The following is a 115,343-nucleotide window of genomic DNA, read 5'->3' on the forward strand; positions in this document are numbered from 1 at the left end:
TGGCAGAATATTACATAAAGCAAAGAGCTTATCTGTTTATAGAAGCCGTCTGAACCTAATCTCAGACGGCATTAGCTTATTTAATTTGTAGTCTGTTTCAAATAAAAATACAGCATTGCTAGCCACTTTATGTAGTGGGCGTACAAGGCCGTTGTAGCAGTTTTATCTTATTTTTATTTTAACCAGCTATAGACGGCCTAATGATATTTGCCGCCATCTTTCGGAATCAATAGCGCAATCGACAAGCAGGAGAGCAAAGCGAGTACCAACATCAGCCATAAAGCGGCTTGTGCGGCTTGGTGCACACCTGAAGCTTGCAAGGCGCTGAATACCGTGGCACCGGTGGCAATACCGAAAGATGCACCGAGTGCGCTCGCCATTTTATATACACCGGCCGCCACACCGGCTTTTTCCAGCGGTGCATTGACCATCGCGCAATCGGCCGATGGTGTAGCATAGCAGCCTAAACCAAAGCCAAACAGTGCAAAGGAAACCACCACTTGAATCATGTAGGTTTCGTGGCTGACGTTGGTCATTGATAAGCCCAAAATGCCTGTGGCAGTAATCAATACGCCGATGAGCATGGGTTTTTTATAGCCGAATTTTTGCAGCAGCTTCTCGCTGACCCGAATCATGATTAACACTATCGCCAAATAGCCCAGCGATTTCAAACCGGCTTCAAAAGGCGTTAAACCGTGGCCTTTTTGCAGATAAGTGTTGATGATGAAAATGGTGCCTGCGGTGCAGTTGAGCAGGAAATTGGATAAACATGCGCCGTTGTAGCCGCGGTTTTGAAACAGTGAAAAATCCAAAAAAGCCGCCGATTTTAAGCGGATTTCGGTGCGGAAAAACACGATGGCCATCACGATAAAGCTGATGAGCATGGCTAAAGTGAAGGGGTGGCTGAAGCCTAAGCGAAAACCTTTGGTAATCAGTAAATTAAGCGCGAGTAAACCCAATACGCAGGAAAACAGGCCGATGTAATCGTAGCGCGTGATGGCAGTTTGCGGTGATTTGCTTTCCGGTGTACCGCGCATCAACAGCATGCCGATGATGGAAATCGCAATCGAGAGCAGGAAAATACTCTGCCAACCCAAATAAGTGGCGATGGTGCCGCCGACAAACGAAGACAAGCCCGAGCCGCCGAACGAACCAATTGCCCAAAAGCTAAACGCACGCTGTCGCGCAGCGCCGTGGTAATAATTTTTGATGATGGAAAGCGTGGCCGGCATGATGCAGGCTGAAGCCAAGCCCTGAAACACACGCCCTAGACCGAAGCTGACAGGACCTTGGGCAAAATACAAAAATAAGCAGGCAACGATGTTGAGCAGGAAGCCGATATAAGTCAGGCGCACGCGGCCGAATTTATCTGCCAGCCCGCCCATCAACACAATGAAGCAACCGGAAAACAGCGAGCCCAAACTAATCACCGCATTGAGTGATGTATCCGGCATGGCAAGGCTGCGTTGAATATCAGGCGCAACGTTAAACACAGCCTGATAAAACAGCCAAAACGTCAACACGCCCAACACCATGCCGAAAAGCAGGCGGTCGTTGCCTTCAAATGGTTCAGAATATTTTTGCATGATGATTATCCTAAAAAATATTCAGACGGCCTTAAAATGCAGATACAGGCCGTCTGAAAGATTAGCGTAAATATTTTTCAGTTAAAGCGCACCAATAAGCTGCCGCCGGCACGATAATCTTGTCATTGAAATCATAAAGCGGATTATGCACCATACACGCGCCCGGTTCGTCGCCGTTGCCGACAAAACAATAATTGCCGTTGGGATTGGCTTCCAGCATGAAGGCAAAATCTTCGCTGCCCATCAATGGCGGTGCAGTATGCACTTTTTCTGCGCCAAATAATTCGGTGGCCACTTCTCGGGCAAAGCGTGTGGCTTCAGCACCGTTGATTAAAGGCGGGCAGCCGTTGATGTGTTCGATGGTGGCAGTTGCGCCGAAGCTGCTGGCCTGCGCTTGAGCAATTTCACTGATGCGCCGGCACACCAATTCGCGCACTTCCGGCTTCAAGGTGCGCACAGTCAGTTTCATCAAAGCTTTGCCGTTAACCACATTGGGCGCATCGCCCGATTGAATACAGCCCACAGTCACCACGGCTTGATCGAGCGGGCTGACATTGCGTGACACAATACTTTGCAGGGCAATGGTGATGTGGCAGGCAACCAAGGTGGCATCTATGCCGGATTCGGGCATAGCGCCGTGACCGCCGACACCTTGAATGTGAATATGAATCGTATCCGATGACGCCATCGCCGAGCCTTCGCGGAAGTAAAATTCACCGGTTTTCATTTTCGGCATATTGTGTAAGCCGAAAATCATGTCGCAAGGAAACAAATCAAACAAACCGTCATCCAGCATCACACGGCCGCCGTAAAGCAATTCTTCTGCAGGCTGGAAGATGACGCGTAAGGTCCCGTTGAAATTACGGGTTTCTGCCAAACGTTGAGCCGCTGCCAATAAAATGGTGGTGTGTCCATCATGGCCGCAGCCGTGAAATTTGCCGTCTATTTTGCTGCGCCAATCGTGCGTGCTTTCTTCATGAATCGGCAGCGCATCCATATCCGCACGCAAGCCGATGGTTTTATTGCCGTCGCCGTTTTTTAATGTGTCGACCACGCCGGTTTTGGCCAAGCCGCGATGCACTTCATAGCCCCATTGCTGAAGTAAGTCGGTAATGATGTCGCTGGTGCATAGTTCTTCAAAACCAAGTTCGGGGTGTTGGTGGATTTGGCGGCGTAGGCGGGTAAATTCTTCTTCTCTTTGTTGCAGCGTTTGCAGATGGCTCATGGCATTTCCTTTGAATTTTTCTGAATTATTTTAGGTAGAAAAGTTCAACCATCGTAGCAACTTTGTTAACAATGCGCAAATACAAAAAGGCCGTCTGAAATATTTTCAGACGGCCTTTGATGATTGAATGTTATTGCGCTTTCAAGCGGGCAATGCGGTTATCCAAAGATGGGTGGGTGCTCAACAGGGAATCTTTGCTTTCGCTGGCGATACCCATGGCATTCATTTCTTGTGGCAAATCGCTTCCGGCACCTTTCAAACGTTGCAACGCAGCAATCATTTTCGGGGCGCCAACCAATTTGGCAGCACCGGCATCGGCGCGGTATTCACGTTGGCGGCTGAACCACATCACGATGAGGCTGGCCAAGAAACCAAACACGATTTGTAACACCATGCTGACCATGAAATACATGCCGTTAGATGTGCTGCCGTCTTCATTGCGGGCAACTATACCGGAAACGATGCGGGCGAAGAACACAACGAAGGTGTTGACCACGCCTTGAATCAGGGTCAGCGTCACCATGTCGCCGTTGCCGACGTGTGCCATTTCGTGTGCCAACACAGCTTCCACTTCATCGCGGGTCATGTGGTCCAGCAGACCGGTGGATACGGCGACTAAAGAATTATTTTTGCTGGCACCGGTAGCGAAGGCATTTGGTTCAGGGGAATGGTAAATGGCCACTTCCGGTGTTTTCAAATTCCATTGACGCGCTTGGGCTTCAACGGTGGACAATAACCAAGCTTCTTCTTCGCTGCGTGGTTGGGTGATCACTTCCGCGCCAACCGAACGTTTGGCCATGGTTTTGGATAGCAGCAGGGAAATAATCGAGCCGCTGAAGCCGACAACGGCAGAATAAATCAACAGGCTGCCGACTTCAGCGGTGCTGTTGATGCCTAAAATAGCCAGAACGATACGGATAACGATCAGGACGGCAATATTGGTTGCAAGAAACAAGAAAATGCGTTTCACCGGATGGATTCCTTTATGTTGGTGTGTGGTTTGTTTTTATGCTGGCCGAGATAGCGCAGATTTGACGGTATTGTCTCAAAAAGGTTGATTTTAGGGAATAAGCTTTTGAGCAAAGGTATGCAAATCTGACTGTTAGTATCTGTTGGAAAATAGGCACTTGTGCAAATTTTTGGGCTAAATATCTAAATCTTACTTGAAATAATCAAAAGGCCGTCTGAACGTTTCAGACGGCCTTGATTCAGCCATGAAAGATTATGATTGGCGTTGTTTTTCCGCCATCATTTCATGCAGGGTTTTCTTCGCCGGTTTCATCGGCACGCGGCTATCCGTCCAGCCCAATTGTTTGCTTGGGGTTAAGGCGCGGAATTTGGTCGCTGCCCAGCCGAAGGCACGGTAGGCTTTTTTGCCGCTGAAAATGCCGTTAAACGTGCGCCATGCCATTTGTTCGCCAAAGGTATGCGATGCACCTTGGCCGCGAATCGGATGCGGCACCACTTCGCTTGGCGAGCGTTGGGCTTCTACGCGCAGACGTTGCATTTGCTCGGTAATCGGGATGCGCACCGGACACACTTCCACGCAAGCGCCACACATACTGCACGCAGTCGGCAGGTCACTGGTGCTTTCCAAGCCGAGCAAGTGTGGCGACAGGATTTCGCCAATCGGGCCCGGATAGGTGGTGCCGTAAGCTGCGCCGCCGATACGGGTGTACACCGGGCAGTGGTTCATACACGCACCGCAACGGATACATTGCAAAGTACGGCGCATTTGGTCTTCGGCATAGGCTTGCGTGCGGCCGTTGTCGAGTAATACCAAGTGCATTTCTTGTGGACCGTCCAACTCTTCGCTGCGGCGCGGGCCGGTAATCATGTTGAAATAAGTGGTGATGTTTTGACCGATGGCCGAGCGTGGCAGCAAGCTATACAGCGGCGGCACGTCCGACAATTTGGCCACAACTTTTTCAATACCGGTAATGGCAATATGCACCGGTGGCACGGTAGTCGATAAGCGGCCGTTGCCTTCGTTTTCAACCAAACACAAGGTGCCGGTCTCAGCGACGGCAAAGTTCACACCGCTCAAGCCCACGTCGGCAGTGCGGTAAATATCACGCAAGGCCATGCGGGCAAAGCCGGTGAGCTGGTCAACGTCATCGGTCAGCGGTGTGTCCAAATTTTGATGGAACAATTCGCTGACTTGCTCTTTAGTTTTGTGGATGGCAGGCATCACGATGTGGGTTGGCTTTTCACCGGCCATCTGAACAATAAATTCGCCCAAATCGCTTTCTACTGCACGAATGCCGTTGTCTTCCAAATAATGGTTCAACTCGATTTCTTCGCTAACCATGGATTTGCCTTTGACCATCAGTTTGCCGTTGTGGGCATTCATAATATTGTGAATGATGGTGCAGGCTTCAGCAGGCGTTTCCGCCCAATGCACTTTGACACCCAAGCGGGTGAGGTTGGCTTCGAGCTGCTCCAGCAAGTCAGGCAGGCGGGAAAGCGAGCGTTGGCGGATGTGTTCGCACAAATCGCGCAGGGTTTGCAATTCTTCTTCGTCTGACAACACGGCTTTGCGCTTGGTCATCAGCATATCCATTGCCGTGCGTAGGCTTTTGCGCAATGGTTTGTCCTGCAGCGAAATGGCGCTGTTTTGCTTAAAGGTTTCCGGCTTCATATGAAATTGGATGGTTTGACTGCTCATACGGTTTCCTCCAAATCGGCAGGTGAAATGTGATCAGGCAGAATCGCCAGCACGACCAAATCGCGTGGGCCGTGTGCACCGTAGGCCAGCGTTAATTGGATGTCGGCGGTTTTCGATGGGCCGGAGATGAGAATCACGTTGGTCGGCATACCATTTTCAACCAATTTTTCGCCTTCAACGGCATGGTGGAATTCACCATACATTTTGCTGGTGTCAAACAAGCAGAAATGCACCGGAGGCACCAAGCTCAAGCTGCGTGGTTGCTCGGGGCTGGATTCCAGCATGATGGTGCCGGTGCGGGCTATGCCGCATTTTGAGCCGCTGAAACCGGCATCGACTTGTAGGAAAAATTCGTCTTTCCACTCTTCAATCTTACGGTCGAACGACAAGGCTTCGATGTTGCTGCCTTCCAAAGCGGCTTGGGCTTTGAGGCCGTCTGAAGTTTGTAATGGCAATAAAATGTTTTTCAGGCCTTTTTCTTCGGCAGCTTGGCGGAACACTTGCGGCCAATTGTCACGGGTCACCCAATAAATCTCGGTTTTCACCGCGCGCATGGTCACCGCCCAATGTTTCAGACGGGCGATTTCGCTTTCCCAAGTCATTTCATTTTGGCGGTAGTAATCAGTAGTGTTCGGCTCAATCATCGGGTAAGCATCGGCTTTTCTCAGCTTGGCCAGAATATTGTCGCGTGCGCTCATGCTTTACCTCCTGTGCGTTCTAATAAGAAGGTGGCAATGTGTTTTGGTGCCGGCATGTTAGGCTCGTCTTTGGCAATTTTGCCGCCGATATTCATCATGCAGCCACAGTCGGCGCTGATGATTTCAGTGGCTTGGGTTTCTTTCAATGCGGCGACTTTATCGCTGACCATGGCAGCGGAAATGTCGGGATGCTTAACCGAGAATGTGCCGCCGAAACCGCAGCACTCACTTTCGTGGTCGTGCACGATGCGCTCAACATTTTCCATGCCGTCAATTAGTTCCCAGCCAGAAAGATGCACATTCATTTCACGGCGTGCGGCGCAAGAAGTATGCACCGCCACTTTCACCGGCGCACCTTTGTCTTCAGGATGATAGCCGATGGCCAGCAGGAAATGGGTAAATTCGATAACTCGCTCGGCGATGTCTTTGGCTTTCGCTTCGTAAGGCGTGCCTTTAAACAAGGTCGGCCAATGGTGTTTCATCATGCCGCCGCATGAGCCTGATGGCACGACAATCGGCCAGTTTTCAGGAAATAAATCCAATTGCGCTTTGGCCACTTCAAACGCTTCTTGCGGGTGGCCTGAAGAATAAGCAGGCTGGCCGCAGCAGCTTTGATCCATCGGAAAATGGGTGCGAATGCCGTGCTGCTCGATTAAGGTCATGGCATCCATGCCGGCTTCGGGCATGAAGATGTCGAGAACGCAGGTGCCGAAGAAATAGGCGTCGGTCGGCACGCTGTCGAAACGGATAATGGGAGTAGGGTTTTTTGCGCTCATTTGGGTAGAAATTTCTTAATTGTAATGAGTAAAGGATAATTTTGTACTTTAAGTAATTCGATGTAATAGGTCAAGTTGAATTTTTCAAAATAAGTTTGCCGATAGATGGGCGGGGGCTAAAGAGCTTATGCCTTCTGATATTTTATATTTTGGTAATCATTATCATTAAATTTAAATTATAATTTATTCATATCGAAATGAAAAATAATTTTCAGACGGCATATTGTGATAAAAAACCTCAGGCCGTCTGAATCTATCTGAATGCAAAGTTTTTTCAGACGGCCTTGAAGCCTTAGTGGGCTTTAAATTCGGGTACAATGCCCGATATTGATGAAAAGAAACATTATTTAAGCCGAATCATGATGACCCAAGCTGCGAAACCTTCCCGCTGGCTGCCGCTGTTGATGGCCATTGCCATTTTCATGCAGATGCTGGATGCCACTATTTTGAATACCGCGTTGCCCAAAATTGCCGAAGATTTGCACGAATCACCGCTGAATATGCAAATGGCGGTGATTGTTTATACCTTAACCGTGGCACTATTGATTCCGTTAAGCGGCTATTTGGTTGACCGCTTGGGCACCAAAAAAGTATTTCTCGCTTCTATTTCGATTTTTATGCTGGGTTCGCTATTGTGTGCTGCTGCGCCCAATTTGCCGATGTTGGTGTTGGCTAGGGCGGTACAGGGGATTGGCGGCTCAATGCTGGTACCGGTGCCGCGTTTGACCATTTTGCGTGTGTATGAAAAGTCGCAGTTACTCAATGCGTTTAACTATGCGGTGATGCCGGCTTTAATCGGGCCGGTGTTGGGGCCGTTGGTGGGTGGTTATTTGGTAGAATATGCGTCTTGGCATTGGATTTTCTTGTTGAATCTGCCGATAGGCTTGATGGGTTTAATCGTCGGCTGGAAAATTATGCCTGATGTCAAAGGTGAGAAAACGGCCTTAGATTTGAGTGGGTTTTTGATGTTTGCCGCAGCGGCGTGCGCGTTGACCTTATCTGTGGAAATTGTGTCTCATGCCAATGCCGCTCCCTTTTCATTGCTGCTGGCGGCAACGGGTGCGGTGTTGATGTGGCTGTATTACCGTCATGCGAAAACCACGCCGAATCCAATTTATGCCGGCCATTTGTTTAAAGTGCGCACATTCCGCTTGGGCTTAACCGGTAATTTGCTCAGTCGCTTGGGGATTAGCTCGATACCGTTTTTGCTGCCTTTATTGTTTCAGGTGGCCTTTGGGTATAGCGCGAGCCTGTCGGGTTGGTTGGTGGCGCCGATTGCGCTGGCTTCGTTGCTGGTAAAACCCGCCATTAAGCCGATTATGGCGCGATTTGGCTATCGTAATGTATTGATTTGGAACACGCGCATTTTGGGTGTGTTGATTATGCTGTTGGCGATACCGGGTGCAGAAGCGCCGCTGGCGGTATGGGTGGTTTTATTGCTGCTGATGGGTACTTGCAATTCCATTCAGTTTTCATCGATGAATACGCTCACGCTGGCGGATTTACGCGGCTATCAAACTGGCAGCGGCAACAGCCTGATGGCGGTGAATCAGCAATTGGCTATTGCTTTGGGTATTGCGTTGGGCGCACTGATGCTTCAACTTTGGCGTGGCAGCAGCTTCGCGCAAACGGATTTGCATATTGCGTTTCAGCTCACTTTTATCGGCGTCGGTATGATTACTTTGCTATCCAGCCTGATTTTTAGCCGTCTACATGCTCTAGATGGCCAAAATCTTACAAGTTAGCAATAAAAATCAGGTAAAATGCGCAAAGCAACAATTTAAATTCATTTTTTCAGACGGTAAGCACGGAATAAACCTGCAGGGGTGTATAGTATTTTTCTGAGGCTATCTGAAAGCCATTATCTCAATGAAGACAACATTTTTAACATTCATGTTACCAGCGTTTCTTGTCGGCTGTGCCGCTTTGCCACCTTTAGACGAGCGGACGGAAAGTCAGTATATCGAAGTGGATTCTGCACCGCGCTTGGAAGCGATTTTAAAATCGTCACAACAAGGCGAGATTGACGATGATCCATCGACTTCAAGCATCTATTTGTTAAACGATGCACATGAAGCTTTTGTCGCACGCGCTGCTTTGATTGAAGCGGCCGATGTCAGCTTGGATTTGCAATATTATATTTGGCACAATGATATTACCGGACGTTTGCTGTTTAACCTGGTGCACCGTGCCGCCGAGCGCGGTGTACGTGTGCGCCTGCTTTTGGACGACAATAACACCAACGGCTTAGACAATGTTTTGCTTGCGCTCGACAGCCACCCGAATATCGAAATCCGCCTGTTTAATCCGTTTGTATCCCGTAAATGGCGTGCTTTGGGCTATCTCACCGACTTTCCGCGTCTTAATCGCCGCATGCACAATAAATCGCTGACGGCGGACAACCGTGCAACCATTCTCGGCGGGCGTAACATCGGCGACGAATATTTCCAAGTCGGTGAAGACACCGTATTTGCCGATTTGGATATTTTGGCGACCGGACCGGTAGTGACTGATGTATCCAAAGATTTTGACCGTTACTGGGCAAGCAATTCTTCCTATAATGCCACCAGTGTGATTAAAAAAGGCAGTATTAATAAAGGTTATCAAGAGCTTGAGAAGAATTTAGGCGACAGTCATGAGGTTTTGGCTGCATACCGCAAAGAGGTTGAAAACTCAGGTTTATTTCGATCTATGCAGGAAAATAATATCGAATGGTTTAATGTGCGTACCCGTCTGATTAGTGACGATCCGGCCAAAGGCTTAAACCGTGACCGCTCTAAGCAGCCGATTAGCCAGCGCTTATTTAATGCTTTGCAAAAACCGCAAGAGAGTATTTATTTGGTATCGCCATATTTTGTGCCGACCAAAAGCGGTACTGAAGTTTTGGCGCAAATGGCCAAAGAAGGGATTGACGTAAATGTATTGACCAATTCGTTGCAGGCGACTGATGTCGCTGCAGTGCATTCGGGCTATGTGAAATACCGCAAGCCCTTGCTTAAAGCTGGCGTGCATCTTTATGAACTGCAGCCCAACCATGCCGTGCCTAAAAGCAAAGACCGCGGCTTGACGGGCAGCTCGGCCACCAGTCTGCATGCTAAAACCTTTATTGTGGATGCTCAAAGGATATTTATCGGCTCATTCAACCTTGATCCGCGTTCGGCTCGATTGAATACCGAAATGGGTGTGGTGATCGAAAGTGCGGAAGTGGCCGGTATGATGCAGCGCAGCTTGGTGGAAACGACACCGAAATACGCCTATAAAGTGACCATGAATAAATTTCACAAGCTGCATTGGTATAATCCGGAGGACGGTAAAACCTACAGTAAAGAGCCGGAAGCAGGTTTTTGGAAACGTGTCACCGCGCGTATTTTGTCGTTTCTGCCGATTGAAGGTTTGTTGTAAGGCTGTCTGAAAAGCGAAAGGAAAAGCAATGAAACCGATTTGGAAAGCTTTGTTTTTAATTGCGAGTGCGACGCTGTTGGCTTCATGTGGCACCACCGCCAAAAAGTCGAAGAAAACGGTGAAAACTGCTAAGCAGGCACCGGTGCGTAAAGTCCAGCCTGTGCGCATCAGTCACATCGACCGCACCCACGGTTCGCAAGAAATCATGATTCAAAGTATGGGCTTGGTCGGCACGCCTTACAAATGGGGCGGCAGCACTACCGCCACCGGTTTCGATTGCAGTGGCATGATTCAATACATCTATAAAAACGCACTCGGCGTAAATCTGCCGCGCACCGCCCGAGACATGGCCGCTGCTTCGCGTAAAATCCCCGACAGTCAATTGAAACCGGGCGATTTGGTGTTTTTCAACACCAGCAAGCGCACCAAGTATTCGCATGTCGGCATCTACATCGGCAACGGCGAATTTATCCACGCACCAAGCAGCGGCAAAACCATTCAAACTGAAAAACTGGCCAAGCCGTTTTACGCCAAAAATTACTTAGGCGCGCATACCTTTTTTACCAATTGATGCCGTCTGAAAGCAGTATTTGTTAAGCCATTATTAAAGCCGTCTGAAAACGTTCAGACGGCCTTGGCACAATCAGAATAAGGAAACATCATGCACACAAAAGCCGTGTTAACTGTATTGAAAAATCTGCAAAACCACATCTGCGCCGCATTGGAAGCCGAAGACGGCGGCGCGGTGTTTGTGCGCGATGAATGGACGAGCAAACTTGGTAAAGGCGAATCACGCGTGTTGAAAAATGGCGCGGTGTTCGAGCAGGCAGGCGTGAATTTTTCCCATGTCAAAGGCGAAAAAATGCCCGCATCGGCTACGGCGCACCGCCCCGAATTGGCCGGAGCCGCATTTGAAGCCATGGGTGTGTCGCTGGTGATTCACCCGAAAAATCCGTATGTACCAACCAGCCATGCCAATGTGCGTTTTTTCATTGCTTATCCCGAAAACCAAGCACCGGTATGGTGGTTTGGCGGTGGCTTCGATTTGACGCCGTTTTATCCTTTTGAAGAAGACATTCTGCATTGGCATCGCGTGGCGGAAAATCTGTGCAGCCCGTTTGGCGCGGAAATTTATCCCGAATACAAAAAATGGTGCGACGATTATTTCTATCTCAAACACCGTGGCGAAACCCGCGGTGTGGGCGGCCTGTTTTTCGACGACTTAAACCGCTGGGATTTCGATACCTGCCTAAACTTTATCCAAGCTGTCGGCGAAGGTTATGTGAAAGCCTACCAGCCGATTGTCGCCAAACGCAAAAACACCGCATACAGCGAACGAGAACGTAATTTTCAACTTTACCGCCGTGGCCGCTATGTCGAATTCAATTTGGTGTGGGACAGAGGCACGCTCTTCGGCCTGCAAAGTGGTGGCCGCACCGAAAGCATTTTGATGTCGATGCCGCCACTGGTGCGCTTTGAATACCAATATCAACCGGAAGCAGGCAGTGATGAAGCGCGTTTAAACGAGTTTTTAACGCCGCGCGATTGGTTGAGTGAGTTGGCATAATCATAATGCTGATGCCGTCTGAAAGTCTTGTTAATTTTCAGACGCATCAATTTCAATAAGTGAAAAGCAAGTACAGTTATAGCAAACTCATCTTAATTTCGTGTTAGAAAATGACAAATTAAGATACTGATTTGCGCCTGATTGGTATAAAATAACGACTTTATTTTTGTTAACAATTTCCCTATTTTCAGACGGCCTTTAAATAGGCCGCCGCCATAAACAAAGGAACACAACATGCCGGACTACCGCTCCAAAACCTCTACCCACGGCCGCAATATGGCCGGTGCGCGCGCATTGTGGCGTGCCACCGGTGTGGCTGATTCAGATTTCGGCAAACCGATTATCGCCATTGCCAATTCGTTTACCCAATTCGTGCCGGGTCACGTTCACTTACACAATATGGGTCAGCTCGTTGCACGCGAAATCGAAAAAGCCGGTGCGATTGCCAAAGAATTTAACACCATCGCGGTGGACGACGGCATCGCCATGGGTCACAGCGGCATGTTATACAGCCTGCCGAGCCGTGATTTGATTGCCGATTCGATTGAATACATGGTCAATGCCCACTGCGCCGATGCGCTGGTGTGTATTTCCAACTGCGACAAAATCACCCCGGGCATGCTGATGGCGGCCATGCGTTTGAATATTCCGACTATTTTCGTATCCGGCGGCCCGATGGAAGCGGGTAAAGTCATCGGTGCGATTAATATTGCCGATGAGCGCCGTTTGGACTTGATTGATGCCATGATTGAAGCGGCGGACGACAATGTTTCCGATGCGCAGATTCAGGAAGTCGAGCAAAACGCGTGTCCGACTTGCGGTTCGTGTTCCGGCATGTTTACCGCCAACTCAATGAACTGCCTGACCGAAGCCTTGGGCTTGTCGCTTCCGGGCAACGGCTCTTACTTGGCTACCCATGCCGGCCGCAAAGATTTGTTCTTGGAAGCAGGCCGTCTGATTGTCGAGATTACCCGCCGCTACTACGAACAAGACGATGAATCGGTATTGCCGCGCAGCATCGCTACCAAAGCCGCTTTTGAAAACGCCATGACCATGGATATCGCCATGGGCGGCTCAACCAACACCATTTTGCACTTGCTGGCCGTAGCCAATGAAGCTGGTGTTGATTTCAAAATGGCTGACATCGATCGCTTGAGCCGCGTGGTGCCATGTATCTGCAAAACCGCGCCGAACAACCACGACTACTACATGGAAGACGTGCATCGCGCGGGCGGCATTTTCGGCATTTTGAAAGAGCTGGAAAAAGCGGGCAAACTGCACACCGACATTCCGACCATTCACGCGCCGACTTTGAAAGAAGCGATTGCCAAATGGGATGTCACCAATCCGGACAATACCGAAGCCATCGAGCGCTTCAAAGCCGCACCGGGTGGCGTGCGCACCACGCAGGCCTTCTCGCAAAACCGCATGTGGAAAACACTCGACCTCGACCGTGAAAAAGGATGTATCCGCAGCGTCGAACACGCTTATTCGCAAGACGGTGGCTTGGCCGTATTGTTCGGCAACATCGCCGAGCGCGGTTGCGTGGTGAAAACCGCCGGTGTGGACGACAGCATTCTGAAATTCACCGGCCGCGCGCGCGTATTTGAAAGCCAAGATGCTGCCGTAGAAGGCATTTTGGCTAACGAAATCGTGGCCGGCGACATCGTCATCATCCGCTACGAAGGTCCGAAAGGCGGCCCGGGCATGCAGGAAATGCTGTATCCGACTTCTTATTTGAAATCAAAAGGCTTGGGCAAAGCCTGCGCCTTGCTGACTGATGGTCGTTTCTCCGGCGGCACTTCAGGCTTGAGCATCGGCCACGCTTCACCGGAAGCAGCAGAGGGCGGCGCCATCGGTTTGGTAAACGAAGGCGATACTATTGACATCGACATTCCAAACCGCAGCATCAACCTGATGATTTCCGATGAAGAATTGGCACAACGCCGCGCCGAAATGGAAGCACGCGGCAGCCAAGCTTGGAAACCGGTCAACCGCGACCGCTACGTTTCCCAAGCCTTACGCGCCTACGGCCTGATGGCGACTTCCGCCGACAAAGGTGCCGTGCGCGACGTATCGCAGATCGAACGCTAATCGGCAGTAACAGGCTGTCTGAAATATTGAAATATCATGTTTCAGACGGTCTTACGAAAGAATGTGATGGATAAATTCGTTATCGCCATGATTGCCTTGGCTGTCATCTTATTGATTTTGATGGGCGGCGGTTTTGTGGCGACCGAATATTTGAAGAAACATCCGGATACATTCCAAGTGCAGCCGAAAAAGTGAATTGATTGAGTATTAAGGCCGTCTGAAAAAATAGTATTTTCAGACGGCCTTGGTTTTATCTTTGGTAGAATGCCGTTATCCAAACAATTATGCTGAATGGCTTAATCAAGGCCGTCTGAAATGCAACCATGAAATCCCTTATTCTTTGGCTCAGCCTATTTGCCGCTGTGTTCGCCTTTTTCCAATACCAGCAATCGCCCAAAATCGCACCGGAGCAATTGATGCAGGCGAGTGCGCCGCAGGATCGTGCGGCAGTAGCAGGTTTGGACGGCTTGGGCTATTTGAACTTTTTGCGTGAAACGGCCGGTTTGCAGCCCTTGATGCATTCGGTGATATTGGAACAATCCGCCCGTAATCATGCGCTGTATCTGACTGAAAATCCCGACGATGGTCATGATGAACACAACCGCGCCAGCCGTTATTTTACCGGCAATAGGCCGTCTGAACGGGCAAGGCGTGTGGGTTACATTTATGATGGTGTGCATGAGAATGTCAGTACCAGCAGTCGTTTTCAAGATGCGGATAGGGCGGTTGAATTTGCTGTGCATCAGCAGCTTGACGGCTTGATGAGGGCAATTTACCACCGCTTTTCTTTGTTGGAGCAAAGCATTAATGAAGCCGGTGTGGCCTATGAAAGTGGCCGCAATCATACTGCTTTGGTGGTGAATCAAGGGCATAAAGGGTTCAACCGATTGTGTGGCTTAGGCCGTCTGAAAGCCGAGCCAAACCGCCATTACTACAAACAATCGTGTCACAACGGCGCGGTGGTGTATGCCGATGAAGTGCAAAACCGCCGCGAGCTTTTGTACACGGTTTACCCGATGGGTCATTTTGCCATGCCCGATTTTCAAGGCGAGCGGCCAGATCCGATGTCGGGGCATGAGTTTACCGGTAATCCGGTGAGCATTGCTTTTTCCGAGCAAGCCGGGGGCGTGGAAATGCGCTCGTTTAAATTGTATCAAGGCGAGCAGGAAATCACCCATAAACGCGTGTTAACCCAACACAACGACCCGAACCGGCAATTTAGCGCGCGGCAATTTGCGCTGTTTCCCGTTCGGCCTTTGGAATACGACACGCTGTATCGGGCGGTGTTTGAGTTTGAGCGCAAGGGTAAACCGGAGCGCGCTGAATGGACATTCCGCACCAAAAAGCCGGATTATCCGTATTTTATTGTCGAAGGCGGTGAAAAACTCTCGCTGCAGTCGGACGAGAAATATTTTATCCATTGGCGCAATCGTTGGTGCTTAAAAACTTGCCCGTAATTGGTCTATCAGCAGCGCGGTGGAGCAAAATTGGAAGTATTGGAGCGGCAAATCGGCGGTGTGTTGGTGCGTGTCACGGGTGTAGCAGGCGGCGATGTGCGGTTGATGTTTGAAGGTGAGAAGGAAAAAGCGTTGATGCTTTATCTTGCTTCCTAAATATAGTAGGCCGTCTGAAAGTCATTCAGACGGCCTAAACAATTGTTGCGAAGCCGTTTAAGGATTATCGAAATTTAACCGGAAAGCTGTTAAAATACCGTTTTCATCCCATCGGCTGCCATGATGACCAATCCGAAAATTCAAGCCAACACGCGTTATGCGTTTGTGTGTATTGCGTTGATGATGTTGACTTTTTTGGTGTTTGTCGTGTTAATGGTTGCGCCTTTGGGTTTGAGCATGAATCATCAAATTATGGCCATGCGCGTTTCTTTGTATGCGCTGGTGCTGTTTGCTGTTTTGGGCGGCATTTTTTCCATCAGAGTGGCTATACTGCGCAAAAACAGTACGAAAGTAATCAAATGAGCGAACACCAAACCCCCGAAGAAATCCGCCTGCAAAACGGCCGCGTCGCCCTGACTTTGGTTTACAATGGCGAACACAAAAGCCTGCCGGCCGAATTTTTGCGCGTGTATTCACCCAGCGCTGAAGTGCGCGGCCATGCGCCGGGGCAGGAAGTTTTACAAACAGGCAAAGCCGATGTCACCATTATGGGCTTGGAGCCGGTCGGCCAGTATGCGCTGAAAATCACTTTTTCAGACGGCCACGACAGTGGTTTGTATGATTGGCCGTATTTACACAAATTGGCCTACCAATATGATGAAATGTGGGCCGATTACTTGCGCCGCATTGAATTGGCCGGTGCATCACGCATTCCGACAGCTGAAGATTTGGCGGCGCAAGCCAAAGCCGGTCATTCTTGTGGCGGCGGCAGCTGCGGTTGCAGCCATTAAGCAGAGACACAACCTATTCCATTGAAGAAAGCAGATTATGAGCGACCACAAAACCCACTTCGGTTTTTCAACCGTCGATGAAGATGAAAAAGCCGGCAAAGTTGCCGAAGTGTTCCACTCGGTAGCGAAAAACTACGACATCATGAATGACGTGATGTCGGGCGGTTTGCACCGTGTGTGGAAGCATTTCACCATCAATACCGCGCGTTTGAAAAAAGGCGATAAAGTGTTGGACATCGCCGGTGGTACAGGCGACTTGTCGCGCGGCTGGGCAAAACGCGTGGGCAAAGAAGGCGAAGTGTGGCTGACCGACATCAATTCATCAATGCTCACCGTTGGTCGCGACCGTTTGCTCAACGAAGGTTTGATTTTGCCGGTATCGCTGGCCGATGCGGAAAAATTGCCGTTTCCGGATAACTATTTCAACTTAGTTTCGGTGGCGTTTGGTTTGCGCAACATGACACACAAAGATGCCGCATTGAAAGAAATGTACCGTGTATTGAAACCGGGCGGCACACTGCTGGTATTGGAATTTTCTAAGGTTTACAAGCCATTATCCGGCGCATACGATTTATATTCGTTTAAATTGCTGCCGGTGATGGGCAAGCTAATTGCCAAAGATGCTGACAGCTACCAATACTTAGCCGAATCCATCCGCATGCACCCTGATCAAGAAACGCTGAAGCAAATGATGCTGGAAGCTGGTTTCGATAGCGTGGATTACCACAACATGAGCGCGGGTATTGTAGCCTTGCATAAAGGTGTGAAGTTTTGATTTTAGGTTGGTGTGAACCAATCAAGAAAGGCCGTCTGAAGTTCAGACGGCCTTTCTTTATCTTACTTATTCTTTCGGCTCAACCGTAAAGAATAATTGTTCTACCGCTAAAGCATTGCCATCGGCATCGGTTAATGCCGCATCGGCAGCGGAAAATTTAATCACGGCTAAGCTTAAGCTGCCGTTGTCGGTGAAGGCGGTATTGATGATTTGGCCGGCTTCTTCGCCACCGACTTGCACCGCAATGCCCGCCGCTTCTAATGAGTTGCCGCTCAATACGGCCAAACCGCGTTTCACTTGGCCGCGGTATTGGGCGCGGGCAATGATTTCCTGACCCGGGTAGCAGCCTTTACGGAAATGAACGCCGCCAATGATGTGTTGGTTGAGCATTTGCGCCACAGAGGTTTCTTTGGTGGCAGCAGAAATCCAAGCGTAGCCACTGCGGATTTCGTGCAGATTCCAAGCATTTTCTGCGGCTGCGTCGTGTGGTGGTAATTGTTCTGCCAAACCGACTTTCAGACGGCCTGTGTGCGGCAGGTGAATGTGCCAAACATCGTTTTGGTTTTCAGCGGCAAAAGTCAAGCTCGGTTCATCGGCAATCACGGCTTTGGCATCGTCGGCCAATTCTCCGGCCACGGTAAAATCGGCCAAGGGCTCAAATACCACTTTGGCGCGAAGCACATACATGCGCAATTTTTTGATAATCGGTTCAATCAAATCTTGCGCCATCACCAGCAGCAAATCATCGCCGCGGTTGAGCACGATCATATTGGCCAATACGCGGCCTTTGGCTGTGTTGTACGTGGCGTAACAGGCTTGGTCGGTGGCTAGGTTTTGAATGTCGTTTGACAATTGATTGTGTAAAAAATCGGCTCGGTCGTCACCGCTGACACGGATAACGCAGAAGAAAGGCAGGCGGGTTTGCATGGTGGGGATTCCTTGGTAACAGTCAGAAATAAGGTTTGCAATGGCGATGATATGGGGTCGTTATCATCAAAATAAAGACCAAATCTCTTAGGCCGTCTGAATATCTGCCGATGTTTTCAGACGGCCTGAAATTATTATTTCGCCTGAACTGCTGAAACCTTGATTTCGACTTTCCATTCCGGCTTGGCCAGTTTGGCTTCTACGCAGGCGCGGGCAGGGGAATGTTTGGGATCGACCCATGCATCCCAAGCTTCGTTTATCGCGGCGTAGTCGGCCATATCGGTCAGATAAATGGTGGCTTCGACAATATGCTGTTTGCTGGAGCCGCATTGTTGTAACCATGATTCAATTTGCGCCAACACATCGGCGGTTTGCGTTTTCGCATCGGCTTGTTCGGTGTTTTCAGGCACCATGCCGGATAGGAACACGAAGCCATTGGCTACGGTGGCTTCGGATAGGCGGGCGTGTTGGCCGAAATATTCAATGCTCATGTCGGAACTCCTGATTTTAAAAGTGATGTATGGTATAGTAAACAAAGTTTCACCAAAGGCCGGCACAAGGCTGGCACTTCTTAAAATTTAAGCCACTATAATATCAACATCCGCAAAATTCAAATTTCAGGGGCAAAAATGAACGACATTATTCCCACCCAAACACCAGCCAACGACAACCGCCGAACTTATATGATGGTGATTTACGGCCTGTATGCGTTGACTATTTTCACCGCATTTTCATGCATCATCGGCGTGATTCTGGCCTATGTAAAACGCGACGACATGCGCGGCACGGTTTACGAGAATCACATCAGCTACCTAATTAAAACATTTTGGGTATGCGTGATTTGCTATATTATCGGCGCGGCAACGATGTTTATTGGCATCGGTTTGGTGTTCTTATTTATCGTGAGCTTGTGGTTTATTTACCGCGTGGTTGCCGGCTTTGTGAAACTGTATGACGGCAAGCCGGTCTCACCTGACGGCTGGTTATAAATCTACATTTCACCCGCTTATTTTTCAGACGGCCTTTATTTGAATAAAGGCCGTCTGAAGTTTGTTTTAGCCCTTTGAATGAGAAAGAAAATATGCATTATCTTGTTGCCAGTATTGTGTGCAGCGTGTTGGTGTCGGTGTTGCTGAAGGTTGCGCGCAAACAGAAAATCAAAATCGAGCAAGCAGTGGCGGTGAATTATATTGTGGCGATTACGCTGACGATGATGGTGTTGAAGCCGGATTTGAGCAATCCGGCAGGCTTTTTGCCGACGTGGTGGCTGTTTGCTGCGTTGGGCGTGTTGCTGCCGAGTGTGTTTGTGATTATGGGTAAAGCAGTAGAAAGTGTCGGCATCGTCAAATCGGATGCGGCGCAGCGGCTGTCGCTATTTTTGCCGATTGTTGCGTCGTTTGCTATTTTCGGTGAACAATTAACCGAAGGCCGTCTGATTGGTATTGCGTTGGCATTTGTGGCGCTGTTTTGTTTGCTGTGGAAAGCAGACGGCAGCAAGAAATCGGGCAGCATCACCACGCAAATCGGTTTGCTGATGGGCGTTTGGGCGGGCTACGGTGTGATCGATATTTTGTTCAAGCAAGTGGCCAAAAGCGGCACGGCGTTTGCCGGTAATTTATTGGTGGCGTTTTGCTTGGCGGCGATTTTGATGTTTGCTTATCTGTTTTCCAAAGGCACCAAATGGACTAAAGAAGGCATCATCGGTGGTGTCTTGCTCGGCGGCTTGAACTTTTTAAACATCGTCACCTACATCAGCGCGCACCAAGCCATGAGCGATAACCCGACGTTGGTTTTCGCGGGCATGAACATGGGCGTGATTGTGTTGGGCACTTTAGTCGGTGCGTGGATATTCAAAGAAAAAATCAGTAGCATCAACGCCGCCGGCATCAGCGTAGCTTTGGTGGCGATTGCATGTTTGTTTTATTGGGAACAGATTCGCGGGTTTGTCGGTATGTAAGTTGAGAGTAATTTAATCTTTAAAGGCCGTCTGAAATTTCAGACGGCCTTTATATTATGTAAGGAATTTGTTTATTTATGTTTATTCATGTATGATTGAAAACATTGATGTTGACGATAGCCGGTGCTTTCGCCCGGCTTTTTGCGTTTGTTTTTAAAGCATAAATAAAAGCCGCTTGATTACGCGAAGCGGCAAAACGTTTTCACAAATTAATCAATAATGGAGTGTGTATGTCTGGCATGTTTTTCATTCAGTTTGCCATTGTGCTGCTGTGTATTTTAATCGGCGCAAGGCTGGGCGGTATTGGCTTGGGTGTGATGGGCGGTATCGGTTTGGCGGTGTTGGCATTTGGTTTCGGCATGGAGCCGACCAGCCCGCCGATTGATGTGATGCTGATGATTATGGCGGTGGTGTCGGCGGCGGCGGCGATGCAGGCCAGTGGTGGTTTGGATTACATGATTAAAATCGCCACGCGCGTGCTGCATAAAAATCCGAAATACATCACGTTTATCGCGCCGATGGTGACGTGGACGTTTACCGTATTGGCAGGCACCGGCCATGTGGCTTATTCGGTGTTGCCGGTGATTGCCGAAGTAAGCCGCCGCAACGGCATCCGACCATCGCGCCCGTTGACCATGGCGGTGATTGCGTCGCAGTTTGCCATTGTGGCCAGCCCGATTGCGGCGGCTGTGGTGGCAACGGTGACTTATTTGGAGCCGCAAAACATCACCATGACCGACGTGTTAAAAGTCACCATGCCGGCAACTCTGTTGGGCATCGGCTTGGCCTGCGTGTTTGTTAATAAATTGGGTAAAGATTTAAAAGACGATCCGCATTATCAAGCTTTGTTGCAAGACCCGAATTATGTGAACGCGCATGCGGTAGATGAATCTGAGCGTGAGACGTTCAACGTCAGCCCGCAGGCAAAATTATCGGTGGGCATTTTCTTATTGGCAGCAGTGTTGGTGGTGATAATGGGCGCGTTGCCAGAATTGCGTCCGGTATTCGGCGAAGAAGCCAAACCAATGGGCATGGCGCACACCATTGAGATTGTGATGCTGGCGGCAGCGGCGTTTATTATTTTGTTGTGCAAACCGAATGGCGACGACATCACACGCGGTTCGGTATTCCATGCCGGTATGCGCGCGGTAATTGCCGTATTCGGGGTGGCGTGGTTGGGTGATACGCTGATGCATGGCCATTTGGCGGAAGTGAAAGAAGCGGTATCGCACTTGGTTGAAGCCGCGCCGTGGACATTTGCTTTTGCTTTGTTTGTGTTGTCGGTATTGGTCAACAGCCAAGGCGCAACGGTAGCGACCTTGTTTCCGATTGCGATTTCTTTGGGCATCCCAACCGAAATCATTTTAGGCACTTTCGTGGCGGTAAACGGCTATTTCTTTATCCCGAATTACGGCCCGATTATTGCTGCCATCGATTTTGACAGCACGGGCACAACCAAAATCGGCAAGTTTATTTTCAACCACAGCTTTATGATACCGGGCTTGTTGAGCATGGCGTTTTCTTTGGGCTTTGGTTTGTTGTTTGCCAAAATGTTTCTGTGATTAAATATAAACAAAAGGCCCTTACATTCGCCTAACAAGTGCAATTTCCAATAACAGAAAAGGCCAGTATGCGGTAGTATACTGCCTTTCCTGACAAGAAAGATTGCAATATGGCCTACACACAACTGACCTCACACCAAAGATACTACATTTCCAGACATTACCGCAACCTACCCCTAAACCAAATCGCACAGAACATCGGTTGTCATCCCGCCACCGTCAGTCGGGAAATCAGACGGCATTCCGTCAACGGAACCTACTGTTACCGAAAAACACAACAGCAAAGCGAAGTTAAAAAGAAAAACAAAAAGCCAACCAAACTGACTACTGCCGTCAAACAGACTGTTAACAAACTGATTACCCAAAAATACAGCCCCGAACAAGTCTGCGGCTACCTGCTGAAACATCAACACATCAAACTGCACCACAGCACCCTTTACCGCTATCTCGCCAAAGACCGTCAAAACGGCGGCGACCTGTACACCCATCTGCGTATCGTTTCCAAACCCTACCGCAGAAAATACGGCAGCGGTGCATGGACAAAAGGCAGCGTACCGGACAGAACCGACATTGAACACAGACCTGCCATTGTTGATCAAAAAGAGCGGGTCGGCGATTTCGAGATGGACACTATTGTCGGTAAAGACCAAAAAAGCGGACTGGTGGTTGCTGTTGAAAGAAAAACCAAATTTGTCGTTATCCGCAAAATCAGCAATTTCAAAGCAGAAGATGTAGCCCGGGTAGTGATTCGGGCATTGAAGCCGTTTAAAGATATCATTCAAACGATTACTTTGGATAACGGTAAAGAGTTTTACCGGCATAAAACCTTTGCCAAAGCCCTGGGTGCGGAAACTTACTTCTGCCGTCCATACCATTCTTGGGAAAAAGGCTTGGTGGAAAATACCAACGGGCTGATCAGACAATACTTCCCCAAAGGGACGGATTTTAGGAAACTGGGTGCTAAAAAGATTAAAGCGGTTGAGGAGGCCCTTAACCGCCGACCGAGAAAGACATTGGACTATGAGACACCGGGTGATCTGTTTTCAGCAGCCCTTGCCAATGGCATTTGAGCGTTGCACTTGAAATGCGAATGTAAGGCCGTCTGAAATTTCAGACGGCCTTTTAGATTTGTGAATCAGTTGCAATATTTGCTGATGTCGGCATCGTAGCGTTGCTTCAATGCTTCACGATTATTGGCGCGGGCAGATTCGGCGTAATCACGATTGAGACGGGCAGCTTTGCAGTTGTCGTCTTTCATCGATTGGTTGTCTTCAGCGATTTTTTGATTTTGCGCTTCGATCTGCTTATTGGCTTCGGTGATTCGCTGGTTGAGCTGATTTTGCTGCTCGGCAATCGAGCCTTCGCTTGGTGCTGGGGCAGCTGCTTTAACCGGCTGGTAAACAGTGTGTGTGCGCACATTCATGGTGTTGCTACGCGCAGGTTGCAGACGATGCGGCACATCGGAATAAGTGGTGGTGCCGTTGGTATTGCGCCATGTGTACACGCTGTTGGCTGAAGTGGTGGCGGCAGTGAAGGATAAGCAAAGGGTTAGCAGGGTGTATGTTAGAGTCGTTTTCATAGGGTTTTTCGAGTAAAAGGGTATTTTGTGTTGTTTTCGATATTTTACTTGGTTTTTAAGCGGAATGTCATAAAAATCAGCGAAAATTTAGTAGGGAATAAGCTTCTTGCGCAGCAAATAGATTAAATTGTAAAAAATTAGTGCAAATAAGCAAGTGATTCTGTTAAGTCGATTCTTTACATGTTATAATGCCGTGCATCTTGCACAAACTGAAAGCCTGAGCATCATGCGTATCGTAGAAAAAGCCTATACTTTTGACGACGTTTTATTGGTTCCTGCACACTCAACCGTGCTGCCGCGCGACGTCAAACTTCAAACCAAACTCACCCGCGAAATCACGCTCAATATTCCTTTACTTTCCGCTGCGATGGATACTGTAACCGAAGCCAAGCTGGCCATTTCAATGGCGCAGGAAGGCGGTATCGGTATTATCCATAAAAACATGACGCCGGAGCTGCAAGCGCGTGCGGTATCGAAAGTGAAGCGCCATGAAAGCGGCATCGTGAAAGATCCGATTACTGTGGCGCCGGATGTGTTGATTGGCGATTTGCTGAAACAACGTGCCGAACGCAAACGCAAAATGTCGGGCTTGCCAGTGGTGGAAAACGGCAAAGTGATCGGCATTGTGACTAACCGCGATTTGCGTTTTGAAGAGCGTTTAGATTTGCCGGTATCGGCCATTATGACCCCGCGCGATCGTTTAGTGACCGTAGTCGAAGGCACCAGCATTGAAGAAGCGCGCGAATTAATGCATCAGCATAAAGTTGAGCGTGTTTTGGTGTTGAACGGGCAAGACGAACTTAAAGGCTTGATTACGGTTAAAGATATTCTGAAAAACACCGAATTCCCAAATGCCAACAAAGATTCCGAAGGCCGTCTGCGTGTCGGTGCGGCGGTAGGCACCGGCGGCGACACCGAAGCGCGTGTCAAAGCCTTGGTAGAAGCCGGTGTCGACGTAATTGTGGTTGATACTGCCCACGGCCACAGCCAAGGTGTGATTGAACGTGTGCGCTGGGTGAAACAAAACTATCCGCAAGTACAGGTAATTGGTGGCAATATTGCCACTGCCCAAGCGGCGTTGGATTTGGTGGCGGCCGGTGCGGATGCAGTGAAAGTGGGTATCGGCCCGGGTTCGATTTGTACGACCCGTATCGTGGCCGGTGTCGGTGTACCGCAACTGACTGCCGTACACAATGTTTCCGAAGCCTTGAAAGGCACAGGCGTACCATTGATTGCTGATGGCGGTATCCGCTTCTCAGGCGATATTTCTAAAGCATTGGCCGCAGGTGCCTACAGCGTGATGCTGGGCGGTATGTTTGCCGGTACCGAAGAAGCGCCGGGCGAAATCGAACTCTATCAAGGTCGCTCATACAAATCTTACCGCGGCATGGGTTCACTGGGCGCGATGAGCCAAGGTTCTGCCGACCGCTATTTCCAAGACAAAACCGACAGCACCGACAAATACGTGCCGGAAGGCATTGAAGGTCGTGTGCCGTACAAAGGCCCGATTATCAACATCATTCATCAATTGATGGGCGGTTTGCGCTCGAGCATGGGTTATTTGGGTTGCGCAAGTATTAATGAGATGCACGAGAAAGCCGAATTTGTGGAAATCACTTCCGCCGGTATGAACGAATCACACGTTCACGATGTGCAAATCACCAAAGAAGCGCCGAATTATCACCGTTAATTTGTTAATCTGAATCAAGGCCGTTTGAAAAGTTTTCTGTATAATGCTTTTCGGACGGCCTTTTGCTTAATATCTGCCTTCTCGGCTATCAGGCCGTCTGAAAAACTGTTAAACTATACCAGTTTGATTGAGTCGGTTTGATAAATGAATAAACCGATGTATAAAGATTAATGAAAAGCTGCTGTTCATTGTTCAGACGGCCTTTATGCTGCCGTCTGAATACATTTGCAGCTTTTCAAAAGCTGATTTTTCCCTTCCCTTTATTTGGAGAATGCTCATGAGCGTAATCGTTGATATTTTTGCCCGCGAAATCTTGGACTCACGCGGTAATCCTACCGTTGAGTGTGATGTGTTGTTGGAATCAGGCGTAATGGGGCGAGCTGCCGTGCCAAGTGGCGCGTCAACCGGCCAAAAAGAAGCGCTGGAATTGCGTGACGGCGATAAAAGCCGTTATTTGGGCAAAGGTGTGTTGACTGCGGTTGAGCATGTCAATAACGAAATCGCCCAAGCTTTGATTGGTGTGGATGCCAACGAGCAGTCTTACATCGATCAAATCATGCTGGAATTAGATGGTACTGACAACAAAGGCCGTTTGGGTGCAAATGCAACTTTGGCCGTGTCTATGGCAGTTGCCCGCGCTGCAGCTGAAGATTCAGGCTTGCCGCTGTACCGCTACTTGGGCGGTGCCGGTCCGATGGCTCTGCCAGTACCGATGATGAATGTCATCAACGGCGGCGAACATGCCAACAACAGCTTGAATATTCAAGAATTTATGATTATGCCGGTTGGCGCAAAATCATTCCGCGAAGCTTTGCGTTGCGGTGCGGAAATTTTCCACGCGCTGAAAAAATTGTGCGACAGCAAAGGCTTCCCGACTACCGTAGGTGACGAAGGCGGTTTTGCCCCTAACCTGAACAGTCACGAAGAAGCGCTGCAATTGATGGTAGAAGCCACCGAAGCCGCAGGTTACAAAGCCGGTGAAGATGTATTGTTTGCCTTGGATTGCGCATCAAGCGAATTCTACAAAGACGGCCAATACCACTTGGAAGCCGAAGGCCAAGCCTACAGCAGCGAAGAATTTGCCAACTACTTGGCTGATTTAGTAGCCAAATACCCAATCATCTCTATCGAAGACGGTATGGATGAAAACGACTGGGATGGTTGGAAACTGCTCACCGACAAATTGGGCGGCAAAGTACAATTGGTCGGCGACGATTTGTTCGTGACCAATCCGAAAATCTTGGCCGAAGGCATTGAAAAAGGCGTGGCCAACGCATTGTTGGTGAAAGTAAACCAAATCGGTACCTTGAGCGAAACCTTGCAAGCCGTTGATTTGGCCAAACGCAACCGTTACGCCAGCGTAATGAGCCACCGCTCAGGTGAAACCGAAGACAGTACCATTGCCGACTTGGCCGTGGCGACCAACTGCATGCAGATCAAAACCGGTTCATTAAGCCGCTCTGACCGTATGGCGAAATACAACCAATTGCTGCGCATTGAAGAAGAATTGGCTGAAGCTGCTTACTATCCGGGCAAAGCCGCCTTCTACCAATTGGGTAAATAAAAGAGGAAGTATGCTACATGAAGTGGGTGACCATTGTTTTATCCGTTGCACTGGTGTGTTTTCAGTATAGCCTTTGGTTTGGTAAAGGTAGTTGGGGACATTCGGATGAGTTGAAGGAACAACTAACATTGCAAGAGGAAAAAAATCAAACACTCACTTTGCGTAATAATTTCTTAGCTGCGGAAGTGGATGATTTGGCCAATGGTCAAGAAGCTATTTCCGAAATTGCCCGAGTAGAGCTGGGCTATGTGCAGGACGGTGAAACCTATTACCGTTTTATTGAACGTAATCATTAATGTTTAAGCTTTAGATAATAGTTGAATCATCTGAAGTTATAGATATTGTTAATACTATTAAGCTGGCCGTTATTTAGAATAACGGCCAGCTTTCTTATTTCGATAAATAACAAATAATATATTAATATTGTAATTATGTAATGCAAAAGCAATTAATATTTCAATAAATATTAATATAAGTAAATTTTGTAATTTAGGGTTAAATTCGTTAAAAAACTGAATATGTGACGATTATTATTTGATTTTTTTAATAAAAAATATTTGAACGTTAGTATAGGGTAAAAAATATTTTGAATGATGTTTCATTTTGATGGGGTGAAACATTATTCGATCGAAATAAAATCCGCTTCTTATTTTGTTCGATCGTTATAATTCAGCTCGGTTAGTTATACAGAAAAATTAGAAATATATGTTCTATTGAATGATAAAAATCCAATATAGGGGTATCTCTTATGAAAGCTAATAAAAAAGTAATTGTTCAAGTTATCTGCGAAACCATGTTGATACTCAAAGCATTCAAGTTTGAACTCATGCCAAATGGCGAGCAAATCCGTAAAATGAAACAATTTTGCGGTTGCAGCCGTTTTGTGTTCAATCGGGCTTTGGCGTATCAAAACAAGCAGTACGAAGCCGACAAATCATTCAAGTTCAGCTACGCAAAAATCGCAAACTTGCTGCCTGAATGGAAACAAGAGTTAGACTGGCTCAAAGACTGTCACAGCCAAGTTTTGCAACAAAGTTTAAAAGACTTAGAACGTGGTTTCAAAAACTTTTTCGCCAAACGTGCCGATTTTCCTCAATTCAAAAAGAAAGGCGCAAAGGACAGTTTCCGTTTCCCACAAGGTTGTAAGCTGGACAGCAAAATAACCGCATTTGGCTGCCGAAAATCGGTTGGGTACGCTATCGCAACAGCCGCAATGTTTCAGGCTGCCTGAAAAACGTAACGGTTAGCCAAAAATGTGGTAAATGGTACGTTTCTATTCAAACTGAATGTGAAACTGAAATCCCTATGCCCAAAGGCGGAGAAATTGGCATTGATATGGGTGTTGCTCGTTTTGCAACTTTGTCGGACGGTCAATTTTTTAAACCAATCGATGCATTCAAAATGCTAAAAGGTAAGTTAGCCAAACTGCAAAAGCAGTTTAAACACAAAACCAAGTTTTCAAAAAATTGGCAGAAACTGAAAGCGAAAATCAGCAAATTGCACCACAAAATCGCCAATATACGCAAAAACTACCTGCACCAAATCAGCAGCGCAATCAGCCAAAACCACGCGATTGTGTTTGTGGAAGATTTGCAAGTGGCGAATATGTCGAAATCTGCCAAAGGAACCGCAGAGCAACACGGCAAAAACGTGAAGCAGAAATCAGGCTTAAATCGGTCGATTTTAGACCAGTCTTGGTCTGAGTTTCGGCGACAGTTGGATTACAAATTGTTGTGGAATGGCGGACATCTGATTGCCGTTCCACCACAAAACACCAGCCGTTGTTGCCCTGCTTGCGGACATACTGCGAAAGACAACCGCCAAACACAGGCAAACTTTGAGTGTGTGGAATGCGGCTATCAAAACAATGCCGATGTAGTCGGTGCAATCAATGTATTGAAACGCGGTCAGGAAATACTGGCAGCGCAGTAAACAGTTAAATCAGGGCAGGACTTGCCCGTAGCGCGTGTGAAGTGAACAATGCAGTAGGTTGTCAGCAGCACGAACCCACCGAAGTGAGTGAGCAGAACATCGCTAACCACAGTAGGAATCCCCTGCATTCATGCTGGGGAGGATGTCAACGACACGGAAAACCCAGTGACCATCAGGGCTGCCAATTCTTGATTTTGGCATTGGTGCAATAATTGTGTACGGGCTACGGATTACAACATCATTATCTGCCGTCAACCATGCACTGATTTCTTTGTTTGAAGTTCTCATAGGGCGACTGCCTTTGGGAGCGACTCCATGAAGTACGGTGTTTAAACTGGCATCAAGTGATTTTTCCATGTACCCTTTACTTTCGATTTTGCTGGCCTTTGACAGATTATTCATTCTGACAGTCAACAAACAATCTGTATTACGCTGGTTTGTTGCATAAGAAAATACGATTGGTACGGGATTGTCTGCTAATTTAACAGTAAAGTTGCCTTGCGAATAATCATTTACAGCTTTGATAAATAAAAGGTTTGCCTTTGGGTCTTCTTCATCAAAGATGGCCGACACATCTGATTTTTTATATGATTTCCCAATAATAAAAACCATCTGAATAGGTGGCTTTATCCATTCAGACGGCCTTTGTTAATTTTTATATCAAGATTTGGTTTTGCTTCGACCTTTGCGTTTGCCGGAATGCTCACCGCTGTTTTTCACTTTGACTTTCACGCCTTTCTTTTTAGATGATTTTTTGCTTTTTGCTGCTTTAGGTTTGGCAGCTTGCTTGTGTTCATCCGTTTTATGGCGTGAAGGTTTTTGCTTGGCGGCGGCCATTTGCTCGTCAATTTCTTTAACCGACAGTTTCTTACTGTGTGTTTTGGCTTTTTCGGCTACGGCGGGCTGTCTGCTTTCATTTTTGGCTGCAGCGCGTGAATTTGAGCGACGGCTTTTTGTGCCGTTTTCATTGCCTTTTACCAATACCAAATCAATCTTGCTGGTGTCCAAATCGGCACGGGCAACTTTAACCATTAATTCATCGCCCATGCTGAAGCGCACGCCGCTGCGTTCACCTCCAATAGCCATGATCTCCGGACGGAAATTGAAATAATCTTCACCCAAGTCGCTGATGTGCACTAAGCCGTCGATGTGGATGTTGTCTAAGGTAACAAAAATGCCGAAGCTGGTCATGCCGGAAATTTTGCCTTTGAATACTTCACCCACTTTATCGCGCATGTAATAAGTTTTCAGCCAGTTTTCAACGTCTTTGCTGGCATCATCGGCACGACGCTCGCAGAATGAAGTATGCACACCCAATGCCTGCCATGTTTTTTGCGGCGTGTATTTTTCGCCTTGCAACACGGCTTTAATGGCGCGATGCACGGTCAAATCCGGATAGCGGCGGATAGGCGAAGTGAAGTGGGCGTATGATTCGTAAGCCAAGCCAAAGTGACCATCGTTATGCGGCTCATAAACTGCCTGCTGCATCGAGCGCAACATCATCACTTGCAGCAACTCTTCATCCGGTCGGCCTTTGAATTGCTGTGCCAAGGCGGCATAATCTTTCGGAGTTGGTTTATCGCCGCCGCCCAAGGTCAAGCCTAGCAAACCCAATTGCTCGCGCAAGGTCGCCAATTTTTCAGGTGTCGGGCCTAAGTGGTTGCGGAATAGGGCGGTATGTTTGTTTTTCAGCAGAAAATCTGCTGCGCACACGTTCGCCGCCAGCATACATTCTTCAATCAGTTTATGCGCATCATTACGATGCACCGGCACGATTTTGTCGATTTTTCCGTTGTCGTCGAAAATCATCTGCGTTTCCACGCTCTCAAATTCGACTGCGCCGCGATCTTGGCGTTTTTTCTGCAGCACTTGGAAAAGTTTATATAAGGTATCGATTTGCGGCTTCAGCGGATTATCAGAACCTTCCTGAATCCATTGCCATACTTGGTTGTACGTCAAGCGGGCGTGAGAACGCATTACCGCCGGATAGAATTTATATTCTTTCACATTACCGGCATAAGTGATGGACATATCGCAAACCATACACAAACGCTCGACATCGGGATTCAGTGAGCAAATGCCGTTGGAAAGATTCTCAGGCAGCATCGGAATCACGCGGCGCGGAAAGTACACGCTGGTGCTGCGCTCGATGGCATCGTTGTCAATCGCATCGCCCGGGCGCACATAATGGCTGACATCGGCAATCGCCACCACTAAGCGGAAATTGCGGCCAATGTGCTCGGCGTACACTGCATCGTCAAAGTCACGCGCGGTTTCGCCATCAATGGTTACTAAAGGCAAATCGCGTAAATCTACGCGGCCTTTCAAATCGCTTTTACGCACATGATCAGGAATTTTTGTAGCCGCTTTTTGACAGGCTTCGCTAAATTGGTGCGGCAAATGATGTTTGCGCACAGCAATTTCGATCTCCATGCCACTGTCGGCATATTCGCCCAACACTTCGATGATTTTGGCTACAGCAGGGCGGTGCAATTCAGGGTAACTCTCGATTTCGGCCACAATCACTTGGCCGGATTCAGGCTTAAATTGCGCCACGCTTTCAGGTTCTAATACGATGCTTTGGGTTAAGCGTTTGTCTTCTGCTTCCAAAATTGCAATGCCGCGATCAATATAGAAACGACCGACCACTTGGACCTGTGCGCGCTCAACAATATCCAGCACCATGCCTTCACGACGGCCGCGACGGTCGATGCCGGCAGGACGCACGGTGACAATATCGCCATGCATCACGCCGCGCATTTGGCGTTCGTATAAAACAAAATCGCCTTCGCCGGTTTTTTCTAATGGTACAGCAAAACCGAAGCCGTCTTTATGTGCTTCAACACGGCATTTAACCAAGGCCAGTTTATCCGCTGCACACACTGCGCCACGACGGTTAATCAATACCTGACCATCACGCGCCATGGCTTTCAGACGGCGTTCAAAAAATTCGTATTCTTCGTCTTTAATCGAGAGCTCGCGTGCCAAGGCATCGATTTTGGTCGGCACGCCTTTTTGTTCTAATAATTCAATTACCCACTCTCGGCTGGGCAACGGCTCAGCGTAACGTTGCTTTTCTCGCTCTAAGTAAGGATCTTTTTCTCGTAGATTTAATGATTTAATTTTTTTATTCATTTTTACAGTTGACATTCTTCGTTGTAAATATATAATAGCCACTTCGTTTCAGCAGCACCTTCGGTACTGTAACGTAAAACGGTAAATAAAGCAAAGCCCAGGTGGCGGAATTGGTAGACGCGCTAGCTTCAGGTGCTAGTGTCCTTACGGGCGTGGAAGTTCGAGTCTTCTCCTGGGCACCAAGATTAGTCTCTTTGCTTTAAACAATTGAATGCCCAGGTGGCGGAATTGGTAGACGCGCTAGCTTCAGGTGCTAGTATCCTCACGGGTGTGGAAGTTCGAGTCTTCTCCTGGGCACCAAAACTTCCGGTTTGAAACCGGATTTTTTATTGTTTGTGTGATGTGAATCGGCAAATAATTTTTCTTATAGAGGGGTGGATGAGTGGTTTAAGTCGCACGCCTGGAAAGTGTGTATACGTTAATAGCGTATCGAGGGTTCGAATCCCTTCCCCTCTGCCAAATTTTAAGAAATAACCCTATGATTGTACATAGGGTTATTTCTTTATATAAGAAATATTTTTTGGGTTGTGCCGAGTATAATTACTGTATTATATTGACATTAAAAGTATGTGGTGGCGTTCAGATGTTTGAGATTTGTGTCAATCTATCTGCACTGATTGAAAATATATCCAATCTTGATAATATGTCTGTATTACATTATTAACTTGCCTGGTTTAAGTGCCCCCTTAAATTTGGCTCTTGTAAAAGCTTCAACCTTTTATATCCTCATATCGATTGTAAAGATTTAACCAGCATGAAAGATTCCACTCAAAATCACGAAGAAAACCAAGTGCCTGCCGAGCATTTGCGTTCTATCCGCAGCTTTGTGTTGCGCCAAGGCCATATGACTGCCGCACAACAGCGTGCCATCGATACCATGTGGCCGCAATTCGGTGTTGACTATCAAGATGCCATTATTGATTTAAACCAACATTTCGGCCGCGACAATCCTAAAGTTTTGGAAATCGGCTTTGGCATGGGTACGGCTACGGTCGAGATTGCCAAGCGTTTGCCGGAAACGGATTTTCTGGCGATTGATGTACACGGCCCCGGCGTCGGTAATATTTTGAAACTGATTGAAGAAGAACAAGTTGGCAACATCCGCGTGATGCGCCATGATGCCGTGGAAGTGGTCGAAAATATGCTGGCTGATGGCGCATTATCAGGTATTCACATCTTTTTCCCTGATCCATGGCACAAAAAACGCCACCATAAACGCCGTTTGGTGCAAACACATTTTGTTGAAAAACTATTACCGAAATTAGCCATCGGCGGCTACATCCACATGGCAACCGACTGGGAAGAATATGCTGTGCAAATGCTGGAAGTATTAAGCGGTTTCGACAGCCTGCAAAACACGGCTGAAGATTACGCACCGACACCGGATTACCGCCCGGAAACCAAATTTGAAGCTCGCGGCAAACGCTTAGGGCATGGTGTTTGGGATTTGGTGTTCAAGCGCATTAAATAAAATATAAAAAGGCAAAAAGGCCGTCTGAAACAAATATTTCAGACGGCCTTTTTATCGTATATAAAGAAGTGTTGAAGTAAGACATCGGGCAAGGCTCGAAATCACTTGCACACGCTCTCGGTCACCCTTTCAGGTAGGCTGCGGTATCGAGATTATCACCGCTTTTCCGATGTCTTGAGATGATTATAGCATGATTGAAGTCCAAATCGACAACCTGTTTGTGGTGCAAAACCAGCTCGAACGTTTGGGCAGTGGCGTGGAAAACCGCTATCTGCTTATGCGCCGCTTATCGGAAACAAAGCACATTAAATCAACGCAATTCGCGCGAATCTTTCCAGCCATCGCTGGTTTTAACCAATGTGGCTGTCTGAACACGCACTTCATCCAATGGCAATTTGGCATTGCCGCCGGCTTTCAATAAATTACCAATCCATTTTTCCGGCACAAACTTCGCCTCGTAAGAGACGCGCGAAACAGTCATGCCGTTGGATGGGCTCGGCTCGGTGTACCAATTGATTTTATTGACTTCTTGATGGCCGATGCAGAAATGCGGCATTTTTCCTTTGGCGCGGGTTTGTTTTTCGCCTTTTTCAGTCAACTTATAAACCAATACTTTAACAGTTTCATCGCTATTGGCAGCAACTGGCATGTTCTCTTTAGATTTTTCGTAGAAATCTTCTTTTTCCAGAATACTCAATTGCTTCAACGCGGTTTTGTTGATGTCGTTGCCTTTACGGTCTTTTTCCGCCAACTTGATTTCAGGCGTACCAATCGGCACTTGCGTGAAGCTGTCGTTGCCGCGCGGATTTTGTACATTCAAAACCAAAGGCAGGCAAATACCTTGATTTTTGGCATATTGATTAATGGTTTTTTCAAATAAAGAATTGCTCGGTTTTTCGTCTGAACAGCCGGCCATAAGCACAGCAGCGGCAATTAAAGAAAGCGTGACGGTTTTTTTCATCGGGTCGCTCCGTAATGATGTCGTGTGTCGGAATATCGGCCAAAGCCGTTGCTGTTTATTCTACCGTATTTTGTGGCAAACTGTACAAGCTCTCGGTAGAATGTCAGAGCAAAAATAAATGAAAGGCTGAACATGATTAAATTATATGGTATTCCCAATTGCGACACAGTTAAAAAAGCCCGCGTATGGCTGGCAGATAACGGCGTAGAAGCCGAGTTTGTCGATTTCAAAAAATCACCGCCGACACCTGAATTGATCACGGCATGGTTATCACAAATTCCCTTAGAAAACTTGTTGAACAAACGCGGCACAACATGGCGCAAATTAGATGAGCAAACGCAGGCGCAAGCTGTTGAGCAGCAGGGTGCTGTCCGTATTATGGTTGAAAATCCAGGCGTGATTAAACGCCCGGTATTGGATAAAGACGGTCAATTTTATGTTGGCTTTTCGGCCGAGTATTATCAGCAGATTTTTGGCTAATCAAGTTTCAGGCGGCCTTTGATTTGAGTCAAACGATATGCCCAATTTCTCTATTGAATAAAACCGTTTATTTAAAGCACATGATGGATAAAATTAAATCATGATTTAATTTTTATTCTCATTAAATCAATTGGATAAGTATGGCTTTATCATTAAATCCGCATAATAGACAAATGGCCGTCTGAAACGATTGGCAATATTGTAATGAAAAGCTGTCGGCAGCCACTAGGCATGAACTATGAGTTGCAGTATGATGTTTGGCGATGTAAAAGAATTTTAAAAAATTTTCCTGTTAAGTCAGGCTGTTTGATATTTTACCTTAATCGGAGCAGGCATTATGTTGACTCAAACCCAGCAGGTCGATTTGACCCTTCAGCACTTAAAAGAGCGTGTATTGACGATTTATACGCCCGAGCAGCGCGCAAGTATTGAGCGTTCGGAAGATTGGCAAAAATTCAGCGAGCGTTTGCAAACGCATTTTCCGAGCTTAATGTATGAGTTGGATAATGTTTATGGTAGTAATGAAGCCGTTTTGCCGATGTTGGAGCAATTGTTTGCCCAATCATGGCAAAGCTATTCGCAACGTGCCAAATCGCTGAAGCAAACCGATGCCGCTCGTGAAGCCGATCCTGATTGGATTTTGTCGAATAAACAAGTCGGCGGCGTGTGCTATGTGGATTTGTTTGCCGGTGATTTGCAGGGTTTGAAAGCAAAAATTCCTTATTTCAAAGAATTGGGGCTGACTTATCTGCACCTGATGCCGCTGTTTAAATGCCCTGAAGGCAAGAGCGACGGCGGCTATGCTGTGAGCAGCTACCGCGATGTTAATCCTGCTTTGGGCACAATTGATGATTTGCACGACGTGATTGCGGCTTTGCATGAAGCCGGTATTTCGGCAGTGGTGGATTTTATTTTCAACCATACGTCAAACGAACATCATTGGGCAGTAGAATGCGCAGCCGGTAATCCGTTGTATGACAATTTCTACTATATTTTCCCCGACCGCTGGATGCCCGACCAATACGACCGCACCTTGCGCGAAATCTTCCCTGACCAGCATCCGGGCGGTTTCTCGCAATTGGAAGACGGCCGCTGGGTATGGACGACTTTCAATTCTTTCCAATGGGATTTGAACTACAGCAATCCGTGGGTATTCAACGCCATGGCCGGTGAGATGATGTTCTTGGCCAATTTGGGCGTGGACATTCTGCGCATGGACGCGGTGGCCTTTATTTGGAAACAGATGGGCACCACCTGCGAAAGCCTGCCGCAAGCGCATGCCCTGATTCGCGCGTTTAATGCCGTGATGCGCATCGCCGCACCCGGTGTATTCTTCAAATCCGAAGCCATTGTTCACCCTGATGAAGTGGTGCAATACATCGGCCAAAACGAATGCCAAATCGGCTACAACCCATTGCAGATGGCCTTGCTGTGGAACACCTTGGCCACACGTGAAGTGAATCTGCTGCATCATGCGCTGACCTACCGCCACAACCTGCCGGAGCATACAGCGTGGGTGAACTATGTACGCAGTCATGACGACATTGGTTGGACATTTGCCGACGAAGATGCCGGCCAATTCGGCATTCACGGCTACGACCACCGCCAGTTTCTCAACCGCTTTTTCGTCAATCATTACGACGGTAGCTTTGCCCGCGGCGAACCGTTCCAATACAACCCGACCACCGGCGATTGCCGCGTGAGCGGTACGGCGGCGGCTTTAGTGGGTTTGGCGCAAAACGACCCGTTTGCCGTTGACCGTTTGAAACTGCTCTACAGCATCGTGATGAGCACCGGCGGCTTGCCGTTGATTTATCTGGGCGATGAAGTCGGTACTTTAAACGATACCGACTGGTCACACGATGAAAACAAACGCGATGACAGCCGCTGGGCGCACCGTCCGCGTTACAACGAAGAATTGTACAACCAGCGCCACGATGAATCGACCACTGCCGGCCAAATCTACCAAGGTTTGCGCCACATGATTGAGATTCGCCAAAACAATCCGCGTTTTGATGGTGGCCGCTTGGTAACGTTTTACACCCACAATAAACATGTAATCGGCTACATCCGCAACAATGCGCTTTTGGCCTTTGCCAACTTCAGCGAATTCCCACAAACGATTACTGCACACGCTTTACAGGCGATGCCGTTCACAGCAACAGACTTGATCAGCGGTGAAACTGTAAAACTGAATCAAGATGTGGAATTGCGTCCGTATCAAGTGATGTGGTTGGAAATCGCATAATGTTTCGCATTTGATTAAAGCGATTTAGAGGCCGTCTGAAAACTTGTTTTTCAGACGGCCTTTTTTGGTTTCAAAATGATAATTTTTAAGGGATATGCTTTTATTAAAGGGAAAACGAAGCTCTTTTTAGGAGATAAGACCCCTAAAAAAAATAATATCAACTTTACGTTTTTTATATAAATTACTCAAAATACTGTTGAATAGGACATAAATGTGAATTACTTCAGTGAAATTATGTTTCAAAAAATGTAGCCGACATAAATCAGTAATCTATGGCATGTAGTAGTAAATTTAAATAATTTAACCTTTACAAGGTGATAGATATAAAATTGATTTAAGCGAGTTTATCATCAATCTTAACCTTTTATCACATGTAGTTTTATATAACATTATGAATTTAAATAATTTATGACTAAATAATGTTAACAATTTATTGAAAGCTCTGTAATAAAATAAATTCTTGACCTGAAATTAAGTTCAAGTAAAATCAGAATCTGAGTTTCAGTAAGTTACATACATATAAGACGAAATTCATTAAATTATGTTAAACCGGCTTCACAGATAATGCAATTTTTTAAGGAGTTTGCAATGAGTCAACAATATACATGGTTACACATCGGCCTTGGATCATTTCATCGTGCGCATCAAGCATGGTATATCAATGAATTGATTAAATCTGGTGACGACAGTTGGTCGATTGCGGCAGGTAATATCCGCAACGACAGCGAACACACTGTGGAAGCAATGTTGGCTCAAAACGGCGAATATGTCTTGGAAACCGTCAGCCCGCATGATGAGCGTGAATATGAAGTGATTAAATCCATCAAGCAGCCGATTCGTTGGGCAGCCGATTTGGCGCCGCTGATTGCCGTGGGCGCGGCGGAAAACACCAAAGTGATTGCCTTTACCGTTACCGAAGCGGGCTATTATCTCGACAGCAAATTCAAGCTGGTACAAAATGATGTGGCTTTACAGGCGGATTTGCAGGGCGGTCATGAAACCATTTATGGCGTGATTGCCAAAATTCTGCGTGAGCGTATGAAACTTTCAGACGGCCGCGTGACTTTATTGTGCTGCGACAACGTGCGCCATAATGGCGAGCGCTTCCATGACGGTTTGGTGGAGTTTCTGCAATTGACCAAGCAAAACGACTTGATCGATTGGCTGGCGCAAAACGCTACTACGCCGAATACCATGGTTGACCGCATTGTGCCGCGTCCTGCCGAAGATTTGTCTGCGCGTATCAAAGAAAAAACCGGCATCGACGACAAGGCGCCGGTTATGGGCGAAACCTTTATTCAATGGGTCATCGAAGACAACTTCAAAGACAATATCCGTCCTGCTTTGGAAAAAGTCGGCGTAGAGTTGGTTGAATCGGTGATTCCTTACGAAGAAGCCAAAATACGCGTGTTGAACGTGCCGCATGCTGCGATTGCATGGGCGGGTACTTTACAGGGCGAATTGTTTATCCACGACAGCACCTTAAACGATAAAGTACGCCAAGTGGCCTACGATTATGTCACCGAAGATGTGATTGCCAGCTTGGGTAACGATTTGATTGATTTGGGCAAATACCGCGATGTGGTGCTGGAGCGTTTCACCAATCCACACATCAAAGACACCAACCAACGCGTAGCGGCCGACGGCTTCTCAAAAATTCCGGCGCAAATTCAGCCGACCTTGATTGAGCGCTACAAACAAGGCGCGCGTCCGGCGGCAACCGCATTGATCCCGGCGATTTTCTTCGTGTTTATGGAGCAATGGCACCAAGGTAAGCTGCCTTATGCCTATCAAGACGGTATTTTGGATGAAGCCGCGGTGCATGCGATGTTTGAATCTGATGATCCGATTCATGTTTTCGCTACCGACAAAGCCTTGTTCGGCGAATTGTCTGCCAATGCCGATTTTGAAGCCTTGCTGCGTGAACAAGTCGCCAAAGCACGCGAATTTGTGAAATAAACCGAATAGGCCGTCTGAAAAGAAAAAGCTTTGAAAGATGCCTTTCAGACGGCCTTTTATTGCTTGAAGGAAATCATTATGTATCTCGGTTTAGATTACGGCACATCCGAAATCAAAGCTTTATTGCTGGATGAACACGCCAATATCGTGTGCACACACGGCTTGCCGCTTTCCATTCAACGCCCGCATCCACAATGGTCGGAGCAGTCGGCGGCAGAATGGTGGCAGGTCACCAACGACTTGATGGCGAAAATGCGTGAAAAAGTCGGTGAGGCTTGGTATTCGGTCAAGGCCATCGGTTTATCCGGCCAGATGCACGGCGCGGTGTTGCTGGGCAAAGACAATCAAGTATTGCGTCCGGTGATTTTGTGGAACGACACCCGCAGCGCAGAAGAGTGCGCCGAATTGGAAGCTGCTGTGCCGGATTTGCACGACATCACCGGCAACTTGGCCATGCCCGGTTTTACCGCGCCTAAATTATTGTGGGTGAAAAAACACGAGCCGGACATTTTTGTTCAGACGGCCTCGGTATTGCTGCCGAAAGACTACATCCGCTTTTTGATGACCGGTAAAAAAGTATCCGAAATGTCGGATGCGGCCGGTATGTTGTGGCTGGATGTGGCCAAGCGCGATTGATCGGATGAAGTATTGGCCGCCACGGGTTTGACCCGCGAACACATGCCAGCCTTGATTGAAGGTAGTGAAAACAGTGGTACGCTCTTGCCGGAAGTGGCTGAAAAGTGGGGCTTGAGTGCTGATGTTGTTGTGGCCGGTGGTGGTGGTGACAATGCCGCTAGCGCGGTTGGTGTCGGTGCGGTGAATCCAGGTGATGTGTTTATTTCGTTGGGTACTTCCGGCGTGGTGTTTGTGGTGAATGAAGCCTATCGCCCAGCGCCTAAAGATGCAGTGCATTGCTTCTGCCATGCTTTGCCTAATCGTTGGCATCAAATGAGTGTGATGTTGAGTGCGGCAGCCTGCTTGAGCTGGTATTGCAAACTGATTGGCGTGAGCGAGGCTGATTTGCTGGTTGAAATCGCCAGTTTGAGCGCGGAACAAAAAGCCAATGCGCCAATTTTCCTGCCGTATCTTTCAGGCGAACGTACACCGCACAACGACCCGTTTGCCAGCGGTATTTTCCATGGTATCCGCCACAGCAGCGACCGCGCAGTAATGGGCTATGCCGTGATTGAAGGTGTGGGCTTTGGCATTGCCGACGGTGTGCGTGTGTTACAGGAAAGTGGCACGCACATTGCACAATGTTCGTTATTGGGTGGCGGTGCACGCAGCTCGTTCTGGGCAAAACTGCTGGCCGATACGCTGCAACTGCCGATTGTGACGCATAAAGGTGGCGAAACCGGCGGCGCATTGGGTGCGGCACGTTTGGCGGCTTTAGCTGTCGGTGCCGATGAAAAAGAGGTTTGTACCAAGCCTGAAATTGCACAAGTGTTTGAACCAGAAGCCGCTAATGCGGATTATTTGGCCGAGCGGTATGCGCGTTTCCGTGCTTTGTACCAACAAGACAAAGCTTTTAGATAAGCTCAGGCCGTCTGAAAGTTTTGAAAGTATTTTTATTAATGATAAACAAATGATGAATGCCGTCTGTTCGCTTTCAGACGGCATTTATTGAATCTCAAATCAAAGGATGATGATGAATAAATTATAGCTAATAAACTTAAATTTTGCCATAATACCCATTATGACTTACTCAACCGACTTCCGCCAATTGGCGCTACAGAAAATTGAACAAGGCCTTTCCGTCCGGCAGGCCGCGCAAGAAATGGGTATCGTTCGGGCAACCTTAAGAGGATGGATAAAGAATCCCATTCCCAAAGGTTACCCCAAGCAGAGAAAGTGCCGAAAGATCAGCCGAGAAGCCTTACTTCAAGATGTGGCCGAGTATCCCGATGCCTACCATGACGAACGGGCACAGCGCTTCGGCTGTTCTGCCGCCGCTATTGGAAAAGCTTTAAAAAAGTGGAACATTAGCCGAAAAAAAGACCCACAGTCATCCGAAAGCCAATAAGGAAATCAGAAAAAGATTTTTGAAACGGCTGCATCGTTTTCGCTTAAAGAAGCACCCTATCGTTTATTTGGATGAGAGTGGCTTTAAAAAGAACGACTGTCGCCTTTACGGCTATGCACAAAGGGGTAGTAGGTGCTACAGCAGCTACGATTGGCAGGGGAGAAATCAAACCAATGCGATTGGTGCTTTACAGGATAATAGGCTGTTTGCCATAGGGCTGTTTGATTTCAGTATCAACCGCAGTATTTTTGACAGTTGGGTTAAACAGATGCTGCTCCCTCAACTCCCTGCACAAAGCATCGTGGTTATGGATAATGCCACTTTCCATAAAGGAGAAGCAGCAGCCTTACTTGAGGAGGCCGGTCATCAGGTTTTATGGTTGCCGCCGTATAGCCCCGACCTCAATCCGATTGAACACTGTTGGGCTTGGGTTAAGGACTTTAGACGAAGGCATCGTATCCAGTGTATTGATGAGTTATTTGCGTAAAGACTGGGTGGCAAAAATTAAGTTTATTGGCTATAGAAACAGAAACCAAACAATGGCTGGGCATGCCCTTGAATTTGGTATGGGGCTATCTTGCCATTGCCCTGTTTATGACCGGCGACGGTTTTGAGTTGGCCTTTTTGTCGAAATACATTACCGACTTAGGCTTTACCGAAGCGCAATCTTCTTCCGCTTTTGCGGTTTATGGTTTCGCTGCCGCGCTGTCGGCTTGGATTTCCGGCGTGTTGGCCGAGATTATTACGCCACGTAAAACCATGATTATCGGTTTTATCATGTGGTGTGTGTTTCACGTGTTGTTTTTGATTTTTGGTTTGGAAGGCAAGAGCTATCCGCTGATTATGCTGTTTTATGGTATTCGTGGCTTTGCTTATCCGCTGTTTTTGTATTCATTCATTGTGATGATTGTGCAAAACGTGAAAAGCACCCAAATCAGCCCGTCTATGGGTTGGTTCTGGACCACTTATTCGGTGGGTATCGGTGTGTTCGGCAGCTTCATTCCGAGCCTGACCATTCCTGCAATGGGTGAAATGGGCACGTTGTGGCTGGCCTTGGTGTTCTGTATTGCTGGTGGTTTGGTGGCGATGGTGATGCTGCGCAATGTGAATTCTGAATCACCGATGCATGATTTACCGATGAAGGAAAAATTTGGTGAATTAAGCCGCGCGGTGACGCTGCTGATTACCAATCGCCAGATTCTGTTTTCAAGCTGGATTCGTATTATTAATACCTTGTCGCTGTTCGGTTTTGCCGTCATCATGCCGATGATGTTTACCAAAGAGCTGGGTTTTACCACTTCGCAATGGCTGCAAATCTGGACGGTCTTCTTCGCCACCACGCTGGTTTCCAATGTGTTTTGGGGCATTGTCGGCGAGAAACTCGGCTGGGTGAAAGTGGTGCGCTGGTTCGGCTGTATCGGTATGGCGGTGTCGTCGCTGGTGTTTTACTATCTGCCGCAGTGGTACAACAAAGTCGCACCGGCGGGCGTAGAAGGCGCATCGACTTCGGAATTTATGATGGCATGGATTCCGGCGATTTTGCTGGGCTGGTTTGTGGCGGCGTTTGTGCCGATGACGGCGGTGTTCACTACACTGGAACCAAAACACCAAGGCGCGGCTATTTCGGTGTATAACTTGTCAGCCGGTTTGTCTAACTTTGTGGCTCCTGCGATTGCGACTTTAGTGTTGCCAATGTTTAGCTTTATCGGCGTGGTTTATGCTTATACTGCTTTGTATATTTTTGCTTTCTTCGTTACCTTCTTGTTGCGTGTGAAGCAACCGGGCTTCGATATTTACGGACGAAAAGAAACAAATGCTTAATTTGTAAACCCGATCAGGCCGTCTGAAAACTTGTTTTTCAGACGGCCTTTTTATATAGATTTCAGGTAAAATACCGCCTTTGCGCTTAGCCATCTTGATATAGAGTTTCCCATGATTGAATTAAAAAACCTGACCTTACAACGCGGCTTGAAAGTGTTGCTGGATAAAGCCAGCGTCACCATAAACCCGAATCAGCGCGTGGGTTTGATTGGTAAAAACGGCACGGGTAAATCGAGCTTGTTTGCGTTAATTAAGGGCGAAATCAGTCAGGATGGCGGCGATATTCTGATTCCGCGCACTTGGAAGCTGGCTGCCGTGGCGCAGGAGACACCGGCGTTGGAAACCTTGGCGTTGGATTATGTGTTGCAGGGCGATACGGAATTGCAAATGTTTCAGACGGCCTTAAGCCAAGCCGAAGCGCAAAACGACGGCATGAAGCAGGCGGAATATCATGCCAAGTTAGACGAAATCGATGCCTACACCGCACCGGCACGCGCGGCCAAATTATTGAGCGGCTTGGGCTTTTCGCAAGAAGAACACGTCAAGCCGGTAAAGGCCTTTTCCGGCGGCTGGCGTATGCGCCTGAATCTGGCGCAAGCCTTGATGCGCCGCGCCGATTTGCTGCTGCTTGACGAACCGACCAACCACTTGGATTTGGAAACCGTGTTATGGCTGGAAAACCATTTGGCCAATTTGGCCTGCACGCAAATCATCATTTCGCATGACCGCGATTTTCTCAACGCCACTACCACGCAAACGATTGAATTATCCAATCAAAAATTAACCCAATACGGCGGCAATTACGATTTCTACCAAAACGAGCGCGCGCAGCGTTTGGCGCAGCAGCAAGCTGCGTATGTGAAGCAGCAAACGCAAATCAAGCATTTGCAGTCGTTTATCGACCGCTTCAAAGCCAAGGCCACCAAAGCCACGCAGGCGCAAAGCCGTATGAAGGCCTTGGCAAAATTGGAGCGCATCGCCCCCGCGCATTTAGACAGTGAATTTTCGTTTGAATTTGAAAGCCCGGCGCATTTGCCTAATCCATTGTTGAAACTGGATAAAGCGGATTTGGGCTATGGCGACAATGTGGTGCTACACGATTTGAGTTTGTCGCTGGAAAGCGGCGCACGCTATGGTTTGCTGGGCGTTAATGGCAGCGGTAAATCGACATTTATCAAGGCATTGGCAGGCGAATTGGATTTGCTTTCCGGCCAGATTGTGCGCTCGGAAAAACTCAATATCGGCTATTTCGCGCAGCATCAGCTCGATACCTTGCGCGACGACCAAAGCCCGATTTGGCATATTCAGCAGCTTTCACCGGAAGTGCGCGAGCAAGAAATCCGCAATTTTTTGGGCGGTTTTAACTTTGTCGGCGACATGGCTTTGCAGAAAATCGAACCGTTTTCCGGCGGTGAGAAAGCGCGTTTGGCTTTGGCCATGATTGTGTGGCAAAAGCCGAATCTGCTGTTGCTCGACGAGCCGACTAACCACTTGGATTTGGACATGCGCCACGCCTTGACCTTGGCTTTACAGAGTTTCCAAGGCGCATTGATTGTGGTGTCGCACGACCGCAGCTTGCTAGAAGCCACGACTGACGGTTTCTTGTTAATTGACAAAGGCCGTCTGAATCCGTTTGACGGCGATTTGAACGATTACCGCCAATGGCGTTTGGCGCAGGAAAATGCCGCTGCCGCACCGGCCGCATCCGCCCAATCGCAAAACCGCAAAGACACCAAACGCATTGAAGCGCAAATCCGTCAGGAGAAAGCCAAACGCGGCAAACCAGTTCAGCAGAAAATCGACAAAGCCGAAAAAGAAATCGCCAAGCTGACCGAGATTCAGACGGCCTGTGAAGCATTTTTGGCACAAGAAGCCGCGTATTCTGATGAAAACAAAGCTAAATTACAGGAAACGCTCACGCAATTGGCTGAAACTAAAGTAAAATTAAACGAATTGGAAGAAAATTGGCTGCTGTGGCAGGAAGAGTTGGAAGAGATTTTGGCTCAGATTGATGCCGAGTTTGCCTGAATATTTCCATTTTAATAATAAAAGGGGCTGTACTAGATAACTAGGGAAATCTAATTTCAGGTTAGAATAATCCCTATGAGAAGAAGTCGTTTAAGTCAGTACAAGCAAAACAAACTGATTGAACTGTTTATTGCAGGTGTTACCGCACGCACAGCAGCGCAATTAGTCGGCGTTAATAAAAACACTGCTGCCTATTATTTTCATTGTTTACGCTTACTGATTTTCCATAACAGCCCGCATCTGGAAATGTTTGATGGCGAAGTAGAGGTTGATGAAAGCTATTTTGGCGGACGGCGCAAAGGCAAACGCGGTCGCGGGGCAGCCGGCAAAGTGGCTGTATTCGGGCTTCTGAAGCGCAACGGCAAGGTTTACACCGTTGCTGTGCCCAATACGCAAACTGCCACTTTATTACCGATAATACGTGAGCAGGTAAAGCCTGACAGTATTGTTTATACTGATTGTTACAAAAGCTATGATGTACTTGATGCGAGTGAGTTTAGCCACTTTCGCATCAATCACAGCACACATTTTGCTGAACGACAAAATCATATTAACGGAATTGAGAACTTTTGGAATCAGGCAAAACGCCACTTACGGAAGTTTAACGGCATTCCCAAAGAGCATTTTGAACTGTATTTGAAGGAATGTGAATGGCGTTTTAACCACAGTGAAATAAAAGTTCAAATTTTCATTTTAAAACAATTAGTAAAGCAGAATTCATTCTAGTTATCTAGTACAGCCCCTATATTAAAATAAAGAAAATGACCGCCACGCACAAAAACCTGTGGATAACCACAAATTTTTTGCCCGTTTTAGCGGTCTTTTCATCATCTTTTTTCTGTAATTTTTCTCTTGTCTTTAAAAATCAAAGTTAGCTAAAAAGATAAAGAAAACAATCACTCACTAGATGTGAAGTAATCTTGATGACTGGTAATAGGTTTTTGAGTTGGTTTTGTCTCTACTGGCGACTTTGGTAAACCAAATAACTTACGGTCTCTGTTCTCTATTAAATATTTATCTAACCAAGCAAGAATGTTTTGATTGTACTGTTCATCATTTTTCATTCTCTGTAACAACATAGCACCCAGTAAAATTTTTCTCCTAGTCTCATCTTTACGTTCTTTCTCTTTGGCTTTTTTCTTTTCACGATTTTCAGCCAATTTCTTTTGTGCTTTAAGCTGTTTTAGCTTAGTTTCAAAGTCTGCTATTTTGTCATCAATGGATTTAGCCATAGTTTTAACCCTTTTATCAGAAATGAAATATCGCCCCTTAGCGTAAATGTATCAAGAAGTAGCGGACGAACCGCAACGGCTAGTATCGCCTATCGTGCAGGGGAAAAAATCCACGACCAAAGAACAGGACTAACCCACGACTACACTAAAAGGGCAAGACATCAAAAGATAGCCCATACCCAAATTATCAGCAATCTAGGGACTAAGATTGACCGTAGCGAGTTATGGAACTTGGCAGAAATGCGAGAGAACCGCAAGGACGCTAGAACCGCCAAAGAATTTGTCATCGCATTGCCCCACGAGTTAGACAAGCAAGAACGGCAGGAGTTGGCGATAGCGTTCGCCCAGCACTTAGTAAACCGTTATGATTGTGTGGCAGATGTTGCCATACATGCCCCAAGCCGAGCAGGGGACGAGCGGAACTATCACGCCCATATCATGCTAACCACACGCAAGGCGGAGCTAGACCAACAAAACAACCTAGTTTTAACCGACAAAATAGACCTTGAATTATCCAACGCCAAGCGAAAAAAGCTAGGGTTAGAGCCAACAAGCAAGGAAATACTAGCCATTCGCCAAGATTGGGAACGCATAGCAAACGCCCATTTAGAGCGAGCAGGGATAGCCGAGCGGATAGACCACCGCAGTTATGAAGAGATTGGCAACGGCAAACAGGCACAAATCCACGCCCCCCCCCCAAGTAACCGCCATGAGACGAAAGGGGATAGAAACCGAGATTAGCCGAGCTAATGACGAACGCAGGGCATACAACGCCCAAATAGACCACCAAAACGCACAGGACCGCACCATAGAGCCACGACAATGGGCGGAAAGTGATTTACTAGCCAAAGCACAGGCAAGCCTACAAAATCGCTTACAGGAGCGTTTAGAGCGACAAGAACAGGCACGATTAGCAGAACAGCAAGCCAAAGAACAAGAGCGACAGAAAGAAAAACAACAAAACAAGCAAGATTGGGGATTTAGCCGATGAGTAACCAAGAAAACACCGAACTCATTGAAGTGGTTTTAGGGCTGTTAGAGAAATCTAAACAGCAAGATGAAAGTATCCAAAAAGCGATTAAGGCACTAGAAAGCGAAAAAACCGCTCTAAAATCGCTTCAGAGCGATTTAATGGGTGGGGTGGTAGGTATGGTAGGGGAAAGTGTTCAAAGGGGCTTAGAAACGCCCCTAAGTCGCTTAAATGTGCATTCTGATAACTTGCGTAAAGTGGTAGGGGATATTTTTAATGCCAAAAAGCAACTAGATTGGCGTAACAACCTTTGGTATTTTGGCGGTTTTACGGTGTTTATGGCGTGTTGCTTTGGGTTTATGCTGTGGTTTGTGCCAAGTTTGGACGAGATAGGAGCGAGACGAGCCGAATTAGACCACTTAGTCGCCAAAATTGAGAAAGCTCAAAACTTACAACGCCTACAAACCAGTAATTGCGACAAGCGGTTATGTGTGAAAATCATTGAAAGTAAATGTAATTATGGCAGTAAGGGTGATAGGTATTGTGTGGCGGATTTGAAGTAACAATTAGCGATTACTCAAAATTTTAAACAGGTTGTTGTGATTGTCTATGGCAACTATTTTTACGCTATCGTCTGTGATTTGATACGCAAGGAGTAAATCAGGATTTAGGTGGCACTCACGGTAAATTTTAAGATTGCCCTTGAGTGCGTGGTCATCGTACTTTTCGGGTACAGGCATTGTTTTTGTTCTCTATTATAATATAATATTAGGAGAAGCATCATATATTTTGGAGGTATTTTTTATGAAGCATACCACTTCTTTGTTTTCAATCATATTACTAACAAGCTCTTTAGGTTTTATTAATATGGCATTTGCCCAAACCGACATTAAGCCTTTTATTGGAAAAGTGGCGTATAATTGCCAACAAGGAAAAAAAGTCACTGTTCGTTATAGCTTTAATAAATATGGTTTACCTACATCAGCGTCTACTTATATAAATGGTAAAAAAATTATTATGGAGAGAAACCAAGACTCTTCAGACAATGTGGAGACCTATTTTGGCTTAGTTGGTAAATATAATATGATGACCAACTATATGGATAGCACAAATTATCGCAGCTTAAGTGGTATCAATATTTTATCACCATCAAGCGAAATTTTATTTAAAGGTTGTAACCCCAGATAATAATTGACTTCCTCCCCTCCCTAAAGTGAGGAAGTCAATTATTATCTTAATTATATTTTAGGGTTAATTATGCGTTATTTATACTTAATAGCGGTCTCTTTAATAAGTGGTTTATTACTGGCATCTTGCACCAATACCGCTTACAAGAAAGCTTATATAGCAAATAAACCTTTAGATTTGTTATCTTTTACCGCTTTTGGTAATAAAAATCAAAGTTGGCGTGCAGTAGTTAAAGGTAATAAGCTAAGTATAGATGCTGATTTTTTTAGTCTAGAAGTTCTAGTAGTTGTTTCTAGCTCTATGCTAAATCAGGGTATAAATTATTCAGGTACACTCAATGGACAATCTATTTTACTAAACATAGAAAAGAAAACTTGCATTGAGGATGATGGGCATGAAAATGAATTTACTGCAAAATTGAGTTACTCAGGGAAAATTTATAGTGGCTGTGCTGTTTCTGGTGCAATAGATGTTGCACCGACCTAAGTTTATTGCTTTGATACCCTCCCCTTGCTAAAGTAATGAGAGGGCATTAAGTAAATAGTATGAGTATTTTAGTTTGTGATTTGAATATTTATTCTATATTTATCAACAATCTTCTTACGAGATTGCGCTCTTGGTAAAACAACACGCACCTCATATTTTCCTGTTTTTGGTAAAGTATAATTCTCATTTGGCAAAAAATCATCATAACCATATAGTACAACATCTGAATGTTGTGAGTTAAGGCTAATATTTAATTTTTGTCCTTCTTGGGCATAAAAAATATATTTATCATAATTATACCCTTTTATGCTACCAGAATATGAAGCGGAATAACTCCCATTTTCAAATCTAACTGTTTTTGTTTTTGCAAAGGCAGGGGACGTCAGCAAAGATATTGACAAAAAGAGTGCCAAAATTGAAGAAAAATTTTTCATTACTTACTCCAAATAAAAGTTGAATTTTTGAAATGAGTTGAATATAGCACTCATTCCTATTAACTCTACAGCTAACCATATTATAGTTAATTTGCATTGCAAATTCAATAATTAGCATTCCAAAATCTTAAAAAACCAGCTCATAAACATCACATCTTTATGGGCCGTACCGTTTTCTCTCGCCCTTTTGTAAAAATCACCAAACACACCGCCCACCTTTTCCCCTACTTCATTCAAAACTCGTTCTTGCTCATCGTGGGGCAAGCTCTCAAATTTGGCAATCATCGCTTTTTTGCGTTGTTCGGCTTTCTCCGCCTTTTCTTGCTCAGCTCTTGCTTTGGCTTGCATTTCAGCCTGTTTTATGGCTAATCGTGTTTTGTATTCTCGCTCTTTGCGTTGTTGTTCAGCTAACACATCAAGCCCCCACTTTTCAGCAATCGCTTTTTTGGTAATGTTCTCTCGCCAATATTCGCCCACTGTTTCGCCTTTGGTTTCCAATCGCTCAATATGTTCATCAATGCATTGCTGTATCGTTTGGCGTTCAAGGTCGGTAAAGCCGTCAAAAATATCAACGGTTGTTGGGTCTCTTTCGGTTTTATTGGGTAGGGCTTTTGGTTGTTTCACCTTGTCTTTGTAGCTAAATCTAAACCCTGTAATTTTGCGTCCGTCTTTGATTTGCTCATAACTGGTGGTAATGTCGGTAAATTCATTGATTTGTTGAATAGCAGTATCTAAAACACGGCTTTTAAAATTATCCATTCTAGGATATTCATTTTCGGCAATCCCCAGTCTAAACCGCAATTCTTCCAATTCAATCACTGGAACGGTCTTTGTTTTTCGCCACTGCATAAGCATTTCATAGACCCTAATGGCGTAAATACTGGTTAAATTAGCCAATTTGTACAGGTTCAAATAGGTGTACTGCTCTTTAAGATTGCCCACCATAGACAACACATCATCAGACAAAAAGAATGTGATATAAGCTTGGCTATCAAGATAGCCAATCTTAGTAACCCACCGTGATTTTATGCGTTCATAAAGCATTAAATTCTTGTCCACCAGTTCATCATAGGTAAAGTAGCGGTCAAATAGCCGTTCAGATGCTTCTCTCAGAGCTTGATAGGCTGTGGTTCTGTCCACCCCGTACAATTCCATATAATCCCTTGCCCGAATGGTAAAACGGACATTACGGAAAAATTCAGGATTGACATCACACTCCGCCAAAGTAGAAAAAGCCATATGCAAAATGCGATACTCGGCGACCGTTAGGAAATAGTGAGCTTCATTGAGTGAGTTACTTTTTTTAACTAAATCATTTTTCATAAGACGAGAGATACCTTGTAATAAGACGACATCGTCCGACAATGTAGGTTTTACTTCATTATAACATAATGTAGGGATATTGCAAGGTATCCGTAGGGAAATAAGCTCTGAAACCTAGTAATATCAAGGCTTACAGCGTGCTTAAAATTATTTAAAATATATTAAGGGGCTGTACTAGATAACTAGGGAAATCTAATTTCAGGTTAGAATAATCCCTATGAGAAGAAGTCGTTTAAGTCAGTACAAGCAAAACAAACTGATTGAACTGTTTATTGCGGGTGTTACTGCCCGTACCGCAGCTCAATTAGTCGGCGTTAATAAAAACACAGCAGCCTATTACTTTCATCGTTTACGCTTACTGATTTTCCATAACAGCCCGCATCTGGAAATGTTTGATGGTGAAGTAGAGGTTGATGAAAGCTATTTTGGCGGACAGCGCAAAGGCAAACGTGGTCGCGGTGCGGCTGGCAAAGTCGCTGTATTCGGGCTTCTGAAGCGCAACGGCAAGGTTTACACCGTTGCGGTGCCCAATACACAAACTGCCACTTTATTGCCGATAATACGTGAGCAAGTAAAGCCTGACAGTATTGTTTACACTGATTGTTACAAAAGCTATGACGTACTTGATGTGAGTGAGTTTAGCCACTTTCGCATCAATCACAGCACACACTTTGCTGATCGACAAAATCATATTAACGGAATTGAGAACTTTTGGAATCAGGCAAAACGCCACTTACGTAAGTTTAACGGCATTCCCAAAGAACATTTTGAGCTGTATTTGAAGGAATGTGAATGGCGTTTTAACCACAGTGAAATAAAAGTTCAAATTTCTATTTTAAAACAATTAGTAAAGCAGAATTTATTCTAGTTATCTAGTACAGCTCCTAATAAAAAGGCCGTCTGAAAAATTATAGCAAGATTATGATTTTAAAGAAATCGTTGAACTGATTGCGTAAGCGGCCAAATACACATTGTCCCACTCACTTTACTATTATCATCATGCCGTCTGAAACGTAGGTGTGGTGTGTCAGAATGGACATGAAATACTTTGTTTTAAATACCTTTGCCGTTGTTATTGCATTTTCGAGCGTCGCAGCAGAAGCCGGCAAAATCTATACCTGCAAAATCAACGGTACAATCGTCTATACATCACGTCCATCGGGTGGCTGCCATGCGCCTGATTTGCCGCCCATTGGCCGATACAGTAGTGCGCGCTACGATGCGCCTGAAGAGGTGGCTGCGCCTAAACCACAGCCCAAAGCGGCTAAAGCGGCTACGCACACCAAGCGCAGTTCAAATAAAACAGTGAGAGCTAAAGCCAAAGCACCGGTGGCACCGATTCGTCCGACCACGCCATCTGTTGCCGCACCTGCGCCCAAACCAGCTGCCAGCAACAGCCGCCGCGCCATTTTGGAAACCGAATTGAGCAACGAGCGCAAAGCCTTATCTGAAGCGCAAAAATCGTTGGCACAAGCGCGTGCGGTAAAAGGTGGCACCATTGACCGCCAGCAAATCAAAAATCTGGAAGGTTCGGTACTCGACCGCCAGCAAAATATTCAAGCCCTGCAACGCGAATTGGGGCGTATGTAACTAGGATATAAAAAAGACCAAGACCTTTGCAAAATCCCTATCTTTGGCACATTTCTTCGTTGTGCGCTGCTCGAAAGCTTGTCTATCTAAGTGATATGCCTGCGCTTTCTGCGCTGCTACAACTTTGAACTGTATTCAAATCTAGGGTTTTACAAAGGTCTCAGGCCGTCTGAAAAATATTTTTTCAGACGGCCTTTTGTATTACAAAGCGCCAATTTCTCGCGCATAATCGTCTAGCAGCGCAAAAAAGCGGTCGATTTCATCGGTATGGGTGTAATGCAGACAGCCGATGCGCAAGAAGCCGTGTTCGACCAAATCCAAATGTCGCACCACATTCAGCGCGTAGAAATTGCCTGCACCAAGTGCAATATTTTTTTCGCCAAACCAGCGGCTGACCGCAGTGGCATCGCAGAGTTGGCCGTCTTTGACTAAATTGAAAGCAAAGGTCGGCGTGCGGTCGTTTTCGCTGTTTTTGCCATAAAGGCGGATATAGGGGCGTTGGGCGATATGCGCCAACACGCGCGCGCTGATGCTTTGTTCATAGGCTTCGACTTGGCGGTAGCTTTCGGCTAAGGCTTCGCGGCGGCCGTTTGAAACTTTGCCGCCCAAGTTTGCCCAATAATCAATCATGGCCACAAAACCGGCTTGCGCTTCAAATGACTGCGTGCCTTGCTCCCAACGGTTGGGCGCGATGTCGGCGGCGGGCTCGACTTTGTACGGTTTCAAATTACTTAAATGCGCTTTTGGGGCGTACATCATGCCTAAGTGCGGGCCGCCGAGTTTGTAGGCAGAAGCAAAGAAAAAATCGCAATCTAGGGCTTTCACATCGGGCAAACGATGCACCGCCGCATGTACGCCGTCCACGCTGACCCATACGCCTTTTTGTTTGGCCGTCTGAATCAGTTTGGCGGCATCGGGAATGGTGCCCAGCACATTGGATGCGAGTGAAAATGCCAGCAAGCGGGTTTTGTCATCAATCAAATTGGCCAGTTTGTCGGCATCCAAATCGGTGCCATCTGCCGTGAGCGGCAGGGTGCGGACTTCTACGCCGCGATCTTCGGCGGCGCGCTGCCATGATGAAACGTGGGAAAAATGGTCAAGGCTGCTGACGATGATGTTGTCACCGGCCTGCCAAGTTTGCGCCACCGCACGGCTGATGTTGAACATCAAACTGGTAGAGTTTAAGCCGAACACAATTTCATCGGCATTGCAGCCCAGCCAATCGGCGGCGGCGGTACGAGCGGCTTGATTTACGGCTTGGGTTTTCAAACCGGCATCGGCGTAGCCGCCCAGATTGCTGTTGTAGCGGCCGAGATAATCGGTGATGGCGAGCAATACTTGCGTCGGTACTTGGCTACCGCCGGGGCCGTCGAGCAGCAGCGGCATCTGGCCTTTGTCATCGGCTTGAGAAAGGGCGGGAAAGTGGCTTCTGATGGTATCAATAGGGTAGTTCATATTTGTTCTCTTTGGTCGTAGGCCGTCTGAAAGGCAGGGGTGCTTTCAGACGGCCTTTTTATTGTAATGGTGTGTTTAGCTGCGGTTGGCGGTTAAGACAAACAAATCCCAGTAGCCGGCTTGATTTTCTTCAATCGCAGCCACAGGCGATGCGCTGTGCCAAATGGTTTTGTCGTTTAACACGCAAAAGTCACCTGCTTGCGGCGTGCAGGCAGCTAAGGTTTCGTTGTCGTTTTGGTTTTGCCATAGATAAAGCTCGCCACCATCGGCATTGTGGCGGGCAACGGTGAACACGCCGATGCGGTCGAAACCGTCTTGATGCACACCTTCGGGCGTAGCCACAGCCGCTTCGGCAGCTGATTTGGCAATGATGCGCATTTGATGTACTTCGATTTCAACGTTTTCCGGTAAATCGGCGTAATCGGCAAACGATGCCATCATGTGGGCAAAGCCCTCGCTGCGGATGGTTTCATCAGTTAAGTCGTCGTAAGTGCGGGCAATGTCGCCTTGAAAGCGGTTTAAATCCGAGCTTTGCACAAACTGCGCACCGGCTTGTAATTCGATGTTGCCGCTGCTGCGCTGATAGTCGAATTTGGAATAGCGACGCAGACGGTAGGCACCATCTTTGTATTGGCTTGGTTTGAGTGTGTGGAAGGATTGGCCGAGTTGTTGGGCAGCTTCAGGCGTTAAATTGCCCATGCGGTAAACAAATTGATCCATGCTGATTTTCTCCTGAATTGTGTTCTTTGGAATGTGGCCTGATGCTTGTGGCAATGGCTAATCGGCATATTATCGTTGCTTTTTTGATTGCGCAATCATTTTTGTAGTTGAATGTAGTCATTTATGATTTTGGCAAAATAGGCCGTCTGAACACAAAAAAGCAGGATTCTTACATTGAAGAATCCTGCGAATAATTGCTTTTAAATTTTAAGGGCTTAGCGTGATTTAGGGTCGCCGTTGTCTTTACCGTTGCCATTGCCGTTATTTGGTATGTGCACCGGATACACCAATTGCAGCGGATTGGTTTTGACTTGCGTCCACACGTTTTTGATTAAGTTTGACATGCTGCCGATTTCAGTACCGCGAGAGCGTAGGGCGACATATAAAGCCAAAACAAAGCTGACAATCAGGTTCACCGTGCCGATGGCCAACACGCCAATCATGCCGTAGATAAAGGCAGCTGCACCAATATCGCCGCTTACTGCCGCATAACCCAAGTTGGCTGAAGAGAAGGCTACATGGCGAATGTCGAGCGGCAGGTTGAAGAGATAACCGAAAAAGCCGGTCATGCCCAGCAGCATACCAAAAATGAAATTGCCCATCAGCGAGCCGTAATGGTTGTGCATGTATTCGGCAAAGTGTTTACGCAAGGTAGCAGGCATGATTTTGCGTAAAAACGGATTCACGGTCAGGCGGTTGCGTAAGTCGAGATAGTCGGAGCGGTTGTCAAAAAAGCCGGCGATAATCCCCGAGCAAAACAGCCAAACGCCGGCAATCGCAGCATACCACAATGTTGGCTGGGTAAAGATATCAATCGATTTCAATTGATACGCCACGCTTTGTTCGCTCAATAAAGGCTGTTGGTTGCTGCTCATGAAAGCCGCCGAAATCACGCCTGCCAACAAAATGGCGACGACCACATTACCAAATACGGCCACACTTTGCGAGCGGCACACGTCAATCAACAGCTTGGCCAATTTATTGTCAACCGCGCGGCCGCGTTCATTTAAATCAACTTTTTCGGCAAAGCGCGCGGCGGTCATGGCGGGCTGCTTGGTGGCGACGGTGAAATGCAGCATATGAATAATCATAAAGCCTATGCCGTAATTCAGGCCGGATAGAACGGAAGTGAAAAATTCGCTGTAGCCCAGCGTGCCGATATGGATTTTATTCAGCGCCATCAGCGCGATAATCACGCCGCCACCGGCTGCCGAATAGAGCATGCTCATGTATTCTTTGCGGTCACGCGTGATGTAGTGTTCGCCGTGGTTACTGGTGTTTTCGGTGATGCTGCGTGCCAACATGCGGATACTGCTGCGGCGCAATTCGCGTGTGCTGTATTGGCCGACAGCGGCGTTAATCAGGTAATTCATCAACACAACGGTTAAGCGTGTGCGCTGATGCGGCTGGGTTTGAATGTCGGTTAAGAGTTTCAGACGGCCTATGGTCTGCTGCAGGCGTTCTAATAAGTGCGCCACTTTCACTGATGAGCCGGAGCCTGCACCGGTGCCGCGGCGGGCCAGATATTCCACTTGTGTCACGCATTGGTCGAACATCACTTCTAAATGCGCGGTATCGTAAGGCGTGGTTTCAAGGCGGTAATGCTCAATCAGCTTGGCCATTTCACGTTGCAAGCCGACAAAAGGCGAATCAGAATGCAGCAGGCGTGGTGCAATGCGCACTAATTCCGGCTCGATGGCTTCGGAAGCAATCCAAAGCGAAAGCATTTCCATTGAACGCAGCAATGAATCGGTCAGCTTGCGTTGCACAATTTGCAGCAAGGTCGGATCGGCATGTTCTTCAATCAGCTCGTACAATGCCAGCCATTGGCGCAGATTAAGGGTTTGTAGCCATTTTTCGTCGTTTTGGGTATGGAAAAGATAGAGAAAAACTTCCAATAAATTACTGAAATCTTTGAAAGACGGGCTGAAGCGTTCATAAATACGGCTGCTGATTTCGCGGATAAAACTGTCGCGCGAAAAAAGGCCGAGCTTAATCAGCGCCGGATAAACGTGTACCTTTTCCAGCCAAATATAAAAGCGTTGGCTGAATTTGCGCGCCAAATCCGGATTGTCTTTCAGCGTGGCAATGATTAAATCAAAACGCTGTGATGCTTGTCTTCTACCGCCGCTGCGCAAAAATTCGATAATTGCGTTGAGAATCAACACAAATTCTTTGCTTTCAAGCGCTTCGCTGAGCTGTGTGTGCAGGTTTTGGGTAGTGAGTTTTTTCATTGGGTGTTCTCCATAAAAAATATGGGCTTGATGGATATTGCTTGAGATAGATAGCGCAAGCCGTTGATTTTTTTATGTATGGCTAGATTTTTAAGATGAATAGACACACGCGTGGCGTCAATTATAACCTGATTTTGCTTTGCTTATGTGTCAGAGGCAACAAAAGCATAAGCTAAACATTTTATATTTGAATACATCAGAAAAGGCCGTCTGAAACGTTCAGACGGCCTCAGTGAGTGGTGATTTAGAGATTTTGGCTGTCCAACCAACGCTCTGCATCCAAAGCTGCTTGGCAGCCTGAAGCCGCGCTGGTGATGGCTTGGCGGTAGGTGTGGTCTTTAACGTCGCCTGCTGCCCACACGCCTTCAATGTTGGTCGCGCCGACATTGTCTGCCGTGCCGCCTTTGGTTTGCAGGTAGCCGGTGGCATCCATATCCAATTGGCCTTTGAAAATATCGGTGTTCGGCTTGTGGCCAATGGCGATGAATACGCCTTTCACATCAATGTTTTCTGTGCTGCCGTCGTTGTGTTTCAAACGTGCGCCGGTCACGCCCATATCATCGCCCAATACTTCGTCTAAGTTGGCATTCAGTTTAAGGATGATTTTGCCTTCTTCAACGCGTTTCATCAGTTTGTCGACCATGATTTTTTCGGCGCGGAAGGTGTCGCGGCGGTGAATCAGGGTAACGGTTTTGGCGATGTTGGCCAAGTAAAGCGCTTCTTCGACAGCAGTATTGCCACCGCCGACCACGGCCACATCTTGCTCGCGGTAGAAGAAACCGTCGCAAGTGGCGCAAGCGGATACGCCTTTACCGGCGAAGGTTTCTTCGCTCGGCAAGCCCAAGTATTTGGCTGAAGCGCCGGTAGCGATAATCAGGGCATCGCAAGTGTATTCGCCCATGTCGCCTTTGAGTGAGAACGGGCGGTGTTGCAAATCAACGGTGTGGATTTGGTCGAAAATCATTTCTGTGCCGAAGCGTTCGGCGTGGGCTTGGAAACGTGCCATCAATTCTGGGCCTTGCACACCTTCGGCATCGGCTGGCCAGTTGTCCACTTCAGTAGTGGTCATCAATTGGCCGCCTTGCTCAATGCCGGTAATAATCACCGGATTCAGATTGGCGCGTGCAGCGTAAACGGCGGCGGTGTAACCGGCAGGGCCCGAACCCAAAATAATCAGTTTGTGATGGATGCTCATGCTGTTTCCTTTATGGTTGGCATTTCAGATGGCTTATTGTACTGAAAAGGCGTGTGCTTTGGAATAAATGGTTTTTACTATCTTTATAGCAATAAAATATATTAAATTAATCAGGTTTTAAATTTTGATATATTTTAGAAATGAACAAGGCCGTCTGAAAGAAAAGTTTCAGACGGCCTGCCTGTATTCAATTAACGGCGGCGACCCATACCGCGACGGGCTGGGGCAGCACGACGAGTATTAGATGGTGCAGCCTGAGTTTGGCGGTAGTTTGGCGTGGTGGCGGCACGGTTTTGAGCTGGAACAGAACGGGTGTTCAGCTGCTGGCTGATGCGTGTGTTCGGGCGGGCGCTTTGGTAATAGCTATCGCGTGCGCGTTGGGCAACCGGGCTGTTTTGGTTATTGGCTTTGGTGAATTTATTTGCCAAAGCGCTACCAATAAATGCGCCGGCAGCCGCACCAATCAAGCTTTGCAGCAACCAGCTGCCGGTAGATTGGTCGTAAATATATTGTTGGCCGTCGGTACCGGTTACCGGTTCGCCGTTGCCGTTGTTGGCCAAGGCTTCGGCAGGAATGGTATCTTTAACGGCATCTTCTGCCAATTGATAAACAGTGTTGTCTTCTTGTGCAGCGGCTTGGTTATTTTGTTGGCTTAATTGTTGTTGCAGCGCTTCGATTTGTTTTTGCTGTTGTTCCAATTTTGCTTGAGTATCGTCTTTGCAGGCAGCTAACGCGAAAGTCGATAATACGGCTAAGGCAATGATTTTTTTCATTTTGGCTTCCATAATAAAGATGGTGTTGTGTCTGAGCCGATTGACTCGGCAAAATCCGTCAAACAGATTATGAGTCGTAATATAGGGGAAATTCAATATTTATCAAGTCGGGTTGTGGTTTTTTACAAAGGCAAACGCGGCAATTTGGCGGCAAAGGCTAAAGTGTTGGCAATCAAATTACCTTGGCTTTCCATTTTGTGTTCGGTTTCGATGATGAGCAGGTTGGCCGGACGGTTGGGGTGCAGCGCCATTTGCATATCGGCCGGAGTAAACGGCAAATTATGTTTGAGCGCGAAGGCTTGGGCGCGTTGGTTGGCGGTTTTGAGCATCGGGATTAAGGTGATGTCGAGATGAAAGCGGCGCACACCCAAAACCAAAATGCGGGCGGCAAAGAAATCGGCTTCTTCGGTGAACACGGCCGGGCTGGCTTGATTGAACTGATGACGTTCGGCGGCGATTAAGGTGGCGATAGTGCGGATGTTCGGCAGCATGGCTTCGCTAATCAGGTTTGCCGAAGCATCGGGCAATGTGCCGTCGCACAAATCGCTGCGGTGGATATTGCCATCGACAATCATGCGGCAGCGGTGCAATGGGTTGGCTTGGGTGAAGGTAGTGGTGGCGGGTTTCATGGGTTGCTCCTTAAAAGTTTGGGTGTTTTTGATTTTTGGGCGGCAACCGTTAAAGCTTGAAAACAAAAATGCCGCCCGATTTCACGTGGCGGCATGTTTCGCGTTTGCTTATTTCTCTATGCTTCAGACAAGCGCAAAAAAGTACCGCACGTTGGTGTGGTACCAATAGAAATAAGCAACTGAGCGAATTTGCGTGTGCATGATGGAAAATCTGCTTTAATAAATGAATGATTGGGCTTAAGTTTAAAACAAAAAGTCGAGTAATTTCAATATCCAATTCACAAATGCGATTAACATTTGTATAAGCTGTTGTAATCCTTCCAATTTATTTTACCTTATTGCTGTGTTTAAGTGGCATTATACTGGATTTTTACCGCCAAACATGTAAAGGCCGTCTGAAAAAAAGGCCATCTGAAATCTTTCAGACGGCATAAGCTACTTCAAGGTGGAGGAAAATCGAGATAGTTAATCAATACACATCGCGTTGGTAGCGTTTGTCTTCACGCAAATCGTTGAGGTAGTCTTCTGCATCATCGCGGCTTAATCCGCCTTGTTCGGCAATCACGGTCAACAAAGCTTCTTCGACATCGCGTGCCATGCGGGTTGCATCGCCGCACACATACACATGCGCGCCTTCTTGCAGCCATGCCCACACTTCAGCGGCGTTTTCCGTGATTTTGTGCTGCACATACACTTTGTCTTTTCCTTGGCGGCTCCAGGCCAAATCGGCACGGGTCAGTAAGCCGTCTTTGCGAAATTGCTGCCATTCGATTTGATACAGGAAATCATCGGAAAAACGTTGGTTACCGAAGAAGAGCCAGTTTTTGCCGCCGTCACTGTTGGCTTCGCGTTGCTGCATAAACGAGCGGAACGGGGCCACACCGGTGCCTGCACCAATCATGATAATCGGCGTGTCGCCGTTGGCAGGTAGGCGGAAATGCGGATTGGGCTCGACGAATACTTTCACTTCGCCGCCTTCTTCCAAACGCTCGCCGATAAAGCCCGAAGCTGCACCGGTGTAGGTTTGGTCGTGATGGTCGAAACGCACCACGCCGACGGTGAGATGCACTTCTTCGCCGACTTCATCCTGCGCCGAAGCGATGGAATACAGGCGTGGAGTTTGCGGGCGGAACAGGCCGAACAGGGTTTGCGCATCCAAAGCTTTCGGGTAGGTCGCCAACACACCCACAGGCGGTGTAATCGCCAGATAGGCATCGAGTTTGTCGCTGTCGGACACGATTTCGCGCAGCTCGGCGTGGTCGGTCAATTCGGCATATTGCTGCAGGAAAGCAGGGGTATTTTGCGTGATGTCGGCAAACTCGGTTAAGGCAGTCTGAAGATCGGTTTCTTTGCCATCGGCGAGTTTGACCGTTTCTGAGCCGTTTAATTGGGCAAGATTCAAGATTTCTTGCACGGTATCGGGCGCGTTCAACGGCCAAATGCCCAATGCATCACCGGCTTGGTATTGAATACCTGAGCCGCTCAAATCGATTTCGATGTGTTCAACATCTTTTTCGGCCGTGCGTGCGGTAATTTTTTGGCGCACGGATAAAGTGGCGGTGTAAGGCTGCTCTTTGGTATACACTGCACCGCCGGTTGTGGCTGCCGAAGCGGCAGTAGCATTAGCGATAGGTGCGGCAGACGCTTGAGCAAAAAGTTCGGCTACTTTTGGCACCAGCGCATCGACCCACGCATCGGCAGCGGCTTGGAAATCCAAATCGCACACGCCCAAATCAGTCAGACGGCTGCCGCCCAATCCGGCGAATTTGCTGTCGAAATCTTTACCGGCTTGGCAGAAATTCGGGTAAGAAGAATCGCCCAAACCCAATACAGCAAAGGTGAGTTTGCTCAAATCAGGTGATTTTTTGCCGAACACGAATTTATACAGTGGCACGGCTTCTTCCGGCGGTTCGCCTTCGCCTTGGGTGGAAGTTACCAGCAATAAAATGTCTTCTTCAGGTAAGGTTTTGCTCTTGAAGTCGGCCGCACCAACCAAGCGCGCACTCACGCCGGCGGCTTCGAGTTTTTGATGTAGAGATTCGGCCACGCGACGGGCATTGCCGGTTTGCGAAGCGGATAATACGGTAACACGGCGGGCAACAGCAGGGGCAGCGGTTTCAGCGGCAAACTCAGCTGGTACCACACCAGCACCGCTTACAGCGCCTTGGCTTTGTGCCCAGCAATAGCCCGACAGCCAAGCCAGTTGGGTTGGCGACAGGGCAGGTAGTTGCGCCGAAATTTCGGCAGGTAACGGATTGGCTTGACTCATGACGGTTCCTTTGTCGAGGCGGTGCGTTGCTGAATATTGTCGGCAACGGTCGCCACATTTTGATTTTGTGCTGCGTATGCCTGCAACAGCAGGCATTTGAAGGTAGCGTTACTTTATACAGGCCGTCTGAAAAAGGGAAAGAATGGTTGGTTTTAATTTAATGCGTTTTCGTTATAAGTTTTCAGATGGCATATACCATAAGGCCGTCTGAATCAGGCTGCGCGTGGTGGATTCGCTGTGGGAAGTCTTGATGATCTATTTAGTCAATCAGCTTATGGAAACGATTGTATAGGCTCAAACAAGCAGCGATTTATACGGCATATGCGGCATTGGTCGTAGCAGGTATAGAAAAAATCATGGTGATTCGGGAAGTGAAGCGTTGCGCAGCCAAATTGTGATTACGGAAACCAATATTGAGCGTATTCTGCAGATTGTTGCGGATTATGACGCGGTGCACTTTGAAGATATGGCCGGAACCAATAACAAACGCATGGCTTTTGCTAAAGAGTTTGATGATGGGGTAATGGTGTATCTGGCTGGTGCAAGCAAAAAACGGCGCGATTTACGCACCGTTTCTGCGTGGAAGTATCCTCAATCGGCCAATGCCCTTGAAGTGTTAAATCACGCCGTGTCCCTGTAAACCCTAACGTCCGAAACGAAAGAAGGCATATCCCACGAGAACTATAATACCCCTGTCGATTTTGAAAATCAACTGGATCAATCCGAGCGTGGTTTTTTAGCCCGAGTGAAAATACCATTGCTTTATTGCAACAGGCTGATGCGTCTACATTCACGCATGAGTTAGGCCGCTTCTTTCTTAAAATGCAGATGAATCTTGCCGAATGTGCGGTCATGCGCGGGCAGGAATCCAGCGCAACCGAGAAGCAGATGGTTAGCGATGAATGCCCTGTTGAAATGGTTTGGCATCAAGGATGTGAAGGATGCAAACGGCCAAACGGTGGCAACCGCTATGTAGCATGGCGTAAAATGCATAAGATATTGATTAATTAGTTAAAATAAGAAATTTTCTTTTATTTTGATGACGGATAATCCCGAATCAATTGCGGCAGTTGCACCATATCGTCAAACAATATCCGCGCACCGGCTTCCTGCAAAGTCGCATGCGGTGTCCACTGGGCATAGCCAAATGGTGTCATGCCGGCAGCAAGCGCGGCGACGACACCGGTGGGGCTGTCTTCAATCACCACGCAATCTTGCGGCGCGTAGCCCATGGTTTCTGCGGCGAGCAAAAACAAATCCGGTGCCGGCTTGCCTGTTTTGACCTGAGTGGCGCTGAACATTTTGTCTTGAAAACGCGGCAGCAGGTCGGTAGCGCCGAGCGTGGTGTTCATCTTGGCAAAGTCACCGTTGGATGCCACGCAATAGGGAATCTCAAGCGCATCCAGTGCGGTTTCGATGTTTTTCACCGCTTCAACATCTTCTTTCAATGCGGCATTGGCGCGCTTGGCAAATTCCTGCCACATGCTTTCAGGCGGCCTTTCGCCCAACATTTCACCAATCATTTCCATGCTTTTGGGAATGGATTTGCCAACGAACAAACGCCAGACTTCTTGGCTGTCCATCACCAAGCCGAGTTCGGCCAAGCATTGGGTCAATACTTCGCAGGTAATGCGTTCGCTGTCGACCAATACGCCGTCGCAATCGAAAATTGCTAATTTGAATGCACTCATGAAAAATCCTTTGCGGTGGTTTTTTAAACAGGTTACACTTTCCACGCCGTCTGAAATCATAGCCTAAATCCTTGCATAAAGATACGGCTGTCCTTCAGACGGCCTTTATCCGCCGCTGTCGTCATTGTGCCGGCAGTCAAGCCATCAGCGTCATTGCGCCGCTGTGAATTTAGAAAGAACACAACATGACTCTCTCTCCCGTAGCCTTGCGCCGCCAAACCGAGCGCAAGCCGCATCCCACTGCGCGTTATTGGAAAAAATGCGATGTAGAAGCTTTGTTTGCCTTGCCGTTTTTAGACTTGGTTTATCAGGCTGCCGAAATCCACCGCCAGCAATTTAATCCGCGCGAAATCCAACTTTCCACCTTACTTTCCATCAAAACCGGCGGCTGCCCCGAAGATTGCGCCTATTGCCCGCAATCGGCGCATCACAATACTGACTTGGGTAAAGAACAAATGATGGATGTCGATGAAATTGTCGCCAAAGCCAAAATTGCACAAGCACGCGGTGCCAGCCGTTTCTGCATGGGTGCGGCATGGCGCGGGCCGAAGCCGAAAGACGTGGAAACCGTATCCGAAATCATCAAAGCCGTGAAAGCCTTGGGCTTGGAAACCTGTGGTACGTTCGGCATGTTGGAAGACGGCATGGCCGAAGATTTGAAAGAAGCCGGCTTGGATTACTACAACCACAATCTCGATACCGACCCCGAGCGCTACAACGACATCATTCATACACGTCAACACGAAGACCGCATGGATACTTTGGGCAAAGTACGCCATGCCGGTTTGAAAGTGTGTTGTGGTGGTATTGTCGGCATGAATGAAACCCGTGCCGAACGCGCCGGCTTGATTGCCAGCTTGGCCAATCTTGACCCGCAGCCGGAAAGTGTGCCGATTAATCAATTGGTTAGAGTCGAAGGCACGCCGTTGGCTGAAGCACAAGATTTGGATTGGACGGAATTTGTGCGCACCATTGCCGTAGCGCGCATCACCATGCCGAAAAGCTTTGTGCGCTTGAGTGCAGGGCGTACGGGTATGAGCGAATCGACCCAAGGCATGTGTTTCTTGGTCGGAGCCAATTCGATTTTCTACGGCGACAAACTCTTAACCACCGACAATCCGGATGAAGACGGCGACCGTCTGCTGATGAATAAATTAGATTTGGTGCCGTTGAGTCATCAAGCAGAAGCAGCTGAAGCACCATCGGCCATTAAAGTGGATTATTGATTGCCAAAGGCCGTCTGAAACGTTTCAGACGGCCTGATTTGTATCATCACGAAATCATCATGTTTACATGATATCTATAAAGTTTGCATATATTTAATTGACACGATTGCAAGCTGTTTTTATATTATTTGGAATGTCTTTCATTTACGCTCTCTGTTATAGAGAATGGCACAGTCAACTGGAGAAAGGAGTGTGTAGCATGGCAGTATTTGAATTACGTAAGAGCGATGATGGTCATTTCAGCTTCAGCCTGCTGGGTGATGATGATAAGACCTTATTAAAAAGCGAACAGTACAACAGCAAAGCTTCTGCGCAAAACGGTATCGAGTCGATCCGAAAAAATTCTGCCGAAGATGCACGCTATGAGTTAAAGGCAAGCAACAACGGCAAATTCTACTTTAACCTCAAGGCCACCAACGGCCAAATCATTGGCACCAGCCCGCTTTTTGCCGATGAAGCCGCGCGTGAAGCTGCGATTGCCAAAGTGAACGCAGAAGCCGCTGCAGCCAGTGTATTGGAAGGTTGAAATAGTTTTTAATGAAAAGGCCGTCTGAAACTTTAATTTCAGACGGCCTTGATGATTTTAATGCTTACAACACAGCCAAAGCCGCATCATAATCCGGCTCTTCGCCGATTTCAGACACCAATTCGCTGAGCAATACTTGGTCGTTTTCGTCCAATACCACCACTGCACGGGCATTTAGGCCTTTAAGTGGAGAAGACTGAATTTCTGTACCGTAGTCTTGCTTGAAGTTTTTGCAACGGAAAGTCGAAAGCGAGGTCACATTTTCAATGCCTTCGGCACCGCAGAAACGCGCCAAGGCAAACGGCAAATCAGCGGAAATACACAAAACGACGGTGTTATCTAAGCCGGTGGCGCGCTCGTTGAATTCGCGTACCGATTTTGAGCACACGCCGGTGTCGATGCTTGGGAAAATATTCAGCACTTTGCGCTTACCGGCAAAATCCGACAGACTTTTTTCGGATAAATCGGTGGCCACCAAGGTAAATGCAGGGGCGGTTTGGCCGACTTGTGGCAGGGTGCCGCCTACTTCTACCGGATCGCCTTTAAATGTTACTTGAGCCATATGGATTCCTTTCTGATTAAGTTAAGTCCTACGGTTAAACAGTCTCATTAATGCGACGATACCACGCTTCTTTTTCCGCATCACTGATAAACGAGGCTTTGAACGAATTTTTACACAGCGTACGGATGTCATCATTGCTTAAATCGAGAGCCTCTGCCAGTTCGATAAAATTTTGATTCACATAGCCGCCAAAGTAGGCAGGATCGTCAGAATTCACCGTTACCAATACGCCACGTTGCAACATGCGGTGTAGATTGTGTGCGCTCAAGTGATTGATTACTTTCAGCTTGAGATTGCTCAACGGACAGACGGTTAGCGGCATTTGCGCATCAATCAAGCGCTGCATCAGCGCATCGTCTTCTTCCGAGCGCACGCCGTGGTCGATGCGTGCCACCTTGAGTAAATCCAAGGCTTCATACACATATTCCGGTGGGCCTTCTTCACCGGCGTGCGCCACGGCCAGCAAGCCGTATTCACGCGCTTTGGCAAATACACGCTCGAATTTGGACGGTGGGTGGCCGACTTCGCTTGAATCCAGACCCACGCCGATGATTTTGTCTCGAAACGGTAAAGCCTGTTCCAGCGTGTCAAATGCCGATTCTTCCGACAAATGGCGCAAAAAACACATAATCAAACGGCTGGAAATACCCCATTCTTGTGCGGCATCACGGCAGGCGCGGTCGATGCCGTTGATCACTGTTTCAAATGTTATGCCGCGCTCGGTATGTGTTTGCGGATCGAAAAAAATCTCGGTATGGGTGACATTGTCTTCACGGCAGCGCAACAGATAAGCACGGGTCAAATCATAAAAATCGCGTTCATGCAGCAATACCGCCGCACCGGCATAATAAATATCTAAAAAAGACTGCAGGTTATGAAAATCATAAGCTGCACGGATTTCCTCCACATCGGCGTAAGGGATGGCAACACCATTACGGTGGGCAATTTCAAACATCAATTCCGGCTCAAATGTGCCTTCAATATGGACATGGAGTTCGGCTTTTGGCAGGGTGGCGATTAATTCGTTGCGTGTCATGGCATGATGGCTTTCGTGTTCAGACGGCCTTTATTGGGGCCGTTGTTTGGTTAATTAAGTGTTGTTTTTTATATTTATTACAGTGGTCAATCATTATGTCTAGTGAGTATCTTATTTTGGCTGCCCGTTAATATGTGTATAGGTTTTCAGCCTATTTTGCCACCAATATTTTTTCTTTCAATGTCTTCAGTACTTCCTTCACCGTATTAATCCGCACATCAATATTTTCCATTTCCGCGCTATAGCGTAACTTGTCGGCACCGGCTAAGCGGTATTTTTTGTTGGTTTGAATCAGCATGATGATTTCGGTCGGGTCGATTAAGTTGTTTTTACCGAAAGTGATGGTCACCGCTTCATTGTTGGCATCGATGCTGGCAATACCCATTTCTTTGGCCTGCAAGCGCAAATGGTGGCTTTCAATCAAGGTTTTCACAGCAGGTTCGGTCAGGCCGAAGCGGTCGACCAATTCTTCGTGAATGGCGTTGATTTGTTCGCGCGTTTCGGCGGTGGCCAAGCGTTTATAGAGTACCAGGCGTTCGTGAATGTCGGGGCAGTAATCGTCGGGCAGCAGCGCAGGACTGTGCAGCTTGATCTCGGTGGTCACGCCCAGCGGCGCATCCAAATCGGGCTGGCGGCCTTTTTTCAAATCGCGTACAGCCTGCTTGAGCATCTCGGTATACAGCGTGAAGCCGACCTGCATCATCTCGCCGCTTTGGCCTTCGCCCAAGATTTCGCCCGCGCCGCGGATTTCCAAATCCTGCATGGCAAGGGTGAAGCCGGCACCCAATTCATCGGCGGCGGCAATCGCATCCAAGCGTTTTTCGGCATCTTTGGTGATGTATTCGGGCGTGAGCAGATAGGCGTAGGCTTGGTGGTGGCTGCGGCCGACGCGTCCGCGCAGTTGGTGCAGTTGCGCCAAGCCGAATTTGTCGGCACGGTTGATGATGATGGTGTTGGCGTTGGGGATGTCGATGCCGGTTTCGATAATGGTCGAGCAGAGCAAGACGTTAAACCTTTGTTGCAAAAAGTCGCGCATAACTTGTTCTAACTCGCGTTCGCGCAATTGGCCGTGCGCCACGCCGATGCGGGCTTCGGGTAACAGGGCTTCCAAGCGTTCGCGCATGTTTTCGATGGTATCGACTTCGTTGTGCAGGAAAAACACTTGCCCGCCGCGCTTCAATTCGCGCAACACGGCTTCGCGCACGCTGCCTTCGCTGAACGGTTTGACAAAGGTTTTCACGGCCAAGCGGCGGCTCGGGGCGGTGGTAATCAGTGAGAAATCGCGCAGGCCTTCCAGCGCCATGCTTAAGGTGCGCGGAATCGGCGTGGCGGTCATGGTGAGGATATCAACATTGGCGCGCAGGCGTTTGAGTTGCTCTTTTTGACGCACGCCGAAGCGGTGTTCTTCATCGATAATCACCAAACCGAGATTTTTGAAGTGGATGTCGCCCTGAACCAATTTGTGTGTGCCGATGACGATATCGACCGTGCCGTCGGCCATGCCTTCCAAGACGGCCTTGGTGGTTTTGCTGTTGTTGAAGCGCGATAAAGACGCCACTTTAACCGGAAAATCGGCGAAGCGGTCGGCAAAATTTTGCGCGTGTTGTTCGACCAAAAGCGTGGTCGGTGCCAACACGGCCACTTGTTTGCCGCCCATCACGGCCACAAATGCGGCACGCAAGGCCACTTCGGTTTTACCGAAACCGACATCGCCGCATACCAATCTGTCCATCGGCTTGCCTTGGGTTAGATCCTTAATCACTGCAGCAATGGCGGCGGCTTGGTCTTCGGTTTCTTCATAGCCGAAACCATCAGCAAAGGCTTGGTAATCCAATTCGTTAATGTCGAATTTATGGCCTTCCTGCGCGGCGCGTTGGGCGTAGAGATTGAGTAATTCGGCAGCGGTATCGCGTGCTTTTTCGGCGGCTTTGCGTTTGGCCTTGTTCCATGCCGCGGTGCCGAGTTTGTGTAATTGCACATTATCATGGGCGTGGCCGGAATAGCGGCTGATAAGGTGCAACTGCGACACCGGCACATACAATTGCGCCTCGCCCGCATATTCAAGCAGCATCATTTCGGCGGTTTCACCGCCCAAATCCATGGTAACCAAGCCCATATAGCGGCCGATGCCGTGTTCTTCGTGCACCACCGGATCGCCAAGGTTGATTTCGGCCAAATCGCGCAACAGGCCGTCTGAAACATCGGCGTATTTTTTGCGGCGGTTGGTTTTGCGGGATTTGGCGACGTATTGATACAAATCCGATTCGGTAATTACGGCGATGTTTTGCTCGGGCAACTGGAAACCGTAAGCCAGCGGCGCCACGGTAATCATCAGCGGCTCGTGTGCCGACAAAAAGCCCTGCCAATCGGCCACGGCTTTGGCTTTGATGCCGTTTTGCTGCATAAAGCCGGTCATGGTTTCGCGGCGGCCGAGACTTTCGGCGCACAACAAAATACGCCCGTCAAAGGCCGTCTGAAAATCGAGCAGGGCTTGCAAAGGCTGTTCGGCTTGGCGGTTGACCGCGACATCGGGCAGGTTTTGGTCGTGGCTGAATACATCCGGCCACACTTGGGCATAAGCTTTCAGACGGCCTGCAAATTGGTCGGAAGTGAGATACAAATGCTGTGGAAGCAAAGGCGGGTAAGTTTCATCGCCTTGCGCCATTTGGTAGCGTGATTTGACATCGCTTTGAAAACGCGCGGCTTCGGCATGCACATCGCCCAAGCAGACAAACAGCGCATCAGCGCCGACATAGTCAAACAGCGTATCCAACTCGTTTTCAAAAAACAGTGGCAGATAATATTCCACGCCCGCACCGAAATGGCCGTTGCTCACCGCTTTATACACTGCCGCGGCGTGATAGTCGGCATCGATTTCATCACGGAAACGGCTGCGGAAGATTTTTTGCGCATCGTCGTCGGTAGGGAACTCGTGGGCGGGCAGCAAACGGATTTCGCTCACGGGCGCGACGGTGCGCTGAGTGTCGGGATCAAAGGTTTTGATGCTGTCGATTTCGTCGTCAAACAAATCCAAGCGGTAGGGCATATCGCTGCCCATCGGGAACAAATCGACAATGCCGCCGCGCACGGCAAATTCGCCTGTGGCCACCACATTCGATACATGGCTGTAACCGGCTTCAATCAAATTGCCTTTGAGCGCGTCTAAATCCAAAGACTGGCCGGTTTTCAGCCAAAACGTGCGTCCGGCCAAGAATGACACCGGCGACAATTTCTGCATCGCCGTCGCCACCGGCACAAATAGCACATCCGCCGCGCCGCTTTTAATCTGCCATAAAGCGGCCAAGCGTTCCGACACCAAATCGTGATGCGGCGAAAAGCGCTCATAGGGCAGCGTTTCCCAATCGGGCAGGAAAACCGCCGTATCGTGTGGCCGGAAAAACTGCCATGCCGTCTGAAGACGCAGGGCTTGCTCGGCATCTTGGGTCAACACCACTTTAAGCTGCTTGTGCGGCAAATGGCGTGCCAAAGCCAACGGCAATGAGCCTTGCGAGAGATTGAGCCAACGGGTTTTTTCTTGAGGTTTGGGAATCGGATAAGTCATGATGGCAGATGAAAACAGGTTGAGGCCGTCTGAAAGGTTTCAGACGGCCTGAATGTTAGGAATGCTTATTTTATCAGAGAAATAAAATCATGTTGGCGGCAGAAAGACCAAGTAAGCGAAAAATCATCGTAGCCATAGCGTGATTTTTGCGGTTTGGCATTATAATGCGTTGCACAAGATGCCTTATTTGGAAATATATGTTTCAGATTCACAATCGCCGCTATTTGGGCAGCAAATTCAAGCTGCTGGCTTTTATTGATAACGTGATTGGCACACACTGCCACGATTGCCATACCTTTACCGATTTATTCGGCGGCACGGGCGCGGTCGCGCATCACTTCAATGACCGTTTCCGCATTCAAATCAACGATACTTTATTCGGCAATTTTTTGGCTTATCAAACTTTCTTGGCGGATGAATCGGTGAATTGGCCGCAAATCAAAGAATTAATTGACGGCTACAATCAATTAACCGATATGCCGTCTGAAAACTATTATTCGCACCATTTTGCCGACACCTTTTTGAGTCGCCAAAATATGCGCAAAGTCGGCGTGATTCGTGACGACATCGATGCTTTGTTCGCCCAAGGCAAAATCAATGCACGTGAACAGGCGGTGTTGATTACATCATTATTGTATGCCATCGACCGCATCGCCAATACTGTCGGCCATTACGATGCTTTCCGCCGCAGTGGCGATTTGGCCAAGCCGCTGGTGTTGCGTTTGCCGCAAACACAAGAAGCACACAATCAGGGGAATCAAATTTTTCAGCAGGATGCCAATGAGCTGGTGAAAAGCATTCGCAGCGACATCGTGTATATCGACCCGCCGTATAATTCGCGCCAATACGGCGATGCTTATCATTTTTTGGAAAATGTTGCCGTCAACGCCAAGCCTGAAGTGCACGGTGTGGCGCGTAAAATGGACAGAAGCCATCTAAAAAGCGATTATTGCACGCAAAAAGCAGCGGCGCAGTTTGGCCAATTGATTGAAAACATTGATGCCAAATATATTTTGGTGTCGTATAACAATACCGGTTCAAAAATCAATTCACGCTCGAATGCCAAAATTTCCGATATACAAATCATGGAAATTTTGCAGAAAAAGGGCAAAGTGTCGGTATTTGAGCAGGATTTTCATGCGTTTACCACCGGTAAAACCCAGTTGACCGAGCATAAAGAGCGTTTGTTTTTGTGTGAAGTCGGCATTTGCGATGAATCGTTTGCATTGATGCCCTCTAATGAATCGAATGAAACCATCGTCAAATCGCCGTTGAACTACACCGGCGGCAAGGGCAAATTGTTGCCGCAAATCAAGGCCAAGCTGCCCGAGCCTTTTGGTGTGTTTTACGATGTGTTTTCAGGCGGCGCCAATGTGGGCATCAATGTCTTGGCTGATGAAATTATTTGCATTGATAAAAACCAGCAACTGATTGATTTACTCAATTTTATTCAAAGCCAAAGCTATACCAATTTGGTAGCGCAATTGGAGCAAAAAATCGCGCATTACGGCTTAAGTGATACTTTCCGCCACGATTACGATTTTTATGAATGCAACAGCAACAATGGTTTGGGCAAATTCAATAAAGAGCCGTTTGCCCAGTTGCGGCAAGATTACAACCAATCGAAAGACAATTTATTGTTTCTGCTGCTGATTTTTTACGGCTTCAACAACCAAATCCGCTTCAACCAAAAAGGTGAATTCAATTTACCGGTGGGCAAGCGCGATTTCAATATCAGCCTGCGCAACAAGCTGCGGCTGTTTATGGAAAGGCTGCACACGCGCCATATCCGTTTTGCCTGCCAAGATTTCCGCGATTTAGACATTGGGCATTTACGGCAGCAAAACGCCTTTCTCTATCTTGATCCGCCGTATTTGCTGGGCACGGCGGTCTATAACGAAAATGGTGGCTGGACGGCGCAAGATGAACGGGATTTATTGCAGTTTCTCCAAACCTGCAACGCGCATCAGATTCGCTTTGCCTTATCCAATGTGATGAAACACAAAGGCGAAACGCATCAGCAATTATTGGATTGGTGTGTTGAGCATTCGTTTAACATCAATTATCTAAATTTCCATTACCAAAACGCCAATTATCAGGCGAAACACAAAAGTAGCGAAACGCAGGAAGTGTTGATTACCAATTATTGATCAAATAAAAAGGCCGTCTGAAAAAATACTTTTCAGACGGCCTTAATCTAAGGTCACATCATTTTTCGTTTTCTCGATACCATTCGATAAACGCATCCGGTTTTACAAAACCCAATAAAGCTTCGCTGCGTGTAGCGTCGGCACGAATCACAAACACACCCGGTGGGCCGAACAAGCCGTATTCTTTCAGCAAGGCTTGGTGTTCGGCGGTATTGGCAGTGACATCGATTTGGAAGAAACGCTGCATATCCACCACTTCATGGACTTGCGGCTGGTTGAGCGTGTAGGCGGCCATTTCTTTGCAGGAAACGCACCAATCGGCATAGAAATCAAGCAAAACCGGTTTCGACGGGTCGGCTTTCAAGGCGGCATCCATCGCGGCTTTGAGTTCGGCCACATCGGTGAACATGATACCGTGATCGCTGCTTTGTCCCGCTTCAGATGGCGGAGTCAAGGTTAAGAAATGGTGTAGGGGGGTGGTTTGGCGTTGGTAGCTTTGCCAGCCGAACCATGCGCCGCCAATCAGCAGCAAAAAGCCCAATACCATCGCCACGTTTTTCAGACGGCCTGTTTGCTTGCCGGCGCGCACCAGCAACCATACTGCAGGCACCAGCAACAATAAAGTATACAGCGACACTACCAGCGCATAAGGCAAGTAAGGCGTAGCCAAATACACCGCCACCGCCAGCAGGATAAAGCCGAACGCAGACTTGATGCCATTCATCCAATCACCGGCGCGCGGCATGATGTGGCCGCCGAATGTGCCAATGATAATCAGCGGCACGCCCGTACCCAAGGCCAGCGCATACAAGGCCAAGCCGCCTAATACCGCATCACCGGTTTGGCCGATGTAGCCTAAAGCAAAGGCCAAAGGCGGCGCCACGCAAGGGCCGACAATCAGCGCAGACAGCATACCCATCACAAACACTGAAGCCATGCGGCCGCCGGAAAGTTTGTTGCTTTGATTTTGGAAATACGATTGCACCGAGCTTGGCAATTGGATATTGAAGAAACCAAACATCGATAAGGCCAGCAACACCATAATCGCCGCAGCAGTCAACACTACCCAAGGCTGTTGTAGCCATACGGTCAGCAGCGCACCGGTCAAACCGGCAAACACGCCGACCAAGGTATAAGTGAGCGCCAAACCCTGCACATACACCATCGACAAAGCAAACGCGCGGCCTTTGGTGGCATTTTTATCGCCGACGACAATGCTCGACACAATCGGCAGCAGCGGATACATACAGGCGGTAAAGCTCAAACCCAAGCCGGCGAGAAAAAACGCCAACAGATTGGCGTTCAAAGTATCCCAAGACAGTTTGAAACGGCTGCTGTCGCTCTTGGCAGGCGCAGATTTCAGGCCGTCTGAAGATTTGGCATCAGGTTGGGTAAAGCGTTCTTTTGCCGACACCGGCGCATCGTCACCTTGCGGCTCATACAGTCCATTGCCATTGATGTCGAAAGTAGTATCTACCGGCGGATAGCACACACCGACTTCGGCGCAACCCTGATAGCTCAAGGTTAATTTATATTGGCCAAACGCTTGTTGGTAAGGCCAATTTACTTGTGCAGCGTGGTGATACACGATTTGCTTGCCGAAAAATTCGTCTTCTTTTTCTTCGCCGGAACTAAATTGCGGCGTATCAGCCAACACACCGGCAGGATCGGTATCGGCAATGATTTTAGACTGGTAAAGGTAATAGCCTTCGGCAATCTGAAATTGCACATTGATGCCTTGTTCGGTCACATTGATTTGCGGGCGGAATGCCTGCTCAGGCGGCAACAGCTTCGACGCATCAATCGGCTCAGCAAAAGCCGTGTTAAACAAGGCGAGAAAGGCCAAGATCAAATAAAAGAGTTTTTTCATATCGACAACCTGTCGGTGTGGGGTAGGTTTGTGTTGGTTAAACAAGAATTTAATATCAATGTTTTCGGCATTATAAGTGATTTGAGGCCGTCTGAAAAACAGGAAACGGGTTTACTTGCGTTAAATCAGTTTTAGAGAACTTATCTTATTGAATATTCATGAAAATCAGGCCGTCTGAACCTATTACTTTCAGACGGCCTTTGATAAATGAAGTATCGTATTGATTTAAGGATAAGCAATCACCGCATAAGCCGAATGGTTGTGAATCGATTCAAAGTTTTCACTTTCCACCACGAAGCTTTCCACGCGGGCATCGGCAATCAATGAAGTAGCCACATCGCGTACCATATCTTCCACAAATTTCGGATTTTCATACGCTTGTTCGGTCACGAATTTTTCGTCAGGGCGCTTGAGCAGGCCGTAGAGCTGGCAGCTGGCTTGTGATTCGACGCAGTCAATCACTTCTTCAATTGCTACATCGGCATTGGCGACCAAAGATACGGTCACATGCGAGCGTTGGTTGTGCGCGCCGTATTGCGAAATCTCTTTGGAGCATGGGCAAAGCGAAGTTACCGGCACCATCACTCTCAGGCTGTGGCTGTATGCGCCGTTTTTGATTTCACCCGTAAGGGTCACATCATAATCCAGCAGCGACTGAATGCCGGACACCGGCGCGGTTTTCTTGCGGAAAAAAGGAAAGCTCACGCTGATTTTGCCCGAATGCGAATCCAGCAATTCAACCATTTCGCGCGTAAGCTGCTGCAAACGCTCAAAGCTCAAAGCTTCGGTTTGCTGTTCCATCAGCGCGACAAAGCGCGACATGTGCGTGCCTTTTTGTTCGGCAGGCAGATATACCGTCATCGTCAGGCGGGCCACGGTGGCCTGCTCACCCTCAGCGGTGCGCAAGGTAATCGGGAAACGTAAATCTTTAATGCCGACTTGGTTAATCGGCAGGTTGCGTAAATCGCGGGTGGATTGCACGTCTGCAATGGCGTTCATGCGTGTTTTTTCCTTAGAATTAAGCCTAGGCTTGGTATGTGTGGGCAGCAAACAGTAATTCAAGGCCGTCTGAAAAGGTCGGCTTGATCACCGATTTTGTAAATGCGAGATTATATCACTTAGCGGACAGGGTGGTATTAATTGTTTCTATTTTTCAGATAGTGATAAAATGAATGCCATTCATATCGAAACAAGGTTTGTGCCATGAAATTTGCCACCAAAGCGATTCATTCCAGCTACGATTGCGACGAACACCAGCGCGCGCTGATGCCACCGATTTACCAAAACAGTATGTTTGCTACCCATGAGATCGGCGAGCAAACCCCTTACCGTTACTCGCGCTTGAGTAATCCGACGCGCAAAATTTTGGAAGACACGGTTGCCGATTTGGAACACGCTGCCGCCGGTTTTGCGTTTTCCAGCGGTATGGCGGGTATTGATGCCGTGTGGCGCACGTTTTTGAAACCGGGCGATACCATCATTGCCGTAGCCGATATTTATGGCGGCGCGTATGATTTGTTGAATGATGTGTATGCGCCATGGGGCGTTAACGTGGTGTTTGCCGATTTGAGCAAGCCCGAAAACCTCGATGCGCTGCTGGCTGAACACGCCAACGTTAAAATGCTGTGGCTCGAAACGCCGTCAAACCCATTATTGCGCTTGGTCGATATTCCGGCCTTAGCCGCCAAGGCCAAGGCTGCCGGTGCGCTGGTCGGCATCGACAATACCTTTGCCACGCCGTATCTGCAACGCCCTCTGGACATGGGCTGTGACATTGTGTTCCATTCGGCCACCAAATATTTATGCGGCCATTCCGATGTGTTGATGGGCGTGGTGGTGGTGAAAACCAAAGAATTGGCCAAGCCTTTGCATAGCATGATGGTCAACAGCGGCGCAGTGGCCGGCCCGTTTGACTGCTGGCTGGTGTTGCGCGGCATCAAAACCTTGGCCTTGCGCATGAAAACCCATTGTGAGAATGCTTTGGAAATCGCCAAACGCATGCAAGACCATCCGGCGGTAGAAAAAGTGTTTTATCCGGGTTTGCCGTCGCATGAGCATTATGAATTGGCTAAAACGCAAATGCCTAAGGGCATCGGCGGCGTGGTGACGATTTATCTGAAAAACGACACCAAGCAAGCAGCCAACAGCGTGATTCAAAACATGGATTTGGTCAAAATGGCATCCAGCTTGGGCGGCGTAGAAAGCTTGGTCAACCATTGCTATTCGCAATCACACAGCGGCGTGCCACACGATGTGAAAATGGAAATGGGCATCAAAGTCGGTTTGCTGCGTTTTTCCATCGGCATTGAAGATGTGGACGATATTTGGCAGGATATTTCTAAAGCCTTGGATACGACTTTGTAAATATCTAGGCCGTCTGAAAATCATTTGGACGGCATCATAAATTCCCATAAAAACTTTACTGTTATTTTTCAGACGGCCTTAGCGTATAATCAAGGCCGTCTGAAATATTTTTGACCAAAGGAAACATTATGGCCGCCGCACCTGAAGCCAAGTTCACCGAAGAAAAAGTGTTATGGGTGAAACACCACACGCCCAAGCTGATGACATTCGCCATCACACGCCCCGAAGCCTACCGCTTTTCCGCCGGCCAATTTTCGCGCTTGGGCTTCCGCGACGGCGAAGGCTTTATCTGGCGCGCTTATTCAGTGGTATCTGCTGAGTATGCCGATACCTTGGAATATTTCGCCGTGTTGATTGAAGATGGCCCGATGTCGGCCAAACTGGCAAAAATGCAGGCGGGCGATGAAATCCTGCTGGACAAAACCGCCACCGGTTTCCTGTTGCCCGAGCGTTTTCCAGACGGCAAAGATTTGGTCATGCTTTCTACCGGCTCCGGCATTGCGCCGTTTCTATCCATCATCGAGCAGCCGGAAATCTGGCAGCGCTTCGAGCGTTTGGTGCTGGTGCATTCCGTATCGTATGCCGACGAATTGATTTTTAACCAACGCTTGGCCGATTTGAAAGACCATCCGCTGATTGAAGAGCATTTCCACAAACTGGTGTTCGTGCCGGTCACCACACGCGAAACCACTGAAAACACCTTATCCAACCAACGCATTCCGGCTTTGCTGCTGGAAGGCGGTTTGGAAAAACACATTGGTTTTACGTTCAACAAAGCCGATACGCGCTTTATGGTATGTGGTAATCCGGCGATGGTGAAAGACACCTTCCAAGCCTTGATGGACTTGGGCTACGCCATGCATCGCAACCGCGAACCCGGTCAAATCATGATGGAAAACGGCTTTTGATTAGGCTGCAATCTGTTTCAGACGGCCTTTTCATTTAACAGGCCGTCTGAAAAAACACCACACAAAGAACACATTATGTCTGTCAACCACTACGAAAATTTTCCCGTCGGCTCCATCATTTTGCCGCGCCGTTTGCGCAAACCCATTCACGCCGTGTATGCCTTTGCCCGCACGGCAGATGACATTGCCGATGAAGGCGATGCCAGCGATGAAAGCCGTTTGCAAGATTTGACCCATTTAGAACACGAGTTAGACCGCATCCAGAAGGGCGAAGCGCCGCAAACCGCGCTTATGCAGCAGCTCAACCATGAAGCGATTGCACCTTTCAACATGTCGCTTGAGCCATTTTACGATTTGCTTTCCGCGTTCAAGCAAGATGTGGTGAAAAAACGCTATCAAACCTTTGGTGAATTGGTCGATTACTGCCGCCGCTCGGCCAATCCCGTCGGGCGCATCTTGCTGCATCTTTACGGCGAACACGACCCCGTGAGCATCGCCCGCAGCGACGGCATTTGCACCGCTTTGCAACTGATTAACTTTTGGCAGGATGTCGCCGTCGATTGGCAAAAAGGGCGGGTGTATATTCCGCAAGACGATTTGGCGCGCTTCAAAGTCACCGAGCAGCAAATCGCCGAAGGTAAAGCCGATTTCGCTTTCCAACGCTTGATGGCGCACGAATGTGAACGCGCCTTCAGCATGCTCAAAGGCGGCTCGCCCTTGGGTAAAACGCTCAAAGGCCGAATTGGTTTTGAATTGCGTATGATTATTATCGGCGGCCAGTTGATTTTGCAAAAGCTCGACGGCATTAAATACGATGTGTTTAACGAGCGGCCGGTGTTGGATAAAAAAGACTGGATGATTATCGTCAAACGCGCGTTTCAGAAGAAATAACTTTTGAATAAAACAGGCCGTCTGAAAGCAGTAATTTTATTGATTATTGCTTTTCAGACGGCCTGTTTGTTGACTATCAAAGTCTATTTCCCTGCCTTCAAACCCTGCCATTGTTGCACCATAAACTTCAACGCATTCGGCTCAATCGGCACCATAATAAAGCTGTTCTTCAAATCTTCATCACTCGGGAAAATCGTGTTGTCGTCCCGATAATCCGCGTCCATCAAGGCTCTGGCCGGCATACTTGATGGGGCATAGGTGACAAAATTGCCATTTTGCGCCGCGGTTTCCGGCTCTAAAAAATGATTGATGTATTGATGGGCATTGGCCACATTTTTGGCATCTTTCGGAATGGCAAACGAATCCACCCAAATTCCCACGCCTTCTTTCGGCATCATCACACGGATTTTTTCTTTACCACCAGCTTCTTCAGCACGGCGTTTGGCAATGTTCAAATCGCCGCCAAAACCGATGGTCACGCAAGTATCGCCGCGCGCTAAATCATCAATAAAACCGGATGACGTGAAACGCTTCACGTTGCGGCGGTTTTGCTTGAGTAAATCCGTGGCCGCCTGAATGTCTTCAGTTTGGCTGCTGTTTGGATTTTTACCCAGATAATTCAACACCATCGGATACATTTCCGCCGCACTGTCGAGATAGCTGATGCCGCATTGTCTCAACTTGGCGGTGTATTTTGGGTTGAACACCAAATCCCATTCGTTTTGCGGCATGGGCATATCGCCCAAGGCTTTTTTTACGCGTTCGGTATTGATGGCAAAGGTGTTGGTGCCCCAGAAAAACGGCACGGCGTATTCATTGCCGGGGTCAACGTTTTCCATCAAAGCCATTAATTGCGGATTGAGATTTTTATAATTAGGAATCAAAGTTTTGTCGATTTTTTGATACGCACCGGCCTGAATTTGGCGACCGATAAACGCATTAGACGGGCCGACCAAATCATAGCCGGATTTACCGGTTAAGACTTTGCTTTCTAAGGTTTCATCGTTGTCGTAAACATCGTAGCTGACTTTGATATTATTTTTGCGTTCAAACTCGGCCACGGTTTTCGGATCGACATAGTCCGACCAATTGTAGATTTTCAACACGCCGCCGTTGTTGGTTGCAGCTTGGCTGGTGCTTTGTTTCGTTTCGGGATTGCCGCTACAGGCGGCGAGAGTCAACACGGCCAAGCCGATTAAAGACAAATGTTTGCGCATCGTGTGTTCCTTAATGTCGTTCTCGGGTGTAAAAGTCAGCGATTATAAGCGATAAAATCTTGATTTGGCGAAAAATTATCGATGTTAACATTCATTTTTGAAACACTTCGCCGCAGATGCGCGCATTTGTAGCCGATAATCAGGCCGATAGATAGCTTGAAACAAGGATTTGCGGTAAGATAGGAGGAATCTGAAAATTAAATTCAGACGGCCTTTGAAAAGCTTCAATAGGCCGTCTGAAACTGTTTAAACCTGTTACAGAAAATACCATGAAAACTTCTGAATTACGCCAAAAATTCCTGCAATATTTCGAACAACACCAACACCAAATCGTGCGCTCGTCCTCACTCGTGCCACATGACGATCCGACCCTGCTGTTTACCAACGCGGGCATGAACCAATTTAAAGATGTCTTTTTGGGCTTCGACAAGCGCCCATACAACCGCGCCACCACCGCGCAAAAATGCGTGCGCGCCGGCGGCAAACACAACGACTTGGAAAACGTCGGCTATACCGCGCGTCACCATACCTTTTTTGAAATGATGGGCAATTTCTCGTTTGGCGACTATTTCAAACGCGAAGCGATTCATTTTGCTTGGGGCTTTTTGACCGGTAAAGAATGGCTCAATCTGCCGAAAGAAAAATTATTGGCCACCGTGTATGCCGAAGACGATGAAGCCTACAACATCTGGCTCAATGAAATCGGCCTGCCTGCCGAGCGCATCGTGCGCATCGGCGACAACAAAGGCGCGCGTTATGCGTCTGACAACTTCTGGCAAATGGGCGACACAGGCCCTTGCGGCCCTTGCTCGGAAATTTTCTACGACCACGGTGAAGAAATCTGGGGCGGCATTCCGGGCAGTCCGGAAGAAGATGGCGACCGCTGGATTGAAATCTGGAACAACGTTTTCATGCAATTCAACCGCGACGAACAAGGCAACATGAATCCGCTGCCGAAACCTAGCGTCGATACCGGCATGGGCTTGGAGCGCATGGCCGCCGTGATGCAAGGGGTACATAGCAACTACGAAATCGATTTGTTTCAAGACTTGCTCAAAGCCGTTGCCCGCGAAACCGGCGCACCGTTCAGCATGGACGAACCAAGCCTGAAAGTGATTGCCGACCATATCCGCTCTTGCTCATTCCTGATTGCCGATGGCGTGTTGCCGAGCAATGAAGGCCGCGGTTATGTCTTGCGCCGCATTATCCGGCGCGCGATTCGCCATGGTTACAAACTGGGTCAAAAACAACCGTTTTTCCACAAATTAGTGGCTGATTTAGCAAAAGCAATGGGCGAGGCTTATCCTGAATTGGTGGAAAAACAAGCGCAAATCGTAGAAGCCTTGAAAAACGAAGAAACCCGCTTCGCGCAAACCTTGGAAACCGGCATGGCCTTGCTGGAAAATGCATTGGCCGATGGCGCCAAAACCTTAAGCGGTGAAGTTATCTTCAAACTCTACGACACCTACGGTTTCCCATACGACTTAACCGCAGATATTTGTCGTGAACGTGGCATCGAATTGGATGAAGAAGGCTTTAACCGCGAAATGGAAGCCCAACGCGCCCGCGCCCGTGCCGCGCAAAGTTTCAAAGCCAACACCCAATTGGCTTACGAAGGTCAAGATACCGAGTTCCAAGGTTACACCGAACGTCGTACCCAAGCCACCGTATTAGCTTTGTACAAAGACAGCGAAGCCGTGAATGAACTTGCTGAAGGCGAGAGCGGCGCGGTTGTTATTGATTTCACTCCGTTTTACGCCGAATCAGGCGGCCAAGTGGGTGATGTCGGCTTTATCTTTGCCGGAGACAACCGCTTTGAAGTGCGCGATACGCAAAAAATCAAAGCCGCGGTATTCGGTCAATTTGGTGTGGTAACGTCAGGCGGTCTGAAAGTAGGCGATGCGGTGACCGCGGAAGTCGATAACGATGTACGTGATGCCAATATGCGCAACCACAGCGCCACCCACTTGATGCACAAAGCCTTACGCGATGTATTGGGCGCACATGTGGAGCAAAAAGGCTCATTGGTTACCGCCGATTCAACCCGTTTCGATATTTCTCATCCGCAAGCCATCAGCGTGGAAGAAATTGCCGAAATCGAACGCCGCGTGAACCAAGCCATTTTGGCCAACGTTGCGGTTGACGCCAATATTATGAGTATGGAAGATGCGCAAAAAACCGGCGCGATGATGCTGTTTGGCGAAAAATACGGCGACGAAGTGCGCGTGTTGCAAATGGGCGATTTCTCTACCGAATTGTGCGGCGGCACCCACGTTGCCCGCACCGGCGACATCGGCCTGTTTAAAATCATCAGCGAAGGCGGCATCGCCGCAGGCGTGCGCCGCGTCGAAGCCATTACCGGTCTGAATGCTTTGAAATGGGCGCAAAACCAAGAACGTTTGGTACGCGACATTATCGGTGAAGTGAAAGCCCAAACCGAGCGCGATGTCTTGGCCAAAATCCAAGCCAACGCGGCCCAAACCAAAGCCTTGGAAAAAGACTTGGCCAAAGCCAAAGCCGAATTGGCCGTACACGCAGGCGCGAAGCTGCTGGATAATGCCAAAGACTTAGGCGCAGCCAAACTGGTTGTCGCCCAAATCGAAGCCGATGCCGCCGCTTTGCGCGAAATCGTGACCGATTTAAGCGGCAAATCCGATAAAGCCGTGATTCTGTTGGCCGCGGTCAATGAAGGCAAAGTTTCCCTGTGCGCCGGCGTATCTAAGCCGTTAACCGCCAAAGTTAAAGCCGGTGATTTGGTCAAATTCGTTGCCGAACAAGTCGGCGGTAAAGGCGGCGGCCGCCCCGATTTGGCACAAGCCGGTGGCACCGAAGCCGATAAGCTGCCGCAAGCCTTGGCAAGTGTCGAAGCTTGGACAAACGAAAAATTGGCTTAATGAATACAAAGGCCGTCTGAAAAGGGTTTCAGACGGCCTTTTATCCAAAAATCACCGCATAATTATGCCTTAAATATATGGACAAATCAGGCTAACAAGATTATCTTATTCCCTGTGTAGCCGCATGTCGGTGATATTAATATTTTCTCAAAGAGGGTTTTAGAGTATGGGTTATCGTGTTGAATATGATTTATTGGGCGAACGTGAGATTCCAAGCGATGTGTATTGGGGCATCCACACTTTGCGCGCTTTGGAAAACTTCCAGATTTCTTCGCAAAAAGTTGCGGATATGCCGCATTTTGTGCGCAGTTTGGTACAGGTAAAAAAAGCGGCGGCGCAGGCCAATGGTGAATTGGGTGCGTTGTCGACGGAAGTGGCAGGTGCGATTGATAAGGCTTGCGATGAAATTTTGGTCAACGGCCGCTGCATGGATCAGTTTCCGACCGATGTATTTCAGGGCGGCGCGGGTACTTCAGTCAACATGAATACCTGTGAAGTGATTGCCAACTTGGCTTTGGAACAATTGGGTCAAGAGAAGGGTAATTATGAAGTGGTGAACCCGATTGATGATGTGAATGCCAGCCAATCAACCAACGATGTCTACCCGACTGCCTTCCGCTTGGCGGTGTATTACAGCGTGGGCGATTTCTTGAAAAATCTGACTGTGTTGAAAGATTCGTTTGCACAAAAAGCGGATGAATTCAAAGACGTATTGAAATTGGCACGCACGCAGTTGCAAGATGCGGTGCCGATGACTTTGGGTCAGGAATTTAAATCATTCCAAGTATTGCTGGACGAAGAAATCATCAATTTGGAGCGCACGCGCCAATTGTTGTTGGAAGTGAACTTGGGCGCGACCGCCATCGGCACAGGTGTGAACACGCCGGAAGGCTATGCGGATTTAGCGGTGAAAAAATTGGCGGCCATCAGCGGCTTGGATGTGAAGCTGACTGAAAACCTGATTGAAGCCACTTCCGATTGCGGCGCGTATGTGATGGTACACAGCGCGGTAAAACGCACAGCGGTGAAAGTATCGAAAATCTGTAATGATTTGCGCTTGCTGTCTTCCGGCCCACGCGCCGGCTTCGGCGAAATCAACTTGCCTGAAATGCAGGCAGGCTCTTCGATTACACCGGCCAAAGTGAATCCGGTGATTCCGGAAATGGTGAGCCAAGTTTGCTTCAAAGTATTGGGCAACGACACCACGATTACCTTTGCTTCCGAAGCAGGTCAACTGCAATTGAACGTGATGGAGCCGGTGATTGCGCAATGTATGCTGGAATCGATTTCGCTGCTGAACAACGCTTGTGCAGGCTTGGCAGAAAAATGTGTGAAAGGCATTACGGCCAACCGTGAAGTATGCGAAAGCTATGTATTCAATTCCATCGGTTTAATTACTTTCTTGAATCCGTACATCGGCCATGAAAACGGCGATTACATCGGCAAAATCTGCATGGCCACCGGCCAAAGCGTGCGCGATGTGATTTTGGATTTAGGCTTGATGGAAGCTGTAGATTTGGATCGCATCTTGTCGCGTGAAAACATGTTGAATGCGCAATTGAACAAATAATTCGTCAAATACAAAAAAGGCCGTCTGAAAGCAGACGGCCTTTTTTGTATTTCACTATTGACGATAATTTTTCAAGAAACGTTCCAATTTCGCCATGGCTTCTTCAATTTGATGCACATAAGGCAGGGTGACGATGCGGAAATGGTCGGGCTTAATCCAGTTGAAGCCGGAGCCTTGTACGAACAATACTTTTTCCTGCACCAGCAAATCGTAAACGAATTTCATGTCATCATGGATGTTGTACATTTCCGTGTCAATTTTCGGGAACATATACATCGCGCCCATTGGCTTCACGCAGGTAATGCCGGGAATTTGGTTCACCAGCTCGTAAGCTTTATTGCGTTGCTCGAGCAAGCGGCCGCCTGGTAAGATAAATTCGTTGATGCTTTGATAGCCGCCTAAGGCCGTCTGAATCGCGTGTTGCATAGGTGTAGTGGCGCACAAGCGCATAGAGGCGAGCATTTCCAAGCCTTCGATATAACCTTGCGCGTGTTGTTTCGGGCCATTGAGCACCATCCAACCTTGACGGAAGCCGGCCACACGGTAAGCTTTTGACAAGCCGTTAAACGTGACGGTCAGCAAATCAGGGGCGAGGGCAGCGATATGGTGATGCACGGCACCATCGTATAAAATCTTGTCGTAAATCTCATCGGCAAAGATAATCAGGCCGTGTTTGCGTGCCAATTCGGCGATTTCCAGCAGAATTTCTTTGCTGTACACCGCGCCGGTTGGGTTATTCGGATTAATCACCACAATCGCTTTGGTTTTCGGCGAAATTTTGGCTTCCATATCGGCCAAATCCGGAAACCAGTCTTTTTCTTCGTCACACAAATAATGGCGCACATTGCCACCGGCCAGCGTGGCAGCTGCTGTCCACAAAGGATAATCCGGCGCCGGAATCAGGATTTCATCGCCGTCGTTCAACAATGCCTGCATAGACATGGTAATCAGCTCGGATACGCCGTTGCCGATAAACACATCATTCACGGTAATGTCGCGCAAGCCCTTGGTTTGGTAATAATGCACGATGGCCTTACGCGCAGAATACAAACCCTTAGAATCGCAATAGCCTTGTGAAGTCGGTAGGTTGCGGATAACGTCAACCAAAATTTCATCCGGCGCTTCAAAGCCGAAAGGCGCAGGATTACCGATATTCAGCTTCAAAATTTTATGGCCTTCTTCTTCCAGGCGCAGGGCTTCTTTGTGTACCGGGCCGCGGATATCGTAGCAGACGTGATCCAGTTTTGATGATTTAGGGAAGCGATCCATGATGTGTGTTCCGTCAAATTGAAGATTGTTTACAATGTAGTAAATGTACCCTTTTTGTAATCAGAATAAAAGGGGATAAGCGACAATATTTGCGATTTTAGCAAATTTATCGGTAAAAATAGGCGAAAATGGCTGATTAGGCCGTCTGAAACCGAGATACAAAAGCAAAAAGACCGCATAAAGCGGTCTTTTTAAAATTTGGTGCCCAGGGTCGGACTCGAACCGACACACCTTGCGGCGGGGGATTTTGAGTCCCCTGCGTCTACCAATTTCGCCACCTGGGCGGTGAAGAAGTCGTTATTATAGTGCTTATAAAAAAATTGTAAAGTAGTTTATTTAAAATAATTTAAAAATGTTTGATATATATGATAATTTATTCATTTAGCCGCTAACTTATCTTCGGGTATCCTGAATGGTTTTTTACATTTTATTAAAATTTTCTAATGTTAAAGTGATTACAATAGCTAAAACTACTTCATCACTTTTGTTAAAGGAAAAGAGTATGACCCGTTATTTATCTGCTTTGATGTTGGCTGCGCCGATGGCAATTGTTGCTCCTTATGTTGCCGCTGCGACGCATCCTGCGCAAACGCAAATGCAGCAAAATATGGATACTGTGTTGAAGATTGCCAGAAGTTCGGTAAGCGAAGCGCAAAAAGTGAAGCAAATCGAAAGTTATGCCAACCGTTATTTGGATTATGAGCGCATTTCCGCTTTGGCTGTGGGCGCACCGTGGCGCAATTTTACGCCTAAGCAAAAAACTGAATTCATCAACGCATTCAAAGACATGATTATCAACATGTATTCGCATTCGGCCTTAATGGGTGCGGCGGATGCCAAAGTGAAATTGTTGCCAAAAATGACTTCCAACGGCAACCGACACGATGTTTTCTCTGAAATCCAAACCAAAAGCGGTACCAAATACGAAGTGGCTTACCAGCTTTACCAAGTCGGCTCGGTATACAAAATCTACAATATCCGCGTAGATGGCGCTAGCTTGGTAACAATTTATCGCAATCAATTCAATGAATTAATTAAACAAAAAGGTATTGATGGTGCAATTGCTACTGTAAAGGCCAAAGGATTGAAAAAGCAATAATAATAATGAAGTATTAAGATTGGGATCAGGTAATTAGTGATAACATGCGTTTTAGTTTGAATTAGTTTAAATCATGACGAAAATAGACTCTCAATGTGCAATGTGCAGGATTATTTGCTAATTTTTTGGTTAATTGTATTTTTAACGCGCTTTTTAGCGCGTTACTTTATTGTCATAGCAACAATCAGAAGCAGCAATTAGTGTTCAATATTTTTTCTTGATTTTATGGTGTTAGTATTCTATGTTTCATATTTAGATTACTTCAATCAAATATACAGGGGTTTATAAGAGTTTCGGTTTCAAAATCTCTCTTCGGGAACCTCATGTTTTATGGAATATATCAAGAGAAATATATGCAGACAAACACTCATCAGGCCAGATTATTGTGGCTGATTGCGTTTGCCGCGGCGGCGGTGTTGATGATTACCATGGGCATCAGGATGTCACTCGGTTTATTTGTGCAGCCGATGGTGAATTCTACGACATTGAGTATTGCCGGCATCAGTTTTGCGATGGCGATGTGCCAATTGATGTGGGGCGTGGCACAACCACTTTCGGGCGCTTTGGCGGATCGTTTTGGGGCGTGGCAGGTGTTGTTGTGGGGCACAATTATTCTAGCTATTGGTTGCGCACTGATTCCGTCGCTCACCACTACTTGGGGCTTAACCTTGAGCATGGGGGTGATGTTGGCGATGGGGTCGGGGGCGGGTAGTCATTCGATTTTGATGAGCCAAGTTTCCAATAAGCTGCCACCATCAATGCGCGGCACGGCTTCGGGTGTGGTAAATGCAGGCGGTTCGTTTGGCCAATTTTTGTTCTCGCCAGTGCTACAAGGACTGATTTTTCTACCGGCCATCGGTTGGCGCGGTGCCATGTATGTGTTGGCGCTGGTAAGTTTGCTGATTATCCCGATTGCGCGTTGGCTAACACGCAGAGAATCAGGCGCAGTGGCCGTTCAGACGGCCTCAAATGTACAACCTGCACAAACTTTAAAACAGGCTATTTCACAAGCATTTAAAGACCGTAGCTATATTTTGTTGCATCTGGGCTTTTTTACCTGTGGCTTTCATATTGCTTTTTTGGTGACGCATTTGCCGACTGAAGTGGCCTTGTGTGGCTTACCGCCGACGGTGGCATCGTGGTCGCTGGCGATTATCGGCATCGCCAATGTAATCGGCAGTTTGGCGGCGGGCTGGTGCGTGGGCAAGTTCCGCAGCAAATATATTTTATTTTGGATGTATGCTTCGCGTGCGATGCTGATTTTGATTTACCTGATGATGCCGCGTACTGATTGGACGTTTTACCTATTCGCATTCGGGCTGGGCTTAACATGGTTGGCCACCGTGCCGCCGACTGCCGCGGTTACCGGCAAATTGTTCGGCCTGCGTTATCTGGCGACTCTGTTCGGTTTAACGTTGTTGTCGCACCAAATCGGTGGTTTTCTCGGCGCGTATTTGGGCGGAGTGGCGATTATGGCTTTCGGGGACTACAGCTGGATGTGGTACGCGGATATGGTGCTTGCCGCTATGGCTGCTTTATTGAATTTACCGATTCGTGAAGCAAAAATGGCAAAAGTTTAGGCTGGGGATATTTACTTTCAGGCGGCCTCAACGATTCAAAAGCAAATAAAAAGAGCAGGTGCTAAGCCTGCTCTTTTTTATGAGACATTAAGTCCACGTTGCCGTCACGATTTTACTCTTCAGGACGTTCGCCATCGGTGTCGTCGATTTTGCCTTCGGTGATGTCGATGTTGATGCCGACTGCTGCACGGATTTTGGCATCGATTTCGTTGGCTACTTCCGGATTTTCTTTCAACCACATGCGCACGTTGTCTTTGCCTTGGCCAATTTTCGCGCCGTTGTAGCTGTACCATGCGCCGGATTTTTCAACAATGTCGTGCTTCACACCGATGTCGATCAATTCGCCTTCCCAGCTCACGCCTTCGCCATACAAAATATCAAATTCGGCTTGACGAAACGGCGGCGCTACTTTGTTTTTAATCACTTTAACTTTGGTTTCGTTACCAATCACGTCGTCGCCTTTTTTGATTTGGCCGGTACGACGAATATCTAAGCGCACGGAAGCGTAGAATTTCAACGCGTTACCACCGGTAGTGGTTTCCGGGCTACCGAACATCACGCCGATTTTCATTCGGATTTGGTTAATGAATACCACCAAAGTGTTGGTGCGTTTGATGTGGCCGGTCAGTTTGCGCAAGGCTTGGCTCATTAAGCGCGCTTGTAAACCAACGTGGCTGTCACCCATTTCGCCTTCGATTTCGGCTTTTGGTACCAATGCGGCTACCGAGTCAACCACCACCATGTCCACGCCACCGGAGCGTACCAAAGTATCACAGATTTCCAAGGCTTGTTCGCCGGTGTCCGGTTGGGAAAGATACAATTCTTCCACTTTTACGCCCAATTTACGGGCATAAATTGGGTCGAATGCGTGCTCGGCATCGATGAACGCGCACACACCACCAGCTTTTTGGCATTGCGCAATGGCTTCCAAACACAAAGTGGTTTTACCGGATGATTCAGGGCCGAAGATTTCAACTACGCGGCCGCGCGGCAAACCGCCTACACCCAAAGCTAAGTCCAAGCCGAGCGAGCCGGTTGAGATGACTTCTAAGTTTTCTTCTTGATGGCTGCCATCCATCTTCATGATAGAGCCTTTACCGAAGTTTTTTTCGATTTGGGCTAAGGCAGCGGCAAGGGCTTTGCTTTTTTCATCTGACATAATGGTACTTTCTGTAAGTGTTGTCACGAATTAACTAAGAATTTATTTAGCTATTATCGCATAAATTAAGAAAAAGTATAGTTTTATTTTGTTTTAATTTTCAGACGGCCTGAATATTGTTTAAAGTCTGTCATTAATTTCCATAAAAACATCATGTTAGGAAAATAAAGTGTGTGGCAGTTTTGCGCATATTCAGTCTGAAAGTATAGCATAAAAGCTTTAAAAAGCCGTATTGAGCGATGATACAAACTGAAAAATCATGCCGTCTGAAAAGTTCAGACGGCATGATAAACACGTTTGATTTAATGGCTGCAACCGCCGCCGTGGCTTTCTCGTAAGGCTTCTGCAGCTTGTTCGTCCGCATGGTAGCTGGAACGAACCATCGCACCAATAGCAGCATTGTTAAAGCCCAATTCATATGCTTCTTTTTCAAAGATTTTGAATTGTTCGGGCGTCACATAGCGCAATACCGGCAAGTGGCCATCTGAAGGTTGCAGATATTGGCCGATGGTAATCATCTCAATATTGTGGGCGCGCATATCACGCATGATTTCGCGTACGTCTTCATCGGTTTCACCCAAACCGACCATGATGCCGGATTTGGTTGGAATATGCGGCATCATTTCTTTATAGCGGCGCAACAAATCCAACGAATGCTGGTAATTGGCACCCGGACGGGCTTTTTTATACAGGCTCGGATGGGTTTCCAAATTGTGGTTCATCACATCCGGCGGTGTTTCGGCCAAAATTTTCAGGGCAATGTCCAAACGGCCGCGGAAATCCGGTACAAGAATTTCGATTTTGGTGTTCGGGCTGCGCTCGCGGATGGCTTTGATGCAGTCGGCAAAGTGTTGTGCTCCGCCATCACGCAAATCATCGCGGTCAACGGAAGTAATTACCACATAACGTAAGTTCATGGCGGCAACAGATTCAGCCAGATTTTGTGGCTCATCCGGATCCAACAGGTTAGGGCGGCCGTGACCCACGTCGCAAAACGGACAACGACGGGTACAAATATCGCCCATAATCATGAAAGTGGCTGTGCCTTTGCTAAAGCATTCGCCGATATTCGGGCAAGAGGCTTCTTCACACACGGTGTGCATTTTTTGTTCGCGTAAAATATCTTTGATTTCAAAGAATTTTTTAGTAGGTAATTTGGCACGAATCCATTCCGGCTTTTTCAATTTTTCCTGCAACGGCACCACTTTAATCGGAATGCGGGCAGTTTTGTCGGCACCGCGTAATTTTACGCCGCGTTTGGGATCGTCAATTTTAATTTCACTCATCATGATTCTTTCGAGGTCAGTTGCGTGCTTAGATGGCCGGTGAGTTTATCGGCCACTTCTGCAAGCGTGGGGCACGGATTGATGAAATCCGCGATTTGGGTCATTTCCATACCGGCATAGCCGCAAGGGTTGATGTGGCTAAACGGGCTTAAGTCCATGTTTACATTCAAAGCTAAGCCATGATAGACCGAGCCGTTTTTGATGCGTAAACCGAGTGAAGCGATTTTGCGTTCGCCTACATACACACCGGGACGTTTCGGGTTGGCAGCGGCTTCAATGCTGTATTCAGCCAAGGTGGCAATGATGCTGTTTTCTAGTGCAGAAACGATGTGGCGCACGCTGGTTTTGCGGCGCTTGAAGTCAATCATGGTGTAAATCACCAATTGGCCAGGGCCGTGGTAAGTGATTTGGCCGCCACGGTCGATTTGCACCACAGGAATATCGTCACGAATCAATAGATGCTCGGGCTTTCCGGCCAAACCTTGGGTAAACACCGGCGGATGCTCGACCACCCACAATTCGTCTTCAGTATGTTCGTCGCGGTTGGCATTAAACGCTTTCATCGCTTCGAATGTCGGCTGATATTCTACCAAGCCTTTCTGCACGATTTTCATCTTAGTAAACCACTTTCACCATTTCATGCGAAGTCAGGGCGCGGTAGATATTATCGAGCTGCTCTTTGCTGGTGGCTTCAATTTTTACGGTAGCGCCGGTGTAGTTGCCTTTGCTGCTCGGGCGGGTGGTCACGTGTGCTTCGGTGGTATTTGGGGCGTATTCCTGAATGGCAGCTAAAATCGAGCTGACAAATTCAGGGTGGGTAATGCCCATTACTTTTAAAGGGAAGATACACGGAAACTCAAGCAGGGTTTCGGTTTGCTCGGGTGTATGGGTTTGATCAGACATGAGGTATTCCTTGTTAAGGCCGTCTGAAAGCCGATAAATGCTGTTCAGACGGCCTGATTTTGTGTTCAGGCATATTTTAACGCAAACGCCAAGCCTTGTTAACCTGACTTGTCCTTGCATTTAAAATGGTTATCAGGCAAATATGCGCATTAAGCCGATTTTCAAGTCTTGAAATCCAATCTTTCAGCCCAACTTACGAGGCAACTTGATTCAAAACCGCAAGAGATACACATATGTCAGAAGACAACAAATATTTTGAGGAATACAGCGCGCTGGCCACGCTGCCGCTGCGTGATGTCGTGGTTTATCCGCACATGGTGCTGCCGTTGTTTGTCGGCCGCCCAAAATCGATTGCTGCGCTGGAAATGGCGATGAGCAACGATGATCCGGTGTTTTTGCTGGCACAATTGGATCCGAATATCGAAGAGCCGTCTGCCAAAGATTTGCACCGCATGGGTACGGTTGCCCAAGTGTTGCAGGTATTGAAGCTGCCGGATGGTACGGTGAAGGTATTGGTAGAAGGCGTGCGCCGCGCCCATGCGCTGACGGTGGAAGACAAAGGCGATTTATTCTTGTCGCACGTTGAAGCCGTGAATGAGAATGAAGACGAAGCCAATCCTGATATGGAAGCGCTGCGTCGCACTTTATTGTCACAATTTGAGCAATACGCCAAATTGAACAAAAAAATTCCGGCTGAGGTGGTAAATACCATTAATGGCATCAGTGAAAACAGCCGCTTGGTTGATACCATTGCCGCGCATTTGCAATTGAAGCTGGAGCAGCGGCAAGAAATCTTGGAAACCGCCAGCATCGTTGGCCGCATGGAATTTTTGCTGGGTCAATTGGAAGCCGAACTTGACATCATGCAGGTTGAGAAGCGCATTCGTGGCCGTGTGAAGCGCCAAATGGAAAAATCGCAGCGCGAGTATTATCTTAACGAGCAAGTCAAAGCCATTCAGAAAGAATTGGGAGAAGAAGACGAGCGTGGCGAACTGGATGCGTTGGAAGCCAAAATCAAAGCAGCCGGCATGAGCAAAGAAGCGCAAGAAAAAGCCTTGAGCGAACTGAAAAAGTTGAAAATGATGCCGCCGATGTCGGCCGAATCGACTGTGGTGCGCAACTACATCGATACGCTGCTGGATTTGCCGTGGAAGAAAAAAACGCGCGTCATCAAAGACATTGCCAAAGCAGATTTGGTATTGAATGCCGACCATTTTGGTTTGGAAAAGGTCAAAGAGCGCATTTTGGAATACTTGGCGGTGCAAAAGCGCAGCGACAAGCTCAAAGGCCCGATTTTGTGTTTGGTAGGTCCACCGGGCGTGGGTAAAACTTCGCTGGGTCAATCGATTGCCAAAGCCACCGGCCGTAAATATGTACGCATGGCGTTGGGCGGCGTGAAAGACGAAAGTGAAATCCGCGGTCACCGCCGTACCTATATTGGTTCGATGCCGGGCAAAATTATTCAAAGCATGATTAAAGCGGAAGTGAAAAATCCGTTGTTCCTGCTCGATGAAATCGATAAATTGGGTAACGATTTCCGCGGTGATCCGGCTTCGGCTCTGTTGGAAGTGCTTGATCCGGAGCAAAACAACGCCTTCTCTGATCACTTTGTGGAAGTCGATTACGATTTGAGCGATGTGTTGTTTATTGCTACGTCTAACAGCATGAACATCCCGCCGGCCTTGCTCGACCGTATGGAAATTATCCGCTTGTCTGGTTACACCGAAGACGAAAAAGTTAGCATTGCGATGCAATATTTGGTGCCGAAACAAATGGAACGCAATGGCGTGCGCGATGGTGAAATGGTGATTGAAGAATCGGCCGTGCGTAATATCGTGCGCTATTACACGCGTGAAGCCGGTGTGCGCTCGCTTGACCGTGCAATTGCCAAAATCTGCCGCAAAGTGGTGATGGCGGTGCAGCTGAAAGAAGATGCCCAAAAAGCTAAAACCCGCAAAACCAAGCCGAAAGCGATTGTGGTGAATGCCGATAATCTGCATGATTATCTGGGCGTGCGCCGTTTTGATTTCGGTGTGGCCGAAAGTGAAAACCGAGTGGGTCAGGTTACCGGTTTGGCATGGACGGAAGTTGGCGGTGAGCTGTTGACCGTAGAAGCCGTAGCTTTACCGGGCAAAGGCAATATCCAATCGACCGGTCAGCTGGGCGATGTGATGAAGGAATCTGTGACCGCGGCTTGGTCGGTATTGCGTTCACGCGCCGAATCAGTCGGCTTGGCACCGAACTTCTACGAGAAGCAAGACATGCACGTGCATGTGCCGGAAGGTGCAACGCCGAAAGACGGCCCAAGTGCGGGTATTGCCATGACGTTGGCGATGGTTTCCGCATTTACCGGCATTCCGGTGCGCGCTGATGTCGCGATGACAGGTGAGATTACCTTGCGCGGTGAAGTATTGCCAATTGGTGGTTTGAAAGAGAAACTGTTGGCGGCATTGCGTGGCGGCATCAAGCATGTGTTGATTCCGAAAGACAATGTCAAAGACTTGGAAGAAATTCCGGAAAACGTAAAAACCGGTCTGGAAATCCATGCTGTGAAGTGGATTGACGAAGTATTGGCTTTAGGTTTGGAATATCAGCCGCAGCCTTGGCAAGCCCCGTTGGAAAACGTGGAAACCTTGGCTGAAAGCCCGAAAATCAAGCCGTCAAGAGCCAAAGCGACAAAACACTGATTTACTGTAAATGTGTTGTAAAAGGATACGGGTTTGCTTTCAAAGCCTGAAAAATAAAGCAATTCCGTATCTTTTCGCTTGACATGGTAATTTCAGAATTGCTATAAAGCACACAGGTACTCAAAAGTACGAAAAGCCCGAATCATCGGGTTCTCCATTATTTTCAACGATAGGAAGGGACTGATTGTGAACAAGTCTGAATTAATTGAAGCGATTGCTCAAGAAGCTGGTATTTCAAAAGCGGCTGCCCAAAAAGCATTGGATGCGACTACTAATGCCGTAACTGAAGCGCTGAAAAAAGGTGACACTGTCACTTTAGTAGGTTTTGGTACTTTCTACGTTGGCGAACGTGCCGAGCGTCAAGGCCGCAACCCTAAAACTGGCGAGCCTTTGACTATTGCTGCTGCTAAAACTCCTAAATTCCGTGCCGGTAAAGCATTGAAAGACGCACTGTAATCTTTCATACGGCCTAATGATCAAAACCGAATCTGACGATTCGGTTTTTTGTTTGGATAAATAAAAGCCGAGACCTTTGTAAAACTCTAGATTTGAGTACAGTTGAAAGTTGTAGCAGCACAGAAAGCGAAGACATATCATCAAGATAGGCAAGCTTCGAGCAGCGCAAAACGAAGAAATGTGCCAAAGATAGGGATTTTATAAAGGTCTCACGCCGTCTGAAAAATATACATGCTTTCAGACGGCCTATTGAATTTTGCGTTACAATTGCATTAATCAAAAAAAAGGCATTAAAATGTTTACAGGTATTGTACAAGGCATGGGGCGCATTGTTGCGGTAAACCAACCATCGCCTGATTTTCGCACGCACATCGTCGAGCTGCCGCTCAATATGGCCGATAATCTGCAAACCGGCGCATCCGTGGCCAACAACGGCTGTTGCCTAACCATTACCGATATTGAGGCCAATCAAGTCAGCTTCGACTTAATGAACGAAACCTTGGCCAAAACCAATTTAGGCCGTCTGAAAGCTGGGGATTGGGTCAATTTGGAACGGGCAGCCAAGTTTGGCGACGAAATCGGCGGCCATGTGATGAGCGGGCATATTATGGCCACCACCACGATTACACGCATCGATGAAAATGAATTTAATCGCACGCTTTGGTTTCGCCTGCCTGCAGATTTGAAGCCTTATATCCTAACCAAAGGCTTTGTCGGCTTGGATGGCTGCAGCCTGACAATTGGTGATGTGAGCGACGATGAATTCAATGTCCATCTGATTCCCGAAACCTTGGAACGCACCTTGTTCGGCACACGCCAAGTCGGTGATGAAATCAATATTGAAATCGACCCGCAAACCCAAGCCATTGTCGATACCGTTTTGCGCGTAATGGCGCAACATCAATAACAGGCCGTCTGAAAAGAAGAACTATGGAACTTACTGAATTTTTGAAAAAAGCCGATGCGGTATTAAACCGCTTGGATTTGATTTTGCCGTCAGAGCAAACGGCCATTAATTGGAATGCGCTGGCTTACCGCTGGCAAAGTGTGGGGCGCAAAGGCGTATTGGAAAGCCTGCCCAATCCGCATACCTTCCCGCTCAGCCGTTTGGCAGCAGTCGGTTCGCAAACCGAACGCTTGATTCGCAATACCGAGCAATTTTTGGCAGGTCGCCCGGCGAATAATGTGTTGATGACCGGCTCGCGCGGTACGGGCAAATCGTCGCTGGTGAAAGCTTTGCTACATGAGTATGCCGATCAAGGTTTGCGTTTGGTAGAAGTGGATAAAAGCGATTTAATCACGCTGCCGGCATTGTTGCCACTTTTGGCCGAACGCCCGGAAAAATTCATTATTTTCTGCGACGATTTGTCGTTTGAAACCGGTGATGAAACCTATAAAGCATTGAAAACCACTTTAGATGGCGGCTTATCGCAACGATGCAGCAATGTGTTGGTGTATGCCACGTCTAACCGCCGCCACTTAATGCCTGAATACATGGATGAAAACGGCGGCACGACCGGTATTCGTGGTGAAATCCATCAAAAAGAAGCGGTAGAAGAAAAAGTGTCTTTATCCGATCGTTTCGGTTTGTGGTTGAGCTTTTATCCGTTTGACCAAAATGATTATTTGCAGGCGGTAGAAAATTGGCTGGCCGACTTTGGCGTGGAATACGATGAAACTGCTAAAAAAGCAGCTTTATTGTGGGCACAAATGCGCAGCAACCGATCCGGCCGTTCGGCATGGCAATTTGCCTGTGATTGGGCCGGGCGCTTACCGGAGCAACGGGTGATAGGCTAAAACAAAAAGGCACTTGAATAAGTGCCTTTTTTGTTTATGTGTTGTCATGAAGTTAGCGCAAGCAGGTGTTCAGCCAAATCTGACGCTGACTTGGCGTCAACAAATGATAAATGCGATGTTGAATCGCCAATTCGTCCACAGCAAAATCCATTCGCGACAGATAACGGCTTTCCACATAATCGCGTGCATTATTTTGGTCAAATTTAGGGTTGTTAAGAATACTCATGATGTTACGCCGACGGGTGCGATCGGTGCGTTGTTCTTTCTTATAAGCTTTGTCAGCAGCCGATTTATAATCCAAACGGATACGGCGTAGCGCAGAGTGTTGCTCTTGGCTAAGATTTAATTGGCGGAAATTGCAATTGGGATGAAAATCATCCAATTGTGCCGAATGGGGGGCAGCATAAATGATACTGCTGCATACCAACAAAGCAGCAAATGATAATATCTGATAAATAGCAGAAGATTTCAACACAAAAAACACGGCATTTTCCTAACTTCGAATACATAGGCAATATAACGGATATGCGTGTCAAAGGCGGTTTTATACTTGTTAAGTTTAGTTTGTGATTTGTTAATTATAAATTAACAAACAGCAATGTATGCTTTATTTTCAGTATGTTATAACGAGGATATTTACCTCATGGAAGAATATATTTATTCCATTAATATTTTAAATAAATGCAACGTATATTGATTTGCGTTAAAATAACGGTTAATCATCAGCTACCCATCAAATTTTAAATTTTGGAGCATCTATGAGCCACTATCGTATTTCCCCGAGCATTCTGTCTGCCGATTTTGCCCGATTGGGAGAAGAAGTCAGCAACGTCATTGCAGCAGGTGCTGATTTGATTCATTTCGACGTGATGGATAACCATTATGTGCCGAATCTTACCTTTGGGCCAATGATTTGTTCGGCATTGAAACCATATGCCAGCGTGCCGATTGATGTGCATTTGATGGTTGAGCCGGTAGATGATTTGATTCAATCCTTTGCCAAAGCCGGCGCCAGCATCATTACTTTTCACCCGGAAGCCAGTAAACACGTTGACCGTAGCTTAAGCCTGATTCGTGATTTGGGCTGCCAAGCCGGTTTGGTGTTGAATCTGGCCACTTCGATGAGCGTGTTGGAAAATGTTTTGGATCGTTTGGACATGGTGTTGTTGATGTCGGTGAATCCGGGCTTTGGCGGACAAAGCTTTATCCCGCAAACCTTGGTGAAAATCCGCCAAGTGCGCGCTATGTTAGACAAGTATGAAACAGAAACCGGCCGACGCATTGCGCTAGAAGTTGATGGCGGCGTAAAAGTGGATAATATTGCCGAGATTGCTGCTGCTGGTGCGGATACCTTTGTGGCCGGTTCGGCTATTTTTGGCAAACCGGATTATAAAGCGGTAATTGATCAAATGCGTGAAGAATTGGCGCGTGTGTGAATCAATAAAAATAGGCCGTCTGAAATATTCAGACGGCCTATTTTTATTTTAAATCAGATAATTAAGCACGTTTGCGGAATTCACCGGTGCGGGTATCGATTTCGACTTTGTCGCCGGTTTCGATGTACGCCATTACTTGGATTTCGGTGCCGCCAACCAAGCGGGCAGTTTTCATCACTTTACCTGAAGTATCGCCTTTAACCGCAGGCTCGGTGTATTCTACTTCGCGCACGATAATGGTCGGCAATTCAACAGAAATCGGGTTGCCTTCGTAGAAGGTTACTTCGCATTGATCTTCCATGCCGTCAACGATGAATTTCAACGCGTCGCCGATGTTTTCCGCTTCGATTTCGTATTGGTTGAATTCTTCGTCCATGAAGACATACATTGGGTCAGCAAAGTAGCTGTAAGTACAGTTTTTGCGTGACAATACCACGACGTCGAATTTGTCGTCGGCTTTAACGATGGTTTCAGAAGCCGCGCCGGTCAGCAGATTTTTCAATTTCATGCTGACTTTGGCTGAGCTGCGGCCGCCTTTGATGTATTCGGTTTTTTGTACCACCATTGGGTCGCTGCCGACCATGAATACGTTACCCGGGCGCAGTTCTTGAGCTGTTTTCATTGTGTGTTTCCAATCAGATTCTAGTTACAAAATAAACGCGCTATTTTAGCGTATTTGAAACAAATTTGGCTAGTTTTTCCAGTGCGGTTGCTTGGGAAAACAGAAATTTCTGCCAATCTGCGACACTTTGCTGCCATTCTTCTCGGTGTGCCATCAGCGTTTGCCAAGCGTGGAGACGCTGTTCGGCCGATAATTCATGTGCGCCATTGAGTTCATTGGATAAGGCTTGATGTGCGGCCATAAGATGGGGCGGATAAAACGGCACGGTTTTCTGCCAAAACGCATGCAGCTTTTCTAAATGCACCATTTCGTCTTGCGGATAAATGTGCCAGAAAAACGGCTTGGCCGCCAATTGCGCGCGCACGAAGCTATCCTCACCACGAATCATCAGGCCGTCTGAAAGCTGCAATAGCTTGTCAAAATCTTGTTGCGGCACAAAAGGGATGCTGACCAGCGTGACACAGGCCGTCTGAAAGGTATCACCGGCGTGTTGTAAAGCGTGTTGGGGAATGGCTTGCGCTGCTTTCAGGCTGTCGATGATTTGATGACCGGCCAACAGCAGCGTAATGGGCTGGCCGTGTTGCTGCCACATTTCCAACCATTCCGCCCAAACTGGGCTGCGATAGCCGAACAATAGCCATTCGTCGGCAGCTTTATCGGGCAAACCATAATGCCGTCTGAGAAGGTTGGCATCAAAGTCAATGCGTTGACAAAAATCGGCTTCGCGTATCAGGCCGCCACTTTGTTCGCTGAAGCCCATAAACCAGAAAAATTTCTGTACACCGTTGGCTTGTACCGATGGCAGCAAATGTAGGCGCTCGTTGCTGTCTTCCGCGCTCAAATATTCCCAATTGAGCCAAAGCGGGCGGTATTGCTGAATGATGGTTAACACATTTTCCGGCAGGTCGCAAGAAAAGGTTTCGATGACGATGTGCGGCGGGGTTAGGGCGTTAACATCATTGGCCGATTGTGCCGTCCATTTATGTACGGCAATATTTTGATGTAGGCAGGGAACGGACGGTAAATCAGGGCAAATCGCCTGCAAAGCGGCCACATTATCCACCCACAAATGCACCTGCCAATCCAGCTCATGATGAAGTGCTTGTGCCAAACGCCACGACACGCCGATGTCACCGAAATTATCAATGACATTGCAAAACAGCCAGCAGGATTTTTTTTCAGACGGCGTGATTATTTCATTATTCATAAATTACGTTCACAAATCAGCAATGGGACCAATATAAAATATTATGCGGTGGCATAAAGCAGGTTTTGATAATTTACCGATTAAAGACAATTGCTTAAATAGTTAATATGTAATGGTCTGTAACTTGATTTATATCAATTTCTTTTCGGGTGTCAGGTATAAAATAAGGACGAATTAAGATTTTTTCTACGTTAATGAAAGAGAAGGTAGCTATGGTTAAAGGTATTCAAATTACACAAGCACAAAATGAAGCATTGTTGAACTCATTCTGGTTGCTGGACGACAGCACCAACGAAGCCCGTTGCTTGGTGGCAAAAGAAGAGAGCGGCTATCAAGCTGATGCCGTGGTGGCTTTGGCCGATTTGGGCGAAGTGTCTTATAAAGAAATTCCGCTGGACGTGAGCGCACGCCCTAAAGTGGAAGGTGGCCAACATTTGAACGTCAACGTTTTGACCCGCGAGACTTTGGAAGATGCTGTTGCCAACCCGGACAAATATCCGCAATTGACCATCCGCGTTTCCGGCTATGCCGTACGTTTCAATTCTTTAACGCCTGAACAACAACGCGACGTGATTACCCGCACATTCACCAACAGCCTGTAATTTGTTTTAAGGTGTATCAAAGGCCGTCTGAATTTTTTCAGACGGCCTTTTACATTAAAATCCGCCAAAATAATACACCAAATAAACAATTAGCAACACAATCGGGATAAACAGCAACATGGTTTTGCGTTTTAATTCAAATTCCCCCTTCAAATGATGCTTAATCACGTCAAAAAGCACGAATTTGAATAAAAATGTCGCTTCGCAAGCCAAGATAATGCCGTTAATCAGATATTGAGTGTGATCCGGCGGCGGAATCAACACAAAAGCCAGCATAGTGATGAGCGGAATCAGGCACACAATCAGCCAGCGGATCAGCAAACCTTTGGAATCATTCATTGTTCAATCAAAACCGCAGTATTTCAATAAAGGCGTATTATTCACGCAAGCGGTGAAATCGTCCAGTAGCATTTGTTCTTTATGGCAGAAAAAGAAGAGGCCGTATGAAACTTATTCAGCCAAAATCAGCACCATCTATTTACTTTGGAGAATGGCTTACTGTAGCAGCCGGCACTAAAATCCCGTTCCATAAAGCTGTCAGACGGTATTCTTTACACTTTTAAAGCTTTGTTATATAGTTTGTAACGCTATGTTATTTTAAGGCCGTCTGAAAAGCAGATTGCCGATTTCTAGTCTAAAAAACAGCGACCACGCTCAAGATCCAAACCAAAGGAGAAAGCAAATGATTAATGCAGAAGAACGCATCCACCACGAAGGCTTGCGCAATAAGATTATGTCTGCCGAGCAAGCAGCCGAATTTGTGCAAAACGGCATGAATGTTGCCATTACCGGCTTTACCGGCGCAGGCTATCCGAAACTTCTGCCGACTGCCATTGCAGAAAAAGCCAAAGCCGAACACGCTGCCGGCCACCCATTCAGCATCGGCATGATTACCGGCGCTTCAACCGCGCCTGAGTGTGACGGCGTATTGGCCGCTGCCAATGCCGTACATTTCCGCAATCCGTTCCAATCAGATCCATCACTGCGCAACAGCATCAACGCCGGTAATATTGCTTACCAAGATATGCACTTGTCGCACGTTGAGCAGCAAATGCGCCAAGGTTTCTACGGCGATTTTGACGTGGCCATTATCGAAGTATCCGGCATTACCCAAGACGGCAAACTGATTCCGGCCATGGGTATCGGCCACGGTAATGAAGCCCTCAAAGCGGCCAAGAAAGTTATCGTTGAAGTGAACTTCGCCCAAAATGCCAAATTGGAAGGTATGCATGATGTGGTGTTTGACATCGGCGTGCCACTGCATCGTCAGCCTATTGCTATTACCGGTCCATTCGACCGTGTGGGCTCACCTTATCTGGAATGCCCGGAAGAAAAAATTGTCGCCATCGTTTTAACCAATGCGGGCGACCGCAACAGCAAATTTGCTGACCCTGACGAAAATTCAAAAGCCATTGCTGCGCAAATCATCGATTTCTTTAACCACGAAGTCAAAGCAGGACGCTTGCCGAAAAACCTGTTGCCATTACAATCAGGTGTGGGCAACGTGGCCAATGCCGTAATGGCCGGCTTGCTGGATGCTCCGTTTGACGATTTGACCGGCTACACCGAAGTATTGCAAGACGGTATGTTGGACTTGATTTTGGCCGGCAAAATGCAACACGCATCAGCCACCGCCCTGTCATTCAGCCCGGATGCATTACAACGCTTTAACGACAATATTGATTTCCTGCGTGATAAATTAATTCTGCGTCCAATGGAATACACCAACAATCCGGAAGTCATCCGTCGTTTGGGTGTGATCGGTATGAATGCCATGATCGAAGCCGATATCTATGGCAATGTGAACTCTACCCACGTGATGGGCACCAAAATGATGAACGGTATCGGCGGTTCGGGCGACTTTACCCGCAATGCCTTCTTCTCATTCTTCGTATCCCCATCTGTGGCCAAAGACGGCGCGATTTCATGTATCGTACCAATGGTGTCACATCACGACCATACCGAACACGATGTCATGTTTATTGTCACCGAACAAGGCATGGCCGATTTGCGCGGCAAATCACCACGCCAACGCGCCCAATTGGTGATCAATAACTGTGCGCATCCGGAATACCGCGATATGTTGCGCGACTACTACGATCGTGCCGAAAAAGCCGGTGGTCTGCATACGCCACATTTATTGATGGAAGCCTTGTCATGGCACCAACGTTTTGTTGAAACCGGCGACATGCGCATCAAATAAAATGAAGTAAAGCTTCATTGAAAAAAGCAGCTTGATGTTTTCAAGCTGCTTTTTATTTATTTGTAATTATGGATTGTTAAAGGACAATATATGTAAAATAGCTTAAATCGTATTAATAAAAATGCCGTCTGAAAATTTAGATTTTCAAATGGTATCCAAGCCATTATTTCACAATCAAAATTGATTTGGGTGAGATATCTAATGTATATTTTTTATCACGATATTTACCTTTACCCTTGGTAGTAATGGCAAATTTTTTACCGTGTTCACCCAAAGCTTTCTTAAACTTTTTCGAAATATTTGAGCGATCCTCAGCAAAGCGTGCCCAAAAGAAAGAATAGCTCTTTCCAGCCTCTTCTTTTGTCCATGTTTCCAAGGTGATGTTGTCAGATTTTTTTGTACGAATCGGTGCGTAATTTTTCCAAACACGTTCAGTAAAAGCTTTTTCATCAGCCACGCTGATTTCTGCCGGAAGGAAGCCGGCCGCATTTTCTACTTGGGCATGAGTGGCGCGTAATTCTGCTAAAGTCATGTATACGGCAAATTCACGCGGTGTCAGAGAATCAATAGAGACCGAGCCCAAATGGATACGCAGATTTTTGGCATCAATTTTGATGGTAATATCGTCTAATAATTCCTGCGTTCGCTCAACCGCTTGCGAGAACGTCCAATTTTCATGTAAAGCCAAATCCGGTTTGCATAACTCATATTTCTTTACATCAAAACACTGTAATCAAGCGCCCATTTCACGCATATCCTGCAGTGTGTATTCCGAACCACGACCTTCCAAGGTCTGCGGCAGAGCTAGGAAGACAAATTTTGCCTTTTTTGCGCAGATTTCGGCTGCCAAATGAATCGGCAACGTGCCGATTACCGTATCACCGGGCGCAACATCGGCCACATTCAAATGCGCCACAAAGCAGTCTATCTGCACACCGCTTTCTTTTAGGGGCTGTACTAGATAACTAGGGAAATCTAATTTCAGGTTAGAATAATCCCTATGAGAAGAAGTCGTTTAAGTCAGTACAAGCAAAACAAACTGATTGAACTGTTTATTGCGGGTGTTACTGCCCGTACCGCAGCGCAATTAGTCGGCGTTAATAAAAACACAGCAGCCTATTACTTTCATCGTTTACGCTTACTGATTTTCCATAACAGCCCGCATCTGGAAATGTTTGATGGCGAAGTAGAGGTTGATGAAAGCTATTTTGGCGGACAGCGCAAAGGCAAACGTGGTCGCGGTGTGGCTGGCAAAGTCGCTGTATTCGGGCTTCTGAAGCGCAACGGCAAGGTTTACACCGTTGCGGTGCCCAATACACAAACTGCCACTTTATTGCCGATAATACGTGAGCAAGTAAAGCCTGACAGTATTGTTTACACTGATTGTTACAAAAGCTATGACGTACTTGATGTGAGTGAGTTTAGCCACATTCGCATCAATCACAGCACACACTTTGCTGATCGACAAAATCACATCAACGGAATTGAGAACTTTTGGAATCAGGCAAAACGCCACTTACGTAAGTTTAACGGCATTCCCAAAGAGCATTTTGAGCTGTATTTGAAGGAATGTGAATGGCGTTTTAACCACAGTGAAATAAAAGTTCAAATTTCCATTTTAAAACAATTAGTAAAGCAGAATTTATTCTAGTTATCTAGTACAGCCCCTTCTTTTATCCAATCAATAGCCCCTTGGTGGCGGGCAGAGTATGAGAGAAAACAAAAACAAAGCCGCCCAAAAGGCGGCTTTATGCTTAGCAGGTATGCACGAATAGACTCAACAACAACAGATCGGATGAATGACGGAAAGAACCCACCTAGGGAGAGGGCGGTTTTCCCGAGAATGGCGGTGCTTTGCCTTGCCTATCGGTGTGCCTTAATCCCCGTGTAGTGGGGATGTTTTTCCGAGAGCAGAGAGTTGTTTTCTCAATTAAATTCAATAAGTTAAAATCATGAAAATTGTATTTGCAAATATTCACAAAGATAAAATATATTTAACAATTTAAACAGATTTTCTGCACTCGAATAAGGGCTTTGTCAAACGTCATCCTAATCGGAAAAATATGGTTATTTCTTAAAGATGATCAAGAAATTCTTTATATTTTAGCAGTTTGGGCGATATGGTTCAAGCTGTATCCAGGCTATTTGATATCTGATGATTGGGTAGGCTGCATTTTGCAATGATTAAGGCATTTTTTATTTGTTGCTTTAAGGCTGCTGCGTATCAAAATAAAACAATTGTTGCAACAAATTACAGGAAGAGAAGGGTTTATTTGATGATGCTTTCCTGTTTTGATACCAGAAGTTGATCAATTTTCAGATTTTCAGTATCAATGATTTCAAATTTATAGCCGCCATAAATCAAGAAGTCGGTGCGTTTGGGGATTTTACGCAGCGAATACATCATAAATCCGGCGATGGTCTCATAGTTTTCCGAATGCGGAAATTCGGCAATGTCCAATACGCGGATCAGATCTTCCAGCGGGGTGGCGCCATCAACCAGCCATGTGTCTTCTGTACGGCGGATGATTTGTGGCTCTTCTTCGTTATTGACCAATTCTCCCATTACAATGCTCATGACGTCTTTTAAAGTTACAACCCCGACGACAAGGGCATATTCGTTGACCACAACGGCAAAATCTTCACCGGAAGTTTTAAAATTTTCCAAGACATCATAGAGCGTGAGTGTATCGGGGATAAACAGGGCCTTACGCAATACGCGCTTGTCGGTCAGGCGGATTTCTTTTTCTTTGATAAACAGGATGAGCAGGGTGTGTGATTCGATGTAGCCGATAACGCGCTCCAAATCGCCGTCGCATACTAAAAATTTATTGTGCGGCTTTTCCTGCATGGCTTCGAGAATTTTTTCGGCGTTGTCGTTTTTATCAAAATAGGCAATGTATTCGCGCGTGCTCATGGTGGATGTGACGGTGCGCTCCTGCATGTCGAAAATGTTTTCAATTAAATAATGTTCTTGTTGCTTCAATACCCCGGCCTGTGCGCCGGCATCAACGACAGCGTAAATGTCTTCCGAGGTCAGCTGCTCTTGGCGTACGGTGGAAATCCCCAATATTTTGAACATGATGTTGGCCAAACCGTCAAAAAACCACACAAAAGGTTTCAGAATAAAAATCATGAACATCATCGGGCGTACGACGCGCACGGCTACGGCTTCGGGATTGGTCATGGCAAAGCGTTTGGGCATTAAATCGGCAAACAGGATAAACCCGCCTGTCACCAAAGCGAAGGTCAGCAGCGAAGCGATAGTGCTGCCCCAGGTGCCTGTGGCGGTAAATAAGCGCTCAAAATAAGGGCGCATGGCTGCTTCGCCGATAATACCGCCTAAAATTGCTACGGCATTCAAGCCGATTTGTACGACGGTAATAAAGCTGCCGGGTTGCTGCTGCATGTTTAATACGTCTAAGGCCCGCACATCGCCGCCGTCTTTTGCCATGACTTGCAGCTTGATCTTACGGGCAGAGGCTAATGCCAGCTCGGAGCAGGAAACGAATGCGCTCAATACAATCAACAACAGCAGTAAAAATAAGGCTTCGATAATATTCATGATGGGTATAGTGTATGGAGGTAAGACTATTCTAGCACGGAGAGCCGTCAATCATGGCGTATTGCCGATTGAATCACAGAGGCCGTCTGAAAGATTCAGACGGCCTCTGTGATTCAATCGATGTTATTTCTCCACTTTAATCGCTTGCGGTTCGTAAATGGTTGATTCGTCACCGTAATACAGCTTGCCGATTTTAATCGGAATGCGGCCTTGCGATTTGCGATGTTTGTTGGAATCGCGCAGGGAATAGGCGCAGCCGCAATATTCTTGTTGGTAGAAGTTTTCGCGTTTGCTGATTTCAATCATACGCGCGCTGCCGCCGCCTTTGCGCCAGTTGAAATCCCAATAGGTTACGTCGTCAAACAAATCTGCCGCGCGATGGCCGCAGCCGTTGATTTGTTTCATGTCTTTCCAGCGTGAAATGCCGAGCGAGCTGGTGAACACGGGAAAGCCGTTGTCGTGGGCGTATTGAGCGGCTTTGACAAAACGCATATCGAAACACATGGTGCAACGGATGCCGCGCTCCGGCTCGAATTCCATGCCTTTGGCCAGCTCAAACCATTCTTTGCGGTCGTTTTCATAGTCGTCGTCTTTATCGACAAATGGGATGCCGAATTTTTCTGCAAAGCGCAGGTTTTCTTCTTTGCGCAACATGTATTCTTTGTGCGGGTGGATATTCGGATTGTAGAAATAAATGGTGTAATCGATACCGCTGGCGAGCATGGCTTCCATTACTTCGCCGGAACACGGCGCACAGCAGGAATGCAGCAGCACTTTTTTGTGGCCGTTGGGCGGGGTGAGGACAGGGCGGTCGATGTCGGTGACGATTAATTTTTCGTTTTGGCTCATGGTTTGATTCTGTGTGTTGAAATGTTTCAGACGGCCTGATTTAACAGTAGGCCGTCTGAAAGAATAAATAAGCTGTATTTTAGCAAATTATATGTTTGGCTGAAAGGCTGATAAAACAGAAAGGCCGTCTGAAGCCTTTGTTTTTACAATCATTCGGCCGGCTGTGTTTCAATTTGCGGTTGCTGCGGCAATTCGAATTCCTGGTAGTCAACGGCATTCACTTGATTTAATTCTTCAATGGAAAACGGATTTTCCACCGGCTCCATTTCCGGATTGTCTTCCATGGCCAATTCGGTTTGATTAAACAGGGCATCGGCATTCGGCCGGGTGGACAATTCTTTCAATAAGCCTTGATATTCTTTGGAATGTTTCATCAGTTCGGTGGCTGCGGTGCGTAGATTATCGACATCTTCAGCCGGCAGGTAGAAGCTGGTCGGAATATTCAAGACAGTTTCACGCAACGGTGATTCGGGCAGATCGCGCAGGCTTAAGCTGACAAAGGTCAGTGAAATCGGATTGCCGTTGGCATCTTTATATTTGGCTTCATTCCAACGGTCGGTAAAGGCACGAAAGCGGCGCAGTGATTCTTGTGAATATTTGCCGATCGGAATGTCGATAATGGCGTTCACCACATCGCGCATCCCCGGTACATCGGCAGTTTTGTCCAAATCGGTGTTGATTTGGTTTTGCGCATTAACATTAATCACCACTATGCGCTTGATTTTATGTGTACTCATTTGTTGCACCAGCATATTGCCGGAATACACTTCCGTCATGTCGAGCAGGCTGCGCATGCCGAGGTTATCGGTCAGGCCGCCGTCGAGCAGGTGGATATAAGGGCGGGATTGGCTGTCGCTGTATTGGAGAAAGTGTTCTTTAACTTCTTTTCGTGTAATGTTTTGCTGCTTATTTTTCCCTTCATCTTTTTGTACTGCAGCCTGAATGCGTTTGGGCGGCGTATAATTGCAGTTGCCGCCATTATTATTAAGCGTAAGCGGCGCAAACACTACCGGCACGGCACTGGAGGCTGCAACGGCACGGGCAATGCTTAATTTGCTTAAGTTTAAGCACATCGGATCAAAATATTCTTGGGTAAAATTCAGGCGTTCGCCTATGCCCATATCGGTCGCGCTGATGATGGCAAACGGGCCTTTGCGGCGTTTTTCCAAATCTTCAAACGTGGCCCTGCCGAATAAATAAGTTTCAAATTGTTCTTGCAGCAAATCACCGCGGCCGAACTCCCGTGAAGCGAGGCGTGGGATGTTGGTGGCAGAGAATGCCTGCCTGATGACTTTGCGTTGGAAATTTTGCCGTAAGAAACGGCGATAAAAGCTGGGAATAGTATCTGCTCCATGCAGCGAATAATAAGCAGCCAATACTGAGCCGCCGGATACGCCTACTACTAAATCAACGTTTTCGAGTAAGGATTTTTTTTGACCGTTGATCTGGACTTGCTGCTGATGCAATTGTTCTAGGACGCCATAACCCAAAGCCGCCGCACGCGTGCCACCGCCGGAAAACATCAAGACCATAAAAGTATCGTCTTGATTTTCTTTATTGGCATTGTCAAAACGATAGCCTTTGTTCAAATCCACTTTATTGATGGTTTCGAGCGGTTGATATTTCACCAGCGAACAAGCAGAAAGCATGATAGCCAGCGAGGCGGTGAGGGTGAGTTTCGCGGTTTTTTTCAGCATGATGGGTTGCTCGGCAAATAAAGAGAAAATATATTTTTGCAGAAGATGTATTCAGTTATTGTAGCTGAATCAGTTTTGAATAAATACACTAATGTATGTTAATTGTCAAAAAAGCCCGAACATGCCGGGCTTTTTTTAAATGATCAGTATTTGGCTAAAACTATGAAGCTTTATCGCCAATCTTGCTTTCTTTACCTGAAATCAGGTTAATAATATTGCTTTTATGGCGGTACAACACCAGCACCGCAATCACGGCAGTCGCCCATACCCACGAAGAGTAAGGCATTAAGAAATAGGCCACAATCGGACTGATTATGGTGGCAACCAAAGCCGCCAGTGAGGAAACTTTAAAACCGAAAGCCATCACCAGCCACACAATGGCGCATACCAAAGCGGTCGGCCAGGAAAGTGCCAGCAATGCCCCCAAGGCCGTGGCCACGCCTTTGCCGCCTTTGAAGCGGAAGAATATCGGCCACATATGCCCAACCAATACGGCTACTGCACACACGCCGATGGTGGCGGTGGTCAGGTTGATTTCGGTTTCCAGCCACCGAACCAGCCACACGGCCACAAAGCCTTTGAGCGCATCGCCCAGCAACGTGAGCGCGGCTGCTTTTTTCTTGCCGCTGCGCAAAACATTGGTTGCGCCCGGATTGGCCGAGCCATAAGTGCGCGGATCGTCCATGCCGTATGCTTTGGACACAATCACCGCAAAAGACAATGAACCGATTAAATAAGCTGAAGTAACCGCTAAAACATTGTACATTTTGTATGCTTTGCTTAGAATGAAAGCGGTATTCTATCCAAAAAACGGGACAATGCAAATGGATAAAATTTTTTTACGCGGCATGAAGGCCGATACGCTGATCGGCGTGTACGATTGGGAGCGCGAGCGTCTGCAGACGCTGGTGCTGGATTTAGACATCGGCGTGCCGGAAAAATCTGCACTGAGCGACGACATCGGCGATACGGTACACTATGGCGAAGTATGCGAAGCCGTGCGTAATAGTTTGCGCGAACAGGATTTTTTGTTGCTGGAAGTATTGGCCGAGCATGTGGCCAAGTTGATTTTGGAAGATTTCAATGCACTGTGGGTGCGCGTAAGAATCGTCAAACCGGGTATTCTGCCGGACGTAAAAGAAGTGGGCGTGGAAATCGAGCGCAGCAAAAATTGATTTCAGACGGCCTTTTGTCATACCTAAGGCCGTCTGAAAGCTTCGCTTCAGCGTTCAGTCGGCCTGTTTATCTTTATTGAAGAAAGAACATTATGGATTTAAAAGAAACCTGTATCAGCAGCGAACCGATTTACGAAGGTTCGTTTATCCGCATCAGCCGCGACCAAATCCGTTTGTCCAACGGCAAAGAAAGCCAACGCATGGTGATTCGCCATCCCGGTGCCGCCTGTGTGTTGGCCGTGACCGATAATGACGAAGTGGTGCTGGTGCGTCAATGGCGCTATGCCGCCGATCAGGCTGTATTGGAATTACCGGCGGGTAAATTGGATGTGGCCGGCGAAGATCCGGCCGAATGCGCCTTGCGCGAGTTGGCCGAAGAAACCAACTACACCGCCGACAGCGTAAAATTGCTGCATACTTTCTACACCGCAGTCGGCTTTTGCGATGAAAAAATGTATCTCTACCAAGCCGACGGCGTGCGTGTAGGCAGCACCTTGAGCAACGATGAAGACGAAATCACTGAAACAGTGTTGCTTAGCCGCGAAGCAGTGAAAGCCGCTTTGAAAAACGATGAAATCAAAGATGCCAAAACCTTGGTCGGCCTGCAATATTGGCTGATGAACAGCTGAATGCTTTTTCTATCTTAAAATTTTAATGAATTGATCATACTATTGTTTCAAATAAAAAGCTTACTTAAACAATATTTAAGTAGGCTTTTTATTTAACATCAAAGAATAAAATCTAACTATTAACATCATATTGATTTCTGCATGTTTTTACAGTTTGTCCGGTTTGATATAAATCAAATCGGGCATATAATGCGTAAGTCTTTCGGCCTACCCGTGGCTAAACTTTAGTGATAGGTGGCCGTTTGTTTTCATCTCAGGAATTTCCATGCCACGAATGCGTTCCGACAATCTGCTGCGCAGCCTGCTTTTGCCTTACCGCCGCCGCTTGTGGCTGCCGGTGAGTTTGGCGTGCGTGTCGGTGGCTTTGCTGATTGGGCAAAGCGCATTATTGGCACATTTGTTTGCCGATTGGCTTAATGTCGTGGTAGCCGGTACGGCGGTTAACCGTGATGTGTTGGTGCGTATTTTGCCGTGGCTGATGGCCTGTTTGCTGCTGCGGCCATTGTTGAATTTAGGCAAAGAGCGGCTGCTGCAAAACATCAGTTTGGATGCGCGCAGCAGCTTGCGGGCAACATTATTAGATGCCTTGGCAAATTTAGGGCCGACACGGCATCGCTACGGCAACGACGGCGCATTGAGCACGCAGGTGTTAGAGCAGGTCGATGCGCTCGATGGCTACATCAGCCGCTTTTATGTGCAAAGTCTGGTGGCGATCATCACGCCATTGGCGATTGTGGCGGCGGTATTTTTTCACAGCAAATTGGCGGCCGGACTTCTGCTGCTCACCGCGCCGCTGGTGCCGCTGTTTATGATTTTGGTCGGCAGCATGGCGGCGAATAAAAACCGCGAACAGTTAGACGTATTGGCGCAATTGGGCGGGCGTTTTTTGGATTTGGTGCGCGGTATGCCGACACTCAGGCGCTTGCGTGCGACGGATTGGGCGCAAAAGCAGGTGGCGCAATCGGCTTCACGCTATCAGCGAAAAACCATGGGCGTGTTGGCCTTGGCGTTTTTATCGGGCGCGGTGTTGGAATTGTTTGCTTCGCTGGCGATTGCGCTGGTGGCGGTGTATCTCGGCTTGGGGCTGATTGGTGTGTTGCCGTGGGCGCAGGGTGAAGTGCCGGTGCCGTATGAAAGTGCATTGTTTATTTTGTTGTTAGCGCCGGAATTTTATCTGCCTTTGCGCCAACTGGGCAGCGATTATCATGCCAAAGCACAAGCGCAAGCAGCGGCGGAAGCCTTGCAACCTTTATTGGCACATGCCGAGCAAAACGATTTTTCAGACGGCCTATTGAATGAGACAACAGCCCATCATGCGCCGGAAATTTTGTTGAACAAGGTCAGCATAAGCGATGGCGAGCGGCAACGCTTGGCCGAATTTTCGCTGCATATTCCGTCTGCCGCGCGTATCGGCATCGGTGGCGAGAGTGGCATCGGTAAATCGAGTTTGTTGCAAGCTTTGCTTGGTTTTGCGGGTTATCAGGGTGAGATTTTGGTTAATGGCAAAAACCATCGCGACCAAATTGCCCAACTGCGGCAGCAAACCGCGTATCTGGCGCAATCGGCCACTCTGATGCGCGGCAGCATCCGCCATAATTTGCGCTTGGCCAAAGCTGAAGCCGATGAATACGATATGCAGCATGTTTTAAAGCAGGTCGGCTTGTGGGACGTGGTTGCCCGATTGCCGCAAGGTTTGGATACGCCACTGGGTGAGCGCGGACGCGGTTTATCGGGCGGGCAGCAGCAGCGGCTTTCCTTGGCGCAATTACTGCTGCGCGATTGTGATTTGTGGCTGCTGGACGAGCCTTGCGCCCATTTGGATGCGCAAACCGCTGCCGAAATTTATGCCTTGCTTGATACACTCAGCCGCGGCAAAACCGTGCTGCTGGTGAGCCATGATTGGCAGGAAATCGACTGGCTGGATCAAACGGTGATTTTGGGGACGCAGCATGGAAAAGCATAAATTCCGTTTGCGCGAATTATGGCAGTCGCAAGCCGAAAAATGGCTGCTGGCATGGGCTTTGGGTGCGCTAACTTTATTGGCGACGGTGGCCTTGCTGGCGGTGTCGGGCTGGTTTATCAGCGCGGCGGCGGTGGCCGGTTTGGCCGCAATGGCGACGGCTTATACCTTCGACTATTTCCGCCCCGGTGCCATTATTCGTGCCTTGGCAATTATCCGCACCGCCGGCCGATACGGCGAGCGCTTGGCTTCACACAATGCCGTGTTGGCGCTACTGCGTGATTTGCGTATTCGTTTGTTTGCGAACCTGACGCAAGCTTGGGATAAGGCCAATGTTTCGGCGCAAATCATGCACAGGCTGACCGGTGACATTGACTTGCTCGACAATCTGCCGCTGCGGTTTTTTATGCCGTGGTTGTGGGCTTTACTGCTTCAGACGGCCTTTTTATTGTGGCTGGCTTTTGTTGCGCCGAGTTTAGCGATTGCGATTGCCTTGCCTTTGTTGCTGGCCGGAATCGTGTTGCCTGCTTTGGCTGCCGTTCACGGCAAAAAGCTGGCGCGCGAAGATGCCGACCAAGCCGAAGCCTGCCGCACTTTGCTGCTTGAGCCTTTGCAGATGCTGACACCGTTGCTGCTGTGGCGGCGCTGGACAGATTGCCGCCGCGAGTTTATCGCCGCCGATGAAGCCTACGGCCAATTGAAGCGCCGCCAACAAGCCTTGGCTTCGCTGTATGGCTGGTTGCAACAATGTTTGCTGGCGACCGTGGTCGGGTTGATGATTTGGCAGGCCTTGTCCTTATTGCAAGCGCAGGATTTGAGCGTGCCGGTATTGCTGGCGATGGTGTTGGCGGTGTTCGGGTTGAACGAAGTATTGTCGCCGTTGGCAGCGCAATTTATGGCTTACGGTTTTGCCGCCGCCGCCCGCGACCGCTTGAACGAATTAACCATGCCGTCTGAAACGGTTTTAAACATTCAAAATCAAAATGTTCAGACGGCCTTGAATGATATTAGCCACATTACTGTTGAGAATCTTGACGCCCGATACACCGGCGCATTAAACGGCGCGGAAAAGGTTTCTTTTACGCTGGCAAAAGGCGAAGCGCTGATTATCCGTGGCAAATCCGGCTGCGGTAAATCGACTTTGCTGGACGTATTGGCCGGAGAGTTGGCGGCGCAATCAGGCCGTCTGAACATGGGCGGGCAGGAATACGATTTTGCGGCGGTGAACTATTTGGCGCAGCAAGTCGATATTTTCGATATGAGCCTGGCCGACAACCTGCGCTTGGGTGATGAACATATCAGCGATGAAGACTTATGGCGCGTGTTGGCGCAAGTGGTGCTGGCCGATTGGGCAAGGGCGCAGCCGCAGGGTTTGCAAACGCCTTTGGGCGAATACGGCGCAGCGGTATCGGGCGGACAAGCCAGACGAATCGCTTTGGCGCGTTTGCTGTTGCATCCAAAACCTGTTTTGCTGTTGGACGAGCCGTTTGCCGGATTAGATGAAACCACACGCGGGCAGATTTGGCAGATGCTGCGTGAAGCGCAAGCCGATGGCTTTTTGATTGCCGCCAGCCATCATTTGCCCAAGGATTCGGATGACCAAATTTTAGAGATAAACAGCGAATCATTGTTTCAGACGGCCTCAATGACAAGGCCGTCTGAAACCAAAATTAGAAAAAAAGATAATTAATGAATACGTTACCCACACATTTTCTTGATGATTAACACCACATACTTATAAGGAGTATTTCGTATGGATGTGATTGAGCTCTCGCGGCTCCAGTTTGCCGTTACGGCGCTATATCACTTTCTCTTCGTGCCGCTCACGCTGGGCTTATCGTGGATTTTGGTGATTATGGAAGCTGTGTATGTGATGACGGGCAAGGTGATTTACCGCGACATGACCCAGTTTTGGGGCAAGTTGTTCGGCATTAACTTTGCCTTGGGCGTGACGACCGGCATTACCATGGAATTTCAGTTCGGTACCAACTGGTCATATTATTCGCACTATGTCGGCGATATTTTCGGCGCGCCGCTGGCTTTGGAAGGCTTGATGGCGTTCTTTATGGAAGCGACATTGGTCGGCCTGTTTTTCTTCGGCTGGGATCGCATGACCCGCCGCCAGCATTTGTTGGTGACCATATTTATGGCGCTGGGTACCAATCTTTCCGCTTTGTGGATTTTGGTGGCCAATGGTTGGATGCAAAATCCCGTCGGCGCGGTGTTCAATTTGGAAACCATGCGTATGGAAATGACCAGCTTTGTCGATGTGTTCTTCAATCCGGAAGCGCAAAATAAATTCGTGCATACGGTATCGGCAGGTTATGTCACCGGCTCGATGTTTGTTTTGTCGATTTCAAGCTGGTATCTGCTGCGTAAGAAAGATATTGAGTTTGCGAAAAAAAGCTTCCGCATCGCGGCGGCTTTTGGCATGGCATCGATTTTGTCGGTTATCGTGTTAGGCGACGAATCGGGCTACAGCATCGGCCATGCCCAAAAAACCAAAATGGCAGCGTTGGAAGCGATGTGGGAAACCGAGCCTGCGCCGGCCTCGTTTAACCTGATTGCCATTCCCAACGAACAAGAAATGAAAAACGATTTTGCCGTGCATATCCCCTATGTGATGGGCATCATCGGCACACGCTCGCTGGATAAGGAAATTCCGGGCATTAAAGACATCGTAGCGGAAAATCGCCAGCGCATCGAATCGGGACAGCAAGCCGTGACCGCATTGGAAACGCTGCGTCAAAACCGCGATGATACCGCCGCGCGTGATGTGTTTGAGCAGCACCAAGACAATCTCGGCTTCGGTTTGCTGTTGAAACAATACACCGACAATGTGGCCGCTGCCACGCCGGAAATGAAAGATCAAGCCGCGCGTGAGACCATTCCGAAAGTGGCGCCGCTGTTTTGGAGCTTCCGCGTGATGGTGTTCAGCGGCGTGGTGATGCTGCTGGTATTCGGCTTGAGCTTCTGGCATTCGGTGAAAAACACTTTCGCCCATAAAAAATGGCTGCTGCGCTTGGCGGTGATTTCGCTGCCGCTGCCGTGGATTGCGATTGAGGCAGGCTGGCTATTGGCAGAATACGGCCGCCAACCGTGGACGATTTACGGTGTGCTGCCGACGCATTTGTCGGCATCGTCATTATCGGTGACATCGCTGTATGGTTCGCTGGCGGGCTTTATCGCGTTTTACACTGTATTGCTGGTGGTGGAAGTGTATTTGATGCGCAAATACATCAGTCAAGGGCCGGGCTCGCTCGGCACAGGCCGCTACGACAATGAAGCGCATTAAGGAGACAGAGAATGGATATTGTCAATTTCTTTGATTACGCCAGCCTGAAATTTGTTTGGTGGCTCTTGATTGGTTTTCTGATTGCCGGTTTTGCCGTGATGGACGGCCACGACATGGGCATCTGCACACTGCTGCCGTTTGTCGCCAAAACCGATGAAGAACGCCGCGTGGTGGTCAACACCATCGGCGCGACATGGGAAGGCAACCAAACATGGCTGATTACCGGCGCGGGCGCGATTTTTGCCGCGTGGCCGATTATTTACGCCACCGCGTTTTCCGGTTTCTACTGGGCGATGCTGGCGGTGTTGTGGGCGATGTTTTTCCGGCCGGTCGGCTTCAAATACCGCAGCTTGGTGAAAAATCCGACATG

At 47.8% G+C, this 115,343-nt stretch carries 106 protein-coding genes, 4 tRNA genes and 3 pseudogenes (2 of these 113 cut by a window edge); 67 read left to right on the forward strand and 46 right to left on the reverse strand.

Features of this window, described 5'->3' with window-relative positions:
* Positions 1 to 18, forward strand: partial view of a GNAT family N-acetyltransferase gene (locus ACM67B_RS04895; protein ID WP_416190392.1) — the end only. The gene continues 423 nt to the left of window position 1, outside the view; only the last 18 of its 441 coding nucleotides appear in the window; its start codon lies beyond the left edge, outside the window; it ends in the stop codon at positions 16 to 18.
* Positions 19 to 197: 179 nt separating this feature from the next.
* Here ACM67B_RS04895 and ACM67B_RS04900 read toward each other — a convergent pair whose 3' ends face one another.
* The 6 genes from ACM67B_RS04900 to ACM67B_RS04925 all read right to left on the reverse strand — a co-directional run bounded on the left by ACM67B_RS04900 (position 198) and on the right by ACM67B_RS04925 (position 6,953).
* Positions 198 to 1,586, reverse strand: coding sequence for an MFS transporter (locus ACM67B_RS04900; protein WP_416190393.1), 1,389 nt, complete (start codon positions 1,584 to 1,586; stop codon positions 198 to 200).
* Between the two features lie 61 nt (positions 1,587 to 1,647).
* Complete coding sequence (locus tag ACM67B_RS04905) at positions 1,648 to 2,811, reverse strand: M20 aminoacylase family protein (protein ID WP_416190394.1); 1,164 nt, start codon at positions 2,809 to 2,811, stop codon at positions 1,648 to 1,650.
* Positions 2,812 to 2,941: 130 nt separating this feature from the next.
* The gene (gene htpX / locus ACM67B_RS04910) at positions 2,942 to 3,781 is read right to left on the reverse strand and encodes a protease HtpX (RefSeq protein ID WP_416190395.1); all 840 of its coding nucleotides are present in this window, start codon (positions 3,779 to 3,781) and stop codon (positions 2,942 to 2,944) included.
* A gap of 252 nt (positions 3,782 to 4,033) precedes the next feature.
* A complete protein-coding gene (locus ACM67B_RS04915; RefSeq protein ID WP_416190396.1) occupies positions 4,034 to 5,479 on the reverse strand; it encodes a LutB/LldF family L-lactate oxidation iron-sulfur protein in 1,446 nt (481 codons plus the stop codon).
* Positions 5,476 to 6,177, reverse strand: a complete 702-nt coding sequence (locus tag ACM67B_RS04920; protein ID WP_416190397.1) for a LutC/YkgG family protein — start codon at positions 6,175 to 6,177, stop codon at positions 5,476 to 5,478. The genes ACM67B_RS04915 and ACM67B_RS04920 overlap by 4 nt, the downstream gene beginning before the upstream one ends.
* On the reverse strand, positions 6,174 to 6,953 hold the full coding sequence (locus tag ACM67B_RS04925; RefSeq protein WP_416190398.1) for a (Fe-S)-binding protein: 780 nt from the start codon (positions 6,951 to 6,953) through the stop codon (positions 6,174 to 6,176). Before ACM67B_RS04925 ends, ACM67B_RS04920 begins: the two co-directional genes overlap by 4 nt.
* A gap of 317 nt (positions 6,954 to 7,270) precedes the next feature.
* Here ACM67B_RS04925 and ACM67B_RS04930 point away from each other — a divergent pair, with 317 nt between their 5' ends.
* The 10 genes and pseudogenes from ACM67B_RS04930 to ubiE all read left to right on the forward strand — a co-directional run bounded on the left by ACM67B_RS04930 (position 7,271) and on the right by ubiE (position 17,195).
* Positions 7,271 to 8,698 (forward strand): MFS transporter, encoded by a 1,428-nt coding sequence (locus ACM67B_RS04930; protein WP_416190399.1) that lies wholly within the window; start codon positions 7,271 to 7,273, stop codon positions 8,696 to 8,698.
* A 124-nt stretch (positions 8,699 to 8,822) separates the two neighbouring features.
* Complete coding sequence (locus ACM67B_RS04935) at positions 8,823 to 10,355, forward strand: phospholipase D family protein (RefSeq protein ID WP_416190400.1); 1,533 nt, start codon at positions 8,823 to 8,825, stop codon at positions 10,353 to 10,355.
* A gap of 28 nt (positions 10,356 to 10,383) precedes the next feature.
* Positions 10,384 to 10,926, forward strand: coding sequence for a C40 family peptidase (locus ACM67B_RS04940; protein WP_416190401.1), 543 nt, complete (start codon positions 10,384 to 10,386; stop codon positions 10,924 to 10,926).
* 90 nt (positions 10,927 to 11,016) lie between these two features.
* On the forward strand, positions 11,017 to 11,922 hold the full coding sequence (gene hemF / locus ACM67B_RS04945; RefSeq protein WP_416190402.1) for an oxygen-dependent coproporphyrinogen oxidase: 906 nt from the start codon (positions 11,017 to 11,019) through the stop codon (positions 11,920 to 11,922).
* A gap of 234 nt (positions 11,923 to 12,156) precedes the next feature.
* Positions 12,157 to 14,016: a dihydroxy-acid dehydratase gene (gene ilvD / locus ACM67B_RS04950; RefSeq protein WP_416190403.1), complete on the forward strand. Its 1,860-nt coding sequence runs from the start codon at positions 12,157 to 12,159 to the stop codon at positions 14,014 to 14,016.
* Between the two features lie 66 nt (positions 14,017 to 14,082).
* Positions 14,083 to 14,211: a hypothetical protein gene (locus ACM67B_RS04955; protein WP_416190404.1), complete on the forward strand. Its 129-nt coding sequence runs from the start codon at positions 14,083 to 14,085 to the stop codon at positions 14,209 to 14,211.
* A gap of 128 nt (positions 14,212 to 14,339) precedes the next feature.
* Positions 14,340 to 15,629 (forward strand): annotated as a pseudogene (locus ACM67B_RS04960) (CAP domain-containing protein).
* Between the two features lie 120 nt (positions 15,630 to 15,749).
* Positions 15,750 to 15,992, forward strand: a complete 243-nt coding sequence (locus ACM67B_RS04965; protein ID WP_416190405.1) for a cytochrome b6 — start codon at positions 15,750 to 15,752, stop codon at positions 15,990 to 15,992.
* Positions 15,989 to 16,420, forward strand: coding sequence for a gamma-butyrobetaine hydroxylase-like domain-containing protein (locus ACM67B_RS04970; protein ID WP_416190406.1), 432 nt, complete (start codon positions 15,989 to 15,991; stop codon positions 16,418 to 16,420). Before ACM67B_RS04965 ends, ACM67B_RS04970 begins: the two co-directional genes overlap by 4 nt.
* Before the next feature lie 37 nt (positions 16,421 to 16,457).
* Positions 16,458 to 17,195 (forward strand): bifunctional demethylmenaquinone methyltransferase/2-methoxy-6-polyprenyl-1,4-benzoquinol methylase UbiE, encoded by a 738-nt coding sequence (gene ubiE, locus ACM67B_RS04975; RefSeq protein WP_095502595.1) that lies wholly within the window; start codon positions 16,458 to 16,460, stop codon positions 17,193 to 17,195.
* 66 nt (positions 17,196 to 17,261) lie between these two features.
* On the opposite strand, the gene ACM67B_RS04980 is transcribed toward ubiE, so the two are convergent.
* Together ACM67B_RS04980 and ACM67B_RS04985 are read right to left on the reverse strand one after the other, a co-directional pair.
* Positions 17,262 to 18,122 (reverse strand): YgfZ/GcvT domain-containing protein, encoded by an 861-nt coding sequence (locus tag ACM67B_RS04980; protein WP_416190407.1) that lies wholly within the window; start codon positions 18,120 to 18,122, stop codon positions 17,262 to 17,264.
* 134 nt (positions 18,123 to 18,256) lie between these two features.
* Entirely contained in the window at positions 18,257 to 18,613 is a 357-nt protein-coding gene (locus ACM67B_RS04985) for a RidA family protein (RefSeq protein ID WP_416190408.1), read from the reverse strand.
* Positions 18,614 to 18,751: 138 nt separating this feature from the next.
* Between ACM67B_RS04985 and ACM67B_RS04990 the strand changes: the two genes are divergently transcribed.
* The 4 genes from ACM67B_RS04990 to ACM67B_RS05005 all read left to right on the forward strand — a co-directional run bounded on the left by ACM67B_RS04990 (position 18,752) and on the right by ACM67B_RS05005 (position 22,711).
* Entirely contained in the window at positions 18,752 to 19,111 is a 360-nt protein-coding gene (locus ACM67B_RS04990; RefSeq protein WP_416190409.1) for a DUF4870 family protein, read from the forward strand.
* A 92-nt stretch (positions 19,112 to 19,203) separates the two neighbouring features.
* Positions 19,204 to 20,079: an EamA/RhaT family transporter gene (locus ACM67B_RS04995; RefSeq protein ID WP_416190410.1), complete on the forward strand. Its 876-nt coding sequence runs from the start codon at positions 19,204 to 19,206 to the stop codon at positions 20,077 to 20,079.
* 239 nt (positions 20,080 to 20,318) lie between these two features.
* A complete protein-coding gene (locus ACM67B_RS05000) occupies positions 20,319 to 21,641 on the forward strand; it encodes an anaerobic C4-dicarboxylate transporter (RefSeq protein WP_198511392.1) in 1,323 nt (440 codons plus the stop codon).
* A gap of 110 nt (positions 21,642 to 21,751) precedes the next feature.
* Complete coding sequence (locus ACM67B_RS05005) at positions 21,752 to 22,711, forward strand: IS30 family transposase (RefSeq protein WP_416190234.1); 960 nt, start codon at positions 21,752 to 21,754, stop codon at positions 22,709 to 22,711.
* A gap of 65 nt (positions 22,712 to 22,776) precedes the next feature.
* Here ACM67B_RS05005 and ACM67B_RS05010 read toward each other — a convergent pair whose 3' ends face one another.
* On the reverse strand, positions 22,777 to 23,220 hold the full coding sequence (locus ACM67B_RS05010; protein ID WP_416190411.1) for a DUF4124 domain-containing protein: 444 nt from the start codon (positions 23,218 to 23,220) through the stop codon (positions 22,777 to 22,779).
* A 226-nt stretch (positions 23,221 to 23,446) separates the two neighbouring features.
* Here ACM67B_RS05010 and guaB point away from each other — a divergent pair, with 226 nt between their 5' ends.
* The 5 genes from guaB (at position 23,447) to ACM67B_RS05035 (ending at position 28,406) form a co-directional block, all read left to right on the forward strand.
* Positions 23,447 to 24,910 carry an IMP dehydrogenase gene (guaB, locus tag ACM67B_RS05015; protein ID WP_416190412.1) on the forward strand — a complete coding sequence of 488 codons (1,464 nt, stop codon included), beginning with the start codon at positions 23,447 to 23,449 and terminating at the stop codon, positions 24,908 to 24,910.
* Between the two features lie 277 nt (positions 24,911 to 25,187).
* Positions 25,188 to 26,474 carry a phosphopyruvate hydratase gene (gene eno, locus ACM67B_RS05020; protein WP_416190413.1) on the forward strand — a complete coding sequence of 429 codons (1,287 nt, stop codon included), beginning with the start codon at positions 25,188 to 25,190 and terminating at the stop codon, positions 26,472 to 26,474.
* A 17-nt stretch (positions 26,475 to 26,491) separates the two neighbouring features.
* Positions 26,492 to 26,770, forward strand: a complete 279-nt coding sequence (gene ftsB, locus ACM67B_RS05025; RefSeq protein WP_416190414.1) for a cell division protein FtsB — start codon at positions 26,492 to 26,494, stop codon at positions 26,768 to 26,770.
* 452 nt (positions 26,771 to 27,222) lie between these two features.
* Positions 27,223 to 27,705, forward strand: a complete 483-nt coding sequence (locus ACM67B_RS05030) for an RNA-guided endonuclease InsQ/TnpB family protein (protein ID WP_416190415.1) — start codon at positions 27,223 to 27,225, stop codon at positions 27,703 to 27,705.
* A complete protein-coding gene (locus ACM67B_RS05035) occupies positions 27,657 to 28,406 on the forward strand; it encodes an RNA-guided endonuclease InsQ/TnpB family protein (protein WP_416190520.1) in 750 nt (249 codons plus the stop codon). The genes ACM67B_RS05030 and ACM67B_RS05035 overlap by 49 nt, the downstream gene beginning before the upstream one ends.
* A gap of 102 nt (positions 28,407 to 28,508) precedes the next feature.
* Here the strand turns inward: ACM67B_RS05035 and ACM67B_RS05040 are convergent, their stop codons facing one another.
* Positions 28,509 to 29,018 (reverse strand): DotH/IcmK family type IV secretion protein, encoded by a 510-nt coding sequence (locus ACM67B_RS05040; protein ID WP_416190416.1) that lies wholly within the window; start codon positions 29,016 to 29,018, stop codon positions 28,509 to 28,511.
* Between the two features lie 48 nt (positions 29,019 to 29,066).
* A complete protein-coding gene (rnr, locus tag ACM67B_RS05045; RefSeq protein WP_416190417.1) occupies positions 29,067 to 31,556 on the reverse strand; it encodes a ribonuclease R in 2,490 nt (829 codons plus the stop codon).
* Positions 31,557 to 31,636: 80 nt separating this feature from the next.
* On the opposite strand from rnr, the gene ACM67B_RS05050 reads away from it, so the two are divergent.
* From ACM67B_RS05050 to ACM67B_RS05070, 5 genes and pseudogenes are all read left to right on the forward strand, one after another.
* Positions 31,637 to 31,723, forward strand: a tRNA-Leu gene (locus ACM67B_RS05050).
* Positions 31,724 to 31,754: 31 nt separating this feature from the next.
* A tRNA-Leu gene (locus ACM67B_RS05055) sits at positions 31,755 to 31,841 on the forward strand.
* Positions 31,842 to 31,909: 68 nt separating this feature from the next.
* Positions 31,910 to 32,000: transfer RNA gene (locus ACM67B_RS05060), tRNA-Ser, on the forward strand.
* A gap of 295 nt (positions 32,001 to 32,295) precedes the next feature.
* Positions 32,296 to 33,012, forward strand: a complete 717-nt coding sequence (gene trmB / locus ACM67B_RS05065) for a tRNA (guanosine(46)-N7)-methyltransferase TrmB (protein ID WP_416190418.1) — start codon at positions 32,296 to 32,298, stop codon at positions 33,010 to 33,012.
* 190 nt (positions 33,013 to 33,202) lie between these two features.
* Positions 33,203 to 33,316: pseudogene (locus tag ACM67B_RS05070) on the forward strand (phage virion morphogenesis protein); the annotation flags it as partial.
* Between the two features lie 6 nt (positions 33,317 to 33,322).
* On the opposite strand, the gene ACM67B_RS05075 reads toward ACM67B_RS05070, so the two are convergent.
* Positions 33,323 to 33,973: a hypothetical protein gene (locus ACM67B_RS05075; protein ID WP_416190419.1), complete on the reverse strand. Its 651-nt coding sequence runs from the start codon at positions 33,971 to 33,973 to the stop codon at positions 33,323 to 33,325.
* A 132-nt stretch (positions 33,974 to 34,105) separates the two neighbouring features.
* Here ACM67B_RS05075 and ACM67B_RS05080 point away from each other — a divergent pair, with 132 nt between their 5' ends.
* From ACM67B_RS05080 to ACM67B_RS05125, 10 genes and pseudogenes are all read left to right on the forward strand, one after another.
* On the forward strand, positions 34,106 to 34,453 hold the full coding sequence (locus ACM67B_RS05080; protein WP_416190420.1) for an arsenate reductase: 348 nt from the start codon (positions 34,106 to 34,108) through the stop codon (positions 34,451 to 34,453).
* A 337-nt stretch (positions 34,454 to 34,790) separates the two neighbouring features.
* Positions 34,791 to 36,701, forward strand: a complete 1,911-nt coding sequence (locus ACM67B_RS05085; RefSeq protein WP_416190421.1) for an alpha-amylase family protein — start codon at positions 34,791 to 34,793, stop codon at positions 36,699 to 36,701.
* 588 nt (positions 36,702 to 37,289) lie between these two features.
* Positions 37,290 to 38,660, forward strand: a complete 1,371-nt coding sequence (dalD, locus tag ACM67B_RS05090) for a D-arabinitol 4-dehydrogenase (RefSeq protein WP_416190422.1) — start codon at positions 37,290 to 37,292, stop codon at positions 38,658 to 38,660.
* Between the two features lie 78 nt (positions 38,661 to 38,738).
* Positions 38,739 to 39,407: pseudogene (locus ACM67B_RS05095) on the forward strand (FGGY family carbohydrate kinase); the annotation flags it as partial.
* Between the two features lie 123 nt (positions 39,408 to 39,530).
* The gene (locus ACM67B_RS05100) at positions 39,531 to 40,196 is read left to right on the forward strand and encodes an FGGY-family carbohydrate kinase (protein WP_416190521.1); all 666 of its coding nucleotides are present in this window, start codon (positions 39,531 to 39,533) and stop codon (positions 40,194 to 40,196) included.
* A 160-nt stretch (positions 40,197 to 40,356) separates the two neighbouring features.
* Positions 40,357 to 40,683, forward strand: coding sequence for an IS630 transposase-related protein (locus tag ACM67B_RS05105; protein ID WP_416189783.1), 327 nt, complete (start codon positions 40,357 to 40,359; stop codon positions 40,681 to 40,683).
* Positions 40,684 to 40,702: 19 nt separating this feature from the next.
* Positions 40,703 to 41,170, forward strand: a complete 468-nt coding sequence (locus ACM67B_RS05110; protein ID WP_416189782.1) for an IS630 family transposase — start codon at positions 40,703 to 40,705, stop codon at positions 41,168 to 41,170.
* Positions 41,171 to 41,196: 26 nt separating this feature from the next.
* Entirely contained in the window at positions 41,197 to 42,504 is a 1,308-nt protein-coding gene (locus tag ACM67B_RS05115) for an MFS transporter (protein ID WP_416190423.1), read from the forward strand.
* A 111-nt stretch (positions 42,505 to 42,615) separates the two neighbouring features.
* Entirely contained in the window at positions 42,616 to 44,532 is a 1,917-nt protein-coding gene (locus tag ACM67B_RS05120) for an ATP-binding cassette domain-containing protein (RefSeq protein WP_416190424.1), read from the forward strand.
* A gap of 75 nt (positions 44,533 to 44,607) precedes the next feature.
* On the forward strand, positions 44,608 to 45,258 hold the full coding sequence (locus tag ACM67B_RS05125) for an IS1595 family transposase (RefSeq protein ID WP_416190425.1): 651 nt from the start codon (positions 44,608 to 44,610) through the stop codon (positions 45,256 to 45,258).
* A 170-nt stretch (positions 45,259 to 45,428) separates the two neighbouring features.
* Here the strand turns inward: ACM67B_RS05125 and ACM67B_RS05130 are convergent, their stop codons facing one another.
* On the reverse strand, positions 45,429 to 45,764 hold the full coding sequence (locus ACM67B_RS05130; RefSeq protein WP_416190426.1) for a mobilization protein: 336 nt from the start codon (positions 45,762 to 45,764) through the stop codon (positions 45,429 to 45,431).
* Between the two features lie 108 nt (positions 45,765 to 45,872).
* Here ACM67B_RS05130 and ACM67B_RS05135 point away from each other — a divergent pair, with 108 nt between their 5' ends.
* Complete coding sequence (locus ACM67B_RS05135; RefSeq protein WP_416190522.1) at positions 45,873 to 46,505, forward strand: MobA/MobL family protein; 633 nt, start codon at positions 45,873 to 45,875, stop codon at positions 46,503 to 46,505.
* A 246-nt stretch (positions 46,506 to 46,751) separates the two neighbouring features.
* Positions 46,752 to 47,297, forward strand: a complete 546-nt coding sequence (locus ACM67B_RS05140) for a hypothetical protein (RefSeq protein ID WP_416190427.1) — start codon at positions 46,752 to 46,754, stop codon at positions 47,295 to 47,297.
* A 3-nt stretch (positions 47,298 to 47,300) separates the two neighbouring features.
* Here ACM67B_RS05140 and ACM67B_RS05145 read toward each other — a convergent pair whose 3' ends face one another.
* Positions 47,301 to 47,474, reverse strand: a complete 174-nt coding sequence (locus tag ACM67B_RS05145; RefSeq protein ID WP_416190428.1) for a type II toxin-antitoxin system mRNA interferase toxin, RelE/StbE family — start codon at positions 47,472 to 47,474, stop codon at positions 47,301 to 47,303.
* A 64-nt stretch (positions 47,475 to 47,538) separates the two neighbouring features.
* Here ACM67B_RS05145 and ACM67B_RS05150 point away from each other — a divergent pair, with 64 nt between their 5' ends.
* The gene (locus ACM67B_RS05150) at positions 47,539 to 47,922 is read left to right on the forward strand and encodes an adhesin (protein WP_416190429.1); all 384 of its coding nucleotides are present in this window, start codon (positions 47,539 to 47,541) and stop codon (positions 47,920 to 47,922) included.
* 69 nt (positions 47,923 to 47,991) lie between these two features.
* Positions 47,992 to 48,408: a hypothetical protein gene (locus ACM67B_RS05155; protein WP_416190430.1), complete on the forward strand. Its 417-nt coding sequence runs from the start codon at positions 47,992 to 47,994 to the stop codon at positions 48,406 to 48,408.
* Between the two features lie 68 nt (positions 48,409 to 48,476).
* Here the strand turns inward: ACM67B_RS05155 and ACM67B_RS05160 are convergent, their stop codons facing one another.
* A complete protein-coding gene (locus ACM67B_RS05160) occupies positions 48,477 to 48,842 on the reverse strand; it encodes a hypothetical protein (RefSeq protein ID WP_416190431.1) in 366 nt (121 codons plus the stop codon).
* 111 nt (positions 48,843 to 48,953) lie between these two features.
* Positions 48,954 to 50,165, reverse strand: a complete 1,212-nt coding sequence (gene repM / locus ACM67B_RS05165) for a replication initiation protein RepM (RefSeq protein ID WP_416190432.1) — start codon at positions 50,163 to 50,165, stop codon at positions 48,954 to 48,956.
* 217 nt (positions 50,166 to 50,382) lie between these two features.
* Here repM and ACM67B_RS05170 point away from each other — a divergent pair, with 217 nt between their 5' ends.
* Together ACM67B_RS05170 and ACM67B_RS05175 are read left to right on the forward strand one after the other, a co-directional pair.
* Positions 50,383 to 51,033 (forward strand): IS1595 family transposase, encoded by a 651-nt coding sequence (locus tag ACM67B_RS05170; protein WP_416190433.1) that lies wholly within the window; start codon positions 50,383 to 50,385, stop codon positions 51,031 to 51,033.
* Positions 51,034 to 51,203: 170 nt separating this feature from the next.
* Positions 51,204 to 51,755, forward strand: coding sequence for a hypothetical protein (locus ACM67B_RS05175; protein ID WP_416190434.1), 552 nt, complete (start codon positions 51,204 to 51,206; stop codon positions 51,753 to 51,755).
* A 201-nt stretch (positions 51,756 to 51,956) separates the two neighbouring features.
* Here the strand turns inward: ACM67B_RS05175 and ACM67B_RS05180 are convergent, their stop codons facing one another.
* From ACM67B_RS05180 to ACM67B_RS05210, 7 genes are all read right to left on the reverse strand, one after another.
* The gene (locus ACM67B_RS05180; protein WP_416190435.1) at positions 51,957 to 53,210 is read right to left on the reverse strand and encodes a cysteine desulfurase-like protein; all 1,254 of its coding nucleotides are present in this window, start codon (positions 53,208 to 53,210) and stop codon (positions 51,957 to 51,959) included.
* Between the two features lie 75 nt (positions 53,211 to 53,285).
* Positions 53,286 to 53,930, reverse strand: a complete 645-nt coding sequence (locus ACM67B_RS05185; protein WP_416190436.1) for a 2OG-Fe dioxygenase family protein — start codon at positions 53,928 to 53,930, stop codon at positions 53,286 to 53,288.
* Positions 53,931 to 54,145: 215 nt separating this feature from the next.
* Complete coding sequence (locus tag ACM67B_RS05190) at positions 54,146 to 56,164, reverse strand: site-specific recombinase (protein ID WP_416190437.1); 2,019 nt, start codon at positions 56,162 to 56,164, stop codon at positions 54,146 to 54,148.
* A 244-nt stretch (positions 56,165 to 56,408) separates the two neighbouring features.
* On the reverse strand, positions 56,409 to 57,359 hold the full coding sequence (gene trxB, locus ACM67B_RS05195; RefSeq protein ID WP_416190438.1) for a thioredoxin-disulfide reductase: 951 nt from the start codon (positions 57,357 to 57,359) through the stop codon (positions 56,409 to 56,411).
* 191 nt (positions 57,360 to 57,550) lie between these two features.
* A complete protein-coding gene (locus tag ACM67B_RS05200; protein WP_416190439.1) occupies positions 57,551 to 58,132 on the reverse strand; it encodes a hypothetical protein in 582 nt (193 codons plus the stop codon).
* 122 nt (positions 58,133 to 58,254) lie between these two features.
* Positions 58,255 to 58,761 (reverse strand): hypothetical protein, encoded by a 507-nt coding sequence (locus ACM67B_RS05205; RefSeq protein WP_416190440.1) that lies wholly within the window; start codon positions 58,759 to 58,761, stop codon positions 58,255 to 58,257.
* A 469-nt stretch (positions 58,762 to 59,230) separates the two neighbouring features.
* Positions 59,231 to 61,030: an assimilatory sulfite reductase (NADPH) flavoprotein subunit gene (locus ACM67B_RS05210; protein WP_416190441.1), complete on the reverse strand. Its 1,800-nt coding sequence runs from the start codon at positions 61,028 to 61,030 to the stop codon at positions 59,231 to 59,233.
* Between the two features lie 26 nt (positions 61,031 to 61,056).
* Between ACM67B_RS05210 and ACM67B_RS05215 the strand changes: the two genes are divergently transcribed.
* Together ACM67B_RS05215 and ACM67B_RS05220 are read left to right on the forward strand one after the other, a co-directional pair.
* Complete coding sequence (locus ACM67B_RS05215) at positions 61,057 to 61,191, forward strand: hypothetical protein (RefSeq protein WP_416190442.1); 135 nt, start codon at positions 61,057 to 61,059, stop codon at positions 61,189 to 61,191.
* A gap of 218 nt (positions 61,192 to 61,409) precedes the next feature.
* Positions 61,410 to 61,670 (forward strand): hypothetical protein, encoded by a 261-nt coding sequence (locus ACM67B_RS05220; RefSeq protein ID WP_416190443.1) that lies wholly within the window; start codon positions 61,410 to 61,412, stop codon positions 61,668 to 61,670.
* A gap of 391 nt (positions 61,671 to 62,061) precedes the next feature.
* On the opposite strand, the gene ACM67B_RS05225 is transcribed toward ACM67B_RS05220, so the two are convergent.
* Positions 62,062 to 62,721, reverse strand: coding sequence for an HAD family hydrolase (locus ACM67B_RS05225; protein WP_416190444.1), 660 nt, complete (start codon positions 62,719 to 62,721; stop codon positions 62,062 to 62,064).
* Between the two features lie 185 nt (positions 62,722 to 62,906).
* Between ACM67B_RS05225 and bioB the strand changes: the two genes are divergently transcribed.
* Together bioB and ACM67B_RS05235 are read left to right on the forward strand one after the other, a co-directional pair.
* Complete coding sequence (bioB, locus tag ACM67B_RS05230) at positions 62,907 to 63,947, forward strand: biotin synthase BioB (protein WP_416190445.1); 1,041 nt, start codon at positions 62,907 to 62,909, stop codon at positions 63,945 to 63,947.
* Positions 63,948 to 64,146: 199 nt separating this feature from the next.
* Entirely contained in the window at positions 64,147 to 64,473 is a 327-nt protein-coding gene (locus ACM67B_RS05235; protein WP_416190446.1) for a YegP family protein, read from the forward strand.
* A 64-nt stretch (positions 64,474 to 64,537) separates the two neighbouring features.
* Here ACM67B_RS05235 and tpx read toward each other — a convergent pair whose 3' ends face one another.
* From tpx to mfd, 3 genes are all read right to left on the reverse strand, one after another.
* Complete coding sequence (tpx, locus tag ACM67B_RS05240) at positions 64,538 to 65,035, reverse strand: thiol peroxidase (RefSeq protein ID WP_416190447.1); 498 nt, start codon at positions 65,033 to 65,035, stop codon at positions 64,538 to 64,540.
* 34 nt (positions 65,036 to 65,069) lie between these two features.
* Positions 65,070 to 66,071: an adenosine deaminase gene (locus tag ACM67B_RS05245; protein WP_416190448.1), complete on the reverse strand. Its 1,002-nt coding sequence runs from the start codon at positions 66,069 to 66,071 to the stop codon at positions 65,070 to 65,072.
* A 151-nt stretch (positions 66,072 to 66,222) separates the two neighbouring features.
* Complete coding sequence (gene mfd / locus ACM67B_RS05250; RefSeq protein WP_416190449.1) at positions 66,223 to 69,633, reverse strand: transcription-repair coupling factor; 3,411 nt, start codon at positions 69,631 to 69,633, stop codon at positions 66,223 to 66,225.
* Between the two features lie 197 nt (positions 69,634 to 69,830).
* Here mfd and ACM67B_RS05255 point away from each other — a divergent pair, with 197 nt between their 5' ends.
* A complete protein-coding gene (locus ACM67B_RS05255; RefSeq protein WP_416190450.1) occupies positions 69,831 to 71,783 on the forward strand; it encodes a Dam family site-specific DNA-(adenine-N6)-methyltransferase in 1,953 nt (650 codons plus the stop codon).
* Between the two features lie 58 nt (positions 71,784 to 71,841).
* On the opposite strand, the gene dsbD is transcribed toward ACM67B_RS05255, so the two are convergent.
* Complete coding sequence (gene dsbD / locus ACM67B_RS05260; protein WP_416190451.1) at positions 71,842 to 73,653, reverse strand: protein-disulfide reductase DsbD; 1,812 nt, start codon at positions 73,651 to 73,653, stop codon at positions 71,842 to 71,844.
* A gap of 225 nt (positions 73,654 to 73,878) precedes the next feature.
* Positions 73,879 to 74,652, reverse strand: coding sequence for a GTP cyclohydrolase FolE2 (gene folE2, locus ACM67B_RS05265; protein ID WP_416190452.1), 774 nt, complete (start codon positions 74,650 to 74,652; stop codon positions 73,879 to 73,881).
* Positions 74,653 to 74,856: 204 nt separating this feature from the next.
* On the opposite strand from folE2, the gene ACM67B_RS05270 reads away from it, so the two are divergent.
* The 3 genes from ACM67B_RS05270 (at position 74,857) to hpnC (ending at position 77,816) form a co-directional block, all read left to right on the forward strand.
* Complete coding sequence (locus ACM67B_RS05270) at positions 74,857 to 76,017, forward strand: trans-sulfuration enzyme family protein (protein WP_416190453.1); 1,161 nt, start codon at positions 74,857 to 74,859, stop codon at positions 76,015 to 76,017.
* Positions 76,018 to 76,145: 128 nt separating this feature from the next.
* Positions 76,146 to 76,925: a ferredoxin--NADP reductase gene (locus ACM67B_RS05275; RefSeq protein WP_416190454.1), complete on the forward strand. Its 780-nt coding sequence runs from the start codon at positions 76,146 to 76,148 to the stop codon at positions 76,923 to 76,925.
* A gap of 75 nt (positions 76,926 to 77,000) precedes the next feature.
* Positions 77,001 to 77,816, forward strand: coding sequence for a squalene synthase HpnC (gene hpnC / locus ACM67B_RS05280; protein ID WP_416190455.1), 816 nt, complete (start codon positions 77,001 to 77,003; stop codon positions 77,814 to 77,816).
* An 83-nt stretch (positions 77,817 to 77,899) separates the two neighbouring features.
* On the opposite strand, the gene ACM67B_RS05285 is transcribed toward hpnC, so the two are convergent.
* Positions 77,900 to 79,033 carry a polyamine ABC transporter substrate-binding protein gene (locus ACM67B_RS05285; RefSeq protein ID WP_416190456.1) on the reverse strand — a complete coding sequence of 378 codons (1,134 nt, stop codon included), beginning with the start codon at positions 79,031 to 79,033 and terminating at the stop codon, positions 77,900 to 77,902.
* Between the two features lie 269 nt (positions 79,034 to 79,302).
* On the opposite strand from ACM67B_RS05285, the gene alaS reads away from it, so the two are divergent.
* Both alaS and aspA read left to right on the forward strand, forming a co-directional pair.
* Positions 79,303 to 81,927 carry an alanine--tRNA ligase gene (gene alaS / locus ACM67B_RS05290; RefSeq protein ID WP_416190457.1) on the forward strand — a complete coding sequence of 875 codons (2,625 nt, stop codon included), beginning with the start codon at positions 79,303 to 79,305 and terminating at the stop codon, positions 81,925 to 81,927.
* 166 nt (positions 81,928 to 82,093) lie between these two features.
* On the forward strand, positions 82,094 to 83,497 hold the full coding sequence (gene aspA / locus ACM67B_RS05295; RefSeq protein WP_416190458.1) for an aspartate ammonia-lyase: 1,404 nt from the start codon (positions 82,094 to 82,096) through the stop codon (positions 83,495 to 83,497).
* Between the two features lie 54 nt (positions 83,498 to 83,551).
* Here aspA and ACM67B_RS05300 read toward each other — a convergent pair whose 3' ends face one another.
* Positions 83,552 to 84,766 (reverse strand): pyridoxal phosphate-dependent aminotransferase, encoded by a 1,215-nt coding sequence (locus tag ACM67B_RS05300; protein WP_096295220.1) that lies wholly within the window; start codon positions 84,764 to 84,766, stop codon positions 83,552 to 83,554.
* A 199-nt stretch (positions 84,767 to 84,965) separates the two neighbouring features.
* A tRNA-Leu gene (locus ACM67B_RS05305) sits at positions 84,966 to 85,050 on the reverse strand.
* A gap of 218 nt (positions 85,051 to 85,268) precedes the next feature.
* Between ACM67B_RS05305 and ACM67B_RS05310 the strand changes: the two genes are divergently transcribed.
* Together ACM67B_RS05310 and ACM67B_RS05315 are read left to right on the forward strand one after the other, a co-directional pair.
* Positions 85,269 to 85,865, forward strand: a complete 597-nt coding sequence (locus ACM67B_RS05310) for an MlaC/ttg2D family ABC transporter substrate-binding protein (protein ID WP_416190459.1) — start codon at positions 85,269 to 85,271, stop codon at positions 85,863 to 85,865.
* A gap of 353 nt (positions 85,866 to 86,218) precedes the next feature.
* The gene (locus ACM67B_RS05315) at positions 86,219 to 87,445 is read left to right on the forward strand and encodes an MFS transporter (protein WP_416190460.1); all 1,227 of its coding nucleotides are present in this window, start codon (positions 86,219 to 86,221) and stop codon (positions 87,443 to 87,445) included.
* 112 nt (positions 87,446 to 87,557) lie between these two features.
* Here the strand turns inward: ACM67B_RS05315 and recA are convergent, their stop codons facing one another.
* The 4 genes from recA to ACM67B_RS05335 form a co-directional block, all read right to left on the reverse strand.
* Positions 87,558 to 88,604: a recombinase RecA gene (recA, locus tag ACM67B_RS05320; protein WP_416190461.1), complete on the reverse strand. Its 1,047-nt coding sequence runs from the start codon at positions 88,602 to 88,604 to the stop codon at positions 87,558 to 87,560.
* A gap of 302 nt (positions 88,605 to 88,906) precedes the next feature.
* Positions 88,907 to 89,890, reverse strand: a complete 984-nt coding sequence (gene lipA, locus ACM67B_RS05325; RefSeq protein WP_416190523.1) for a lipoyl synthase — start codon at positions 89,888 to 89,890, stop codon at positions 88,907 to 88,909.
* Positions 89,890 to 90,504: a lipoyl(octanoyl) transferase LipB gene (lipB, locus tag ACM67B_RS05330; protein WP_416190462.1), complete on the reverse strand. Its 615-nt coding sequence runs from the start codon at positions 90,502 to 90,504 to the stop codon at positions 89,890 to 89,892. Before lipB ends, lipA begins: the two co-directional genes overlap by 1 nt.
* 1 nt (position 90,505) lies before the next feature.
* Positions 90,506 to 90,793, reverse strand: coding sequence for a YbeD family protein (locus ACM67B_RS05335; RefSeq protein ID WP_416190463.1), 288 nt, complete (start codon positions 90,791 to 90,793; stop codon positions 90,506 to 90,508).
* A gap of 233 nt (positions 90,794 to 91,026) precedes the next feature.
* Here ACM67B_RS05335 and lon point away from each other — a divergent pair, with 233 nt between their 5' ends.
* The 4 genes from lon to ACM67B_RS05355 all read left to right on the forward strand — a co-directional run bounded on the left by lon (position 91,027) and on the right by ACM67B_RS05355 (position 95,733).
* Positions 91,027 to 93,480: an endopeptidase La gene (gene lon, locus ACM67B_RS05340; RefSeq protein ID WP_416190464.1), complete on the forward strand. Its 2,454-nt coding sequence runs from the start codon at positions 91,027 to 91,029 to the stop codon at positions 93,478 to 93,480.
* A 186-nt stretch (positions 93,481 to 93,666) separates the two neighbouring features.
* Positions 93,667 to 93,936: an HU family DNA-binding protein gene (locus ACM67B_RS05345; RefSeq protein ID WP_066078839.1), complete on the forward strand. Its 270-nt coding sequence runs from the start codon at positions 93,667 to 93,669 to the stop codon at positions 93,934 to 93,936.
* Positions 93,937 to 94,231: 295 nt separating this feature from the next.
* Positions 94,232 to 94,843 carry a riboflavin synthase subunit alpha gene (locus ACM67B_RS05350; RefSeq protein WP_416190465.1) on the forward strand — a complete coding sequence of 204 codons (612 nt, stop codon included), beginning with the start codon at positions 94,232 to 94,234 and terminating at the stop codon, positions 94,841 to 94,843.
* Between the two features lie 23 nt (positions 94,844 to 94,866).
* A complete protein-coding gene (locus tag ACM67B_RS05355; RefSeq protein ID WP_416190466.1) occupies positions 94,867 to 95,733 on the forward strand; it encodes an ATP-binding protein in 867 nt (288 codons plus the stop codon).
* 52 nt (positions 95,734 to 95,785) lie between these two features.
* Here the strand turns inward: ACM67B_RS05355 and ACM67B_RS05360 are convergent, their stop codons facing one another.
* Complete coding sequence (locus tag ACM67B_RS05360) at positions 95,786 to 96,217, reverse strand: Spy/CpxP family protein refolding chaperone (protein WP_416190467.1); 432 nt, start codon at positions 96,215 to 96,217, stop codon at positions 95,786 to 95,788.
* Between the two features lie 274 nt (positions 96,218 to 96,491).
* On the opposite strand from ACM67B_RS05360, the gene rpe reads away from it, so the two are divergent.
* Positions 96,492 to 97,169, forward strand: a complete 678-nt coding sequence (gene rpe, locus ACM67B_RS05365) for a ribulose-phosphate 3-epimerase (RefSeq protein ID WP_416190468.1) — start codon at positions 96,492 to 96,494, stop codon at positions 97,167 to 97,169.
* A gap of 61 nt (positions 97,170 to 97,230) precedes the next feature.
* Here the strand turns inward: rpe and efp are convergent, their stop codons facing one another.
* Entirely contained in the window at positions 97,231 to 97,791 is a 561-nt protein-coding gene (efp, locus tag ACM67B_RS05370) for an elongation factor P (RefSeq protein ID WP_095502041.1), read from the reverse strand.
* A gap of 40 nt (positions 97,792 to 97,831) precedes the next feature.
* Complete coding sequence (earP, locus tag ACM67B_RS05375) at positions 97,832 to 98,998, reverse strand: elongation factor P maturation arginine rhamnosyltransferase EarP (protein ID WP_416190469.1); 1,167 nt, start codon at positions 98,996 to 98,998, stop codon at positions 97,832 to 97,834.
* Positions 98,999 to 99,210: 212 nt separating this feature from the next.
* Between earP and grcA the strand changes: the two genes are divergently transcribed.
* Positions 99,211 to 99,600 carry an autonomous glycyl radical cofactor GrcA gene (grcA, locus tag ACM67B_RS05380; protein ID WP_095502043.1) on the forward strand — a complete coding sequence of 130 codons (390 nt, stop codon included), beginning with the start codon at positions 99,211 to 99,213 and terminating at the stop codon, positions 99,598 to 99,600.
* A gap of 54 nt (positions 99,601 to 99,654) precedes the next feature.
* Here grcA and ACM67B_RS05385 read toward each other — a convergent pair whose 3' ends face one another.
* Positions 99,655 to 99,939, reverse strand: coding sequence for a hypothetical protein (locus ACM67B_RS05385; protein ID WP_416190470.1), 285 nt, complete (start codon positions 99,937 to 99,939; stop codon positions 99,655 to 99,657).
* Between the two features lie 343 nt (positions 99,940 to 100,282).
* Here ACM67B_RS05385 and ACM67B_RS05390 point away from each other — a divergent pair, with 343 nt between their 5' ends.
* Positions 100,283 to 101,803, forward strand: a complete 1,521-nt coding sequence (locus tag ACM67B_RS05390; RefSeq protein WP_416190471.1) for an acetyl-CoA hydrolase/transferase family protein — start codon at positions 100,283 to 100,285, stop codon at positions 101,801 to 101,803.
* Positions 101,804 to 101,966: 163 nt separating this feature from the next.
* Here the strand turns inward: ACM67B_RS05390 and ACM67B_RS05395 are convergent, their stop codons facing one another.
* Together ACM67B_RS05395 and csx16 are read right to left on the reverse strand one after the other, a co-directional pair.
* Positions 101,967 to 102,491, reverse strand: coding sequence for a hypothetical protein (locus ACM67B_RS05395; RefSeq protein WP_416190472.1), 525 nt, complete (start codon positions 102,489 to 102,491; stop codon positions 101,967 to 101,969).
* A 45-nt stretch (positions 102,492 to 102,536) separates the two neighbouring features.
* A complete protein-coding gene (gene csx16, locus ACM67B_RS05400) occupies positions 102,537 to 102,737 on the reverse strand; it encodes a CRISPR-associated protein Csx16 (RefSeq protein ID WP_416190473.1) in 201 nt (66 codons plus the stop codon).
* Positions 102,738 to 102,803: 66 nt separating this feature from the next.
* On the opposite strand from csx16, the gene ACM67B_RS05405 reads away from it, so the two are divergent.
* Complete coding sequence (locus ACM67B_RS05405; protein WP_416190474.1) at positions 102,804 to 103,454, forward strand: IS1595 family transposase; 651 nt, start codon at positions 102,804 to 102,806, stop codon at positions 103,452 to 103,454.
* Between the two features lie 618 nt (positions 103,455 to 104,072).
* Here ACM67B_RS05405 and ACM67B_RS05410 read toward each other — a convergent pair.
* The 4 genes from ACM67B_RS05410 to plsY all read right to left on the reverse strand — a co-directional run bounded on the left by ACM67B_RS05410 (position 104,073) and on the right by plsY (position 108,680).
* Positions 104,073 to 105,368, reverse strand: coding sequence for a hemolysin family protein (locus ACM67B_RS05410; protein ID WP_416190475.1), 1,296 nt, complete (start codon positions 105,366 to 105,368; stop codon positions 104,073 to 104,075).
* A gap of 123 nt (positions 105,369 to 105,491) precedes the next feature.
* Complete coding sequence (locus ACM67B_RS05415) at positions 105,492 to 106,217, reverse strand: epoxyqueuosine reductase QueH (protein ID WP_416190476.1); 726 nt, start codon at positions 106,215 to 106,217, stop codon at positions 105,492 to 105,494.
* A gap of 149 nt (positions 106,218 to 106,366) precedes the next feature.
* The gene (locus tag ACM67B_RS05420; RefSeq protein ID WP_416190477.1) at positions 106,367 to 107,914 is read right to left on the reverse strand and encodes a patatin-like phospholipase family protein; all 1,548 of its coding nucleotides are present in this window, start codon (positions 107,912 to 107,914) and stop codon (positions 106,367 to 106,369) included.
* Positions 107,915 to 108,074: 160 nt separating this feature from the next.
* A complete protein-coding gene (gene plsY, locus ACM67B_RS05425; protein ID WP_416190478.1) occupies positions 108,075 to 108,680 on the reverse strand; it encodes a glycerol-3-phosphate 1-O-acyltransferase PlsY in 606 nt (201 codons plus the stop codon).
* Between the two features lie 58 nt (positions 108,681 to 108,738).
* Between plsY and folB the strand changes: the two genes are divergently transcribed.
* From folB to cydB, 6 genes are all read left to right on the forward strand, one after another.
* Positions 108,739 to 109,089, forward strand: a complete 351-nt coding sequence (gene folB / locus ACM67B_RS05430; RefSeq protein ID WP_095503498.1) for a dihydroneopterin aldolase — start codon at positions 108,739 to 108,741, stop codon at positions 109,087 to 109,089.
* Between the two features lie 92 nt (positions 109,090 to 109,181).
* A complete protein-coding gene (locus ACM67B_RS05435; protein ID WP_416190479.1) occupies positions 109,182 to 109,718 on the forward strand; it encodes an NUDIX hydrolase in 537 nt (178 codons plus the stop codon).
* Positions 109,719 to 109,983: 265 nt separating this feature from the next.
* The gene (gene cydD, locus ACM67B_RS05440; protein WP_416190480.1) at positions 109,984 to 111,681 is read left to right on the forward strand and encodes a thiol reductant ABC exporter subunit CydD; all 1,698 of its coding nucleotides are present in this window, start codon (positions 109,984 to 109,986) and stop codon (positions 111,679 to 111,681) included.
* Positions 111,668 to 113,368 (forward strand): thiol reductant ABC exporter subunit CydC, encoded by a 1,701-nt coding sequence (cydC, locus tag ACM67B_RS05445; protein ID WP_416190481.1) that lies wholly within the window; start codon positions 111,668 to 111,670, stop codon positions 113,366 to 113,368. Before cydD ends, cydC begins: the two co-directional genes overlap by 14 nt.
* 63 nt (positions 113,369 to 113,431) lie before the next feature.
* Positions 113,432 to 114,973, forward strand: coding sequence for a cytochrome ubiquinol oxidase subunit I (locus ACM67B_RS05450; RefSeq protein WP_416190482.1), 1,542 nt, complete (start codon positions 113,432 to 113,434; stop codon positions 114,971 to 114,973).
* Between the two features lie 11 nt (positions 114,974 to 114,984).
* Positions 114,985 to 115,343: the start of a cytochrome d ubiquinol oxidase subunit II gene (cydB, locus tag ACM67B_RS05455; RefSeq protein ID WP_416190483.1), read on the forward strand. It continues 799 nt past the right edge of the window; the window shows 359 of its 1,158 coding nt (coding positions 1-359); the start codon lies at positions 114,985 to 114,987; its stop codon lies off the right edge, out of view.

Source organism: Neisseria sp. CCUG17229 (assembly GCF_047839235.1).
GTDB classification, from domain to species: Bacteria; Pseudomonadota; Gammaproteobacteria; order Burkholderiales; family Neisseriaceae; genus Neisseria; species Neisseria brasiliensis.

Excerpts from the sequence above, each read along its gene's own strand:
- ACM67B_RS04900 (WP_416190393.1), bottom strand. The coding sequence starts at position 1,586 with ATGCAAAAATATTCTGAACCATTTGAAGGCAACGACCGCCTGCTTTTC.
- ACM67B_RS04905 (WP_416190394.1), bottom strand. The coding sequence starts at position 2,811 with ATGAGCCATCTGCAAACGCTGCAACAAAGAGAAGAAGAATTTACCCGC.
- ACM67B_RS04915 (WP_416190396.1), bottom strand. The coding sequence starts at position 5,479 with ATGAGCAGTCAAACCATCCAATTTCATATGAAGCCGGAAACCTTTAAG.
- ACM67B_RS04920 (WP_416190397.1), bottom strand. The coding sequence starts at position 6,177 with ATGAGCGCACGCGACAATATTCTGGCCAAGCTGAGAAAAGCCGATGCT.
- ACM67B_RS04925 (WP_416190398.1), bottom strand. The coding sequence starts at position 6,953 with ATGAGCGCAAAAAACCCTACTCCCATTATCCGTTTCGACAGCGTGCCG.
- ACM67B_RS04930 (WP_416190399.1), top strand. The coding sequence starts at position 7,271 with ATGCCCGATATTGATGAAAAGAAACATTATTTAAGCCGAATCATGATG.
- ACM67B_RS04935 (WP_416190400.1), top strand. The coding sequence starts at position 8,823 with ATGAAGACAACATTTTTAACATTCATGTTACCAGCGTTTCTTGTCGGC.
- ACM67B_RS04940 (WP_416190401.1), top strand. The coding sequence starts at position 10,384 with ATGAAACCGATTTGGAAAGCTTTGTTTTTAATTGCGAGTGCGACGCTG.
- hemF (WP_416190402.1), top strand. The coding sequence starts at position 11,017 with ATGCACACAAAAGCCGTGTTAACTGTATTGAAAAATCTGCAAAACCAC.
- ilvD (WP_416190403.1), top strand. The coding sequence starts at position 12,157 with ATGCCGGACTACCGCTCCAAAACCTCTACCCACGGCCGCAATATGGCC.
- ACM67B_RS04955 (WP_416190404.1), top strand. The coding sequence starts at position 14,083 with ATGGATAAATTCGTTATCGCCATGATTGCCTTGGCTGTCATCTTATTG.
- ACM67B_RS04965 (WP_416190405.1), top strand. The coding sequence starts at position 15,750 with ATGATGACCAATCCGAAAATTCAAGCCAACACGCGTTATGCGTTTGTG.
- ACM67B_RS04970 (WP_416190406.1), top strand. The coding sequence starts at position 15,989 with ATGAGCGAACACCAAACCCCCGAAGAAATCCGCCTGCAAAACGGCCGC.
- ubiE (WP_095502595.1), top strand. The coding sequence starts at position 16,458 with ATGAGCGACCACAAAACCCACTTCGGTTTTTCAACCGTCGATGAAGAT.
- ACM67B_RS04980 (WP_416190407.1), bottom strand. The coding sequence starts at position 18,122 with ATGCAAACCCGCCTGCCTTTCTTCTGCGTTATCCGTGTCAGCGGTGAC.
- ACM67B_RS04985 (WP_416190408.1), bottom strand. The coding sequence starts at position 18,613 with ATGAGCATTGAATATTTCGGCCAACACGCCCGCCTATCCGAAGCCACC.
- ACM67B_RS04990 (WP_416190409.1), top strand. The coding sequence starts at position 18,752 with ATGAACGACATTATTCCCACCCAAACACCAGCCAACGACAACCGCCGA.
- ACM67B_RS04995 (WP_416190410.1), top strand. The coding sequence starts at position 19,204 with ATGCATTATCTTGTTGCCAGTATTGTGTGCAGCGTGTTGGTGTCGGTG.
- ACM67B_RS05000 (WP_198511392.1), top strand. The coding sequence starts at position 20,319 with ATGTTTTTCATTCAGTTTGCCATTGTGCTGCTGTGTATTTTAATCGGC.
- ACM67B_RS05005 (WP_416190234.1), top strand. The coding sequence starts at position 21,752 with ATGGCCTACACACAACTGACCTCACACCAAAGATACTACATTTCCAGA.
- ACM67B_RS05010 (WP_416190411.1), bottom strand. The coding sequence starts at position 23,220 with ATGAAAACGACTCTAACATACACCCTGCTAACCCTTTGCTTATCCTTC.
- guaB (WP_416190412.1), top strand. The coding sequence starts at position 23,447 with ATGCGTATCGTAGAAAAAGCCTATACTTTTGACGACGTTTTATTGGTT.
- eno (WP_416190413.1), top strand. The coding sequence starts at position 25,188 with ATGAGCGTAATCGTTGATATTTTTGCCCGCGAAATCTTGGACTCACGC.
- ftsB (WP_416190414.1), top strand. The coding sequence starts at position 26,492 with ATGAAGTGGGTGACCATTGTTTTATCCGTTGCACTGGTGTGTTTTCAG.
- ACM67B_RS05030 (WP_416190415.1), top strand. The coding sequence starts at position 27,223 with ATGAAAGCTAATAAAAAAGTAATTGTTCAAGTTATCTGCGAAACCATG.
- ACM67B_RS05040 (WP_416190416.1), bottom strand. The coding sequence starts at position 29,018 with ATGGTTTTTATTATTGGGAAATCATATAAAAAATCAGATGTGTCGGCC.
- rnr (WP_416190417.1), bottom strand. The coding sequence starts at position 31,556 with ATGTCAACTGTAAAAATGAATAAAAAAATTAAATCATTAAATCTACGA.
- trmB (WP_416190418.1), top strand. The coding sequence starts at position 32,296 with ATGAAAGATTCCACTCAAAATCACGAAGAAAACCAAGTGCCTGCCGAG.
- ACM67B_RS05075 (WP_416190419.1), bottom strand. The coding sequence starts at position 33,973 with ATGAAAAAAACCGTCACGCTTTCTTTAATTGCCGCTGCTGTGCTTATG.
- ACM67B_RS05080 (WP_416190420.1), top strand. The coding sequence starts at position 34,106 with ATGATTAAATTATATGGTATTCCCAATTGCGACACAGTTAAAAAAGCC.
- ACM67B_RS05085 (WP_416190421.1), top strand. The coding sequence starts at position 34,791 with ATGTTGACTCAAACCCAGCAGGTCGATTTGACCCTTCAGCACTTAAAA.
- dalD (WP_416190422.1), top strand. The coding sequence starts at position 37,290 with ATGAGTCAACAATATACATGGTTACACATCGGCCTTGGATCATTTCAT.
- ACM67B_RS05105 (WP_416189783.1), top strand. The coding sequence starts at position 40,357 with ATGACTTACTCAACCGACTTCCGCCAATTGGCGCTACAGAAAATTGAA.
- ACM67B_RS05120 (WP_416190424.1), top strand. The coding sequence starts at position 42,616 with ATGATTGAATTAAAAAACCTGACCTTACAACGCGGCTTGAAAGTGTTG.
- ACM67B_RS05125 (WP_416190425.1), top strand. The coding sequence starts at position 44,608 with ATGAGAAGAAGTCGTTTAAGTCAGTACAAGCAAAACAAACTGATTGAA.
- ACM67B_RS05130 (WP_416190426.1), bottom strand. The coding sequence starts at position 45,764 with ATGGCTAAATCCATTGATGACAAAATAGCAGACTTTGAAACTAAGCTA.
- ACM67B_RS05140 (WP_416190427.1), top strand. The coding sequence starts at position 46,752 with ATGAGTAACCAAGAAAACACCGAACTCATTGAAGTGGTTTTAGGGCTG.
- ACM67B_RS05145 (WP_416190428.1), bottom strand. The coding sequence starts at position 47,474 with ATGCCTGTACCCGAAAAGTACGATGACCACGCACTCAAGGGCAATCTT.
- ACM67B_RS05150 (WP_416190429.1), top strand. The coding sequence starts at position 47,539 with ATGAAGCATACCACTTCTTTGTTTTCAATCATATTACTAACAAGCTCT.
- ACM67B_RS05155 (WP_416190430.1), top strand. The coding sequence starts at position 47,992 with ATGCGTTATTTATACTTAATAGCGGTCTCTTTAATAAGTGGTTTATTA.
- ACM67B_RS05160 (WP_416190431.1), bottom strand. The coding sequence starts at position 48,842 with ATGAAAAATTTTTCTTCAATTTTGGCACTCTTTTTGTCAATATCTTTG.
- repM (WP_416190432.1), bottom strand. The coding sequence starts at position 50,165 with ATGAAAAATGATTTAGTTAAAAAAAGTAACTCACTCAATGAAGCTCAC.
- ACM67B_RS05170 (WP_416190433.1), top strand. The coding sequence starts at position 50,383 with ATGAGAAGAAGTCGTTTAAGTCAGTACAAGCAAAACAAACTGATTGAA.
- ACM67B_RS05175 (WP_416190434.1), top strand. The coding sequence starts at position 51,204 with ATGAAATACTTTGTTTTAAATACCTTTGCCGTTGTTATTGCATTTTCG.
- ACM67B_RS05180 (WP_416190435.1), bottom strand. The coding sequence starts at position 53,210 with ATGAACTACCCTATTGATACCATCAGAAGCCACTTTCCCGCCCTTTCT.
- ACM67B_RS05185 (WP_416190436.1), bottom strand. The coding sequence starts at position 53,930 with ATGGATCAATTTGTTTACCGCATGGGCAATTTAACGCCTGAAGCTGCC.
- ACM67B_RS05190 (WP_416190437.1), bottom strand. The coding sequence starts at position 56,164 with ATGAAAAAACTCACTACCCAAAACCTGCACACACAGCTCAGCGAAGCG.
- trxB (WP_416190438.1), bottom strand. The coding sequence starts at position 57,359 with ATGAGCATCCATCACAAACTGATTATTTTGGGTTCGGGCCCTGCCGGT.
- ACM67B_RS05200 (WP_416190439.1), bottom strand. The coding sequence starts at position 58,132 with ATGAAAAAAATCATTGCCTTAGCCGTATTATCGACTTTCGCGTTAGCT.
- ACM67B_RS05205 (WP_416190440.1), bottom strand. The coding sequence starts at position 58,761 with ATGAAACCCGCCACCACTACCTTCACCCAAGCCAACCCATTGCACCGC.
- ACM67B_RS05210 (WP_416190441.1), bottom strand. The coding sequence starts at position 61,030 with ATGAGTCAAGCCAATCCGTTACCTGCCGAAATTTCGGCGCAACTACCT.
- ACM67B_RS05225 (WP_416190444.1), bottom strand. The coding sequence starts at position 62,721 with ATGAGTGCATTCAAATTAGCAATTTTCGATTGCGACGGCGTATTGGTC.
- bioB (WP_416190445.1), top strand. The coding sequence starts at position 62,907 with ATGACTCTCTCTCCCGTAGCCTTGCGCCGCCAAACCGAGCGCAAGCCG.
- ACM67B_RS05235 (WP_416190446.1), top strand. The coding sequence starts at position 64,147 with ATGGCAGTATTTGAATTACGTAAGAGCGATGATGGTCATTTCAGCTTC.
- tpx (WP_416190447.1), bottom strand. The coding sequence starts at position 65,035 with ATGGCTCAAGTAACATTTAAAGGCGATCCGGTAGAAGTAGGCGGCACC.
- ACM67B_RS05245 (WP_416190448.1), bottom strand. The coding sequence starts at position 66,071 with ATGACACGCAACGAATTAATCGCCACCCTGCCAAAAGCCGAACTCCAT.
- mfd (WP_416190449.1), bottom strand. The coding sequence starts at position 69,633 with ATGACTTATCCGATTCCCAAACCTCAAGAAAAAACCCGTTGGCTCAAT.
- ACM67B_RS05255 (WP_416190450.1), top strand. The coding sequence starts at position 69,831 with ATGTTTCAGATTCACAATCGCCGCTATTTGGGCAGCAAATTCAAGCTG.
- dsbD (WP_416190451.1), bottom strand. The coding sequence starts at position 73,653 with ATGAAAAAACTCTTTTATTTGATCTTGGCCTTTCTCGCCTTGTTTAAC.
- folE2 (WP_416190452.1), bottom strand. The coding sequence starts at position 74,652 with ATGAACGCCATTGCAGACGTGCAATCCACCCGCGATTTACGCAACCTG.
- ACM67B_RS05270 (WP_416190453.1), top strand. The coding sequence starts at position 74,857 with ATGAAATTTGCCACCAAAGCGATTCATTCCAGCTACGATTGCGACGAA.
- ACM67B_RS05275 (WP_416190454.1), top strand. The coding sequence starts at position 76,146 with ATGGCCGCCGCACCTGAAGCCAAGTTCACCGAAGAAAAAGTGTTATGG.
- hpnC (WP_416190455.1), top strand. The coding sequence starts at position 77,001 with ATGTCTGTCAACCACTACGAAAATTTTCCCGTCGGCTCCATCATTTTG.
- ACM67B_RS05285 (WP_416190456.1), bottom strand. The coding sequence starts at position 79,033 with ATGCGCAAACATTTGTCTTTAATCGGCTTGGCCGTGTTGACTCTCGCC.
- alaS (WP_416190457.1), top strand. The coding sequence starts at position 79,303 with ATGAAAACTTCTGAATTACGCCAAAAATTCCTGCAATATTTCGAACAA.
- aspA (WP_416190458.1), top strand. The coding sequence starts at position 82,094 with ATGGGTTATCGTGTTGAATATGATTTATTGGGCGAACGTGAGATTCCA.
- ACM67B_RS05300 (WP_096295220.1), bottom strand. The coding sequence starts at position 84,766 with ATGGATCGCTTCCCTAAATCATCAAAACTGGATCACGTCTGCTACGAT.
- ACM67B_RS05310 (WP_416190459.1), top strand. The coding sequence starts at position 85,269 with ATGACCCGTTATTTATCTGCTTTGATGTTGGCTGCGCCGATGGCAATT.
- ACM67B_RS05315 (WP_416190460.1), top strand. The coding sequence starts at position 86,219 with ATGCAGACAAACACTCATCAGGCCAGATTATTGTGGCTGATTGCGTTT.
- recA (WP_416190461.1), bottom strand. The coding sequence starts at position 88,604 with ATGTCAGATGAAAAAAGCAAAGCCCTTGCCGCTGCCTTAGCCCAAATC.
- lipA (WP_416190523.1), bottom strand. The coding sequence starts at position 89,890 with ATGAGTGAAATTAAAATTGACGATCCCAAACGCGGCGTAAAATTACGC.
- lipB (WP_416190462.1), bottom strand. The coding sequence starts at position 90,504 with ATGAAAATCGTGCAGAAAGGCTTGGTAGAATATCAGCCGACATTCGAA.
- ACM67B_RS05335 (WP_416190463.1), bottom strand. The coding sequence starts at position 90,793 with ATGTCTGATCAAACCCATACACCCGAGCAAACCGAAACCCTGCTTGAG.
- lon (WP_416190464.1), top strand. The coding sequence starts at position 91,027 with ATGTCAGAAGACAACAAATATTTTGAGGAATACAGCGCGCTGGCCACG.
- ACM67B_RS05350 (WP_416190465.1), top strand. The coding sequence starts at position 94,232 with ATGTTTACAGGTATTGTACAAGGCATGGGGCGCATTGTTGCGGTAAAC.
- ACM67B_RS05355 (WP_416190466.1), top strand. The coding sequence starts at position 94,867 with ATGGAACTTACTGAATTTTTGAAAAAAGCCGATGCGGTATTAAACCGC.
- rpe (WP_416190468.1), top strand. The coding sequence starts at position 96,492 with ATGAGCCACTATCGTATTTCCCCGAGCATTCTGTCTGCCGATTTTGCC.
- efp (WP_095502041.1), bottom strand. The coding sequence starts at position 97,791 with ATGAAAACAGCTCAAGAACTGCGCCCGGGTAACGTATTCATGGTCGGC.
- earP (WP_416190469.1), bottom strand. The coding sequence starts at position 98,998 with ATGAATAATGAAATAATCACGCCGTCTGAAAAAAAATCCTGCTGGCTG.
- grcA (WP_095502043.1), top strand. The coding sequence starts at position 99,211 with ATGGTTAAAGGTATTCAAATTACACAAGCACAAAATGAAGCATTGTTG.
- ACM67B_RS05385 (WP_416190470.1), bottom strand. The coding sequence starts at position 99,939 with ATGAATGATTCCAAAGGTTTGCTGATCCGCTGGCTGATTGTGTGCCTG.
- ACM67B_RS05390 (WP_416190471.1), top strand. The coding sequence starts at position 100,283 with ATGATTAATGCAGAAGAACGCATCCACCACGAAGGCTTGCGCAATAAG.
- ACM67B_RS05405 (WP_416190474.1), top strand. The coding sequence starts at position 102,804 with ATGAGAAGAAGTCGTTTAAGTCAGTACAAGCAAAACAAACTGATTGAA.
- ACM67B_RS05410 (WP_416190475.1), bottom strand. The coding sequence starts at position 105,368 with ATGAATATTATCGAAGCCTTATTTTTACTGCTGTTGTTGATTGTATTG.
- ACM67B_RS05415 (WP_416190476.1), bottom strand. The coding sequence starts at position 106,217 with ATGAGCCAAAACGAAAAATTAATCGTCACCGACATCGACCGCCCTGTC.
- ACM67B_RS05420 (WP_416190477.1), bottom strand. The coding sequence starts at position 107,914 with ATGCTGAAAAAAACCGCGAAACTCACCCTCACCGCCTCGCTGGCTATC.
- plsY (WP_416190478.1), bottom strand. The coding sequence starts at position 108,680 with ATGTACAATGTTTTAGCGGTTACTTCAGCTTATTTAATCGGTTCATTG.
- folB (WP_095503498.1), top strand. The coding sequence starts at position 108,739 with ATGGATAAAATTTTTTTACGCGGCATGAAGGCCGATACGCTGATCGGC.
- ACM67B_RS05435 (WP_416190479.1), top strand. The coding sequence starts at position 109,182 with ATGGATTTAAAAGAAACCTGTATCAGCAGCGAACCGATTTACGAAGGT.
- cydD (WP_416190480.1), top strand. The coding sequence starts at position 109,984 with ATGCCACGAATGCGTTCCGACAATCTGCTGCGCAGCCTGCTTTTGCCT.
- cydC (WP_416190481.1), top strand. The coding sequence starts at position 111,668 with ATGGAAAAGCATAAATTCCGTTTGCGCGAATTATGGCAGTCGCAAGCC.
- ACM67B_RS05450 (WP_416190482.1), top strand. The coding sequence starts at position 113,432 with ATGGATGTGATTGAGCTCTCGCGGCTCCAGTTTGCCGTTACGGCGCTA.